Source organism: Streptomyces sp. NPDC021080, assembly GCF_044333225.1.
Classification (GTDB): Bacteria; Actinomycetota; Actinomycetes; order Streptomycetales; family Streptomycetaceae; genus Streptomyces.
In genome coordinates, this window is the sequence record NZ_JBIRQM010000003.1 from 1 (window position 1) to 115343 (window position 115343).

General features: G+C 69.4%; 96 protein-coding genes and 5 pseudogenes (1 of these 101 running past the window's edge). 38 read left to right on the forward strand and 63 right to left on the reverse strand.

Annotation, left to right across the window (positions count from 1 at the left end):
- Positions 1–363: 363 nt before the first annotated feature.
- Both ACH4S8_RS07465 and ACH4S8_RS07470 read right to left on the reverse strand, forming a co-directional pair.
- Positions 364–1818: a family 20 glycosylhydrolase gene (locus ACH4S8_RS07465; RefSeq protein WP_398392345.1), complete on the reverse strand. Its 1455-nt coding sequence runs from the start codon at positions 1816–1818 to the stop codon at positions 364–366.
- Between the two features lie 48 nt (positions 1819–1866).
- Positions 1867–2208 (reverse strand): annotated as a pseudogene (locus tag ACH4S8_RS07470) (transposase); the annotation flags it as partial.
- Here ACH4S8_RS07470 and ACH4S8_RS07475 point away from each other — a divergent pair.
- Positions 2207–3022 carry an IS5 family transposase gene (locus ACH4S8_RS07475; protein ID WP_398391756.1) on the forward strand — a complete coding sequence of 272 codons (816 nt, stop codon included), beginning with the start codon at positions 2207–2209 and terminating at the stop codon, positions 3020–3022. The pseudogene ACH4S8_RS07470 and the gene ACH4S8_RS07475 overlap by 2 nt on opposite strands.
- Positions 3023–3164: 142 nt before the next feature.
- Here the strand turns inward: ACH4S8_RS07475 and ACH4S8_RS07480 are convergent, their stop codons facing one another.
- Together ACH4S8_RS07480 and ACH4S8_RS07485 are read right to left on the reverse strand one after the other, a co-directional pair.
- Complete coding sequence (locus ACH4S8_RS07480; protein WP_398391757.1) at positions 3165–5609, reverse strand: beta-glucosidase; 2445 nt, start codon at positions 5607–5609, stop codon at positions 3165–3167.
- 45 nt (positions 5610–5654) lie between these two features.
- Positions 5655–6962 (reverse strand): MFS transporter, encoded by a 1308-nt coding sequence (locus ACH4S8_RS07485; protein ID WP_398391758.1) that lies wholly within the window; start codon positions 6960–6962, stop codon positions 5655–5657.
- A gap of 134 nt (positions 6963–7096) precedes the next feature.
- On the opposite strand from ACH4S8_RS07485, the gene ACH4S8_RS07490 reads away from it, so the two are divergent.
- Positions 7097–8107 carry a LacI family DNA-binding transcriptional regulator gene (locus ACH4S8_RS07490; protein ID WP_398391759.1) on the forward strand — a complete coding sequence of 337 codons (1011 nt, stop codon included), beginning with the start codon at positions 7097–7099 and terminating at the stop codon, positions 8105–8107.
- Between the two features lie 612 nt (positions 8108–8719).
- Here the strand turns inward: ACH4S8_RS07490 and ACH4S8_RS07495 are convergent.
- The 12 genes from ACH4S8_RS07495 to ACH4S8_RS07550 all read right to left on the reverse strand — a co-directional run bounded on the left by ACH4S8_RS07495 (position 8720) and on the right by ACH4S8_RS07550 (position 22229).
- Complete coding sequence (locus ACH4S8_RS07495) at positions 8720–9142, reverse strand: family 20 glycosylhydrolase (RefSeq protein ID WP_398391760.1); 423 nt, start codon at positions 9140–9142, stop codon at positions 8720–8722.
- Positions 9143–9146: 4 nt separating this feature from the next.
- The gene (locus ACH4S8_RS07500) at positions 9147–9899 is read right to left on the reverse strand and encodes a carbohydrate-binding protein (RefSeq protein WP_398391761.1); all 753 of its coding nucleotides are present in this window, start codon (positions 9897–9899) and stop codon (positions 9147–9149) included.
- Between the two features lie 409 nt (positions 9900–10308).
- Positions 10309–11031 (reverse strand): 2-phospho-L-lactate guanylyltransferase, encoded by a 723-nt coding sequence (cofC, locus tag ACH4S8_RS07505; RefSeq protein WP_398391762.1) that lies wholly within the window; start codon positions 11029–11031, stop codon positions 10309–10311.
- Positions 11032–11036: 5 nt separating this feature from the next.
- Entirely contained in the window at positions 11037–13640 is a 2604-nt protein-coding gene (locus tag ACH4S8_RS07510) for a bifunctional FO biosynthesis protein CofGH (protein WP_398391763.1), read from the reverse strand.
- Positions 13641–13850: 210 nt separating this feature from the next.
- Entirely contained in the window at positions 13851–15626 is a 1776-nt protein-coding gene (locus ACH4S8_RS07515) for an acetyl/propionyl/methylcrotonyl-CoA carboxylase subunit alpha (RefSeq protein WP_398392346.1), read from the reverse strand.
- The gene (locus tag ACH4S8_RS07520; RefSeq protein ID WP_398391764.1) at positions 15623–16075 is read right to left on the reverse strand and encodes a cobalamin B12-binding domain-containing protein; all 453 of its coding nucleotides are present in this window, start codon (positions 16073–16075) and stop codon (positions 15623–15625) included. The genes ACH4S8_RS07515 and ACH4S8_RS07520 overlap by 4 nt, the downstream gene beginning before the upstream one ends.
- A 20-nt stretch (positions 16076–16095) precedes the next feature.
- A complete protein-coding gene (locus tag ACH4S8_RS07525) occupies positions 16096–16317 on the reverse strand; it encodes an acyl-CoA carboxylase subunit epsilon (RefSeq protein WP_398391765.1) in 222 nt (73 codons plus the stop codon).
- A gap of 27 nt (positions 16318–16344) precedes the next feature.
- Positions 16345–17919, reverse strand: coding sequence for an acyl-CoA carboxylase subunit beta (locus ACH4S8_RS07530; RefSeq protein ID WP_398391766.1), 1575 nt, complete (start codon positions 17917–17919; stop codon positions 16345–16347).
- A gap of 2 nt (positions 17920–17921) precedes the next feature.
- A complete protein-coding gene (locus tag ACH4S8_RS07535) occupies positions 17922–18530 on the reverse strand; it encodes a biotin transporter BioY (protein WP_398391767.1) in 609 nt (202 codons plus the stop codon).
- Positions 18531–18564: 34 nt separating this feature from the next.
- Positions 18565–20151, reverse strand: coding sequence for a methylmalonyl-CoA mutase (locus ACH4S8_RS07540; RefSeq protein ID WP_398392347.1), 1587 nt, complete (start codon positions 20149–20151; stop codon positions 18565–18567).
- 278 nt (positions 20152–20429) lie between these two features.
- Positions 20430–21392 carry an electron transfer flavoprotein subunit alpha/FixB family protein gene (locus ACH4S8_RS07545; RefSeq protein ID WP_398391768.1) on the reverse strand — a complete coding sequence of 321 codons (963 nt, stop codon included), beginning with the start codon at positions 21390–21392 and terminating at the stop codon, positions 20430–20432.
- 48 nt (positions 21393–21440) lie between these two features.
- The gene (locus ACH4S8_RS07550; protein WP_398391769.1) at positions 21441–22229 is read right to left on the reverse strand and encodes an electron transfer flavoprotein subunit beta/FixA family protein; all 789 of its coding nucleotides are present in this window, start codon (positions 22227–22229) and stop codon (positions 21441–21443) included.
- Positions 22230–22887: 658 nt separating this feature from the next.
- On the opposite strand from ACH4S8_RS07550, the gene ACH4S8_RS07555 reads away from it, so the two are divergent.
- The 3 genes from ACH4S8_RS07555 to ACH4S8_RS07565 all read left to right on the forward strand — a co-directional run bounded on the left by ACH4S8_RS07555 (position 22888) and on the right by ACH4S8_RS07565 (position 27761).
- A complete protein-coding gene (locus ACH4S8_RS07555; protein ID WP_398391770.1) occupies positions 22888–25101 on the forward strand; it encodes a (Fe-S)-binding protein in 2214 nt (737 codons plus the stop codon).
- Positions 25102–25347: 246 nt separating this feature from the next.
- Positions 25348–26580 carry an MmgE/PrpD family protein gene (locus tag ACH4S8_RS07560; protein WP_398391771.1) on the forward strand — a complete coding sequence of 411 codons (1233 nt, stop codon included), beginning with the start codon at positions 25348–25350 and terminating at the stop codon, positions 26578–26580.
- The gene (locus ACH4S8_RS07565; protein ID WP_398391772.1) at positions 26577–27761 is read left to right on the forward strand and encodes a CaiB/BaiF CoA transferase family protein; all 1185 of its coding nucleotides are present in this window, start codon (positions 26577–26579) and stop codon (positions 27759–27761) included. Before ACH4S8_RS07560 ends, ACH4S8_RS07565 begins: the two co-directional genes overlap by 4 nt.
- A gap of 121 nt (positions 27762–27882) precedes the next feature.
- Here the strand turns inward: ACH4S8_RS07565 and fabG (ACH4S8_RS07570) are convergent, their stop codons facing one another.
- From fabG (ACH4S8_RS07570) to ACH4S8_RS07605, 8 genes are all read right to left on the reverse strand, one after another.
- Complete coding sequence (gene fabG / locus ACH4S8_RS07570) at positions 27883–28641, reverse strand: 3-oxoacyl-ACP reductase FabG (protein WP_398391773.1); 759 nt, start codon at positions 28639–28641, stop codon at positions 27883–27885.
- A gap of 40 nt (positions 28642–28681) precedes the next feature.
- The gene (locus ACH4S8_RS07575; protein ID WP_398391774.1) at positions 28682–29140 is read right to left on the reverse strand and encodes a MaoC family dehydratase; all 459 of its coding nucleotides are present in this window, start codon (positions 29138–29140) and stop codon (positions 28682–28684) included.
- 18 nt (positions 29141–29158) lie between these two features.
- The gene (locus ACH4S8_RS07580; RefSeq protein ID WP_398391775.1) at positions 29159–30052 is read right to left on the reverse strand and encodes a MaoC family dehydratase N-terminal domain-containing protein; all 894 of its coding nucleotides are present in this window, start codon (positions 30050–30052) and stop codon (positions 29159–29161) included.
- A complete protein-coding gene (locus ACH4S8_RS07585; protein ID WP_398391776.1) occupies positions 30049–31215 on the reverse strand; it encodes a thiolase in 1167 nt (388 codons plus the stop codon). The genes ACH4S8_RS07580 and ACH4S8_RS07585 overlap by 4 nt, the downstream gene beginning before the upstream one ends.
- Positions 31212–31601, reverse strand: a complete 390-nt coding sequence (locus tag ACH4S8_RS07590; protein WP_398391777.1) for a Zn-ribbon domain-containing OB-fold protein — start codon at positions 31599–31601, stop codon at positions 31212–31214. The genes ACH4S8_RS07585 and ACH4S8_RS07590 overlap by 4 nt, the downstream gene beginning before the upstream one ends.
- Positions 31601–32782, reverse strand: coding sequence for an acyl-CoA dehydrogenase family protein (locus tag ACH4S8_RS07595; protein WP_398391778.1), 1182 nt, complete (start codon positions 32780–32782; stop codon positions 31601–31603). Before ACH4S8_RS07595 ends, ACH4S8_RS07590 begins: the two co-directional genes overlap by 1 nt.
- Positions 32783–32784: 2 nt before the next feature.
- The gene (locus ACH4S8_RS07600) at positions 32785–33927 is read right to left on the reverse strand and encodes an acyl-CoA dehydrogenase family protein (RefSeq protein ID WP_398391779.1); all 1143 of its coding nucleotides are present in this window, start codon (positions 33925–33927) and stop codon (positions 32785–32787) included.
- A gap of 139 nt (positions 33928–34066) precedes the next feature.
- Positions 34067–35239 carry a thiolase family protein gene (locus ACH4S8_RS07605; RefSeq protein WP_398391780.1) on the reverse strand — a complete coding sequence of 391 codons (1173 nt, stop codon included), beginning with the start codon at positions 35237–35239 and terminating at the stop codon, positions 34067–34069.
- 762 nt (positions 35240–36001) lie between these two features.
- Between ACH4S8_RS07605 and ACH4S8_RS07610 the strand changes: the two genes are divergently transcribed.
- Entirely contained in the window at positions 36002–36484 is a 483-nt protein-coding gene (locus ACH4S8_RS07610; protein ID WP_398391781.1) for a PaaI family thioesterase, read from the forward strand.
- 27 nt (positions 36485–36511) lie between these two features.
- On the opposite strand, the gene ACH4S8_RS07615 is transcribed toward ACH4S8_RS07610, so the two are convergent.
- Entirely contained in the window at positions 36512–37120 is a 609-nt protein-coding gene (locus ACH4S8_RS07615) for a TetR family transcriptional regulator (protein ID WP_398391782.1), read from the reverse strand.
- 237 nt (positions 37121–37357) lie between these two features.
- Here ACH4S8_RS07615 and ACH4S8_RS07620 point away from each other — a divergent pair, with 237 nt between their 5' ends.
- The 4 genes from ACH4S8_RS07620 (at position 37358) to ACH4S8_RS07635 (ending at position 41938) form a co-directional block, all read left to right on the forward strand.
- On the forward strand, positions 37358–38122 hold the full coding sequence (locus ACH4S8_RS07620) for a crotonase/enoyl-CoA hydratase family protein (protein ID WP_398391783.1): 765 nt from the start codon (positions 37358–37360) through the stop codon (positions 38120–38122).
- The gene (locus tag ACH4S8_RS07625; protein WP_398391784.1) at positions 38119–39279 is read left to right on the forward strand and encodes a CaiB/BaiF CoA transferase family protein; all 1161 of its coding nucleotides are present in this window, start codon (positions 38119–38121) and stop codon (positions 39277–39279) included. Before ACH4S8_RS07620 ends, ACH4S8_RS07625 begins: the two co-directional genes overlap by 4 nt.
- Positions 39276–40973, forward strand: coding sequence for a class I adenylate-forming enzyme family protein (locus ACH4S8_RS07630; protein WP_398391785.1), 1698 nt, complete (start codon positions 39276–39278; stop codon positions 40971–40973). Before ACH4S8_RS07625 ends, ACH4S8_RS07630 begins: the two co-directional genes overlap by 4 nt.
- Before the next feature lie 95 nt (positions 40974–41068).
- Positions 41069–41938 (forward strand): HpcH/HpaI aldolase/citrate lyase family protein, encoded by an 870-nt coding sequence (locus ACH4S8_RS07635; protein WP_398391786.1) that lies wholly within the window; start codon positions 41069–41071, stop codon positions 41936–41938.
- 95 nt (positions 41939–42033) lie between these two features.
- Here ACH4S8_RS07635 and fabG (ACH4S8_RS07640) read toward each other — a convergent pair whose 3' ends face one another.
- Positions 42034–42768 carry a 3-oxoacyl-ACP reductase FabG gene (gene fabG, locus ACH4S8_RS07640; RefSeq protein ID WP_398391787.1) on the reverse strand — a complete coding sequence of 245 codons (735 nt, stop codon included), beginning with the start codon at positions 42766–42768 and terminating at the stop codon, positions 42034–42036.
- A gap of 168 nt (positions 42769–42936) precedes the next feature.
- Between fabG (ACH4S8_RS07640) and ACH4S8_RS07645 the strand changes: the two genes are divergently transcribed.
- From ACH4S8_RS07645 to ACH4S8_RS07655, 3 genes are all read left to right on the forward strand, one after another.
- Positions 42937–43773 (forward strand): acyl-CoA thioesterase, encoded by an 837-nt coding sequence (locus tag ACH4S8_RS07645; RefSeq protein WP_398391788.1) that lies wholly within the window; start codon positions 42937–42939, stop codon positions 43771–43773.
- A gap of 212 nt (positions 43774–43985) precedes the next feature.
- Complete coding sequence (locus ACH4S8_RS07650; protein WP_398391789.1) at positions 43986–45191, forward strand: acyl-CoA dehydrogenase family protein; 1206 nt, start codon at positions 43986–43988, stop codon at positions 45189–45191.
- Entirely contained in the window at positions 45188–46213 is a 1026-nt protein-coding gene (locus ACH4S8_RS07655; protein ID WP_398391790.1) for a phosphotransferase family protein, read from the forward strand. Before ACH4S8_RS07650 ends, ACH4S8_RS07655 begins: the two co-directional genes overlap by 4 nt.
- Before the next feature lie 10 nt (positions 46214–46223).
- Here the strand turns inward: ACH4S8_RS07655 and ACH4S8_RS07660 are convergent, their stop codons facing one another.
- On the reverse strand, positions 46224–46820 hold the full coding sequence (locus tag ACH4S8_RS07660) for a TetR/AcrR family transcriptional regulator (protein WP_398391791.1): 597 nt from the start codon (positions 46818–46820) through the stop codon (positions 46224–46226).
- Positions 46821–47054: 234 nt separating this feature from the next.
- Here ACH4S8_RS07660 and ACH4S8_RS07665 point away from each other — a divergent pair, with 234 nt between their 5' ends.
- The 5 genes from ACH4S8_RS07665 to ACH4S8_RS07685 all read left to right on the forward strand — a co-directional run bounded on the left by ACH4S8_RS07665 (position 47055) and on the right by ACH4S8_RS07685 (position 52079).
- Entirely contained in the window at positions 47055–48212 is a 1158-nt protein-coding gene (locus tag ACH4S8_RS07665) for an acyl-CoA dehydrogenase family protein (protein WP_398391792.1), read from the forward strand.
- A gap of 10 nt (positions 48213–48222) precedes the next feature.
- Positions 48223–48981 carry an SDR family NAD(P)-dependent oxidoreductase gene (locus ACH4S8_RS07670; protein WP_398391793.1) on the forward strand — a complete coding sequence of 253 codons (759 nt, stop codon included), beginning with the start codon at positions 48223–48225 and terminating at the stop codon, positions 48979–48981.
- A 167-nt stretch (positions 48982–49148) separates the two neighbouring features.
- Complete coding sequence (locus tag ACH4S8_RS07675; protein ID WP_398391794.1) at positions 49149–49931, forward strand: enoyl-CoA hydratase/isomerase family protein; 783 nt, start codon at positions 49149–49151, stop codon at positions 49929–49931.
- Positions 49932–49959: 28 nt separating this feature from the next.
- Positions 49960–51081 carry an acyl-CoA dehydrogenase family protein gene (locus ACH4S8_RS07680; protein WP_398391795.1) on the forward strand — a complete coding sequence of 374 codons (1122 nt, stop codon included), beginning with the start codon at positions 49960–49962 and terminating at the stop codon, positions 51079–51081.
- Positions 51078–52079: an acyl-CoA dehydrogenase family protein gene (locus tag ACH4S8_RS07685; RefSeq protein ID WP_398391796.1), complete on the forward strand. Its 1002-nt coding sequence runs from the start codon at positions 51078–51080 to the stop codon at positions 52077–52079. The genes ACH4S8_RS07680 and ACH4S8_RS07685 overlap by 4 nt, the downstream gene beginning before the upstream one ends.
- An 82-nt stretch (positions 52080–52161) precedes the next feature.
- Here ACH4S8_RS07685 and ACH4S8_RS07690 read toward each other — a convergent pair whose 3' ends face one another.
- Positions 52162–54609, reverse strand: a complete 2448-nt coding sequence (locus ACH4S8_RS07690) for a CaiB/BaiF CoA transferase family protein (RefSeq protein ID WP_398391797.1) — start codon at positions 54607–54609, stop codon at positions 52162–52164.
- Between the two features lie 377 nt (positions 54610–54986).
- On the opposite strand from ACH4S8_RS07690, the gene ACH4S8_RS07695 reads away from it, so the two are divergent.
- Complete coding sequence (locus ACH4S8_RS07695; RefSeq protein ID WP_398391798.1) at positions 54987–55793, forward strand: FadR/GntR family transcriptional regulator; 807 nt, start codon at positions 54987–54989, stop codon at positions 55791–55793.
- Between the two features lie 121 nt (positions 55794–55914).
- Here ACH4S8_RS07695 and ACH4S8_RS07700 read toward each other — a convergent pair whose 3' ends face one another.
- The 3 genes from ACH4S8_RS07700 to ACH4S8_RS07710 form a co-directional block, all read right to left on the reverse strand.
- Positions 55915–57165, reverse strand: a complete 1251-nt coding sequence (locus ACH4S8_RS07700) for a MaoC family dehydratase N-terminal domain-containing protein (protein ID WP_398391799.1) — start codon at positions 57163–57165, stop codon at positions 55915–55917.
- 176 nt (positions 57166–57341) lie between these two features.
- Positions 57342–58835, reverse strand: a complete 1494-nt coding sequence (locus tag ACH4S8_RS07705) for a class I adenylate-forming enzyme family protein (protein ID WP_398391800.1) — start codon at positions 58833–58835, stop codon at positions 57342–57344.
- 65 nt (positions 58836–58900) lie between these two features.
- Positions 58901–59683, reverse strand: a complete 783-nt coding sequence (locus tag ACH4S8_RS07710; RefSeq protein WP_398391801.1) for an enoyl-CoA hydratase/isomerase family protein — start codon at positions 59681–59683, stop codon at positions 58901–58903.
- A gap of 109 nt (positions 59684–59792) precedes the next feature.
- Here ACH4S8_RS07710 and ACH4S8_RS07715 point away from each other — a divergent pair, with 109 nt between their 5' ends.
- Positions 59793–60845, forward strand: coding sequence for an LLM class F420-dependent oxidoreductase (locus ACH4S8_RS07715; protein WP_398391802.1), 1053 nt, complete (start codon positions 59793–59795; stop codon positions 60843–60845).
- Positions 60842–61675 (forward strand): acyl-CoA thioesterase, encoded by an 834-nt coding sequence (locus tag ACH4S8_RS07720; RefSeq protein WP_398391803.1) that lies wholly within the window; start codon positions 60842–60844, stop codon positions 61673–61675. Before ACH4S8_RS07715 ends, ACH4S8_RS07720 begins: the two co-directional genes overlap by 4 nt.
- Before the next feature lie 99 nt (positions 61676–61774).
- Here ACH4S8_RS07720 and ACH4S8_RS07725 read toward each other — a convergent pair.
- From ACH4S8_RS07725 to ACH4S8_RS07750, 6 genes and pseudogenes are all read right to left on the reverse strand, one after another.
- A pseudogene (locus ACH4S8_RS07725) lies at positions 61775–62699 on the reverse strand (IS256 family transposase); the annotation flags it as partial.
- A gap of 131 nt (positions 62700–62830) precedes the next feature.
- Positions 62831–64381: an acyl-CoA synthetase gene (locus ACH4S8_RS07730; RefSeq protein ID WP_398391804.1), complete on the reverse strand. Its 1551-nt coding sequence runs from the start codon at positions 64379–64381 to the stop codon at positions 62831–62833.
- Positions 64378–67080: an ATP-binding cassette domain-containing protein gene (locus tag ACH4S8_RS07735; RefSeq protein WP_398391805.1), complete on the reverse strand. Its 2703-nt coding sequence runs from the start codon at positions 67078–67080 to the stop codon at positions 64378–64380. Before ACH4S8_RS07735 ends, ACH4S8_RS07730 begins: the two co-directional genes overlap by 4 nt.
- On the reverse strand, positions 67077–67865 hold the full coding sequence (locus ACH4S8_RS07740; RefSeq protein ID WP_398391806.1) for an ABC transporter ATP-binding protein: 789 nt from the start codon (positions 67863–67865) through the stop codon (positions 67077–67079). Before ACH4S8_RS07740 ends, ACH4S8_RS07735 begins: the two co-directional genes overlap by 4 nt.
- A 33-nt stretch (positions 67866–67898) precedes the next feature.
- A complete protein-coding gene (locus ACH4S8_RS07745; protein ID WP_398391807.1) occupies positions 67899–68972 on the reverse strand; it encodes an ABC transporter substrate-binding protein in 1074 nt (357 codons plus the stop codon).
- A gap of 295 nt (positions 68973–69267) precedes the next feature.
- Positions 69268–70146 (reverse strand): SDR family NAD(P)-dependent oxidoreductase, encoded by an 879-nt coding sequence (locus ACH4S8_RS07750; RefSeq protein ID WP_398391808.1) that lies wholly within the window; start codon positions 70144–70146, stop codon positions 69268–69270.
- Between the two features lie 138 nt (positions 70147–70284).
- Here ACH4S8_RS07750 and ACH4S8_RS07755 point away from each other — a divergent pair, with 138 nt between their 5' ends.
- Positions 70285–71088, forward strand: a complete 804-nt coding sequence (locus ACH4S8_RS07755; RefSeq protein WP_398391809.1) for an enoyl-CoA hydratase/isomerase family protein — start codon at positions 70285–70287, stop codon at positions 71086–71088.
- A 92-nt stretch (positions 71089–71180) separates the two neighbouring features.
- Here the strand turns inward: ACH4S8_RS07755 and ACH4S8_RS07760 are convergent, their stop codons facing one another.
- The 6 genes from ACH4S8_RS07760 to ACH4S8_RS07785 all read right to left on the reverse strand — a co-directional run bounded on the left by ACH4S8_RS07760 (position 71181) and on the right by ACH4S8_RS07785 (position 78330).
- Positions 71181–72341, reverse strand: a complete 1161-nt coding sequence (locus ACH4S8_RS07760; RefSeq protein ID WP_398391810.1) for an acyl-CoA dehydrogenase family protein — start codon at positions 72339–72341, stop codon at positions 71181–71183.
- Positions 72342–72372: 31 nt separating this feature from the next.
- Positions 72373–73170, reverse strand: coding sequence for an enoyl-CoA hydratase/isomerase family protein (locus tag ACH4S8_RS07765; protein WP_398391811.1), 798 nt, complete (start codon positions 73168–73170; stop codon positions 72373–72375).
- 2 nt (positions 73171–73172) lie between these two features.
- Entirely contained in the window at positions 73173–74372 is a 1200-nt protein-coding gene (locus ACH4S8_RS07770) for an acyl-CoA dehydrogenase family protein (protein ID WP_398391812.1), read from the reverse strand.
- Positions 74373–74500: 128 nt separating this feature from the next.
- Positions 74501–75673, reverse strand: a complete 1173-nt coding sequence (locus tag ACH4S8_RS07775; protein ID WP_398391813.1) for a thiolase family protein — start codon at positions 75671–75673, stop codon at positions 74501–74503.
- Positions 75674–75934: 261 nt separating this feature from the next.
- Positions 75935–76624 carry an NADPH-dependent F420 reductase gene (gene npdG, locus ACH4S8_RS07780; protein ID WP_398391814.1) on the reverse strand — a complete coding sequence of 230 codons (690 nt, stop codon included), beginning with the start codon at positions 76622–76624 and terminating at the stop codon, positions 75935–75937.
- A 209-nt stretch (positions 76625–76833) separates the two neighbouring features.
- Positions 76834–78330 carry an AMP-binding protein gene (locus ACH4S8_RS07785; RefSeq protein WP_398391815.1) on the reverse strand — a complete coding sequence of 499 codons (1497 nt, stop codon included), beginning with the start codon at positions 78328–78330 and terminating at the stop codon, positions 76834–76836.
- 273 nt (positions 78331–78603) lie between these two features.
- Here ACH4S8_RS07785 and ACH4S8_RS07790 point away from each other — a divergent pair, with 273 nt between their 5' ends.
- Positions 78604–79347 carry a FadR/GntR family transcriptional regulator gene (locus ACH4S8_RS07790; RefSeq protein WP_398391816.1) on the forward strand — a complete coding sequence of 248 codons (744 nt, stop codon included), beginning with the start codon at positions 78604–78606 and terminating at the stop codon, positions 79345–79347.
- A gap of 70 nt (positions 79348–79417) precedes the next feature.
- Here ACH4S8_RS07790 and ACH4S8_RS07795 read toward each other — a convergent pair whose 3' ends face one another.
- Entirely contained in the window at positions 79418–80467 is a 1050-nt protein-coding gene (locus ACH4S8_RS07795) for an MBL fold metallo-hydrolase (protein ID WP_398391817.1), read from the reverse strand.
- A 438-nt stretch (positions 80468–80905) separates the two neighbouring features.
- On the opposite strand from ACH4S8_RS07795, the gene ACH4S8_RS07800 reads away from it, so the two are divergent.
- Complete coding sequence (locus tag ACH4S8_RS07800; protein WP_398391818.1) at positions 80906–81916, forward strand: LLM class flavin-dependent oxidoreductase; 1011 nt, start codon at positions 80906–80908, stop codon at positions 81914–81916.
- Between the two features lie 468 nt (positions 81917–82384).
- On the opposite strand, the gene ACH4S8_RS07805 is transcribed toward ACH4S8_RS07800, so the two are convergent.
- Together ACH4S8_RS07805 and ACH4S8_RS07810 are read right to left on the reverse strand one after the other, a co-directional pair.
- The gene (locus tag ACH4S8_RS07805) at positions 82385–83008 is read right to left on the reverse strand and encodes an isochorismatase family cysteine hydrolase (protein ID WP_398391819.1); all 624 of its coding nucleotides are present in this window, start codon (positions 83006–83008) and stop codon (positions 82385–82387) included.
- A gap of 31 nt (positions 83009–83039) precedes the next feature.
- The gene (locus tag ACH4S8_RS07810; RefSeq protein WP_398391820.1) at positions 83040–84272 is read right to left on the reverse strand and encodes an acyl-CoA dehydrogenase family protein; all 1233 of its coding nucleotides are present in this window, start codon (positions 84270–84272) and stop codon (positions 83040–83042) included.
- Between the two features lie 62 nt (positions 84273–84334).
- Between ACH4S8_RS07810 and ACH4S8_RS07815 the strand changes: the two genes are divergently transcribed.
- From ACH4S8_RS07815 to ACH4S8_RS07825, 3 genes and pseudogenes are all read left to right on the forward strand, one after another.
- Positions 84335–85474: an acyl-CoA dehydrogenase family protein gene (locus ACH4S8_RS07815; protein WP_398391821.1), complete on the forward strand. Its 1140-nt coding sequence runs from the start codon at positions 84335–84337 to the stop codon at positions 85472–85474.
- Between the two features lie 49 nt (positions 85475–85523).
- A pseudogene (mce, locus tag ACH4S8_RS07820) lies at positions 85524–85963 on the forward strand (methylmalonyl-CoA epimerase).
- Between the two features lie 181 nt (positions 85964–86144).
- Positions 86145–86588, forward strand: a complete 444-nt coding sequence (locus tag ACH4S8_RS07825) for a nuclear transport factor 2 family protein (RefSeq protein ID WP_398391822.1) — start codon at positions 86145–86147, stop codon at positions 86586–86588.
- Positions 86589–86657: 69 nt separating this feature from the next.
- Here ACH4S8_RS07825 and ACH4S8_RS07830 read toward each other — a convergent pair whose 3' ends face one another.
- From ACH4S8_RS07830 to ACH4S8_RS07840, 3 genes are all read right to left on the reverse strand, one after another.
- Positions 86658–86927 (reverse strand): aldo/keto reductase, encoded by a 270-nt coding sequence (locus tag ACH4S8_RS07830; RefSeq protein WP_398391823.1) that lies wholly within the window; start codon positions 86925–86927, stop codon positions 86658–86660.
- A gap of 38 nt (positions 86928–86965) precedes the next feature.
- Complete coding sequence (locus ACH4S8_RS07835; RefSeq protein ID WP_398391824.1) at positions 86966–87916, reverse strand: MBL fold metallo-hydrolase; 951 nt, start codon at positions 87914–87916, stop codon at positions 86966–86968.
- Between the two features lie 369 nt (positions 87917–88285).
- Positions 88286–89101 (reverse strand): enoyl-CoA hydratase-related protein, encoded by an 816-nt coding sequence (locus ACH4S8_RS07840; protein WP_398391825.1) that lies wholly within the window; start codon positions 89099–89101, stop codon positions 88286–88288.
- A gap of 343 nt (positions 89102–89444) precedes the next feature.
- On the opposite strand from ACH4S8_RS07840, the gene ACH4S8_RS07845 reads away from it, so the two are divergent.
- From ACH4S8_RS07845 to ACH4S8_RS07870, 6 genes are all read left to right on the forward strand, one after another.
- Positions 89445–90050 carry a PaaI family thioesterase gene (locus ACH4S8_RS07845; protein WP_398391826.1) on the forward strand — a complete coding sequence of 202 codons (606 nt, stop codon included), beginning with the start codon at positions 89445–89447 and terminating at the stop codon, positions 90048–90050.
- Between the two features lie 124 nt (positions 90051–90174).
- On the forward strand, positions 90175–91419 hold the full coding sequence (locus ACH4S8_RS07850; protein ID WP_398391827.1) for a MaoC family dehydratase N-terminal domain-containing protein: 1245 nt from the start codon (positions 90175–90177) through the stop codon (positions 91417–91419).
- Positions 91420–91682: 263 nt separating this feature from the next.
- Complete coding sequence (locus ACH4S8_RS07855) at positions 91683–92687, forward strand: enoyl-CoA hydratase/isomerase family protein (protein ID WP_398391828.1); 1005 nt, start codon at positions 91683–91685, stop codon at positions 92685–92687.
- Positions 92688–92796: 109 nt separating this feature from the next.
- Complete coding sequence (locus ACH4S8_RS07860) at positions 92797–93798, forward strand: CoA transferase (RefSeq protein WP_398391829.1); 1002 nt, start codon at positions 92797–92799, stop codon at positions 93796–93798.
- Entirely contained in the window at positions 93795–95162 is a 1368-nt protein-coding gene (locus tag ACH4S8_RS07865) for an amidohydrolase family protein (RefSeq protein ID WP_398391830.1), read from the forward strand. The genes ACH4S8_RS07860 and ACH4S8_RS07865 overlap by 4 nt, the downstream gene beginning before the upstream one ends.
- 39 nt (positions 95163–95201) lie before the next feature.
- Positions 95202–95975, forward strand: a complete 774-nt coding sequence (locus ACH4S8_RS07870; RefSeq protein ID WP_398391831.1) for an SDR family NAD(P)-dependent oxidoreductase — start codon at positions 95202–95204, stop codon at positions 95973–95975.
- Positions 95976–96145: 170 nt separating this feature from the next.
- On the opposite strand, the gene ACH4S8_RS07875 is transcribed toward ACH4S8_RS07870, so the two are convergent.
- The 3 genes from ACH4S8_RS07875 to ACH4S8_RS07885 all read right to left on the reverse strand — a co-directional run bounded on the left by ACH4S8_RS07875 (position 96146) and on the right by ACH4S8_RS07885 (position 101311).
- Positions 96146–97180, reverse strand: a complete 1035-nt coding sequence (locus tag ACH4S8_RS07875; RefSeq protein WP_398391832.1) for an aldo/keto reductase — start codon at positions 97178–97180, stop codon at positions 96146–96148.
- On the reverse strand, positions 97180–99627 hold the full coding sequence (locus ACH4S8_RS07880; RefSeq protein ID WP_398391833.1) for a CaiB/BaiF CoA transferase family protein: 2448 nt from the start codon (positions 99625–99627) through the stop codon (positions 97180–97182). The genes ACH4S8_RS07875 and ACH4S8_RS07880 overlap by 1 nt, the downstream gene beginning before the upstream one ends.
- A gap of 190 nt (positions 99628–99817) precedes the next feature.
- Complete coding sequence (locus ACH4S8_RS07885; RefSeq protein WP_398391834.1) at positions 99818–101311, reverse strand: class I adenylate-forming enzyme family protein; 1494 nt, start codon at positions 101309–101311, stop codon at positions 99818–99820.
- Positions 101312–101507: 196 nt separating this feature from the next.
- Between ACH4S8_RS07885 and ACH4S8_RS07890 the strand changes: the two are divergent.
- Positions 101508–102500 (forward strand): annotated as a pseudogene (locus ACH4S8_RS07890) (AMP-binding protein); the annotation flags it as partial.
- Positions 102501–102717: 217 nt separating this feature from the next.
- Positions 102718–102870 (forward strand): annotated as a pseudogene (locus tag ACH4S8_RS07895) (hypothetical protein); the annotation flags it as partial.
- A gap of 261 nt (positions 102871–103131) precedes the next feature.
- On the opposite strand, the gene ACH4S8_RS07900 reads toward ACH4S8_RS07895, so the two are convergent.
- From ACH4S8_RS07900 to ACH4S8_RS07915, 4 genes are all read right to left on the reverse strand, one after another.
- Positions 103132–103437, reverse strand: a complete 306-nt coding sequence (locus ACH4S8_RS07900; RefSeq protein ID WP_398391835.1) for a hypothetical protein — start codon at positions 103435–103437, stop codon at positions 103132–103134.
- Between the two features lie 78 nt (positions 103438–103515).
- Positions 103516–105015 carry a class I adenylate-forming enzyme family protein gene (locus ACH4S8_RS07905; protein ID WP_398391836.1) on the reverse strand — a complete coding sequence of 500 codons (1500 nt, stop codon included), beginning with the start codon at positions 105013–105015 and terminating at the stop codon, positions 103516–103518.
- Between the two features lie 2 nt (positions 105016–105017).
- Positions 105018–105794, reverse strand: a complete 777-nt coding sequence (locus tag ACH4S8_RS07910) for a crotonase/enoyl-CoA hydratase family protein (RefSeq protein WP_398391837.1) — start codon at positions 105792–105794, stop codon at positions 105018–105020.
- Positions 105772–106962 carry a CaiB/BaiF CoA transferase family protein gene (locus ACH4S8_RS07915; RefSeq protein WP_398391838.1) on the reverse strand — a complete coding sequence of 397 codons (1191 nt, stop codon included), beginning with the start codon at positions 106960–106962 and terminating at the stop codon, positions 105772–105774. The genes ACH4S8_RS07910 and ACH4S8_RS07915 overlap by 23 nt, the downstream gene beginning before the upstream one ends.
- Positions 106963–107059: 97 nt before the next feature.
- On the opposite strand from ACH4S8_RS07915, the gene ACH4S8_RS07920 reads away from it, so the two are divergent.
- Positions 107060–108202, forward strand: coding sequence for an acyl-CoA dehydrogenase family protein (locus ACH4S8_RS07920; RefSeq protein WP_398391839.1), 1143 nt, complete (start codon positions 107060–107062; stop codon positions 108200–108202).
- Between the two features lie 42 nt (positions 108203–108244).
- Positions 108245–109006: an SDR family NAD(P)-dependent oxidoreductase gene (locus tag ACH4S8_RS07925; protein ID WP_398391840.1), complete on the forward strand. Its 762-nt coding sequence runs from the start codon at positions 108245–108247 to the stop codon at positions 109004–109006.
- A 171-nt stretch (positions 109007–109177) separates the two neighbouring features.
- Here ACH4S8_RS07925 and ACH4S8_RS07930 read toward each other — a convergent pair whose 3' ends face one another.
- From ACH4S8_RS07930 to ACH4S8_RS07950, 5 genes are all read right to left on the reverse strand, one after another.
- Positions 109178–109315 (reverse strand): hypothetical protein, encoded by a 138-nt coding sequence (locus ACH4S8_RS07930; protein WP_398391841.1) that lies wholly within the window; start codon positions 109313–109315, stop codon positions 109178–109180.
- Positions 109316–109501: 186 nt separating this feature from the next.
- Positions 109502–109726: a hypothetical protein gene (locus tag ACH4S8_RS07935; protein WP_398391842.1), complete on the reverse strand. Its 225-nt coding sequence runs from the start codon at positions 109724–109726 to the stop codon at positions 109502–109504.
- Positions 109727–109736: 10 nt separating this feature from the next.
- On the reverse strand, positions 109737–110159 hold the full coding sequence (locus tag ACH4S8_RS07940) for a Zn-ribbon domain-containing OB-fold protein (protein ID WP_398391843.1): 423 nt from the start codon (positions 110157–110159) through the stop codon (positions 109737–109739).
- A gap of 5 nt (positions 110160–110164) precedes the next feature.
- Positions 110165–111373 carry a thiolase C-terminal domain-containing protein gene (locus tag ACH4S8_RS07945; protein WP_398391844.1) on the reverse strand — a complete coding sequence of 403 codons (1209 nt, stop codon included), beginning with the start codon at positions 111371–111373 and terminating at the stop codon, positions 110165–110167.
- A gap of 6 nt (positions 111374–111379) precedes the next feature.
- Positions 111380–112543 carry an amidohydrolase family protein gene (locus tag ACH4S8_RS07950; RefSeq protein ID WP_398391845.1) on the reverse strand — a complete coding sequence of 388 codons (1164 nt, stop codon included), beginning with the start codon at positions 112541–112543 and terminating at the stop codon, positions 111380–111382.
- 85 nt (positions 112544–112628) lie between these two features.
- On the opposite strand from ACH4S8_RS07950, the gene ACH4S8_RS07955 reads away from it, so the two are divergent.
- Positions 112629–113306 carry a TetR/AcrR family transcriptional regulator gene (locus ACH4S8_RS07955; protein WP_398391846.1) on the forward strand — a complete coding sequence of 226 codons (678 nt, stop codon included), beginning with the start codon at positions 112629–112631 and terminating at the stop codon, positions 113304–113306.
- An 8-nt stretch (positions 113307–113314) separates the two neighbouring features.
- Here the strand turns inward: ACH4S8_RS07955 and ACH4S8_RS07960 are convergent, their stop codons facing one another.
- Together ACH4S8_RS07960 and ACH4S8_RS07965 are read right to left on the reverse strand one after the other, a co-directional pair.
- Positions 113315–114484, reverse strand: coding sequence for a thiolase family protein (locus tag ACH4S8_RS07960; RefSeq protein ID WP_398391847.1), 1170 nt, complete (start codon positions 114482–114484; stop codon positions 113315–113317).
- Positions 114481–115343, reverse strand: the 3' portion of a protein-coding gene (locus tag ACH4S8_RS07965) for a DUF2889 domain-containing protein (protein ID WP_398391848.1). The gene runs 76 nt beyond the window's last position; 863 of the gene's 939 nt are visible here — the last part of the coding sequence; the start codon falls outside the window, past its right edge — the gene reads right to left on this strand; it ends in the stop codon at positions 114481–114483. Before ACH4S8_RS07965 ends, ACH4S8_RS07960 begins: the two co-directional genes overlap by 4 nt.

Consider the following 115343-nt stretch of genomic DNA (forward strand, 5'->3'; position numbering starts at 1 on the left):
ACGCCGCCCCCGACAGCTGGCGCCGCCTGGTCGGCCACCTGCTCCGCGCCTTCGCCAACCCCGCCACCGACACCCCGCCCCTGCCGGACGCCCCCGCGCCCACCGCCCTGTTCCGCGCGATGATCCGCCTCGCCGCCAGACCCTGAGCCCGTTCCGACATGACGGAATACCCTCGACACCTCCTCGGCGACGGTCGGGTCGCGGGATCTCCTCAGGGGGTCGACGGCGCGTCACCCGAGTGCGTCTTAGCCTGTTCCGTCACACGGGTTCCACCCCTGTCTGTGTAGTTGGCGGAGCACCTTGCCTCAGACTTCTCGCGGGGCGCTCCGCCGTGCTTGATTCAGCGTTCGGTCATGGAGCCGTTCAGGCCGGCACGGTGGCGGGCCACGCCACCAGCGACGAGGGGAAGAAGGTCCAGCCCCGGCGGACCCATGCGGACGACTGGATCGCCAGGCGGGTCCGGTATTCGTCCCAGTGGCCGGCATTCCGCGGTGACCACGTACGCTCGGCAATTCCGGACAGGCGGGACAGCAGCAGAAATTCGAGGTCTTCGCCCGAGGTGACGGTCTCGCACCAGACGGCCGCCTCTACTCCTGCGGCGGTGGCGCTGCCGTTTGTGGTTGCGGCGTTCAGTGCCGCGGCGGGGTCCCAGTCGTAGATCTGCTCGACGGTCTTGGGCGGATAGACAGGCAGACCCACCCGGGCCCGCCGGATTTCACCGTCCGGCTCGGTGCTCTCTTCGGCGTACGGCCGGTCGAGGTAGAGGTGTGAGGTGGGCGAGAGCAGCAGGCTGGCGCCCTTGCCCGCGGCACGGTCGACGTCGTGTTCGGCCTTGGCCATCATCTCGGTGAACACGGCGACCATCGATTCGGGCATCATCTGGGCCAGGGCGCCGGAGTCCATCACCTCGCGCATCTCGGTGGCCTCGATCCAGTACTGCACGACCTCCTGGGGGCCGATGGCGGACCGGGCGGTCTCCTGCCAGCCGACGACGCGCCGGTCCAACGAGCAGGCGATGTCCCGGGCGCGGTCGACGAAGGCGGCGTGCGCGTCATCCTGTATGCCGAAGGCCTCGTCGCCGCCGAGGTGGAGGTAGGCGGAGTTGGGGAAGAGCCGGGCCACGTCGGTGAGAACGTCGCGCACGAATCGCCAGGTGATCCCGCGGTCGGGATCAAGGGTGCCGATCGGGATCGGCCCCGGGCCTGCGACCGCAGTGCCGGTGGGTGCGAGTTCGGGGTAGGACCGGAATACCGCCTGGCAGTGGCCGGGGATGTCGATCTCCGGTACCACGGTGATGAATCGCTGGCGCGCGTGGGTGACGATGCGGTTAATGTCCTCGGGCGTGTACCAGCCACCGGGCCGCTCGCCGAGCGCGCCGGCCCCGCCGACCTCGGTGAGGGCAGGCCATCCCGTGATGGGAACACGCCAGCCCTGGTCGTCGGTGAGATGCAGGTGCAGCACGTTGAGCTTGTGCAGGCTGAGGATGTCCAGGACGCGCACGACCTGGTCGGCGTCGTGGAAGGTGCGCGCGACGTCCAGGGACAGGCCGCGCCAGGCGTACCTCGGCGCGTCCAGAACGCGCAGCGGCGGCAGTTCGGCGGTGCCGTCGGGCCGCAGCCCGGCGTTCAGCAGCTGCCGGAGGCTGGTCAGGCCTCGGTGCGCACCTTCGACCGTGGCCGCCCACACGCGCACGTACGTGCTCTGGACTTCCAGTCCGTAGCGTTCGCCGGCCGGGTCGCCGTCGTCGGCCCGGACGCCTCCCGCCTCCGGCAAAGCGGTTAGTTCCTCGGCATCGGGACCGCAGGTGACGAGCTCCACCCGAATCGCTGCCGCGGCGGCGGTCGGCTCAACGGTCAGGGACAGGCCGGTGTCGTGGGCCCCGCGGTAAGCGCCGGACATCTGGTTCACCGTGCGACCGGGAACATACACAACTTGCTGACCATGAGCGATGAGCAGGGCCAGAAGAAGCGTGGAAGCCCGGCCGGAGATGTCCACGGCCCAGCGCACTTCGAAACCCGTTTCGCCCGCAACCGCGATGAGCTGGAGGATCTCGTTCTCATCGTTGATCACCTTGCGGGAAAAGAGTGCTTGGCCGTCTGAGCCGACGGCCACTGCCCAGTGATGCCCCTTGCCGGCATCAATGCCGACCCATATGCGCTTGCCGGATGAGTTCAAGACGCCACTCCGTTCCTGTGCCAGCACCTTCATGGCCCAAGGAACACCCCGCCGACAGGTCCTTAACCAGCGATATCCGCAGCTCTCAATCAGTGGCCGGAGCATCCCGGAGGACCGGGCGGCCACTCTGCCAGAGCCATCAACGGCAACCGTCTACCAGCCACACCCGGCCCTCCCGGACCACCTCATATTCTTAAGGACCGTCTACCACTACTGGCGGCGATGGCAGCAAGAAGGCGTGCGGGAGCGGATGCTGACAGCGCTGCGCGAACGTGAGCGTGTGCGGCTCGGCCGTGATCCCACTCCCAGTGCGGCCATCGTGGACAGTCAGAGCGTCCGGGCCAGTGAATGCGGTGGCCTGCACGGATATGACGGAGGGAAGAAGGTCAGCGGCATCAAGCGCCGCCTGCTTGTCGACACCCGCGGCACTGTTCTGGTCACCTGCGTGAGCCCGGCCAGCGTCGGTGATCGCGACGGCGCCGCGGTGCTGTTCTCCCGGGCTGCCGATGTCTTCCCGCGTCTGCGACGCGTGTGGGCGGACCAGGGCTACCGCGGCGCCGACTTCCATGCCTGGGCTCTGGAGGCCACCGGTATCACCGTGGAGATCGTGCAGCGCCGTGACGGAGGATTCCGCTCGACCTGGGCAAAGGTCGGGACACCGCCTCCGCCAGTGGCCCTCTTCGCGGTGGTCCCGCGGCGTTGGGTGGTAGAGCGGACGTTCGCCTGGCTGGGACGGTGTCGCCGGCTGTCCAAGGACTACGAGTACTTGCGCGTCTGCTCGGAGAACGCCATCTACCTCACCATGGCCATGCTCCTCATACGGCGCCTCGCAAGACCAGCCCGCTGACAAGCTTTTCAGACGCCCTCTAGGAATCATTGACGGCCGAAGACCTCCGCGCCAGGATTCCGGCGCGGAGGTCTTCGATTGCTCAGGTGGCCGCGTCATCCCGGGGAAGACAGCCTTGGTCGACGGCGGGTCGCCGTGCAGATCATCCGGCCTGCGACGTCGACAGGTACGAGCGTGCCCGGCCGAGCCGGACCGTGGGGCCGACGACCTCAAAGGTCGCGCGTGCGCGGATGTCGTCCGACGAGGAGCCGACGAGCACGTCGACGGGGCCGGGCTCCATGACGAAGGTTCTGCCGTCGAGACCGAGGTAGGCGAGCTGGCTCATCTGCACCGAGAAGGTGACCTTCTGGACGGCGCCGGGTACGAGCGTGATCCGACGGAACCCGACGAGCTCCTGTGCAGGTCGCGCAAGGCCCGTCGCGACGTCGCTGACGTAGAGCTGCACGACCTCGTCGCCCTGTACGGTCCCGGTGTTCTCGACCGTGATGCTGATGTCGATCGAGCCGGCCGTGTCGACGGACGACTCACTCAGTGTCAGGTCGCGGTAGCCGAACGACGTGTAGCTCAGGCCGTGTCCGAACGCGAACAGCGGTGTCGCGGGCAGGTCGCGGTAACCCTTGTACATGTCGGACTCCGTGCGGCGGTAGCCGCTGCCGGTGTGCTGCCCTGCGTGGATCGGGACCTGCCCGGTGTGCCGCGGCATGCTGTAGGGGAGCTTGCCACCGGGGTTCGTGATCCCGAACAGCGCCTGCGCCACCGCGCGTGTTCCTTGCTGGCCGCCGTAGTAGGCGTGCACCAGGGCGGACAGCGACGGAAGGGACTCGCTGAGCGCCATCGGCCGCCCGGTCGAGAGGACACCCACGACAGGGGTGCCCGTAGCGGCCACGGCGTCGAGCAGGGTCCGCTGTGTGCGAGGCAGGTCGATGTCCGCCGAGTCGGACCCTTCGCCCTCGGTGGTCGCGCCGAAGAACCAGCCGCCACGGCCGCCGATCGCCGCGATCACCACGTCGGCATCGGCGGCAGCCGCGACGGCGGCGGCGATGTCGGACGGCTCGGAGTCGAGAACTCCGCAGCCGGGCACGACCGTGACCTCGGCATCGGGCACCAGCTCACAGATCGCTTCGGCGAGGCTGACGGCCCCGTAGTGCTGACGGATGTACTCCTCGGGCGAGACCGCGAAGGCCGCACCGAACTCTGCGGCGGCGGCCTCCATCGCCTCCGCGGGCATCTCCATGCCGAGGTCGTCGAGTCCGGCCATGGCGCCGTCGCCGCCGCCCATCATGGCGCCGAGCATCGCCAGTCCGACCGGGTAGGTGTAGCCCGGGAACGCGAAGCCGACCTCGTCGGCGTGCGGGCCGACGATCGCGATGCGTCGTACTCCGGTGGACAGGGGCAGGACCGGCCCCTCGTTCTTCAGCAGAGTCAGCGACTCGCTGGCCAGCAAGGTCGCGAGCTCGGCACCCCGCTGTGCGGTGCCCGCGAGGACGATGGGGTCATCGTCGACGTAGGGGCGCTCGAACAGTCCGAGGGCGAACTTGTCGCGCAGCACGCGTCGAACTGAGGTGTCGAGGACGTCCTCGCTGACCGCCCCGGAGCGCACCTGCTCGGCGAGCAGCGTGCCGTAGCCGGCGATCGCGGGGAGCTCGACGTCGAGTCCGGCCGCCAGCGCGAGCGCACCCGCCTCCGCGAGGTCCCGCGCGACTCTCTGCCGCTTGTGCAGCATCGCGACGGTCGTGTAGTCCGACACGACGGTGCCCTCGAAGCCCAGCTCGTCACGCAGGAGGCCCGTGAGGATCTCCCTCGAGGCGCCGACCGGGATCCCGTCGATCTCGGAGTAGGAGTTCATGACCGACGCCAGGCCGGCGAGCTGGATCGCTGCCGCGAAGGGACGCGCGTACACCTCGCGCAACTCGCGCGCGGTGGCCTGGGTCGCGGCCATGTTCTGGCCTCCCTCGGTCATCGCGTAGCCGAGGAAGTGCTTTGCCGTGGCGATGACACCCTCGCGGAGGTCTGTGCCCTGGAGGCCCTGGGTGAAGGCGACACTCAACGCCGAGGCCAGGTAGGGGTCCTCCCCGTAGGTCTCGTGCACGCGACCCCAGCGGGCGTCGCGGGCGACGTCCATCACGGGCGCGAGGGCCTGGAGGAGCCCGACGCTGCGCATCTGACGCCGGATGAGGTCGGCCATCGCTTCGACAGCGTCAGGGTTCCAGCCTGCGGCCAGACCGATCGCCGTGGGGAACACGGTGAAGTCGGGCGCGATGACCCCGTTGAGGGCCTCGTTGTGGAAGATGGCCGGGATTCCCAGGCGTGTGCGTTCGACCAGAAAGCGCTGGATCTGGTTGACGGTACGGGCCGTGGCCTCGGGGGACTTGTGACCGAACATGCCGAGCGCCGAGATCTGCCCGATCCCGTTGCCCAGTACCTTGGTCGCCTGAGACTCGATCAGGCCGTCGGCGCCGAGCAGCCCGATCGGCATCGTCGCCGACAGCTGCAGCGCCTTCTCCTCGATCGTCATCTGCGCGAGCAGGGCGTCGGCGCGCTGTAGCGGGGACGCGTCGGTCGTGGCCCACGTGGTGTTCGTGTTCATGTCTCTACTTCCCTTTGGGGTTGGCGGTCAGTGCGGTCGCCTCGGTCACTTGACGCCCTTGATGCGGTACACGAGGACTGCGCCGGCCAGGGCGATGAGCGCGCCGAACAGGTACCAGGTGGTGTATCCGCCGAGTGGGGTGGCCGCCCCGACCGCGATGATCGCCGGTGCGATCGCGGGTGCGATCGCCTGCGGCAGCGCATTGGCGATGTTCAGCACGCCGAGGTCCTTGGCGGTGTCCTCGGGGTTCGGCAGGACCTGCGTCGCGAGGGCCAGGTCGACGGAGAAGAAGGAGCCCGCTCCCAGGCCGATGACGGCCTGCGCGACGATCACCGTCGTGACGTTCGGCGCGATGGCGAGCAGGGTGAGGCCCACGACCATGACAGCCCCGGCGACCGCCACGAACGGACGACGCTTTCCGACCTTGTCCGACAGGATGCCGCCGACAGGGCCGGAGACCATCATCGCGGCCATCGACGCCACGTTGGCCAGCAGGATCGTCGAGATCGCGCTCTTCTCGTCGAGCGAGAACTTCTCCGTCAGGTAGAACGGCAGGAAGGTGGCGACGCCGGCGTAGCCGAACATCACGAGGAATTTGGTGAGCCACGTCCATGCGAAGTCGCGGTGCTTGACCGGGTTGAACACGAACGAGCCGAGGAACTCGCGTGTCGTGAACCGCTGCGCGGGCTTGTCCTCGAGGCGGCGGTCCTTCAGGACCAGGACGAACAACACCGCGAGCGCGGTACCGATCGCACCGGGCACGACGAAACGCGCTGTGTCGTTGTCGAGGAGGTTCACCAGGAACGAGCCGGCAAGGATGCCCAGTGCCGTCGTGATGCCCACGATTCCTGACACCTTGCCGCGCCCGGCCGCCGGCACCTGGTCGGGCAGCGTCGCGTTGGCGGCGGCGAGGACGGCGTTCATCGCCACCGAGACCAGGCACCAGCCGACGAGCAGCACCCACACCGACTGCGCCATACCCATCAGCGCCAGGGCGCCGGTACCGACGACCGACCCGCCTAGGATCCATGGCCGGCGCATGCCCCAGCGCGAGGTCGTCCGGTCGGAGAGGCGACCGGCGAGCGGGTTGGCGAGCAGCGCGAACAGCGAGCCCACGCCCATCACGAGGCCGAGGCTACTGGTCGCGGCCGCGGGCGTCGCCGAGATGTGTTTCACCTTGAACGCCAGCGACACCATGATCGGCGTCAGCAGAGCGAGGTACATCCCAAAGCTCACCGCGGCGAGCGCGGACGTGTACCCCTTCGGAGCCTTGGCGGGCGTCTCCCCGATGGTCACGATGCCGGGGGTCTCGATGGTCGGCGCTGCGATAGCGACCGATGACGGCTCTGTCATGGCAGTCCAATCGGGCTGACTTACGCGCGTCACTTACGCGCTTAAGCGGGTACAGTAGGCCCATGGACGATGCCTGCGTCAAGCCCCCGGAGGATTCCGGCAGGGGTCCGGTGGCTCTGCCGACGGGCGCGGACGTGGCCCGCAGGGCCAACGTCTCGCGGGCGACTGTCAGCTACGTGCTGAACGGCGTGACCTCGCAGAAGATCTCGGACAAGACGCGTCAGGCCGTTCAGCGGGCGGCCGACGAGCTCGGCTATCGACCCAACCGTGCAGCGCAGAGCCTCGCCGTCGGCGGGTCGCGGATCGCGATGTTCGTGGTGCCGAGCGTTCACCTCGGCGAACTGTCCTTGGCGATCAGCAGTCACCTGACGGCCCGCGCCGCCGAGCAAGGCGTCACCCTGATCGCCCACTTCGAGGGCCCTGCGAGCAGACCGGTCATCGACGTGGCACAGGACCTGCGTCCCCGCGTGGTCTTCGGCATGTTCGGCCTGCGCGACAACGCCGCCGACTGGTTTCGGGCGCGCGGGATCCCGGTCGCGTCGCTCTTCGACGGCGACAGCGCCGCCGCACCCATGAACGCCCGGGTGGGCCGGCTTCAGGTGGAGCACCTCGTCGCCCGCGGCCACTCCAGGATCGCGTACGCCGACACGACCGAACGTGGACTGGACGTGGTGGCACAGCTCCGGCGCCGCGGTGTCGCCCACGCCTGTGAACAGCATGGACTCCCCGCGCCCGCCTACGAACAGTTCGATCTCGACGGTGGCGGGGCGGAGGACAAGGTCCGCGGCTGGGTGAATGCCGGCGTGACCGCCGTCGCTGCGTACAACGACGAAGTCGCGATCACCGTCCTCGCGGGTATCCGTCGAGCAGGACTGCGATGCCCGGACGACCTCGCCGTCATCGGAGTCGACGAAATGGCCATCAACGGCTCGATGGACCCGCCGCTGTCATCGATCGAGTTCGACGTCGACAAGATTGCGCTGCTGTACGCCGATGCGCTCTCCGACGTCCTCGACGGTGTCGAAGCACGCGAGCGCGATGACAGCAACAACGGCGATTTGATGCGCGTCGTGGCACGGGAGTCCACCGGCCCGACAGCAAGCAGGAGGGCCGCGGCGGCCTCCCTTCGAGGCAGGGGCGTATAGCAAACAGGATGCTCGTGGAGTCCTGCAGAACGGACTTAATCCCCTGGAAGGCATCTGGCCTCTGCTGCGGCGCGAGCCGATGGCCAACACCGCCTTCACCGCCCCGACCACTCGAGCGCACATTCCGCCGAGAACTCGCCCGCACCCAGCGCCGTCCAGCGCCATCGACGGCTGCCTCGCCGAGATTGGACCGACCCTCACCCCAGATCCCGCTATTGGGCACCACCTCACGGCCTCGGACAGCGAGGAGCAGGAGGTGCAGCAAGTGCGGATCTCCCTCCGGAACTGCCGTCCATCGCGATGTCGATGTCGTGCGCCATGAGCAGCCTCCTGATCTTCAAGAGTGTGCGGTGCATGGCGGCCCGGCTGCTGTCGAACAGCGCGGCGAGGGGTTCCGCGCCTGGCGCCGTGAAGCGGCAGAAGGCCCCCGGTGCGGGGGTGGGCACCGGGGGCCTTCCGTTGCAGCGACGAGGTCGCTGCAACGACCGGGCAGCGTCTCGGCCGATCCGGTTTCTCCTACCGGACCCGGCCGAGGAGCGGTCACGCCGCCCGGTCTGGGAGCTCCATTGCGGGACAGGCCTGCCACCGGCCCGCAACGGAGAAGTCAGCGGTTCAGGCCTCCTCGTCTCCGGACGGGTGCGAGAGCCAGTCGACCGGGGTGGACGCGAACCAGGTCCAATTGTGATGACGCCATGCCACGGACTGGGCGGCCAGGCGGCCGCGGTAGCCGTCCCGTTCCCCGGAGGCAGCCGGCGACCACGCGCGTTCGGCGATTCCGGTGAGGCGGGGCAGGAGCAGGAATTCGAGGTCCTTGACCGAGGTGGTGGTCTGGCGCCAGACGGTGGCTTCGGTACCGGTGGCGGTGGCTTCGCGGTCGGGGGTCGTGGCCAGTGTGCCGCCAGGATCCAAGCCGTATACCTGCTTGGGTGGGTAGAAGGCCAGGCCTACCTGGGCGCGCCGGGCCTCGTCGTCGGCGTTGGCACTCGGTTCGGCGTAGGGGTGATCGAGGTAGAGGGGGGAGGTGGGCGAGAGCATCCCATCACTTCGCGTCGTCCTCGCGGCGCCGGACGGCGAACAAAGACAGGTCGCCGAGCTGACCGCGGTCCGGTTCGAAGACCATGAACAGGGCGTGCGAACCGGCCACGGGAGTCGTTTCGGCCTCGATCGTGCGCCATCCGGCGCCGACCGCGCTCTCCGGGACTGCGACGGTCGCGATGGGCGTGCCGGTGTGCGGTGCGTCGACGTACACCTGGATCCGGCCGGTGTTGCGGGCGTCGATCTCGACCACAAGGGTGTGCGGGGCCTGCTCGGGGCCGAAGTCGAGGTACTTGAAGCCGATCGTGCCGCCGCGGTGGGTGTCGCTGACGACTTGGAGGGTGTGCCGGCCCGACTCGTCCTCGGTGCCGCGCAGGTCCTCGCGGAGCACGATCGACGGGCGCCGGGAACGGCCCGGCAGGCCGCGCGGTCCCACCAGGTGGCAGGCGATGGAGGCCGGCCAGGCCCGGAACGCGTCGAGGTCGGACGTGTCCAGGCCTCGGGAGGTGTACTCGGCGTGCTCGAATCCGCCGTGCGGCGCGCGGGTGAGGGGTGTGGCACAGGCCTGCCGTCCGTCCGCGGTGTGGCGGTGATAGACCTGGTACCAGGTGCCGCCGGCCTCGAACATCCCGCCGTGGGTGTTCCCCCTGCGGTCCGTCGACCCCGGGGGCGTGTTCTTCCACGCGTTGCCGAGCGAGACGAGCGGGCCCACCGGCTCGAACGGGCCGAGCGGCTGGTCGGCGACAGCGTGGTACATGCCGAAGAAGCCCTCGCCGCCGACGGCCCAGTAGGACAGCCAGAACCGGCGTCGGCCACCTCATAGAACGCACGCCGACTCGCCCGAACCTCGCCCAAGCGCCGGACGGTGCCGCCATCCTCAACAGCTGCGATGGCGACGTCCCAGTGGTGCCCCCTGGAGCCACGTGGTCCAGCAGTCGATGGACGAGCCGGTACCCCAGACGCAGGCGACCCGGACCGTGGTCTCCCGGCACGGCTGGCGTGACTGCAGCTGTCGTGGCCCTTTCCCCGTTGCTGCATTGCTGTCCGCTCGATGAAAGTAGGCCTGCCCGGATCATGGAATGGCGCGGATACCCGGAGCGCAGGTTCAAAGGTGTCAGCCCTTGTACGCGGCCGCATGGACACTGTGGTGAACTCGCACCAGGGCATCACCGCAGTACCACGGTTGCTCCCGCACCTACGTACTGCACCACCTCGCCCAGGCCAGCTGCGGTCTGTAGCGGGGCTGCATTGAACGTGGACGTGCCGAGGCTTGAGCGCAGAGCGCTGTCGGTATGGTGCCCGAGCCCGAGCAGTTGGGCCAGCTCCAGGTCGCCCAGGGTGTCGACGTCAAGTCGAACGCTTGAGGCAAGAACCTCGGTGATCTCGTGGGCTCCGCTGAGACGGTGCGCATGGCTGGAGTGCCCCTCGAAGCAGGGCGTGAGCAGGTTCGGGCGCGTCGCCGCCAGGAAGGTCGTGCCCTGCCGGCTGTGATCGGCGAGAAAGGACACGCGGTGGCCGGCTGCCTCCGTGAGGACCTGCTGCAGCTCGGTGCTGCGCAGACTGGGCAGATCGGTGGTCAGGACGGCGGTCGGGCGGTCCGGTGCATCAGCACTCGCCCAGGCGGTGGCGCGGCGGACCGCGGCGTTGAGCCCCGCTCGGGGGTGGTCCGGCAGGACAAACGCACCTGCGGCTGCGGCCTGCCCGGCGGCCCGCTGGTCCTGCGTCACCACCAGGACACGCTGCACGCCGGCAGTGCTGAGCACCGCCAGGAGGGTGTCCTGGAAGAAAGCCTCGGCGAGGGTGGCACGGACGGAGCCGGACAACGAGCCCAGGCGGCTCTTGGCCTCCTCGAACGGCTTGACCGGCAGCACGATGGTCCAGGCGTCCATGGCCGTCAACCCTGCGCCGCTTCGAGGATGGGCAGCAGCTGCGGCAGGTGGCCGTCGGAGGCCAGGGCCACCGCGCGGCGCTCATCCGGGACCTTGCCGTAGGTGGTGGTGCGCTGCCGCGCGGGGCAGCCGGCGAGCGCAGCGATCGCCTCCAGATCGCGGATGGACTTGTAGCTGCCGTAGGAGGAGCCGGCCATCCGGGAGATGGTCTCCTCCATCAGCGTGCCGCCCAGGTCGTTGGCGCCCGAGCGGAGCATCTGGGCGGCGCCCTCGACCCCCAGTTTGACCCAGCTGGTCTGGATGTTGTCGATCCGGCCGTGCAGCAGCAGGCGGGCCATGGCAGTCACCACGCGGTTGTCGCGCATGGTCGCGCCGGGCCGCGCGACGCCGGCCAGGTAGATGGGAGCATTGGTGTGGATGAAGGGCAGCGTGACGAACTCGGTGAAGCCCCCCGTACGCTCCTGGATGTGCGCGAGGAGGCGCAGGTGGGCCAGCCAGTGGCGGGGCTGGTCGACGTGGCCGTACATCATCGTGGAGCTGGAACGGATGCCCAGCTCGTGCGCGGTGGTGACCACCTCGACCCAGGTGGCGGCGGGCAGCTTGCCCTTGGTGAGGATCCAGCGGACCTCGTCGTCGAGGATCTCCGCCGCCGTGCCCGGGATGCTGTCCAAGCCCGCCTCCTTGGCCTGCCGGAGCCAGTCCCGGACCGACAGCCCGGTCCGGGTGGCGCCGTTGACCACCTCCATCGGGGAGAAGGCGTGGACGTGCATGCCGGGTACTCGGCGCTTGACCTCGCGAGCGATGTCGAAGTACGCCGTGCCGGGCAGGTCCGGGTGGATGCCGCCCTGCATGCACACCTCGGTGGCGCCCACCTCCCAGGCCTGTGCGGCACGCTCGGCGACCTGTTCCAGGGAAAGGGTGTAGGCGTCCGCGTCGGTGCGGCGCTGCGCAAAGGCGCAGAAGCGGCAGCCGGTGTAGCAGACATTAGTGAAGTTGATGTTGCGGGTGACGATGTACGTCACCTCCTCCCCCACCACGTCGCGGCGCAGCTGGTCGGCGATGCCGGTGAGCGCGTCCAGTGCGGCGCCGTCGGTGTGGAACAGAGCGAGTGCCTGGTCATCAGTCAGCTTGGCGGGATCGTCGGCTGCCTGGGCAAGGGCGACTCGGACGTCGCCGTCCAGACGCTCCGGAACGCCGGCAGTCCTGGCCTTCTCGCGTACGGCGTCCCAGTCGCCGTACGCGGAGTCGAAATCGCTGCGGCGGTCGGCAGTGCGACCCTCGGTGTCGATCGAGCGGTGCAGGTCGGTGCGGCCGGACGGGGTGAAGACCTCGTCGGGTTCCTGCCAGGGCAGCCCGACCGGGAGGACGTCCTCGCGGGCCAGGCCGGTCGCCGGGTCGGCGAGGGCGTCCACATGGGGCAGTACGCGCGGGTCGAGCCAGGGTTCGCCGCGCCGAATGTATTCGGGATGGACGGTCAGCCGTTCGCGCAGGGTGAAGCCGACGGCTGCGGTGCGGGCGGCCAGTTCGTCGATGTGCGGCCAGGGCCGTTCCGGGTTGACGTGGTCGGGGGTGAGCGGGGAGACACCGCCCCAGTCGTCGATGCCCGCGCCGATGATGAGCGCGTAGTCGGCGTCGACCAGGTTGGGCGGGGCCTGGATCCGGACGACCGGGCCCAGCACGATCCGGGCCACCGCGACGGCGGCGGCCAGCTCCTCCAGCTCGGCGTCGGGCATGGCCCGCATTGCGGTGTCGGGCTTGGCCCGGAAGTTCTGGACGATCACTTCCTGGATGCCGTGGTACTCCCGGGCGACGCGGCGGATCGCGAAGAGTGACTCCGCCCGCTCCTCGAAGGTCTCCCCGATGCCGATCAGGATGCCGGTGGTGAACGGGACGTTGGAACGTCCGGCGTCCTCCAGCACGCGCAGCCGTACCGCGGGTTCCTTGTCTGGCGACCCATGGTGCGGGCCACCGGGCTCGGACCACAGCCGGGTGGCGGTGGTCTCCAGCATCATCCCCATCGACGGCGCCACCGGCTTGAGCCGCTGGAAGTCCGTCCAGGTCAGCACCCCCGGGTTGAGGTGCGGCAGCAGACCGGTCTCCTCCAGCACCCGCACCGACATCGCCCGTACATACGCCAGCGTGTCGTCGTAGCCGTGCGCATCCAGCCACTCACGGGCCTCGGGCCAGCGCTCCTCGGGCCGGTCCCCCAGCGTGAAAAGCGCCTCCTTGCAGCCCAGCGCCGCGCCCTGACGGGCGATCGCCAGCACCTCGTCCGGAGACAGGTACATGCCTTCCCCCGCGCGGCGCAGTCTGCCTGGCACGGTGGCGAAGGTGCAGTAGTGGCAGCGGTCCCGGCACAGCCGGGTCAGCGGGATGAACACCTTCTTCGAGTACGTGATCACCCCGGGCCGCCCGGCGGCCTCCAGCCCGGCGTCACGTACCCGGGCAGCGGAGGCACACAGGTCACGCAGGTTGTCCCCCTTCGCCTGCAGCAGCACGGCAGCCTCCTCAACGTCGAGGGAGACCCCGTTGGCCGCCCGCTTCAAGGCCCGGCGCATGCTGTTCGCCGTCGGTGTGCTCGTTGTCGTGGTGTCGTCGAAACTGCTCATGGTGCTTGGGGAACTTCCTTCGTCGAGGCACTGCCTCTGGGCAGGTCAGGGTGCGGGGCGGCGGTCTCGTGAGCCCGGATGAGCACCTGGCGGGCGCCAGAACCTCCCGAACATCCGCCCCTGCGTCCCGGGATCTGGAGCGGCTTGCACGGCTTGGCATACGACGACAAGCGCGGCTCGGCGCCCGTAGCGACAGCCTGAACGACCAGATCAATCGGTGATTTCGCAGAGGACGGCGCCGCTGGTGACGCCGGCGCCGACCGCGGCGGTGAGGGCGCTGACGGTGCCGGTCTTGTGGGCGTTGATCGGCTGTTCCATCTTCATGGCCTCCAGGACGACGATCAGGTCGCCTTCCTGGACTTCCTGGCCGTCCTCGACGGCGACCTTGACGATGGTGCCCTGCATCGGGGAGGCGAGCATGTCACCGCTGACCGCGGAACCGGACTTGCGGGCCCCGGCGCGACGCTTGGCCTTGGCCGGGGCGCCGACTGCCACCGGAGCGGCCACCGTGCCCAGCGAGGCGGGCAGGCTGACCTCGATCCGCTTGCCGGCGACCTCGACCACCACGGTCTCGCGGCCCTCGGGCCCCTCGCCGTCCACCGGACCGCCGTTGAACGGCGGGATGGTGTTCTGGAACTCGGTCTCGATCCAGCGGGTGTAGACCTGGAACGGGCCTGCCTCGTCGCCGTGCACCTCGGGGGCGAACGCCGGGTCGACGACCACTGCGCGGTGGAACGGGATGGCGGTGGCCATGCCCTCGACCTGGAACTCGGCCAGCGCGCGGCGGGCCCGCTCCAGGGCCTGCCTGCGGTCGCGGCCGGTGACGATCAGCTTGGCCAGCAGGGAGTCCCAGGCGGGGCCGATCACCGAACCGGCCTCGACACCGGAGTCCAGGCGCACGCCCGGTCCGGTCGGCGGCTGCCAGGCGGTGACGGTGCCCGGGGCGGGCAGGAAGTTGCGGCCCGGGTCCTCGCCGTTGATCCGGAACTCGAAGGCGTGACCGCGCAGCTCGGGGTCGTCGTAGCCGAGCGGATCGCCGTCGGCGATCCGGAACATCTCGCGGACCAGGTCGATGCCGGCGACCTCCTCGGTCACCGGGTGCTCGACCTGCAGACGGGTGTTGACCTCGAGGAAGGAGATGGTGCCGTCGGCGGCGACCAGGAACTCGCAGGTGCCGGCGCCCTCGTAGCCGGCCTCCTTGAGGATGGCCTTGGACGCGCGGTAGAGCTCGGCGTTCTGCTTCGGGGTGAGGAACGGCGCGGGGGCCTCCTCGACCAGCTTCTGGTGGCGTCGCTGCAGCGAGCAGTCACGGGTGGAGACCACGACCACGTTGCCGTGTTTGTCGGCCAGGCACTGGGTCTCGACGTGGCGGGGCTTGTCGAGGTAGCGCTCGACGAAGCACTCGCCGCGGCCGAAGGCGGCGACGGCCTCGCGGACGGCGGAGTCGTAGAGCTCGGGGATCTCTTCGAGGGTGCGGGCGACCTTCAGGCCGCGGCCGCCGCCGCCGAAGGCGGCCTTGATCGCGATCGGCAGGCCGTGCTCCTTGGCGAAGGCCACGACCTCGTCGGCCCCGGAGACGGGGTCGGGGGTGCCGGCGACCAGGGGGGCGCCGGCGCGCTGGGCGATGTGGCGGGCGGCGACCTTGTCGCCGAGGTCGCGGATGGCCTGCGGCGGGGGGCCGATCCAGTTCAGGCCGGCGTCCAGGACGGCCTGGGCGAACTCGGCGTTCTCCGAGAGGAAGCCGTAGCCGGGGTGGACGGCGTCGGCCCCGGAGTCGGCGGCCGCCTTGAGGATCTTGGCGATGTCGAGATAGCTGGTGGCCGGAGTGTCGCCGCCGAGGGCGTAGGCCTCGTCGGCCACGCGGACATGCAGGGCGTCCCGGTCCGGGTCGGCATAGACAGCGACGCTGGCGATACCGGCGTCAGAGCAGGCCCGGGCGACACGGACGGCAATCTCTCCGCGATTGGCGATCAGGACTTTGGTCAGCATGTCTGTCCCACTGTGATGTCGGGGTTGGCAAGGAGGCTCTCGACGGTGCGGATGATGCCAGCGATGTCCGCGCCGGGGGTGAAGACGGCGTCGACGCCCATCGCTTCGAGTTCGGTGATGTCGGCCTCGGGGATGATGCCGCCGACCAGGACCTGGGTGTCGGCCACGTCGTGGACGCGCAGCAGTTCCATGACCCGCTGAACGACCGTCAGGTGTGCGCCGGACAGGATGGACATCCCGAGCAGCGGTGCGTCCTCGGCAACGACGGTGGCCACGATCTGCTCGGCCGTCTGATGGAGGCCGGTGTAGATGACCTCGTAGCCGGCATCCCGCAGGGCACGCGCGATGACCTTCGCACCGCGGTCGTGACCGTCGAGACCGGGCTTGGCCACCACCACACGGGTGCGTGTGGTGGTGGAAGTGGCTGGGCTGGCGTGAAGTTGCATGGTTCTCCAGTCGAGGAAGATCACTGGGCCCAGGCGGAGGTGCGCCAGGCATGTCGGCCAGGCTTGGGCAGGCGGCGCACGGCGGCCGAGCGGTCGGCCCAGGTGGAGGCCGGGCCGCCACCGGCCTGTTGCCCCATGGCGGCCGCGGCAGCTGTGGCGGCGGCCCGGGAGGAGACCACCGCCAGGACGGCGGCCAGTTCCTCGGGGGTGGGCTGCCCGTGCAGCACCTTGATGCTGGTCATGTGGGCTCCTCGCCAGGTGGAAGCGGACTACAGCGGGATGTTGCCGTGCTTCTTCGGGGGCAGCAGCTCGCGCTTGTTGCGCAGTGCCCGCAGCGCCTTGACGATGTGCTGCCGGGTGTCGGAGGGCGCGATCACTGCGTCCACGTAGCCGCGCTCCGCTGCGATGTACGGGTTGAGCAGGGTGTCCTCGTAGTGTTCGATCAGCTCCGCGCGCCTGGCGTCCTGGTCGTCGGCGTCGGCCAGCTCCCGGCGGTAGAGGATGTTCACCGCGCCCTGCGCGCCCATCACCGCGATCTGCGCGGTCGGCCAGGCCAGGTTGACGTCGGCGCCCAGGTGCTTGGAGCCCATGACGTCGTAGGCGCCGCCGTACGCCTTGCGGGTGATCACGGTGACCAGCGGGACGGTAGCCTCGGCGTAGGCGAAGATCAGCTTGGCGCCGCGGCGGATGATGCCGTTCCACTCCTGGTCGGTGCCGGGGAGGAAACCGGGCACGTCCACGAAGGTCAGCACCGGGATGTTGAAGGCGTCGCAGGTACGGACGAAGCGGGCGGCCTTCTCGCTGGAGTCGATGTCCAGACAGCCGGCGAACTGCATGGGCTGGTTGGCGACCACGCCCACCGGGTGGCCCTCGACCCGGCCGAAGCCGGTAACGATGTTGGGCGCGAAGATCGGCTGGGTCTCCAGGAACTCGCCGTCGTCCAGGACGTGCTCGATTACCCGGTGCATGTCGTACGGCTGGTTGGCGGAGTCCGGGACAAGGGCGTCCAGCTCCAGGTCTTCGTCGGTGACGGCCAGGTCGGCGGTGACCGGGAAGGCCGGGGGCTCCTCCAGGTTGTTGGCGGGCAGATAGGACAGGAGCGCCTTGACGTACTCGATGGCGTCCTTCTCGTCGGCGGCCATGTGGTGGGCGTTGCCCGACTTGGTGTTGTGGGTGCGGGCGCCGCCCAGGTCCTCCATCGCGACGTCCTCGCCGGTGACCGTTTTGATGACGTCCGGGCCGGTGATGAACATGTGCGAGGTCCCCTCCGCCATCACGACGAAGTCGGTGATGGCCGGTGAGTAGACCGCACCGCCCGCGCAGGGACCCGTGATCAGCGAGATCTGCGGGATCACCCCGGAGGCGTGCACATTGCGGCGGAAGATCTCGCCGTACAGGCCGAGCGAGGTCACGCCCTCCTGGATCCGGGCGCCTCCGGAATCGTTGATGCCGACGACCGGGCAGCCGGTCTTCAGGGCGAAGTCCATCACCTTGACGATCTTCTCGCCGAAGACCTCGCCCAGCGATCCGCCGAAGACGGTGAAGTCCTGCGAGAAGACCGCGACCTGACGGCCGTCCACGGTGCCGTAGCCGGTCACCACACCGTCACCGTACGGGCGGGTCTTCTCCTGGCCGAAGTGAGTCGAGCGGTGCCGGGCGAACTCATCGAACTCCACGAAGGAGTCCTCGTCGAGCAGCAGCTCCACCCGTTCCCGGGCGGTCAGCTTGCCCTTGGCGTGCTGCTTCTCCACAGCCCGCGCGGAACCGGCATGTACGGCCTCGTCGACCCGCCGCCTGAAGTCGGCGATCCTGCCCGCAGTGGTATGGGTGTCGAGCGAATCCATGATCAGCTCCCGTTCCCCTCGAAGCGACGCAGCAGCTTCCAAGCGCCCGGTAGCAGCCCTGCGGCCAACAGCGCCTTCATCGCATCTCCGAACAGGAACGGCACCACGCCCACCGAGATCGCCTGCCCTGGCGACATGCCGGTGGACAGCGAGAGCCAGGAGGCCCCGAAGAGGTAGATGGCGCCGGAGGCCGGAATCAGGGACGCCAGGGCCCGGATCGAGGAGCGGTCCGCCCCATGCCTGGCGCCGAAGCCGGCGATCGCTGCAGCAGCCAGGAAGCCGAGCAGGTACCCGCCCGTGGCGCCGGAGAAGGCGTGGATTCCGTGCTGGGCGTCGGTGAACACCGGAAGCCCCAGCGCGCCCAGCAGCAGGTAGAGAAGCTGCGAGGCGAACCCCTGGGCCGGCCCCAGAGCGGTCGCCGTCATCAGCACCGCGAAGGTCTGGCCAGTGACTGGAACCGGAGAGCCCGGAACCGGCACGGACACCTGCGCCGCCAGCGCGGTCAGTACGGCACCGAGCAGCACGGTGGTGCCGCTGCGGGTGAGTACCCGGGGCAGCAGCGATTCGGCGAGTGCAGGGCGCGGGGAGGGAAAGTCGTAGGCCAGAGTCATGGCAAGCCTTTGGGGATGAGGAAAGAGTCGAAGATCAGAAGCTGTCGCGCGGCGTGTAGACGCCCCAGACGTCGCGCAGTGCGTGGGCCACCTCGCCACCGGTGGCGCGCAGGCGCAGGGCCTCGCGCATGAGCGGCAGCAGGTTGTCCGGGCCGGACGCCGCCGTGCGCAGTTCGTCCAGGGCGCGGCGGACGGCCTGGTTGTCGCGTTCCTTGCGCAGAGCCGCGAGTCGTTCGCACTGGTCGGTCTCGATCGTGGGGTCGACGCGCATCGGCTCGTAGGGTTCCTCTTCGTCCAGGACGAAGCGGTTGACGCCGACCACGGTGCGTTCGTGGCTGTCGATCTCCAGAGCAATCTGGTAAGCGGAGCGTTCGATCTCGGACTTCTGGAAGCCCTGCTCGATCGCGTGTACCGCGCCGCCGCGGTCCTCAACCGCCTGGAGCAGTTCGGTGACGGCGGCCTCGATGTCGTCGGTCATCGCCTCGACCACGTAGGAGCCGGCGAAGGGGTCGACGGTCTTGGTGACGTCGGTCTCGTAGGCGATGACCTGCTGGGTGCGCAGGGCCAGCCGGGCGGCCTTCTGCGTCGGCAGGGCAATCGCCTCGTCGTAGGAGTTGGTGTGCAGGGACTGCGTACCGCCCAGCACCGCGCCGAGGCCCTGGAGGGCGACCCGGACCAGGTTGACCTCCGGCTGCTGCGCGGTCAGCTGCACACCGGCGGTCTGAGTGTGGAAGCGCAGCATCAGCGACTTGGGGTTCTTCGCCCCGAACTGCTCGCGCATGATGCGTGCCCAGATCCGGCGTGCAGCCCGGAACTTGGCCACTTCCTCCAGCAGCGTGGTGCGGGCGACGAAGAAGAAGGAGAGCCGGGGCGCGAAGTCGTCCACGTCCAGACCGGCCGCGATCGCCGTGCGCACATACTCGATGCCGTTGGCGAGGGTGAACGCGATCTCCTGCACGGGCGTCGCCCCGGCCTCGGCCATGTGGTAGCCGGAGATCGAGATGGTGTTCCACTTGGGGATCTCGCGGTGGCAATAGGCGAAGATGTCACTGATCAGACGCAGCGACTCCTTCGGCGGGTAGATGTACGTCCCGCGCGCGATGTACTCCTTGAGCACATCGTTCTGGATCGTGCCTGTCAGCTTGGCCCCGGGAATGCCCTGCTCTTCCGCGACGAGCTGGTAGAGCAGCAGCAGCGTCGCCGCCGGGGCGTTGATCGTCATCGACGTCGACACCTTGTCGAGCGGCAGGCCGTGGAACAGGGTGCGCATGTCCTCGACGGAGTCGATGGCGACACCGACCTTGCCGACCTCGCCATGGGCGATCAACTCGTCCGAGTCGTATCCCATCTGGGTGGGCAGGTCGAAGGCCACGCTCAGGCCGCCCGTGCCGGCGTTGACGAGCTCGTGGTAGCGGGCGTTGGACTCCTTCGCCGTGCCGAACCCGGCGTACTGCCGCATCGTCCACGGCCGCCCCGTGTACATCGACGGATACACACCACGCGTGAACGGGTACCGGCCCGGCTCACCCAGCTTCGCAGCCGGATCGAAACCCGCCAGCGCAGCGGCGTCATAGACCGGTTCGACAGGCAGGCCCGACTCGGTCCGCGCTCCGGAGTGCATCGGCATCTCTCTTCATCGCAGGACTGGGCACTCGGTACCGCAGTCGATGACACAAAAGACTTTGAGGTTCAAAAGACTCGACGGCGTCGTCACCGGTCTCCGGCATCTCGCGGGCCAGCCCACGTGACCCCGGAGCCAACGTTCGATACGCGCGGGCCGCGAATTGGCAGCCGTCGCCCGTATCACCCAGCCCGGTCACGATGACGGGCTCGCTCATGGGAGTCCGTCGACGCCGAGTACCTCGGCGCCATCCCGCGCACGGGCAAGGTGGGTACGGTTCACCCCTTGCGGGTCTTGATCTCCTCGGTGAGCTGCGGGACGACCTCGAACAGGTCGCCGACCACGCCGTAGTCGGCGAGCTCGAAGATCGGGGCCTCGGGGTCCTTGTTGACGGCCACGATGGTCTTGGAGGTCTGCATGCCGGCGCGGTGCTGGATGGCGCCGGAGATGCCGTTGGCGATGTAGAGCTGCGGGGAGACCTGCTTGCCGGTCTGGCCGACCTGGTTGGTGTGCGGGTACCAGCCCGCATCCACCGCGGCGCGGGAGGCACCGACGGCCGCACCCAGGAGGTCGGCCAGGGACTCGATGAGCGTGAAATGCTCCGGACCGCCCACGCCACGGCCTCCGGAGACCACGACCGCAGCCTCGGTCAGCTCGGGGCGGCCGGTCGACTCACGGGCCGTACGGCCGGTGACCTTGGTGCCGGTGGCCTGGTCGGAGAAGGTCACCGTGAGGGCCTCGACGCTGCCCGCAGCCGGGGCTGCTTCGACCGCCGCGCTGTTGGGCTTGACGGTGATGACCGGGATGCCCTTGGCGACCCGGGACTTGGTGGTGAACGATGCGGCGAACGCCGACTGCGTGGCCACCACTCCCTCGTCGCCGACCTCCAGGTCGACGGCGTCGGTGATGATCCCGGAGCCGATGCGCAGCGCCAGACGGGCGGCGATCTCCTTGCCCTCCGCGGTGGACGGAACCAGCACGACGGCCGGGGAAACGGCCTCGACGGCGGCCTGCAGTGCGTCCAACTTCGGCACCACAAGGTAGTCGGCGTACTCGGACGCGTCATGCGTCAGGACCTTGACTGCACCGTGCGCGGCGAGGATGGCGGCGGTGTTCTCGGCACCTGCGCCGAGGGCGACGGCGACCGGCTCACCGATGCGGCGTGCGAGGGTCAGCAGTTCGAGGGTCGGCTTACGGACGGTGCCGTCCGCGTGGTCGACGTAGACGAGGACTTCAGCCATGGGATTTCTCTCCTGCAAACGAAGGTGAGGCGGTCAGCGCGTCGAGCCTCAGATGAACTTCTGGCTCGTCAGGAACTCGGCGAGTTGCTTGCCGCCCTCGCCCTCGTCCTTGACGATCGTGCCGGCGGTGCGGGCCGGGCGTTCGTCCGCCGAATCGACCGCGGTCCACGAACCCTTCAGACCGACTTCCCCGGCATCGATCTCGAGGTCGTCCAGGTCCCAGGAGGTCAACGGCTTCTTCTTCGCCGCCATGATGCCCTTGAAGGACGGGTAACGCGCCTCCCCCGACCGGTCGGTGACCGACACGACGGCCGGCAGGGATGCCTCGAGCTGCTCCGAGGCGGCGTCGCCGTCCCGCCGGCCCGTGACCGTGACGCCCTCGACTGAAACCTCGGACAGAAGAGTGACCTGGGGGACACCCAGGCGCTCGGCCAGCAGTGCGGGAACCACGCCGGAGGTGCCGTCGGTGGAGGCCATACCGCAGACGACGAGGTCGTAGCCCGCCTTCTCGACGGCCTTGGCCAGCACCAGAGAAGTGCCGATGGCGTCGGTGCCGTGCAGGTCGTCGTCCTCGACGTGGATCGCCTTGTCGGCGCCCATGGACAGTGCCTTGCGCAGGGCGTCCTTGGCATCCTCCGGACCCACCGTCAGGACGGTGACCTCCACATCGGCGCCGGAGTTCTCGGAAATCCGCAGCGCCTGCTCGACTGCGTACTCGTCGAGCTCGGAGAGCTGACCGTCCACGTCGTCCCGGGCCACGGTCATGTCGTCGGCGAAGCGCCGGTCACCGGTGGCGTCGGGCACGTACTTCACAGCGACAACGATCCTGAAACTCACCGGTTGCCTCCTACCACTTGTACGTTGTGCTCAGTTATTGGTCGGCTCTACTGACCGTGCCCCTGCGAGCCGACCGATACGACTCGCGGCCGGGCCGCGCGCCAAGTCAAGGCCTCGTGCAGGTGGCGGGCGATGACACACAGAGTTGACAGGGCCTCGTCCCGCGAGTCACTGCCCGCGCGGGTCGCCAGTCCGACCCGTGCCGCCACCCCACCCGCCCCAGGACTGCCGCCCCAAGCCGATCCCACCTCGAATCGTCTATCTAAATAAGATAATATTCAATCCTGCCACCGTCAACCACCTCCCACCCAGGGCACACAACCGCCCCACCCTTGGCCGACAAGCCGAACAGGACGGACGGGACCGCACGATCTGCTGCGATCCCATACGACCCAGGGGCCAGCCCGAGAGAGCTCCCGATCCGCCACCCACGGAGCGGGTGATCAGTGTGATCGGCGGCGCACTCCGAGAGCCTTGCTCAGGCCCCACACATATAGTGAGATTATTTATCTCATGGAATCGCCCTCGATCGCTGACTGGGGCGCCGTCGGCGACCTCCACACCGTCCTGCCCCAGCTGACCGCCGAGGTCAGATCCTGCGAGTCCTGACGCTCCATGAGGCGCCGGCAGTGGTAACCCACTAGAGGAGAAGAAGCCGATGCAGCTCGCAGCGATCGTCATCTCGCTGGTCACCAGCGTGATCGGCATCGCGCTCGCCGCCCGCGCGGCCGCGCACATCTACCAGGTCGTCAAGGCCGGACAGCCCGACGGCACCCGTACCGGCAACCCGGCGCAGCGCACCAAGACCGTGGCCAGGGAGTTTCTCGGTCATACCCGATTGAACCGGTGGGGTGTGGTCGGCATCGCCCACTGGTTCGTGGCCATCGGCTTCTTCTCGCTGGTCCTGACGCTGGTCAATGCCTATGGACAGCTTTTCGACGCCGAGTGGCTGCTGCCGGTGATCGGCGACTGGGCACCGTTCGAGGTGTTCGTCGAGCTGGTCGGCACGCTGACCACCCTGGGCATCCTGACCCTGATGGTCATCCGGCTTCTGAGTCTGCCGTCGCGGGCGGGGCGCAAGAGCCGGTTCGCCGGGTCGGTCGCCTGGCAGGCGTTCTATGTGGAGTACACGATCCTGGGGATCGGTCTGTGCATCATGGCGCTGCGCGGCCTGGAGGGCGCGTTGGCCGGGGTGGCTTCGTACAACGTGTCGTACCTGGTCAGCTACCCGCTGGTGCACGCCTTCTCCGAGTTTTCCCATGGTGCCCTGGTGAACCTGGTCTACCTCTTCGCGATGCTGAAGATCACGATCTCCTTCGCCTGGGCAACCACCATCGGCATCAACCCCTCCATGGGTGTGGCCTGGCACCGCTTCCTGGCGTTCTTCAACATCTTCTTCAAGCGTGAGGAGGACGGCGACGTCGCGCTCGGCGCGCTGCGTCCGATGACCTCCGGCGGGAAGCCGATCGACTTCGAGGACCCTGCGGACGACGCGGTCTTCGGTGTCTCCCAGGTCGAGCACTTCTCTTGGAAGGGCATCCTCGACTTCTCCACCTGCACCGAGTGCGGCCGCTGCCAGTCCCAGTGCCCGGCCTGGAACACCGGCAAGCCGCTCTCCCCCAAGCTCCTGATCATGAGTCTGCGGGAGCACGCCTACGCCAAGGCCCCCTACCTCCTCGCCGGAGGCGGCAAGGACCTGGAGGGCGAGGAGAAGGCCACCGCCGAGCAGCTCGCCGGTGTGCCCGCAGCCGCCCTGGCCGAGGCCGAACGCCCGCTGATCGGCACCGCCGAGGAGAACGGGGTCATCGACCCCGACGTGCTGTGGTCCTGCACCACCTGCGGCGCCTGCGTCGAGCAGTGCCCCGTCGACATCGAGCACATCGACCACATCGTCGACATGCGCCGCTACCAGGTCATGATCGAGAGTTCCTTCCCGACCGAGGCCGGGACGATGCTCAAGAACCTGGAGAACAAGGGCAATCCCTGGGGCCTGGCCACCAAGGCCCGCCTGGACTGGGTCAAGGAATTCAAGAAGGAAACCGGCATCGCCGTCCCCGTCATCGGCGAGGACATCGACCCCGCCGAGGTCGAATACCTGTACTGGGTCGGCTGCGCCGGCGCCCTGGAGGACCGGGCCAAGAAGACCACCAAGGCCTTCGCCGAACTCCTCCACACCGCCGGCGTGAAGTTCGCCATCCTCGGCAAGGAAGAATCCTGCACCGGCGACTCCGCCCGCCGCCTGGGCAACGAGTTCCTCTTCCAGATGCTCGGCGCCCAGAACGTCGAAACCCTCAACACCGTCCTCGAGGACGCCCCGGTCAAGCGGATCGTGGCCACCTGCCCGCACTGCTTCAACACCATCGCCAACGAGTACCCGCAGCTGGGCGGCCACTTCGAGGTCATCCACCACACCCAGCTGCTGCAGCACCTGATCGACGAGGGCAGGCTCGTCCCGGTCAACCCGGTCGAAGGCCTGATCACCTACCACGACCCGTGCTACCTCGGCCGCCACAACAAGGTCTACACCCCGCCCCGCGAGATCATCGGCAAGGTCCCCGGCCTGCGCAACGAGGAAATGCACCGCCACAAGGAACGCGGCTTCTGCTGCGGCGCCGGCGGCGCCCGCATGTGGATGGAGGAGCGCATCGGCAAACGCATCAACGCCGAACGCGTCGACGAAGCCCTCTCCCTCAACCCCGACATTGTCTCCACCGCCTGCCCCTTCTGCCTCGTCATGCTCTCCGACTCCGTCAACGCCAAGAAGAACGAAGGCGCCGCCAAGGACAACCTCCGCGTCGTCGACGTCGCCCAGCTACTGCTGGACTCGGTCAAGGCCCTTCCGGAGGCCGACCTCGAACCGAGCCGGAGTTAGGAGCACCGACCCCGTGGCCATCTCGAGAGCCACACCGGAACAGCCTCGCGACAACGGGTGGACCTCTCGGTCTGGCTTCTGGACTGACGGATAGACAGCCGAACCGGTCTCTTGGGACTGGGAGCAGTACGGCCGGATAGCTTAACGATCGTTCTATCGACAAAGGATCGATGCGGGCCGCCCCCGCAGGTCTCGCCTCTTGACCCGCGGGGTGCAGACGCACGACCCGCAGAAAAGAGGAATGAGATGCCGTCCCTGGCGGAAGACCTGGCCACCTGGGCCATCAGGCTCCAACCGACCGAACAGGACCTGGCCCTCGCCGACCACGCCCTGCGCGACACCGTCGCCGTCGCTCTGGCCGCCCGCAACCACCCCATGGCCGCACTCGCCGGGTCGCTCCCCGAGGCCGCCCGCTGGGCGGCCGTCAGCCATGTCCTGGACTTCGACGACCTCCATCTCCCCTCCACCGCCCACATCAGCGTGGTCACCGTCCCCGCCACCCTCGCCGCGGGCGGCGACGCCCGCGCCTATCTGGCCGGTGCGGGTGTGATGGCCCGGCTGGGCACCGCCCTGGGCTGGCAGCACTACACCAGCGGCTGGCACGCAACCTGCACCTCCGGCGCCCCCGCCGCCGCGGTCGCGGCCGGCGTCGCCATGGGACTGGACGCGCCGGCGATCGCCCATGCCATCGCACTGGCATTGCCCGCCGCGGGCGGCGTCCAGCGCGCCTTCGGCACCGACACCAAGTCGCTCCAGGTCGGCTTCGCCGCCGAGGCCGGTGTCCGCGCCGCCCGGCTGGCCGCCGCAGGCGCCGGCTCCGACCCGACCGCGCTGGACGCCTGGCTTCCCCTGGTCGGCGGCGATTCCAGCGCCCTGGACCTGAGCGGCCCGGCTGTCCCCGGCGGTCTGGCCACCAAGATCTTTCCCTGCTGCTACGCGATGCAGCGCCCGATCGGCGCGGTGCGCGCCCTGTTCGACGGCCCAGTCGACCCGGAGCAGGTAGCACGGATCACCGTCCGTACCCCCGAGGCCGCCGTCCATCCGCTGATCCACCATGTCCCGCAGACCGGCCTGCAGGGCAAGTTCAGCCTGGAGTACGCCGTCGCCGCCACTCTGATCGACCATCACCCCGGCTTCGCGTCCTTCACCGACGCTCAGGTACGGCGCCCCCAGGCACAGCAGCTGTCCGGCCTGGTGGAGACCGTCTTCGCCGGGGAGGGCTCCGGACTGCTCACCGGTTCCACCACGGTCGAGGTCGAGCTGACCGACGGCACGGTGCACACCGCCGTTCTGGAACTGCTACCCGGCTCCCCTGAGCTGCCCGCCACCGATGAGGAGTTCGCGGCCAAGCTGGCCGACTGCGGCGCCGATGTCCCGGGCCTGCTGGGTGGCATCGACTGGAAGTCCGCCGCCGAGCTGCTGCGTTCCGCCTTCCCCAGCACAACGCACCCCGCCAGCACGACCGAGGAGACCAAGTGACCGCCCTGCCCCTGGAGGGGATCACCGTGGTGAGCCTGGAGCAGGCTGTCGCCGCTCCGTTCGCCACCCGCCAGCTCGCCGACCTCGGCGCCCGCGTCATCAAGGTCGAACGCCCCGGAGCGGGCGACTTCGCCCGCGGATACGACGAGTCGGTACACGGCCAGTCCAGCTACTTCGTCTGGCTCAACCGCTCCAAGGAGTCGGTCACCCTGGACATCAAGAGCCCCGGCGGCCGCAAGGTGCTGGAGCGGCTGCTCGCCGGCGCCGACGTCTTCGTCCAGAACCTCGCCCCGGGCGCCGCACGCCGGCTGGGCCTGGGCGCCGACGAGCTGGCCGAACGGCACCCCCGGCTGATCGTCTGCGACATCTCCGGCTACGGCAGCCACGGCCCGTGGGCCGACCGCAAGGCGTACGACCTGCTGGTGCAGTGCGAGACCGGGGTCGTCTCGCTCACCGGCACCCCCGAAGAAGCCGCCAAGGTCGGTATCTCCATCGCCGACATCGCCGCCGGCATGTACGCCTATTCCGGCATCCTCACCGCGCTGATCCGCCGGGCGGCCACCGGCCTCGGCACCCCGGTCGAGATCTCCCTCTTCGAAGCACTCTCGGAGTGGATGGGCTCACCTGCGTACTACACGGCCTACAGCGGGCAGCAGCCTGCCCGGGTCGGCGCGCAGCACGCCACCATCGCCCCCTACGGCCCGTTCACCGCCGGGGACGGTCGCACCGTCCTGCTCGCCATCCAGAACGAGCGTGAGTGGAAGTTCTTCTGCGAGGTCTTCCTGGGGGTCCCGGAGGTCGCCACGGACGAGCGGTTCCACCGCAACTCCGCGCGGGTGGCCAACCGGGAGCAGCTCAACGCGATCGTCGCCGAGCGGTTCGCCGCACTGGACGCCACACAGGCCACCGAGCTGCTGGACCGTGCCAACGTCGCCAACGCCCGCCTCAACTCGGTGGCCGAATACTGGGACCACCCGGTGCTCTCCGGACGCGACCGCTGGCGTGAGGTGGAAACCCCCGGAGGCGTCGTCAAGGCGCTGCTGCCGCCCGCCACGCTGCACGGGGTCACCCCGCGGATGGACCCCGTCCCCGCGGTCGGCGAGCACACCGACAGCGTGCTGCGCGCGCTGGGCTACGACGACGACGCGATCACAGCGTTGCGCGCCGACGGTTCGCTCTGAGAGGGAGCCGCCGGCCATCCCCGCCCCAGGGCTCGCACCGGGCACACCCCGGTCATGGAAGCGCCGCCCTCCTCCTGTTCAGCGGAGGAGGGCGGCGCTTCGGTCACGGTAACCGCGGGGATCAGTCCTTGGGGCCGCCCGCGACATAGATGACCTGGCCGGAGACGAAGCCGGCACCCTCGCTCGCGAAGAACGAAACGGTGTGGGCGATGTCATCCGGCTCGCCGACCCGGGCGACCGGGATCTGGGTGGCGGAGGCCTTCTTGAAGCCCTCGAAGGACATCCCGAGCCGCTCGGCGGTCGCCGCGGTCATCTCGGTGGCAATGAAGCCCGGCGCGACGGCGTTGACGGTCACGCCGAACTTACCGAGCTCGATGGCGAGGGTCTTGGTAAAGCCCTGCAGACCGGCCTTGGCCGCCGAGTAGTTCGCCTGGCCGCGATTGCCCAGGGCCGAGGTCGAGGAGAGGTTGACGATCCGGCCCCAGCCGACCGCGGTCATGTGCTTCTGCACGGCACGCGACATGAGGAAGGCGCCGCGCAGGTGCACACCCATGACCGAGTCCCAGTCGTGGTCGGTCATCTTGAACAGCAGGTTGTCGCGGGTGATGCCGGCGTTGTTCACCAGCACCAGCGGCGCGCCCAGTTCGTCGGCGACGCGGTTCACGGCCGCCTCGACGCGCTCGGCGTCGGCGACGTCCACGCCGACGGCCAGGGCGCGGCCGCCTTCCTTCTCGATCGCGGTGACGGTCTCGGCGCAGGCGGCCTCGTCGAGGTCGAGCACGGCGACGGCGAAGCCGTCCCGGGCCAGGCGCTTGGCGGTGGCGGCGCCAATGCCGCGGGCGGCGCCGGTGACGATCGCGACCTTCGGGGTCTCGGGCACAGGAGTACTCCTTGCGGGGAGGTGAGGATGGATGGCGGTCTCAGCCGTAGATGCGGCCGACGATCTCCGCGACGCAGGCAGGCTTGTCCACACCCTCGATCTCGATGGTCACCCTGTTGACCACCTGGTGGCCGCCACCGGCGACCTCCTCTGCGGAGACGATGTCCACCGAGGCTCGGACCTTGGAACCGACACACACCGGGTTCATGAAACGGGCCTTGTTGAGGCCGTAGTTGATGGCCATCCTGACTCCCTCGACCCGGTAGACGCCCTGCGTCAGGACGGGGATCAGGGAGAGCGTCAGATAGCCGTGGGCGATGGTGGCACCGAACGGGCCGGCGGCCGCACGCTCCGGGTCGACGTGAATCCACTGGTAGTCGCCGGTGGCGTCGGCGAAGAGGTCGATCCGGTCCTGCTCGACGGTGATCCAGTCGCTGACACCAACGTGGGTGCCGGCAGCAGCGGCGAATTCGGCGGGCGAGGCGAAGACCTTGGTCATGTGGGACTTCCTTGTCTCTCAGCGGAACGTCACGGTCGCGGTGATGCCGGCGGCGGAACCGGGACGGCCTGCGCGCATGACGGCCCGGTAGGGGTCACTGTCATCGGGACCACCGGTCACGAGGATCTCGTCGGGCGCGAAGAGCGGCGCCCTGGAACGGAAGGCGAAGGTGGCAACCTGCCGCTCAGGGGCGAAGCGCCGCGGCAGCTCCAGCAGCGCCAGCGCCAGCAGCGGCCCGTGCACCACCAGGTCCGGATAGCCCTCGACCTCGCGGACGTAGCCGCGGTCGTAGTGGATCCGGTGGGCGTTGTACGTGAGCGCGCTGAAGCGAAAGAGCAACGTCGGATCGGGCCGCAGGGCGAAGGACCACGGCCCGGCGGGTGCCTCGGCCGGAGCCGCAGTCGGCTTCGCCACCGATCCCGGAACGGCATCCGCCTGCTTATAGACGATGTCCTGTTCCTCGACGGTACGGATCTCCCCGTCCACCAGGTATTCCTGGCGTACCGTCACCAGCAGCAGCCAGCCGGAGCCGCCGCGCCGCACCCGGACACTCGCGACCTCAGAGCGACGGGTCAGCAGGTCGCCGATCCGGATCGGCTCGCGGAACTCCAGTCGGCCGCCGCCGAACATCCGACGCCGGTCCGGCAGCGGCGGCAAAAAGAGGCCGCCCTCCCGCGGGTGGCCGTCCTCGCCCAGCTCTGCCTGGGCCGGGCGATCCAGCAGGTGGAGCCAGTGCCACAGCGGCGGCAACACGTCTCCGACGCTGAACATCGAGTCGGGCTGATCGAACACCCCAGCCAGCGCACGGGCCGGGCCCGTGGCGACGAACTCGGTGGTCTCCACCGGCTCCGGACGCCACTCCGTCTCGATCTTCGCGAAGAGCTCCGGCACCTGCTCCCGGTCGCCGCTCATCCCAGCGTCTCCTCGGTGCCCAGCAGGGCGGTCGCCTGGCTGGAGAGCACTCCGCCGTTGCCGTTGACCAGCGCGACACGGGTGTCGGCCTGCTGGCGTTCACCGGCCTCGCCGCGCAGCTGCCGCACCGCCTCGATGATCAGGAAGATCCCGTACATCCCGGGGTGGCAGTAGGACAGGCCGCCGCCGTTGGTGTTGACCGCCAGCTCGCCGCCCGGAGCGATCCGGCCGCCGGAGACAAAGGCGCCGCCCTCCCCCTTGCCGCAGAAGCCCAGGTCCTCCAGGAAGAGGATGGTGTTGATGGTGAAGGCGTCATAGACCTCGACGACATCGACGTCGGACGGCTTGAGGCCCGCCATCTCGAAGGCCCGGCGCCCCGAGTCGGCCGCCGCGGTGGTGGTGAGGTCGGGCATCTGCGACATCGAGCGGTGCCAGTGGGCCTCGCCGGCTCCCAGCAGATAGGCCGGCTTGGCGTGCCGCTCGCGGGCGCGCTCGGCGCTGGTGAGGATCACCGCGCCGCCGCCGTCGGTCACCAGGCAGCAGTCCTTGGAGGTCAGCGGGTAGCTGATCATCTGCGAGGAGAGGATCTCCTCGGCTGTCAGCGGGCCCTTGCCATAGGTGAACGCCTTCGGGTTGAGCTGCGCCCACGCGCGGGCCGCGACTGCCACCTCGGCGAGCTGCTCGCGGGTGGTTCCGTACTCGTGCATGTGGCGGGAGGCGGCCAACGCGTACATGGAGACCGGGTAGCGCGGCCGATAGGCATCCTCCCACGGCAGCAGCTTGGTCGGGGAGACCAGCCGACCGCCGTCGGAGCGCTGGGTGGAGCCGTAGGCGATGAGCGCGGTGGTGCACAGCCCGGCCTCGATCGCGGCCGCGGCGTGCAGCAGATGGGAGACGAAGGAGCTGCCGCCCATGTTGGAGGAGTCGCTGTACCGGGGGCGGATGCCCAGGTACTCGGCCATGTCCAGAGTGGCGAACGGCAGGTAGGAGGAGGCGCAGAAGAAGCCGTCGATCTCGTCCTTGGAGATCCCGGCATCCCGGCAGGCCCGCGCGGTGGCCTGACCGACCAGGTCGAAGTGAGTCAGCCCGGGGGCGACCAAGCCCAGGTCGGACTCGGCAATGCCGATCAGGGCGACCTTGCCGCGCAGGGATTCGGCGGTCATGCAGACACCTCCTCGGTGGCGTCGACCGGACGGAAGACCGCGAGCGGCGCCCCGTCCTCCTCGATCACGGTGGCCCGGACCCGAGAGCCGATGGCGACCTGTTCGGGGGCGACGCCCTCGACCCGGCTCATCATCCGGAAGCCCTCGTCCAGGTCGACCAACGAGACGTCGTAGGGCTCGCGGCCGCGCATGTGCAGCGTGGTGGTGGCGTAGACGGTGCCCAGTCCGGCGCTGGTGCGCCACTGCAGGTCCGGGTCACCGCAGTACGGGCAGAGCACTCGCGGGTAGAAGACCGCGTGGTCGCACCCGGAGCAGTACTGGAAACGCAGTTCCCCGGCGGCAAGTCCCTCGGCGTAGACCGGGGCGGGGGCAAGGGCCTCGCTCATCAGCGGCCTCCGTCGTCGATCGGGTTGCGGGCGATGTGCTGCTTGGCGATGACGTTGCGCTGGATCTCGTTGGTCCCCTCACCGACGATCATCAGCGGGGCGTCGCGGAAGTAGCGCTCGACGTCGAACTCGGTGGAATAGCCGTAGCCGCCGTGGATCCGGACCGCGTTGAGTGCGATCTCCATGCAGATCTCGGAGGCGAACAGCTTGGCCATCCCGGCCTCCATGTCGGCGCGCTGGCCGGCGTCGACCCGGGCGGCTGCCTCCAGGGTGAGCAGCCGGGCGGCGCGCAGCTTGGTGGCGCCGTCGGCGAGGTAGTTGCCGATCGACTGGTGCTTCCAGATCGGCTGGCCGAAGGTCTCCCGCTGCTGGGCGTAGCGGGTGGCGTCGTCGAGTGCCGCCTGGGCGACGCCAAGTGCCCGGGAAGCGACCTGGATGCGGCCGATCTCCAGTCCGCGCATCATCTGGGCGAAGCCGGTGCCGGCCGTGCCGCCGAGCACTGCAGACTCCGGAACCCGGACGTTGTCGAAGATCAGTTCGCAGCTCTCGACGCCCTTGTAGCCGAGCTTGGGCAGGTCCTTGGAGACCTGGTAGCCGGCTTCCTTCTCCACCAGCAGGATGGAGAAGCCCTTGCCCTGCTTGGGCTCGGTGCGGGTGAGCAGCGCGATCAGGCCGGCACGGCGGGAGTTGGTGATCCAAGTCTTGGAGCCGTTGACGGTCCAGGTGCCGTCGGCCAGGACCGCCTTGGTCCGCATGGCCTGCAGGTCGGAGCCGCCGCCGGGTTCGGTGAGGGCCATGGTGGCGCGCAGTTCGCCGGTGGCCATCCTGGGCAGGTACTTCTGCTGCTGCTCGGGGGTGCCGAAGGTGCGGATGAGGTAGGTGACCACGGAGTGGCCGCCCATGGCTCCGGAGAGCGACATCCAGCCGCGGGCAAGTTCCTGGGCGACCAGGGCGAAGCAGGCGGTGGAGACGTCCACGCCGCCGTACTCGGCGGGGGCCAGCAGACCGTACACACCGAGTCGCTTCATCTGGTCGACGAGCTGCTCGGGGTAGGTGTTGGAGTGCTCCAGCTCCTGGACAACGGGGCGCACCTCTTGGTCGACGAAGTCGGCGACCACCTCAACGATGGCGCGCTCGTCCTCGGTGAGCCGGGCGGTCAGGGGGATCTCGGTCATCGCCATGGTTACTTCACGTCCTTGAGCAGGGCCTTGCCGAGGATCAGCTTCTGGATCTCGCTGGTGCCCTCGTAGATGCGGAACAGGCGGGCGTCGCGGAAGCAGCGCTCGACCGCCACTCCGCGCATGTACCCCATGCCGCCATGGATCTGGACACCCAGGTCGGCCGCGCGGCCGACCATCTCGGAGCAGAAGAGCTTGGCGGCGGAGGGTCCGATCCTGCGGTCCTCGCCGGAGTCGTAGGCCCGCGCGGCCTCCAGGACCATGGCGCGCCCGGCGTAGACGCCGGTCTGGATCTCCGCGAGCATCGCCTGGACCAGCTGGAACTCGCCGATCGGGCGGCCGCCCTGCTTGTTGGAGGCGGCGTAGGCCACCGACTCGTCCAGGATGCGCTGGGCCATACCGACACACATCGCGGCGATGTGCACTCGGCCACGGATCAGCGACTTCATGGCTGCACCGAAGCCGGCCCCCTCCTCACCGCCGACCAGAGCGGAGAACGGGACGCGGACCTCGTCGAAGAAGACCTCGGCGGTCCAGGCGCCGGCCTGGCCAGTCTTCTTGTCCTTGGGGCCGACGGTGACGCCGGGGCGGTCGGCCTCGACCAGGAAGACCGAGATGCCCTTGGTCCCGTGGTTCTCCTCCCCGGTACGGGCGAAGACCACGAAGAGGTCCGCGATCGGGGCGTTGGTGATGAAGCGCTTGGCGCCGGAGATGACATAGTCCTCGCCGTCGCGGCGGGCGCGGGTGGTCAGACCGGAGGGGTCGGAGCCGGCCTCGGCCTCGGTGAGCGCAAAGGAGGCAACGGCGCCGGAAGCCAGCCTGGGCAGCCAGTGCTTCTGCTGCTCCTCGGTGCCCGCGTTGACCAGCACCTTGCCGGCGATGCCGTTGTTGGTGCCGAACATCGAGCGGAAGGCCGGGGTGGTGTAGCCGAACTCGAAGGCCAGCTGCACGTCCTCGTAGAGGCCGGCGCCGAGGCCCCCATGCTCCTCGGGCAGGGTGTAGCCGAACAGGCCCATGTCGACGGCCTTGCGTCGGATGTCCTCCGGGATGGCGTCGGTCGCCTCGATCTCGTCCTCACGCGGTACCACGTCGTCGCGGACGAATGAGCGCACCGTGCTGAGGATTTCCTTGAAGTCAGCCGCATCCATGGGCTGCTCCTTTTCCATACGTGTCAGGTTCTACGGGACAGTCCGGGCATACGGCCCTACACGGAGAGTGCCGTGCAGGACCGAACGCCCGGCGTGGCCGGACGGCAGGGTGACCGTCCGGCCACGCGGTGAGGGTGCGTCAGAGGAGTTCGAGGATCGTGGCGTTGGCCATGCCGCCGCCCTCACACATGGACTGCAGGCCGTAGCGGATGCCGTTGTCCTTCATGTGGTGGACGAGGGTGGTCATCAGCCGGGCGCCGGAGCCGCCGAGCGGGTGGCCGAGTGCCATTGCGCCGCCGTTCGGGTTGAGCTTCTCGTAGTCGGCGCCGATGGCCCGCTGCCAACCCAGCGACACCGAGGCGAAGGCCTCGTTGATCTCGAAGACGCCGATCTCGTCCAGCGAAAGACCGGCCCGGCGGAGAACCTTTTCGGTCGCCGGGATGGGGCCCTTGAGCATGGTGATCGGGTCGGCACCGGTGACCACACCCGTGTGGAAGCGGGCGATCGGGGTCCAACCGTTGCGCTCCGCGATCTCGCTGGTCGTGATCAGCAGCGCGGCGGAGCCGTCGGAGATCTGCGAGGCGTTGCCCGCCGAGACGACGCCGTTCTCCTTGAACGGGGTCTTCAGGCCGCCCATCGCCTCGAGGGTGCCGCCGCGGCGGACGCCCTCGTCGGTGTCGAAGACTCGGGTGTTGCCCTCGGCGTCGGTGACGGTGACCGGGGTGATCTGGACCTTGAAGCGGCCCTCGTCGATCGCACCGGCGGCGCGGGCGTGGGAGTCCAGCGCGTGCTGGTCCAGTTCCTCGCGGGTCAGCCTGAACTCCTCGGCGATCATCTCGGCGCCGATGCCCTGGTTGAACTGGTAGTTGTCGTACCGCTCCGCGACCCGTGAGCCGAACGGCTCACCGAACTGACCGCCGGCGCGGGTGGCACCCATCGGTATACGGGACATCGACTCGACACCACCGGCAACGGCGATGTCGTACTGGCCGGCGATGATGCCCGCGGCGGCCTGGTGAACCGCCTGCTGCGAGGAGCCGCACTGGCGGTCGATGGTCAGGCCGGGCACATGCTCCGGCCAGCCGGCGGCCAGCACCGAGTAGCGGCCGATCGAGCCCGCCTGCTCGCCGACCTGGGAGACACAGCCCCAGATCACGTCGTCCACAGTGGCCGGGTCCAGGTTGGTGCGCTCGGCCAGCGCCTTCAGCACATGTGCGGACAGATCTGTGGGGTGGATGCCGGACAGGGCACCGCCCGGCTTGCCCCTGCCGACCGCGGTGCGCACGGCGTCGACGATGACTGCGTCACGCATCAGGATTCTCCAATGGTTCGAGGTGGGCGCTGCGGGAGAAGCGGGGCGCTTCGGCGGCTTGCCTCGACGCCATCCGGAGGGCGTCGCCGAGACAGATCACCTCGCTGTTGGGCATCGAGGTCGGCCCGACACGCCTCGGCCCGGGCCAACGTGCCCCCAGCCGACCTCCTCCGTCTTCGCCGCCCGACTGCGGGAAGGCGGACAGGTTGAAGGCGCCGATCAGTTGACCAACGATCCAGGCGAACTACCCCGGCACGTAAGAGCCGTCCTTGCTCACCGTACGGCGCGGGCCGCCGACATCAAGGCTTGGATCGAACGATCGTTAAAGTAACTTCACATGCCTCTGCGTGTCCACTGTGAGGTCCTTCACGGTGCCGAACGACTGAACCCGCACACCGAGCCGTAGGCGATCGGCATTCTTGTACCGTCGCGCACGGAGACGGAGCCACTCGACCACGTGATCATGGTCATAGTCACGGAGGCTCCGGCTGCTGGCAGCATGCAGGGCATGCCTCCCTCCCCGCGGTCGGCCCCGACAGCTGAGCCACGACAGGCTGGAGCGGCTCTTACAGGCTTCGGCGGCCGCCACCCGAACCGTGGGGAGGCCGACCGCTGTGTGCACTCGCTGCACACACCTGCTTCCTGCACTCGGCGGACCCAGGGGGATCCCGTCGTGTGTGTCGTCGACCGGCCACGGGACCGCTCCTCGCAGAACCGAGCGGGCCTCAGTCGGCCCAGACCATGATGAGGAGATACGTCACCATGCCGCAGACGGCTTGGGGAACCGGCACCGGCCTGGACCGGATGCGCGAGCTGGCCATCGAAACGCAGGACGCGACCTTCGGCCCCTACGACCACCTGGGGATGCGGATCACTGCGGTGGAGAAGGGCCGGGTGGAACTCAGCTGGACACCCACGGCGAAGGTGCTGAACCGCTCCGCCGCCGTACACGGCGGGTATATCGCCACCGCACTGGACGAAGTGTGCGCGATCGCGGTGATCAGCATGAGCGAGCCGTCGACACCCTTTGTGACGATGAGCCTGAACATCGACTATCTGCGCCCGCTGCTCCTCGGGCAGACCTACACCGCGGTCGGCACCATCCAGACATCCGGCCGGATCCGGAGCCTGGCCCGAGCGGAGATCAGCGACGGCATCGGCCGCCTGTGTGCCCAGGCGACCGCTGCCCTCACCCCCAACCGGGCCCTGCTCCAGCCCCGCTCCACGACCGAGGCCGAGGCCTAGAGTTCTTCGATTCCGGCCGCCGGTGCATCAGGTTCCCGCACGAGCTCTGCGGGGCGCCAGCGGGTGGTACTCGACAAGGGTGAGCGCCAGGGCGACATAGCGCTCCACCAGGTCGTCCTCGGTGAGCTCGCCGCCGGACCGGTACCAGTCGGCGATCGCATTGCACATGGCAATCACCGAGCGGCGAGCCTCATCCGGGTACGGGGTGCGGAAAAGCCTCTGGTCCACGCCGTCCTGGATGGGGCGCTGGAACAGCTGGGTCGCCTCGGCCTGCCGACCGCGGTACTGGTCCTGGGCGGCGGGTTCCAAGTGCCGTCCTGCGGAGAAGATCACGGAACTCTTCTCCGGATACTGACAGCGGAACCGCACAGTGGCGGTGACCACCGCAGCCAGCCGCTCGGCCGGGTCGTCACCGCCCGCAGCCAGCTCCTTGCCGGCCAGCGCGAGATAGGCATCCATGCCCTCGTTGACGATCGCGTACAACAGCGCCTGCTTGCCGGAGTAATAGTGGTACAGCGCCGAGAGACTGACACCGGCTCGCTGGGCGATGCTCCGGATGGACGCACCGACGTATCCCTGCTCGGCGAACTCCAGCCGAGCCGCTGCGATGAGGGCCTGGTGGCCGGCAGGTGGCATGGTGCCCGTCCTCGTCATGATGGGGTGCGGCCGAAGCAGGCGCACGAAGGCTGCAACTCGTCCAAGGAGCCTATCCGCTCCGCGACATGTCGACTTTGACGTGCGGCGGGGTAGCGGGCTTGGGCTGGGTACCCAGGCACTGGACAGGATGTCCGCGACGATCGTAACTTAACGAATGTTCGACTAGTCGACCAGTCATTGCCCAGCCCCGCTCCCCATCGAGTCCTGGAGAGTCCCGTGTCCGACACGGTTCTGACCGAGTACAGCGGCGGCGTCGCCGTCATCACCATCAATCGGCCCGAGGCCCGCAACGCCCTCAACGCAGAGGTCGCCCAGGGCATCGCCGCGGCACTGGACGAGCTCGAGTCCCGCGACGACCTGGTCGTCGGCATCATCACCGGCGCCAGCGGCAGCTTCTGCGCCGGCATGGATCTCAAGGCCTTTCTCATGGGCGAAAGCCCCTCTATCCCAGGCCGCGGCCTGGTCGGCCTCACCCAGGCCCCGCCGAGCAAGCCGCTGATTGCCGCGGTCGAGGGCTACGCCCTGGCCGGCGGTTGCGAGATCGCCCTCGCCTGCGACCTCGTGGTCGCCGCCGACAACGCCCGCTTCGGCATCCCCGAGGTCAAGCGGGGCCTGGTCGCCGCCGGCGGCGGACTGCTGCGCCTGCCCAGGCGTATCCCGTACCAGATCGCCATGGAGATCGCTCTCACCGGTGAATTCCTCGACGCAGAGCGCGCCCACCACCTCGGCCTGGTGAACCGCCTCACCGAGGCCGGCGGCGCCCTGGCCGGCGCTCGCGCCCTGGCGTCCGCCATCGTGGCTAACGGCCCGCTCGCCGTCCGCGCCACCAAGCAGGTCATCGCCCGCGCCGACGAGTGGCCCGCCGACGAGTTCTGGACCCGCCAGCGCGCCATCATCGACCCGGTTTTCGCCTCCGACGACGCCAAGGAAGGCGCCCGCGCCTTCGCCGAGAAGCGTGCCCCCCGCTGGACCGCCAAGTGACCGGCCAGGCCCCAGCCGGGGGTCCGCTCGCCGGGGTCCGCGTCCTGGAGCTCGGCGGCATCGGCCCCGGCCCCTTCTGCGGGATGCTCCTCGGCGACCTGGGCGCCGAGGTCATCCGCGTCGACCGGCCCACCGAGGCCGGACGCATCTCCACCCACCCGATCCTGCACCGCAACCGGCGCTCCATCACCGTCGACCTCAAGCACCCCGACGGTGCGGCCGCCCTCCAGCGCCTGGTCGACAGCTGCGACGTCGTCCTGGAGGGCTTCCGCCCCGGCGTGGTGGAGCGACTCGGCCTCGGCCCCGAGCAGTGCCTGGCCCGGAACCCGAAGCTGGTCTACGGCCGAATGACCGGCTGGGGCCAGGACGGCCCGTACGCCCAGGCACCGGGCCACGACATCAACTACATCGGCCTGACCGGCGCCCTGCACGCCATCGCCCCCTACGGCGGCGGTGACCCCGTCCCGCCGATCAACCTGGTCGGCGACTTCGGCGGCGGCGGCATGATGCTCGCCTTCGGCGTCGTCAGCGCCCTGCTGCACGCCCGCGCCACCGGCCAGGGTCAGGTGGTGGACGCCGCGATGACCGACGGCACCGCGCTGCTGCTCGCCATGACCTACGGCTACCTGGCCCAGGGCCGCTGGCAGGACCGCCCGGCCAGCAACCTGCTGGACGGCGGCGCCCCCTTCTACACCGTCTACCGCTGCTCCGACGACCGCCATATGGCCGTGGGCTCCATCGAGCCGCAGTTCTACACCGCCCTGCTGCGCGTGCTCGGCCTGACCAAAGACCCGGACTTCGCCGCCCAGCACGACACCGACCACTGGCCGGTGATGCGCAAGCGCCTCACTGCGATCTTCGCGAGCCGCACCCGCGACGAGTGGAGCCAGGCCTTCGACGGCCAGGGCGCCTGTGTCTCCCCCGTGCTCTCGCTGACCGAGGCCCCCGAGCATCCGCACAACGCCGCCCGCGGCACCTACCGCCGCACCGAGCACGGCGCTGTCGAGCCTGCCCCGGCCCCCCGCTTCGGCTCGACCCCGGCGGCCGAGCCGAAGCCCGCCGCCCGGATCGGCACCGACACCCGCGAGGTGCTGGCCGCGGCAGGACTCACCGGGGACGAGCTCGACGCGCTTTCGGACCAGGGCGTCATCCCATGAGTCCCCGCCCGAAGGGAATGCCGAGCAGCCTCGACTACCCCGAGGCCTCGGTCGGCGACATCCTCGCCGGCTCGGCACGCCGCTACCCCGACCGGATCGCCCTGCTCGACGGCGACCAGGCCCTGACCCACGCCCAGCTCCACGAGCAGGCGCTGCGATTCGCCCAGGGGCTGCGGGAGCACGGCATCGGCAGCGGCGACGTGGTCGCCCTGCACCAGCCCAACTCCATCTGGTTCACCGTCAGCTACTACGGGGCCATCCTGGCCGGGGCTGCCATAACCCCGGTCAACCCGACGCTCCCGCCAGCCGCGGTCTGCGCCCAGCTGACGGAGTCCGGCGCGGTCGCTGCGGTGACCCATCCGGCGACGGCCGCGGCGCTGCAGGCGGCAGGCGCCGAAGCGCTGCGGCTCGTCGTCCTGGTGCCGCCGACCGCCGCCGCCCCCGCACCCGAGGCCGCGGCGGGGTTCGAGGGTGCGGTGCCGCTGGGCGACCTGCTCGCCGCCGAGCCGGTGCCCGCGCCCGGGATCTCCCCGGACAGCACCGCCCACCTCTCCTTCACCGGCGGCACCACCGGCCGATCCAAGGCCGTACAGGTCCTGCATCGCAATGTGGTCTGCAACGCGATCCAGTTCACCTGCTGGCGCGGGGCCACGCTGCCGCGCGTCGATGCCCAGGGCGGGATCTACCTCGAACCCGAACCGGCCGCCGCCACCGCGTACACAGTCCCCCCGGGCTCGGGCACCATCGTCCTGGTATCCCCGCTGTTCCACGCGCTGGGCCTGATCAGCCAGACCAATGCCGTCCTGGCCGGCCACACCTCGGTCTTCAGCGGGCGGTTCGACGCCCGGCACTACCTCGACCAACTGGAGGAGCACGGCGCCACTCATGTGACCGGCTCGCCCGCCTTCTTCCACGGCCTGCTTGCGGCCCCGGATACCGATCGGCGGGTGCTGGAGAGCGTCCGGCTGGTCAACTCCGGCGCGGCGCCGATCGATACCACGACCCTGCGGGCGGTGCAGCGGCTCTTCCCCCATGCCTGCGTCATCGAGGGCTACGGCCTCACCGAAGCCACCATGGGCCTGACCTCGGGGGTCATCGATCCGGACAAGCCGTCGCCGATCGGCTCCGTCGGCCTGCCGGTCTTCGACACCGAGATCGAGATCCGCGACCTGGCCGCCCCTGCAAGGACCGTCCCGGTCGGCGGGACCGGCGAGCTGTGGGCATGGGGTCCGCAGATCACCGCCGGCTACCTCGGCCATCCGGAGCTCACCGCCGAGCAGTTCACCGGCGGCTGGCTGCGCACCGGCGACCTGGCGCGGTTCGACGAAGAGGGCAACGTCCACATCGTCGGCCGGGCCAAGGACATGCTCATCTACAAGGGCTACAACGTCTACCCATCTCAGCTCGAGGAGGTCCTCGGCGGGCATCCCGCGGTGGAGCAGGTATCGGTGATCGGAGTCCCAGCCGGGGACGCCGGCGAGATCCCCGCAGCCTATGACGTGGTGAGGCAGGGAAAAGCCGAGCCGGGCCCGACCCTGGCGGAGGAGCTGCTCGCCTTCGTGGCTGCCCGGGTCGCGCCGTACCAGAAGGTGCGCCAAGTGCACTTCCTCGGCAGCCTGCCCACCTCCGCCGCCGGAAAGATCCTCAAGGCGGAACTGCGGCAGCTCCACGAGCGGCCCGACCACGGTCGCTGAAATCCAGGACCAGCAGGACCCCGGTACCAGCCATCGGGCCCCGTCCGCCCCGCGACGCGGCGGTCCACTACGCGTCCACCGATCAGGAGAACCCCTTGCACACCCCTGCTTTCATGCGCTCGATGCTCTCGGTGCCGGGCATCCGCGAACGATTCATCACCAAGGCCGAGGACAGCCCGGCCGACGCGGTGCTGCTCGACCTGGAGGACTCGGTCGCCGACGCCGACAAGGCGGCCGCTCGCACGTTGGTCGCCGACTACCTGCCGCGCTTTCCCAAGCGGGGCAGGCAGCTGTTCGTCCGCCCGAACGGACTGGACACCGGACTGCTCGAGCAGGACCTGACCGCCGTGGTGAACCCGGCCCTCGACGGGGTGCACCTGCCCAAGGTGCACGACCCGGACGTCCTGCTGACCGTCGACCACTACCTGACCCTGCTGGAGCGGACCCGAGGCATGTCGCCGGGAAGCGTCCAGATCATCGCCTGGATCGAGTCGGCGGCCGGCCTGGCCCGGGTCGAGTCGATCTGCCGGGCCGCCCCGCGGCTGATCGGAGTGTCGCTCGGCTCCGAGGACTACACCGCCTCGCTGGGGGTGCAGCGCACCCGGGAGGCCGGTGAGCTGGAGTACGCGCGGGCACGGGTGGCCAACGCCGCCGCCGCGGCAGGTATCGGTGCCATGGACGGCCCGGAGGCCGACTACCGGGACAGTGCGCTGTTCGAAAGCCAGGCCCGGCACGCCAGGTCGCTCGGATTCCGCGGCAAGTACTGCATCCACCCCGACCAGGTGCCGATGGCCAACCAGGTGTTCTCCCCCGACAAGCGCGAACTGTCCTGGGCCCGGCGGGTAGTCGAGGCATATCAGGAGGGTGAGCGGCAGGGGCTCGGGGCAGTCGGGCTGGACGGGGCCATGGTGGACCGCCCGGTGTATCTGCGTGCCGTCGAACTGCTCTCCAGGTCGGGGGACTGACCGCGCCTCCGGAAACCCGGTCGCGGGGGGGGGGGGGGGGGGGGCCGGGGGGGGGGCCCCCCCCCCCCGCCGCACGCTTTCGGAGCGGACGTCCGTCAGATGAAGCGGCCGCCTGCCACCTCCAGGACACAGCCGGTGGTGTACGAGGAGAGGTCGGAGGCGAGGAAGAGCACGGTGTTGGCAACCTCCTCAGGCTCACCGGCACGGCCCATCGGTACCTCGGCGACCTTGGCGTTCCAGATGTCCTCGCGCAGCGCGGCGGTCATCTCGGTACGGATCAGGCCCGGCTGGACCGCGTTGACCCGGACGCCGCGGAAGGCCAGCTCCTTGGCGGCGGCCTTGGTGAGACCGACAAGTCCGGCCTTGGCCGAGCTGTAGTTGGTCTGGCCGATCATGCCGACCTTGCCGGAGATGGAGGAGATATTGACGATCGAGCCGCTGCCCTGTTCCCGCATCACCTCGGCCGCGGCACGGGTGCCCAGCCAGGCACCCTTGAGGTGCACGGCGATCACCGCATCGAAGTCGCCCTCGGTCATCTTCCGCAGGGTGGCGTCGCGGGTGATGCCAGCGTTGTTCACCATCACATCCAGCGAGCCAAAAGCCTCTGTGCAGGCCCGCACCGCGGCTGCGACCGCCTCCGGATCGGTGACGTCGCATCCGACCGCGATCGCGGCGGACTCGCCCCCGAGCGCCTTGGCCGCCTGATCGGCGGCGGCGGTATCGATGTCGGCGATCACGACCCGGGCGCCGTGCTCGACCAAGGTCCTGGCGATGGCGAAGCCGATACCCTTCGCCGCCCCGGTGACGACGGCGGCCTTGTTCTGCAGCATTGCTTGCTCCTTGTCCGAACCCGGAGATACGGGCGCTGAGGGAAGGCGGGGAACGCCACCCGGAGCCGCCCGTGAGCACGGTGTCGCTCGACGCACCCGCTGGACAGCTCAGACCTTCATGGATAGCTTAACGAGCGTTCGAAAAGCAACGGAAAGCAGACGTTTGCAGTGACCCAAACCGCCGACCTCGCGTCCACACACCGGGACGCCCTCACTGCCGCACTCGACCCGAAAGAGTCCGGTAACGGCCGCTTCACCGTCCAGCCCTGGGACGTGGGAGTCGGCCGCGTTCCCGGCGCCACACTGCTCGGGATCTCCGTGGTCGTCGCGGAGCGGCGCTTCCCGGGCCGTTCGGTGCAGTCCCTCCAGGTGGTCTTCCCACGCGGCGGACAGCTGGACGGGCCGCTGGAGATCGCCGTCGACCCCGTGCAGGAGGGGCGGAGTCTCACCACTGCCCAGGTCGTCTTCAGTCAGCGAGGCCGGGAGCATTGCCGGGCCCTGGCCATGCTCGGCCCGCAGGAGCCGGATTACCTTCGGCACACCACCGAGCCACCGGCGGGGCTGCCTGCCCCGGACGCCTGCCAGGCGTTCAGCGACCTGCGGCTGCCATGGGAAACCGTGACCGAGGGGGGCGCAAACGCCTTCGTCGGTGCCGCGGGCCGCCCCGCCGCGCTGAACATCTGGCTGCGCCACAAGGATGCGCCCGACAGCGCCTCGGCCTCCCGCACGCTGCTCGCCCACGCCATGGAGACCTTCGTCGTCCCTCCGGCGCTCCTCCCGCATGACCCGCACGAGCGGGAGCGTCGCGGCGGCGACGGTACGCGGGTGGTCCTCTCCCAGTCCGTCAGCTTCCACGAATACTTCAGCCTCCGGGACTGGGTGCTGCTGCGCGCCGAGAACGTCCACAGCGGCCACAGCCGGCTGCACACCCGTCTTCAGGCATTCGCCGACGGACGCCTCGTCGCATCCTCCAGCGCCGACGGGCTGCTGCGCGCCGCCCGCTGAACCAGCCACCCCCGGGCCGGGCCGCTGAACAGCAACGACTACCAGCCAGGCCTTCATCGACACAGTGGCCGACGCGCTCGATGCAGCTAGCGACTGGTAGCCATGCCCATGACCTCATAACAAAACTTCTGCTTGACAGGGACAGGTGCGACCCTGATACAAGCTAATGACTATTAGCTTAAGCACCTGAGATACGGTTTCAGGAGGGGCTCATGCCAGTCGATTTCACCCCCGAATCCCGTGTCGCCGAGCTCGCGGAGCGAACTGCCGAGTTCGTCCGCGCGGTGGCGGTACCGGAGGAAGAGCGATACGCCGGCAACGTCGGCGCTGTCAGCGAGGAGTTGCGGCAGCGTCTGCAGGCCGCCGCGAAGGAGGCGGGCGTCTTCGCACCGCATGCGGCCCGGGAGTACGGCGGCCACGGACTGGACATGCGCAGCCGGGCGCTGGTCTTCGAAGAGGCTGGCTGGTCTCTCTTCGGTCCGCTGGCGCTGAACATTGCCGCGCCGGACGAGGGCAACGTCCACATGCTCGAAGCGATCGCCTCGGAGAAGCAGAAGGAGCGCTACCTGCGCCCTCTGGCCCATGGTGCGATCCGCTCGTGCTTCGCGATGACCGAGCCCGCTCCGGGAGCGGGCGCCGATCCGGCCGCGCTGACCGCCCGGGCCACCCGGGTCCCGGGCGGTTGGCGGATCGACGGGCGCAAGTGGTTCATCACCGGGGCTGAGGGCGCCGCGTTCGCCATCGTCATGGCCAGGACCTCCGGCGTCCCGGGCGACCGGGGAGGAGCCACGATGTTCCTGGTCGACGCCGACAGTCCCGGCATGAAGATCGTCCGGCACATCGACACGCTTGACCAGGGGTTCTTCGGCGGCCACGCCGAGATCGCCTTCAACAACTGCGTCGTTGCGGACGAGTCGGTCCTCGGCGAGGTCGACGAGGGGTACCGCTACGCCCAGGTACGACTGGGACCGGCACGCATGACCCACTGCATGCGCTGGCTCGGCATCGCGCGCCGGGCCCAGTCCATCGCCGTCCGGCGGGCTGCCGAGCGGGAGGCGTTCGGGTCGCGGCTCGGAGAGCTCGGCATGGTGCAGGCGATGATCGCCGACTCCGAGATCGACATCGCCGCCTCCCGCGCGCTCACTCTCCACGCCTGCTGGGAACTGGACCAGGGACAGACCGCGGCTCAGTCCACCGCGATCGCCAAGACGTTCACCGCCGAGGCCGTCGGGCGGGTCGTCGACCGCTCACTGCAGATCTGCGGCGCCCTCGGTATCTCTGGTGACCTGCTGCTCGGTCGCTACCTACGGGAGGTACGCCCGTTCCGGATCTACGACGGACCTTCCGAGACCCACCGCTGGGCGATCGCCAAGCGTCTGGTCGGCCGCGAGGTCCGCGCCCTCGGCGAGCAGAAGTGACCGCCGGACCCGAGGGACTGGACCTGGCAGCACTGCGCCCGTGGTTCGCCCGTGAAGTGCCCACGGTGGCCGGAGCGATCGACGCGGAACTGCTCCACGGCGGCCGCTCCAACCTCACCTACGTACTCACCGACGGCATCAGCCGCTGGGTGTTGCGACGCCCTCCTCTGGGGGGACTCACTCCCTCCGCCCACGACATGGGCCGCGAGTACCGGGTCGTCAGCGCCCTCGCAGGAACCGGAGTCCCGGTCGCCGAAGCGGTGGCGCTGTGCGAGGACCCCTCGGTCATCGGCGCACCGTTCTCCGTGGTCGCCCATGTGGACGGGGTGACGATCCGCAGCCGCGAGGACCTCGACCGCCACGACGACCAACAGGCCAAAGCATGCGCGTTCGCCCTGGTCGACGCCCTCGCCGCCCTGCACGCCGTGCCCTACGCCGAAGTGGGGCTCACCGGCTTCGGCCGGCCCGAAGGCTACCTCACCCGGCAGGTCCGGCGCTGGCGCGACCAGTGGAACCGGGTCGCCACTCAGGAGCTGCCCGACATTGACCGCCTGCACGCCGCCCTGGAGGCCGCGGTCCCGACCGAATCGGCGGCCTGCGTCGTCCACGGCGACCTGCGGGTGGACAACGCCATTCTCGATCCCGCCGACCTGGGTCGGATACAGGCCCTGGTCGACTGGGAAATGGCCGCTCTCGGCGACCCGCTCGCCGACCTCGCCCTCCACCTTGTCTACCGCGACCCTGCGTTCGAACCTGTACTCGGCGGTTCCGCCGCCTCCGTCAGCGACCGCTTCCCTTCCCCGGACGCTCTGGCGGAGCGCTACGCCCGCGCCTCTGGACGGGATCTCGGACGGCTCGACTTCCACCTGGCGCTGGGATATTTCAAGATCGCAGTCATCGCCGAGGGCATCCACGCCCGACATCTCCGGAGACTCACCGTCGGCCAGGGTTTCGAGACGGTCGGGGATGCGGTTCCGGCGCTGGCCGCGCAGGGCCTCCGGGCCCTGCGTCCCGGACGCTGAACCGCACGGGTCAGTGCACTCCGGCCAGCCGCAGGGCGAAGTCTCCGTACTGGTAGACGACCTGGTCCTCCGTCATGTCACCGCCCTCCCGATACCAGACCGCGACGCCCATACCGAGATCCAGGATCGCGTACGAGGTCAGCTTGCCCGAGGCTGTGACAAACCGCCCGGCCTCGACACCCTCGACGATCAGCTCCCGGAAGGCCCGTTCGTAGGCGGCCCGGCGGGCCAGCACCTGCGCTCGGTGCGGCTCCTCCAGGCTGCGGATTTCCCGGGTGCCGACGAAGGCCTCGAGCCGGTGCCGGGCGTGGTACCGCACATGGGCCTCGGCCGCCCGGCGGAGCCGCTCCACCACGTCCTCGCAGCCCGCCACGGCCGCTCGGTGGGTGCGCATCAGCTCGTCCATCGTGCCAGTCATGATCTGCGCCAGCAGCTCCTGTTTGGAGTCGACGTGCTTGTACAGGCTCGGCCCGCGGATGCCGACGGCCGCGCCGATGTCGGCCATGGTGGTCCCGGGGTACCCCCGTTCGCTGAACAGGCTCAGGGCCGCGGCCCTGATGTCGGCCGCCCGACCCGCGGAAGCCCCTCTCCGTACTGCAGCCACCATGCCCTCACCTCGCAAGGATCCTGTGCTAGGCAATGTTAGCCAGCGCACTCCTGGTGCCGCACGACCGTCGAGGGGAACCCTGGCGACCCCGGGTTTCGGACGGGCTAGCAGTGCTTAGCCGACTGCCGATTGACAAGTCCCTGGATTTTATCCAATCCTGGCAGCTCCTTAACGATCGTTCGACCAGAACCGGGCGCCGCTCTGCTCTGCGGCCCGGAAAAGAGGGGAAATACCGTGCGCCGTACGGTGTACAACGAGGACCACGAAGCCTTCCGGGAGACGCTCCAGAGCTTCATCGCCAAGGAGGTCACGCCCTTCCAGCACGAATGGGAGGCACAGGGCCATGTGCCGCGGAACTTCTACCGCAAGCTGGGCGAACTCGGCGCGCTGGGCATCGAGGTCCCTGCCGAGTACGGCGGCGCCGGCGAGACCAGCTTCAAGTACCAGGCCGTCGTCATGGAGGAAACCGCCCGGGCCGCCGTGTCCTTCGGCGCCTACTCCGTGCACGCCAACCTGATCCTGCCCTACCTCATGCGGTACGCCACCGAGGATCAGAAGCAGCGCTGGCTCCCTGGCTTCGCCTCCGGCGACATCATGACCGCCATCGCCATGACCGAGCCCGGCACCGGCTCCGACCTGGCGGGCATCACCACCACCGCCAGGCTCTCCGAGGACGGCACCCACTACGTCCTCAACGGCGCCAAGACCTTCATCACCGGCGGCGCCCAGGCCGACCTGATCCTCGTCGTCTGCCGCACCGGCCCCGCCACCCCCGAGGACCGCCGCGCCGGCCTGTCCATCCTCTGCGTCGAATCCAGCTCCGAAGGCTTCGCCGTCGGCCGCAAACTGGACAAGATCGGCCAGAAGAGCTCCGACACCGCCGAACTCTCCTTCACCGACGTCAAGGTCCCCGTGCAGAACCTGCTCGGCGAAGAAGGCAAGGGTTTCTCCTACCTCACCCACAACCTCCCCCAGGAGCGGCTGACCATCGCCATCGGCGCCGCCGCATCCGCCTCCGCCGCAGTGGCCTTCGCCACCGACTACGTCAAGAACCGCAACGTCTTCGGCAAGCCGGTCGCCTCCTTCCAGAACACCAAGTTCGTCCTCGCCGAGTGCGCCGCTGAGGTCGAGGCCGCCCAGACCCTGGTCGACCGTGCCCTGGAACTCCACGACAGCAAGGAGCTCACCGTCGCGGACGCCGCCAAGGCCAAGCTCTTCTGCACCGAGGTCGCCGCCCGGGTCATCGACAAGTGCCTGCAGCTCCACGGCGGCTACGGCTACATCCTCGAGTACCCCATCGCCCGCCTGTACGCCGACACCCGTGTCACCCGCATCTACGGCGGCACCTCCGAAGTCATGAAGACCATCATCGCCAAGTCCCTCGGACTGTAAGGAGTCCCCTGTGCAGACCACTGGTATCTCCGCCGTCATCACCGGCGGCGCCTCCGGCCTGGGCCGCGCCACTGCCGAGCGGCTGATCGCGGGCGGCGCCAAGGTCGTGATCCTCGACCTGCCCGGCTCCGACGGTGAGGCCGTCGCCAAGGAGATCGGCGCCGTCTTCGCTCCTGGCGACGTCACCAGCGAGGCCGACGCCACCGCGGCCGTCCAGGCCGCCGCCGCCCTCGCGCCGCTCCGCGTCGCCATCAACTGTGCGGGTATCGGCGGATCGCAGCGCATCGTCAACCGCGAGGGCGACGTCTACCCGCTGGAGCGGTTCACGCGGATCGTCAGCGTCAACCTGATCGGCACGTTCAACCTGATCCGCCTGGCCGCGGCCGAGATGGCCAGGAGTGAGGAGGTCGACGGCGAGCGCGGCGTGATCATCAACACCGCCTCGGTCGCCGCCTTCGAGGGACAGATCGGCCAGGTCGCCTACTCCGCGTCGAAGGGCGGCATCGTGGGGATGACCCTGCCGATCGCCCGCGACCTGGCGAGTCTGAAGATCCGTGTGATGACCATCGCCCCGGGCCTGTTCGAGACCCCGCTGCTCGGTCGCCTGCCGCAGGCGGCTCGCGACTCCCTCGGCGCCCAGGTCCCGCACCCGAGCCGCCTCGGCCAGCCTGCCGAGTACGCACAACTCGCCGAGCACATCATCGCCAATCCGATGCTCAACGGCGAGGTCATCCGTCTCGACGGCGCCATCCGCATGGCCCCGCGCTGACGTTGCACGCCAGGCGGCGCTCCGAGCGCCGGCCGGCGACAAAGGCCCGGACGGCCCCCAGGGGCGGTCCGGGCCTCCTGGTCCGGTGCGGGTCGGGCGTGCCGACCGCCCGCAGCCGACGGACGCAGGACCGACCGACATCCCTGAGAGCCGAGAGAGGCACGGCCATGGCAGACCTCGAGTACGCGGTACGCAACCGGATCGCGACCATCCTGCTCAACCGCCCCGAGCGCAAGAACGCCTTCACCCTGGAGATGTGCGACACCTGGGCCGAAGCCCTGCGCTCCGCCGAGCGCGACCCCGAAGTGCGGGCCATCATCGTCACCGGCGCCGGCGGCTCCTTCTGCTCCGGCGTAGACCTCTCCGAGTTCAAGGGCGAGAAGCGCACCCCGCTCGGCGAGAAGGAACTGCTCACCAAGCGGGTCCACCAGGTCGCCCTCGCCATGGAGGAGGTCACCAAGCCGGTGATCGCCGCCGTCTCCGGCCCCGCTGTCGGGGCTGGGATGGACATGTCGCTCCTGTGCGACCTGCGCTTCGCCGGCCGCAGCGCCCGCTTCTCCGAGGGGTACATCAAGGTCGGCCTGGTCCCCGGCGACGGCGGCTGCTGGCTGTTGCCCCGGGTCGTCGGCACTTCCACCGCACTGCGGCTGCTGTGGACCGGCGACTTCGTCGGCGCCGAGGAGGCGCTGCGGATCGGCCTGGTCGACGAGGTCCACGACGACGACAAGCTCATGTACGCCGTCCACGCCTACGCAGCCCGGCTCGCCGAGCGGCCGCCGCTGGCCGTCCAAACCATCAAGCGCGCCGTCCGTCAGGGTGCCCGCCACGACCTGCGCACCGCGCTGGACCTGATCTCGTCCCACATGGCCGTGATCACCTCGACCCAGGACTCGGAGGAGGCCTTCGCCGCCTTCCAGGAGAAGCGCCCCGGCGTCTTCTTCGGCCGCTGAGCTCTCATTCTCCGCCCGAAAGGCCGTCATGAAACCCACCCCACGACCGGAGAGCTGCGCCGAACTGCGGGACCAGGTCCGCCGGCTGACTACCGAATGGCGTGACGCAGGCCGCTACATTCCGCGCAGCGACTCCTGGCTGCGCTCCTTCGACCTGGAGTTCAGCAAGGAGCTCGCTGCTCACGGGCTCGTCGCCATGACCTACCCCAAGGAGTTCGGCGGCGCCGGACGTACCCATGTCGAACGGCTCGCCGTCACCGAGGAACTGTTGCGTGCCGGCGCACCCGTCGCCGCGCACTGGATCGGCGATCGGCAGATCGGCCCCGCCATCCTGCGCCACGGCTCACGCCGGCTCCAGGAGGAGATCGTGCCGCAGATCGCCTCCGGCGACGCGGTGTTCTGCCTCGGTATGAGCGAGCCCGAGGCCGGCTCCGACCTCGCCTCCGTGCGCACCTCGGCCGAGCCGGTCGAGGGCGGCTGGCGGGTGAACGGCCACAAGATCTGGACCAGCCAGGCCCACAACGCGACCCATGCCTACCTGTTGGCCCGTACCGAGCGCACCGAGCGCAAGCACGAGGGCCTCACCGAGTTCGTGGTCGACATGAAGGCCGAAGGCGTCCTGGTCACCCCCATCGTCGACCTCTCGGGCGAGCACCACTTCAACGAGGTCCGTTTCGAGAACGCGTTCGTCCCGGCTCACCGCGTGATCGGTGAGGTCGGAGGTGGCTGGCGGCAGGTGGTGGAACAGCTCTCCTTCGAGCGCGGCGGCGCCGAGCGGGTGCTCTCCAGCTACCCCGTCCTGGTCGAGCTGATCGCCGAGACCGCCCGGCAGACCGACGACCGGGAACTGAACGCGCTGCTCGGTTCCTTGGTCGCCCGGCTGGCGGTGCTGCGTCGGCTCTGCTTCGAGGTCGCCCAGGCAATGGACGCCGGCCAGGCCCCGGTGCAGCAGGCCGCTGCTCTGAAGTACCTGGGCAATGCCTTCGAACGTGACGTCATCGACGCGCTGCGTCGCACCGACCTGACCCGCGACGCCACCCCCGACTCGGTCTTCGGACAGGCGCTGCTGGCCTCTCCGGGCTTCGGCCTGCGCGGCGGCGCCGCCGAGGTGCTTCTCTCCCTCATCGCCCGACAGGAGGCCCGTTCATGAGCGAGTTCGCCACCGAGCTGCGGAACCTGGTGGACGACCTGGTCCACCACGACGCCACCGAGACCGCTGAGGCACAGCGCACCCTCTGGCTGCGGCTGCGGGAACTCGGTCTGCCCAGAGTCGGCATCGACGAGGAACGCGGCGGCTCCGGCGGCACCTTCGACGACCTGCTCGTACTGGTCGACGCGCTGGCCGGCCATGCGGTGAGCCAACCGGTCATCGAGGCCGCCACTGCCGACTGGGTGCTCGGACATGAAGCGCCGCCGGCCGACCTGTTCACCACCCTGCTCCTATTGGAACACCCCCTTGTGACCGCCGCCGGTGCGGCCACCGCCGAACTCCCGGCGGTTCCGTGGGCCAGGGCGGCGGATCAGCTGCTGGTCTGCGCCCCGGGGGCGGCGCCGCTGCTGGTGGACCTGGCCCACGCATCGGTCACGGTCCGGCCGGGCGGGAACCTGGCCGGCGAGCCCCGGGACACGGTGCTGCTGACCGGTACGCCGGTGTCCGAGGTCGCCTTGGCTCCCGGGTACGAGGATGTTCTGGCCCGGGTCGCCGTGCTGTGGTCCACCGCGGTCGCCGGCGCGGCCCGCGGGGCGTACCGGCTGACCAAGAGCTACGTATCCGAGCGTCGTCAGTTCGATGCTCCGCTGCTCAAGATCCCCGCGGTGGCGAGCAACCTTGCGCTGATGCGGGTCCAGCTGATCCAGGCCGAGGCCGCGCTGGCCCAGGCCCGGGAGACCGGCGCGACAAGCGCTGCTGCCGAGATCACCCGGATCGCCACCGCCTCCGCCGCCACCGAGGTCGCCCGGATCGCCCACCAGCTGCACGGCGCCATGGGGGTCACCGCGGAGTACCCGCTGCACCGCTACACCCGCCGCCTGTGGGCCTGGCGAGACGCGGTCGCCGGCGAACACCGCTGGGCGGAGCAGCTCGGCCGCCGCACGGCTCTCCAAGGCGAAACCGGCCTTTGGACCCAGCTGACCGCTGCCGGACGATAGCGGGGCGAACCAAGCCGGTTGGCTGCCCGGGAACACCGCGCCATCCGGCTGCCGACCCCAGCCGGACGACCCGGGCGGCGTTTCAGTTGATGAGACTCCGCTCGCGAAGGCCGGTGATGGCGGCATGGTCATAACCGAGCTCGCCCAGCACCGCCTCGGTGTGGTCGCCGGCCATGCAGGAACCCTCGGCCCGGGTGGCCGAACGGGAGAGGCGGACCGTGGGGCCCATCCGCAGATACTCGTCGAAGACCTCGTTGACCGCCGTGACGGTGTACTCGGCCACCAGGACGTCATCGGTCTGCAGCACAATCTCGGGGAACGTCTCGGGCACCACCGCGCAGCCGACGTCGACGCCGGTCAGGAGTTCCTCCCATTCGGCGGCAGGCCGCTCGGCGAACAGTCCGGCGAGAGTCTGGGCCAGTTCGGCGTCGTGAGCCGTGCGGCTTTCCGGTGTGGCGAAGCGCTCGTCGCTGCTCAGCTCCGTCTCCTCGGCGAGGGCCGCGCTGAGTGCGGCCCATTCCGAGGGTGCGGGAGCGGCCAGGAAGATCCAGCCATCCGTGGCACGGTACAGCCGGTACAGGGCGCTGAGACCGTAGCCGTCCTCGTCCACTGTCGCGCCCGGTCGCCGAGCCGGGTGGTCGACGGTGTGGTCGACCAGGGCCAGCGCGGTGGTCGCCAGCATGGTGGTGGTGATCTCTCCCAACGGCCTGTTCCAGGCCCGCGCCAGCAGCCCCAGCAGCATCGTCGATGCCACTCCCAGCGCCGACACACCGTCAACCTGCAGCGTCGGCTTGGCTGTCGCCGTGGCCAGCCGCACCGCCCACTCCTTGATGGCCTGCAGATCTCCGGTGCCCTCCGCGGCGTGCGGGGCTTCGGCCAGCGCCACTCCGGTGGCGGCGCCGATCGACGGCGCGTACGCAGGCCGGTGCCCGTACGGTCCGCTGGTCCCGTATCCCGGAGCGCTGACGTACACCAGATCGGGGTTGATCGCCTTCAGCGTGGCCTCGTCGACCCCGGCCCGCTCGGCCGCGCCCGCCCGGAAGGCCTGCAGCACGATGTCACTGCGGCGGGCCAGCTCGTGGACGATCCGCCTCCCCTCCTCGGAGCGCAGGTCCACGCAGATGCTCTCCTTGCCCTGCATCACCTTGACGCCGCCTGCCTCGGGGAAGGCCAGAACCCGGCGGATCGTGTCGCCCTCGAGGCTCTCCACCTTGATGACCCGCGCCCCCAGCTCGGCGAGCAGCGTGGACGCGAACGGACCGGCGAACATCAGGCCGAACTCGAGTACGGTGACGCCTTCCAGCGGGGGACGGCCGCCTGCCTTCTGCGCCACCGGAGCGGCGCCGACCGGCGTTGCGGAGGCTGCGGCGGCCCGAAGCCGGTCACGGTGCTCGTTCAGCCGCGGGGCAGGCCGCAGAGCCGCGAGCGGAGCCCCGTCGACATGAACCATGGTGCTGGGCTGGCGCACGGGGCCGAGCTCCGGATCCTCGACTACGGCCACCCGGCCGTCGTGCAGCATCTGGGGGTGGTCGAGGACTTCGCCGCCCACGCGGAACGCCTCCGCGTTCACGTTCGGGTTGGTGGCAAAGACGGTCTCCCACTCCGCGAAGGTCCGTTCGCCCACCTTGCGGATCATGGTTTCCCAGAGCTCGGTGCGCAGCTCCTGGCTCGGCAGCACCGGCAAGCCCTTCCACTTGGGGTCCGAGAACATCCAGGTCAGCCCAAGCTCCTCCATCAGGGCGCGGAACAGCCGCGGCTCGGTCTGGGCGAACTGCAGCCACCGGCCGTCCTTTGTCGGCGCCACCAGCAGCGGGTAGACAAGCGGGGAGAGCGGTTCCCCTTCCGGCGAGTACGCCTGGACGATCTCGAAGGCGCCCGGCCAGCGGAGGCCGATCAGCTCGGTGAACCAGCTCCAGGTATCGATCGCGGTGACACCTCGGAGCAGGTCGGCCTCCACGTGCTGGCCGTTCCCGGAGACCTCCCGCTCCAGCAGCGCGGCCAGAATGCCGTGTACGGCTGTCTGTCCGGCTGCCCAGGAGGCGAACGGCACCGAGAGGAAGGCCGGGCCCGGACGGTTTACCATGCCCTTCTTCACGTTGAACATGCCGATCTTGGCCATCACCAGGCCCTCGTAGCCCTTGAGGCCGGCCCACGGGCCGGTGGAGCCGAATCCGGTGATCGCGGCGCTGACCAGACGTGGATTCAGCTCCGCCAGCATCCGCGGGCTCAGCCCCAGCCGCTCGGCTGCGCCCGGCCGCATCGTGGTCACCAGCACGTCCGCTTCGGAGAGCAGTCCGACGAGCACCTGCCGGTCGGCCTCGTCGTGCAGATCGAGGACAATGCTGCGCTTCCCCCGCCCCAGGGCCGGCCATCCGGCATGGGATCGCAGCGGACTCCCGCCGGGGGGTTCCACCCCCACTACGTCCGCCCCGGCGTCCGCCAGGAACTGCGTGGCAAACGCTCCGGCCACCGTCGTGGAGAGGTCCACGACGGTGAGGCCAGCGAGCGGTCCCTGAAGTGCTTCACGCATCGGCCACCGCCTTGATCGAGAACACAAGCAACTCCGGAAAATAGGTTTACTTATTTACCGATTCTGGGCCGCACAGTCGTCGCCGCGCAAGAGCCGCACGCGGAGCGCTCCGCGCTGAAGCCTTTGCATGCCGAGCTAGTCTCAGCAGGGCCGAAGGAGGGCGAGTTCGTGGAGCCGTCCCGGACGGGGCCGCGCACTCGGCGCTTGACCAGGAAGATTCCGGCATGAGCAGAGTCCGCTCCTGAGCATCCGGGTGCTCGACGCTTCGTCGGCTGAGCACCGCGCACAGCCGCCGTCAGCTAAGTATCCTGGTGAAGGAAGTAATCGAAGTTTTCTTGGTGGCCCGCTGCTGGGCCGGGGGAGAAAGGCGGCTCGCGATGGCGGAGTCGAATGGTCAAGCCGGACTGCGCCAGAGTGGCGTCGGTGCGGGCGTCACAGAGAAGGTACGGCCGCCCAAGACCGGTGAACTCGTGGCCCGTCGACTGCGGCGCATGATCGTCGAAGGAGATCTCAAGGGGGGCGACTTCCTCCCCCACGAGCCCGAGCTCCTCGAACAATTCGGAGTCTCCCGCCCCACCCTGCGCGAAGCGGTCCGCGTCCTCGAGTCCGAAGGGCTGGTGGAACTGCGCCGAGGCTCACGCACCGGTGCACGCGTGACCCTCCCCGGGCCCGAAGCCGTTGCCCGCCCGGCCAGCCTCCAACTCCAGCTGCGCGGCGCCACCCTTGCCGACGTCTACAGCGCCCGCAGCACCATCGAGCCCCCCGCCGCGCGTCTCCTCGCCGCGAGTGGCGACGAGGAACGCTACGCGGAGCTCGAAGCCGCACTCGCCGAGGAGCGCGCCAGCCTCGGCGACCCCGATCGCTTCGCCATCGGCTCCGCCAAGTTGCACCTGAGGCTGGTCGAGCTCTCCGGCAACCACACCCTTGCGCTGATGGCCGGCATGATCCACGAGATCATCCTGCGCCAGACCCAGATCGCCGTCCGCAACCGCCAGGAGGCCACTCCCGATCTGGGCAAGCAGCACAACCAACGGGCCCTACAGGCCTATGAGAAGCTGCTCACTCTGGTCCGTTCCGGCGACGGAGAGGCCGCCGAGAATTTCTGGCGCATCCATCTGGAGGCCGCAGACGCCTTGGTCCTCGCCGGCAACCAGGCCACTCGCGTCATCGACATCCTGGACTGAGCGCGCGCTCGTGCAGCCCGCCGGCAGCGGAGCGCACACCAGACTGAGGCAGCGGGGTACACCCTGAGGTGTGCCCCGCTTGCTTATCCACAGGTGCCCTACATTTCGCGGTGATGCAGCCTCAGTCGATTCGGTAGCGCCGGATCTCGTGCTCGACCATGCCCTCGAGGGTCGAAGCGGGCGGGGCAGGCAACTCCACCCGGGGCCGGCGCCGCGTCGGCAGCAGCACCACCGCGGTACCCGGAGAGGTCACCTCACCACGCTGGTTTTCGCAGCGGATGTCCAGGTGGACCTCGTGTCGTCCCTCGACCTCCTGCTTGTCCACCACCTGTCCGCGCACCCAGGTGGTGTCACCGACGTAGTTGAACTTGCGGTGCTCGCAGCGCAGCTTCCACAGCCAGCCGTCGTCCCCCATCCAGTCGGTGAGTGCGTGCACCAGCCAGGTCTCCCGCATGGCACCGTAGTCGTAGGAGGTCGGCAGCCCCAGCTCTTGGGCCCGCTGGGGCTCCCAGTGCAGCCGCTGCACCGTGTCCGGCACGCTCAGGGTGTTCACTGGATAGAGGCCGGGCGCCTTGGCGCGCACCTGGTGGGCGAGCCGAAACGCCCCGGGCGGAGTGAGCTGCATGCCCCAGCCCACGTGCCACACCACCACATCGGTGGTGAGCAGCGGGCCCTTCACCCGCGACTGGATCTCCTCGCCGACCTGGACGTCCTCCCAGTAACGGGTCTCGGCGCCCCGGCGGGTCTCGGCCGCATACGCGGCGTCGATCTCCGCCAGCTGCTCGGGGGTGTACGGCTGCTGCTCCAGCTTCTCCTTGGCACGCTTCCTGGATGCGTGGCGCTCCGCGTTGATCCAGGTACCGCGGCGCACGGCATGCATCTCCCCGGCGCCATTGGTGTACAGAAAGTCGCGGGTCACATGCGCGGTCCGCCCACCGAAGCTGCTCTTCTTCTCCTGCACCCCGACCTGGGTCTCCAGCATCCGGCAGCGGTCGCCCTGCTCCAGTGGACGCCACCACTCGTACTCCATGACCGCCTGGTACGAGCCCAGGCCTGCGAACGGGTCTCCCTTGAGCAGGGCCCTGGTCTCGGCGTCCGGCTTGGGGGCGGCGTCCTCGCCCATGGTGTAGTGGAAGGTGGGCGGGGCGATCAGGCCGCCCCAACGGGTGCCGACGGCGTAGCCGGGGTCGCAGTACAGCGGATTGTCGTCACCGTACCCGTAGGCGAAATGACGCACCGCGTCCCAGGTCACCTCGTAGTTGTGCGGGGGGTTTCGCTGCGGAAGCGGCACTCCCAGTCGCCGGCGCGACCTCTCCAGCGCCGCGTCGGTCAGCACACCGAACGTCGGCTCCTGCGTCGTGGATGCGTTCATGCCACCTGGCTCCTCACTTTCCCGCCCTGTCGAGCGAGAGGCGAACATAAAGTTGAGTGGGCGGTTCAGTCGGCCGCGAGCAATCGCACTATGAGGTCGCGGTGGATCAGCGACGCCGCCCTGGACGCGGACGAGCCGGGTACGGCGGGGTGGGCAAGCGGCCGACTGGTGGGCCGTCACGCCGTGGCGGCTGCCATCGACGCGCGGATCAGGTCGAGCAGTTCGACACGGCTGACCTTGGAGGAAGGCGTGCGTGGGAGCTCCGCGACAACGGTTACGTGGACCGGCACCTCGTACGGGGTGAGTACCTCGCGGCAGGTGGCGATGAGCTCGGCGGCTTCAGGGACCGGTACCCCGGGGCGCAGCTCCACGGCCGCAACCGGAACGGCGCCGAGCCGGTCGTCCGGAAGGGCCGTCACTGCGGCCTCGCGCACCGCCGGGTGGCGCTCCAGCGCCTTGCGGACCTGGTCGGGCTGGACTTTGAAGCCGCCGCGAACGATGGCATCGTCCGCGCGGCCGTTGATCCAGACGAAGCCTTCCTGGTCCACCCGGCCGAGGTCACTGGTACGCAGCCAGGCATCGGCACCGAGTGGGGACTGAGTAGTGCGGATCTCCAGGTGCCCGGCCTCCCCCATGCTCAGGAGGACGCCATCGGGGCTGACGATCCGCACCTCGACGCCCGGGACGGGGAGTCCGGCGCTGCCCTTCTTCGTCTCCCACCACTTCTCGTGCAGGGGCAGCGTCCAGGCGGCCACGGCACCGGCGAACTCGGTGGCACCGTAGGTCATCAGGACCCGCGCACCGTACTTGCGGAAGAAGGCATCGGCCAGCTCTGGTGGGCAGTACGCGGTACCGCAGGTGACGACGCGCAGGCTGGACAGCTTCTCCGGCGAAATGTCGGCTTCCAGCACGGTGCGCAGGGCAGCCGGGACGAGACCTGCCGCGGGCGGCCGGTGACGATCGATCACGCGGACCCACGGGTCGAGGGTGAAGCGCGGCAGCAGCGCCATCCGGCGTCCGGCAAACAGTGTCGCGACCGCGTTCCACAGGCCGCCGATGTGCACCATCGGTGTGGCCACCACACTGAGGCCCTTGCGGAGCAGCACCCCCTCCCTGGGGACCTGGCCGCTCGAGACCAGGGCAGCCTCGAACTGCCGGTCGGTGAGGCGCACTCGCTTGGGCGGGCCGGTCGTGCCCGAGGTCAGCATCTCGATCGACACCCCGGGGGCGGTCTCGGCTTCGTCGGGCACCTTGCCGCCGACGGGGCCGGCCCCGCCCTGCTGGTCGAGCTGGACCGCTAGCCCTGCCTCGGTGATGGCATCCAGGACACCTGGCCGGGCCAGGACCTCCGGGGAGGCGACGACGACCGGGACACCACAGCGGGCGATGTCCGCCGCCAGGCGCTCAGCCGGCTGGAGCGGGCTGAGTGTGACCAGGCAACGGCCCGAGGCGAGCAGGGAGATCACCGTTCCGACATGCTCCGGACGGTTCTCCAGGACGACGCCGATCCGGGCTCCGGAGCCCAGCCCCGCACCGTCCAGGATCCGGCCCAGTTGCCGATCGACCGACTGAAGGTCCCCCCAGGACCACCATGCCTCGTCGAACTCGACGGCCTGAGCCTCGGCAGGAGCCTTGCTCAGCAGTTCGGCCAGGCGACTGCGAGCCCTCATTGGGGCACCTCCACTTCAGCGAGAACAGCAGGGAGAAACATATAACTCTTTTAACCTAGTATCAATCACTCGGGCTTGGCTGCCGCCCGGAACCGGGCAGTGGCCTCGAGGAACTCCCGGCCGGTCAACAGCCCGCCCTGCACCGCCCCAAGCACGGCCAGCTCGTGCTCGAACCCGGCCCCCAGGCTCCGACGCAGCGACGCCTTGCTCGACTCCAGGCCGGACCGGGACAGCCGGACCAGGCCGGCCACCACCTCGTCCACCCGCGCGGACAGCTTCCCGTCGGCGACCACCTCGTTGACCAGACCCCACTGAAGTGCCAGCTCCGAGTCGACCTTCCGGCCGGTGAGTACCATCCCGGAAGCCAGGGTGCTGCCGATCGCATGGGCGAGCAGATGCGCCCCTCCCATACCGGGCACCAGGCCCACGTTGATCCAAGAGCTGGCGAAAACGGCGCTGTCGGCGGCCAGGCGCAGGTCGCACACGAGCGCGAGATCCAGGCCGGCACCCAGCGCGGGACCGTTGACCGCCGCGATCGCCGGCACCGGGAGCACGGTCAACGCCCTCACCAGACGGTGGAATTGGCTGTAGACCGCGTCGGTCACCGCCCGGGCACCCCCCTCGGCCACCGCCGAAAGCGCCGCCAGGTCCCCGCCCGAGCAGAACGCGCCGCCCGCTCCCGTGAGCACCACCGCCCGCACCGCCGGATCCGATCCGGCCGCGGCAACCTCGTCGGCCAGTTCGCCGACCAGTTCCGGTGTCAGGGCGTTACGCCGCTCAGGCCGGTTCAGGGTCAGCCAGAGCGCAGCTCCACGGCGCTCGACCACGAGCGTGTTGTTGTCAGCCATCGGAAACTCCCTCGCGCCACTGGGGCCGGCACAGACACCCACCCAGCCCTATGCCATCTAAGTTAAAACAGTAATACGATACTGCCCCCGCCTGGAGAGAGGACATGACATGCGTATTGGTATGCCGATGGCGTACAGCGGAGGCTTCGCCGAGACCGTCGAGGAGCTGGCCGACTTCGAAGCAGCCGGACTGGACGTCGTCAACGTGCCCGAGGCCTACTCCTTCGACGCGGTCAGCCAGTTGGGATACGTGGCAGCCCGGACCCGCACCATGGAGATCTCCTCCGGGATCCTCAACATCTACTCCCGCACCCCCGCACTGCTCGCCATGACTGCCGCGGGCCTGGACTACATCTCCCAGGGGCGCTTCGTTCTCGGCCTGGGGGCCTCCGGCCCACAGGTCATCGAGGGATTCCACGGCGTGCCGTACAAGGCCCCGCTGGCCCGTACCCGGGAGATCGCGGAGATCTGCCGCATGGTGTGGCGCCGGGAGCCGGTCGTGCACGAGGGCTCCCAGTTCCACCTGCCGCTCGACCGGGAGCACGGCGGCACCGGCCTCGGCAAGCCGCTCAAGCTCATCAACCACCCGCTGCGCGAGCGCATCCCGATGGTGCTCGCCGCACTCGGTCCCAAGAACGTGACCCTGGCCGCCGAGCTCTTCGAGGGCTGGGAGCCGCTGTTCTACTACCCGGAGAGCGCCGAGGCGGCCTTCGGGGAGGCCATCAACGCGGGCCTGGCCCGCCGCGACCCTGCGCTCGGCCCGCTCCAGATCGTTGTCGACACCCAGGTCGCGGTCACCGAGGACCGCGACGAGCAGGAGGCGGCGATGCAGCAGGTGCGCAACCATCTGGCGCTTTACATCGGCGGCATGGGCGCCAGGGGCAAGAACTTCTACAACGACCTGGCGTGCCGGTACGGCTTCGAGGAGGCCGCCGAGACCATCCAGGACCTGTACCTGTCTGGTCGCAAGGCCGAAGCCGCAGCGGCCGTCCCCGACACGCTGGTGCACGGGGTCTCGCTGATCGGTGCTCCGAGCTGGGTCAAGGAGCGGGTCAACGCCTTCGCCGCGACCGGTGTCACCACGCTCAACGCCCGCCCGCTGTCCACCACCCACGAGCGCCGGGTCCGCGACATCTCCCTGCTCAAGGAGGCCACCGCGTGATCAGTCCCGAGCTGCCCGAGGACTATCTGCCCCCCGTGCTGGACACGATCTCGGTCGATCCGCTGCTGGACATGCTCGCCCTGGAGGAGATCGATCACAACCTCTATCGGGGCTACCTGGTCTTCTCCGAGCGTTTCGCCCTGTACGGCGGTCAGGTTGCCGCACAGGCGCTGCGCGCCGCGTCGCTGACCGTGCCCCGGGACCGGCTGCCGCACTCCCTGCACGGATACTTCCTGCGCCCCGGGAACGCCTCCCGCCCCACCGTCTTCCAGGTCGACCGCGACCGGGACGGCGGGTCGTACTCCGCCCGCCGGGTCGTCGCTCTTCAGGGCGGCGAGGTCATCTTCAGCATGTCGGCATCCTTCCACCGCGGCAACGAGGGACCGGACAAGCAAGTGGCGGATCTGCCGGCCATCCCGGTGCCGGAGGACTGCGAGGGGTTCGTGCTTCCCCGGCTGTTCTCCATGGAGGGCCGCAGCGTCCGCGACCAGGTTTCCCAGAGCGGTTGGCCCACGCGGTTCTGGGCCCGCAGCACCGCCGGGATCGGGAACGATCCCATGCTCAACGCCTGTGTGCTGACCTATCTGTCCGACATCTCCAGCGGCCTGTTCGAGCTGGAGGACCCTGGCGACAACGTCCGCTCCGGCTCCAGCCTCGACCACAGCGTCTGGTTCCACCGGCCCGCGCTACTGGACGAGTGGGTGCTGACCGACCTTCGTCCGCACAGCATCGCCCAGGGGCGGGGCCTGTACACCGGATCGGTCTTCGACCGCACCGGGCAGCTGGTGGCGACGATCGCCCAGGAGGCCCTGTTCCGCCCGGTCCGCTGACCGGGCGTCGGCGGACGGCGGTACTGCCCTACCGCATATGTGGGGGTCACATCCGCAGAAGTGGCGTATCGACGGCCACTCAGCGATCTCGTTTTGAGGCTATGCGGTGAGTTCGGTGGGCAGGGCGGTGTCGTCGGTTTCTGACTCGATCGAGTGGAGACGGGCTTTGGCGAGGAGTTCGCGGCCCATGTAGCGGCGGGCCTCGGTCCATTCGCGGTTCTGCTCGGCCGGGACCGCGCCAACGAGGCGGATCAGAGCGACGCGGTCGGGGAAGATACCGACCACGTCGGTGCGACGGCGGATCTCCTTGTTCAGCCGCTCCTGGGGGTTGTTGGACCAGATCTGCCGCCAGATCTCCCGCGGGAACGCGGTGAACGCCAGCAGGTCATACTGGGCGGCGTCCAAGTGGGCTGCGGCCTTGGGGAACTTCGCTTCCAGTGTGTCCAGGACGTGCCGCAGCTGGGCCTGGAGGGCTGCGGTGTCGGGTTGTTCGAAGACGGTCCGCAGCAGCGTGGCCATCCAGGGCTGGGCGGATTTCGGAACCTGCCTGGGCAGATTTCGGGCGCAGTGAGTTCGGCAGCGCTGCCAGGATGCGCCGGGCAGGACGTGCCGATCGCGGCGACCAGGCCGGTGTGGGCGTCGGAGACGACCAGCTGGACGCCGGACAGACCGCGGGCCGTCAGTGAGCGCAGGAAGGCGAGCCAGCCGGCGCCGTCCTCGCAGGTGGCGACGTCCAGGCCGAGGATCTCGCGGTACCCGTCGAGTTGACGCCGACCGCGATCAGGGCGTGGACGTTGACGATGCGGCCACCCTCGCGGACCTTCTGTGTCAGGGCGTCGACCCAGACGAACGCATACGGTCCGGCGTCCAGGGGACGGTTGCGGAACGCGGCGACCTACTCGTCCAGGTGCTTGACCATCGCGCTGACCTGGGACTTCGACAGCTGGGTGACGCCGAGGGACTCGGCGAGCTTCTCGACCAGGCGCGTGCTGACACCGAGCAGGCAGGCGGTGGCGACCACCGAGACTCCGACGCCGGGACAAACACCCGGATCAGGTGGGAACCGATACACCACTTCCAAGGACGCAACCCATGTGGGTTCCCTGAAGGCCGGAATCCGGCCTTCAGGGAACCCACGCGGCACAGGTGCCGCGGTCAGCGCGCTCCCGCTGTCTTCGGCAGGACCGACCCATCGGTATGGCGCTGCTTCAACACCCGTCGGAGAACCTTGCCGCTGGGCAACCGCGGAACGTCCTCGAAGGAGACCGAGCGAGGTGCCTTGTAGTGGGCCATCCTGCCCCGGCAGAAGGCGATCAGTTCGACGGCCAGGCCGTCCCCGACGGAGGCCGGGTCGGCGGGCTGCACAACGGCATGAACCCGCTCGCCCATCTCGGGATCGGGCAGCCCGATCACGGCGACGTCGGCGACCGCCGGATGCAGCGTCAGCAGGTCCTCGATCTCGCGCGGATAAATGTTGACGCCCCCGGAGAGGATCAGGTCGGTGCGGCGGTCGGAGAGATACAGGTAACCCTCCTCGTCGACATGCCCGATGTCGCCGAGAGTGCTCCAGCCCCGCTCGTCGAAGGCGCTCGCGGTCTTCTCGGGGTCGCCGTGGTACGCGAAGCGCGCGGTGTCGCCGAACCAGATCGTCCCCACCTGGTTCGGTCCCAGTTCCACACCCCCGTCATCGCAGATGTGGATGGTGCCCCGGACCGCGGGGCCGACCGATCCGGGGTGCCTCAGCCATGACTCGCTGCCGATGATGCACATGCCGTTGCCCTCGCTGCCAGCGTAGAACTCCAGCAGAATCGGCCCCAGCCAGTCAATCATCTGCCGCTTGACCTCGACCGGGCAAGGCGCCGCCGCGTGCACCACCACCCGGAGGCTGGAGACGTCGTAGACCTGCCGCTGCTCAGCGGGCAACTTGAGCATCCGCACGAACATGGTGGGGACGAACTGGCCGTGGGTCACTCCGTACCGCTGGATCGCCTCCAGCGCGCCCGTCGCGTCGAAGCGCTCCATCACCACGACGGTGCCGCCGTTGCGTACCGTCCCCAGGGACCAGCCGAGCGGTGAGGCGTGGTAGAGCGGGCCGGGGCTGAGGTAGACGGAGTCCGGGCCGAACCCGAAGGAGCGGGCCATCACCGCGTCGATGTTCAGTCCGGTGCCGAACGGCTCGCCGGTGAGCTCCGGCTTGATCCCCTTGGGGCGGCCGGTGGTGCCCGACGAGTAGAACATGTAGTAGCCCTCGACGGCGTCCGGCAGCGGGTCGGCGGGAAGCCCCGACACCACCTCCGTCAGTTCCTCGACGCCCTCGACACCCGGCCCGACGAGCAGTCGCCGCTCCAGGGCGGGCGCCGAGGCCGCCGCGACGCGCGCGAGAGGCTCCAGCGACGCGGAGGAGATCAGCACCCGGGCGCCACAGTTCTCCACGATGTAGGCCGTTTCGGCCTCGCTGAGGTGCCAGTTGACCGGGGTGTAGAACAGACCCGATCGCTGCGCGGCCCAGACCACCGGGAACAGCTCCAGCTGATTCTCCATCAGAACAGCGATGTGGTCACCCGCCCGCAGCCCGATGCGGTGGAAGAAGTGGGCGATACGGTTTGAGTGCTCCTCGAGCTCCCGGTAGGAAAGCGACCGGCCGGAGCCGGCCATCACCACGGCCGGCTTGTCCCCGTGCGCGGCGGCAAGGGTGGTCAGGTTCATCGGTTCACCTCTGCGACATCCTTGTCGGCTGTGCTCAGATCAGGTTCCTCCGCGCCCAGGTAGGCACGGATGACAGCGTCGTCCGACCGCACTTCGGCAGGTGCACCCTCGGCGATCAGCTTGCCGAACTCCAGCGCGTAGACCCGGTCGCACAGGCCCATCACCAGTTCCACGTCGTGCTCGACCAGCAGGATGCCCATGCCCCACTCGGAGGCCAGGCGGCGCAGCAGCTCACCCAGTTCCCGGGTCTCCTGGTCGTCCAGACCCGCGGCCGGCTCGTCAAGGGCCACGATCGACGCCTCGGTGGCCACCGCGCGGGCGATGCCGACCAGGCGGCGGACACCGTACGGCAGCTCGGCGGGTGTGCGGTGCAGGTACGGCTGGAGCCCGAACTCGCGAATCGCCGCCCGGGTCGCGGCCGTGAGCGGCACGGTCCTGGGGTACACCAGATCGGTGACATAGGCGAGGGTGTCGCGCCGCTCCGAGGCGGCCCGGAGGTTGTCGAGGACCGTGAGGTCGTCGAAGAGCTCCAAAGCCTGGAAGGAGCGGGTCAGTCCGGCACGGACCCGGCCGCCGGCGCCGGTACGGGTGAGGTCCTCACCATTGAGCAGGACCCGCCCCCGGGTCGCATCGACATAGCCGGTGGCGGCGTCGATGAGGGTGGTCTTGCCGGCTCCGTTGGGACCGATCAGTCCGACGATCTCGCCCGGTCCGACGGTCAGCGAGACGCCGCCGAGGGCCTGCACCCCGCCGAAGGCGACCACCACGTCCTCGAGTTCCAGCCGCCCGGGCGCCAGCCGGTGCTCCCCCGCTGCCTCGACGTCTGGAATGGCCGGCTGCCGCAGCGGTCGGCGGACCATCTTCAGCAGCTGGTGCAGGTGCTCCCGGCCCTGCGCGGCCATCCCGTCCGGTGCGGTGAGCAACACCGCGAGCAGCAGGACCCCGCCAGCCAGCGGGAGGTAGGAGCTGACCGTGGGGCCGAGCAGGTCGAGGAGCTTGCCCATGAGGGAGCCCGACTCCAGCAGGCCGCCGTAGAACGAGCCGGCGACCCAGCCCACACCGCCGACCACCGCGAAGCCGACCACCTGGATCGACTCCAGGGCTCCGTAGCCGGTGAAGACGATGGTGGGGTTGCGGAACGCCAGCAGGGCACCACCGAGTCCGGCGATCACGCTGGAGACCGCAAAGGCGGCCAACTTGGCCTGGACGACTCCGATGCCCAGCGAGGCGGCTGCCTTCTCGTTGGAGCGTACGGCGATCAGCCGTCGGCCGCTGCGTCCCCGGCGCAGATTCGCCACGGCCAGGGCACAGAACGCAAAGACGACGAGGACCACCAGTGCGTACCGCTCGGGGTGGACGATGGCCCCGATGTCGAGTCCGGCGATGGTGGGGGTGGGCACCATGAACGAACCGCCGCCGGTGCGGTCCGCGTTGTTGAAGATCAGGCTGTCCAGGGCGACCGCCATACCCAAGGTAGCGATCGCGAGGTTCACCCCTCGGGTGCGCAGGCATACCGCGCCCAGTACCAGGCCCAGGGGCAGGGTTGCCAAGGCGCCGATCAGGATCGCCGCGGGGAACGGGGTGTCGAAGGACCGGGCCAGACCGCCGGCCACCCAGGCACCCCAGCCGGCGAAGCCCACCTGGGCCAGTGACAGCTGTCCGCTGTATCCGGTGACCACGACCAGCGACAACAGGATCAGCGCGGTGCCCACGGTGGTGGTCACCGCGTCGTCCCACTCCGGCTGGAGCTGCAGCACGATGACGGCAGTGACGACCAGCAGGACCGCGACCACCGGCAGCATCACCCGTCCGGTGCCCAGGCTGGGCAGCCGCTGGGCGAGCTGGGTGCGCGAGGTGCGGTCATTGCCGCGGAGTACCAGTACGGCCAGCATGGCCAGGAACGGAATCGCCTCGGACCAGCCCGGAGCTGTGATGTACCGTCCGGCCTCGGACTGCAGCACACCGATCAGCAGACCGCCGGCCAGGGTGAGCGGGAAGGAGTTCAGCCGTCCGGTGATGGCGGCAGCCAGCGCCGGGACGACCAGCAGCGTGTAGCCCGTGACGGAGAGATTGGTGATGGGGGCGAGGAAGATGCCGGCCAGACCGGCCAGCGCGGAGCCGATCACCCAGTTGCCTGCGGCAAGCAGGTCAGGGGACTTCCCGAGCGCGGCAAGCGCCCGAGGATTTTCGGTGGCCGCCGCGGTGGCCCGGCCGAACTGGGTGAAACGGTAGACCGCGGCCAGCAGCCCCGCCGTGAGCAGGACACCCGCCAGGATGATCAGCCTGTCCCAGCCCACGCTGGCGCCCAGCACCCGTACCGGTTCGGTGGGCAGCGCCGAGGTAACCACCTGCGGTGCCCCCGGGTAGACCTTGGCCATACCCTCCTGGAGCACGGCCAGCACCGAAAGAGTGGCGATGACCCGGGTGAGGACCGCGGTGGCGCGCAGCGGTCGCATCACCAGGAAGTGGATGGCCAGGCCCAGCGCTCCGGAGGCGGCCACCCCGATCAGGGCGGCGAGCCCGAAGGGCAGGTGCTTGTCCAGCTCCCAGTAGACGAAGGTACCTACCATCCCCACGGCGCCATGCGCGAAGTTCACCACTCCGGAGCCGCGATGGATGATGACCAGGCCCAGGGCGAACAGGACGTACAGCCCCCCCGTGGCCAGGCCGAGGACGGCGAACTGGATGACCGTGCTCATCGGGCCACACCTCCGTGGTCGGGCATCTCCACCGGCGCTGCCGCCGAGGCGGCGAGATAGGAGGCCTCGACCTCACCGGTCCGCGAGCGCAGCTCGTCGGCCGTGCCTTCCAGGACGACGCGGCCGCGTTGCAGAACACAGGCTCGGTCGGCGACCGCGAGGGCGTTGCGCACCTGCTGCTCGACCAAGAGCACCGCCATTCCGCGGTCCGCCGCCGCGCGGACGGCCTTCAGCAGCCGCTGGACGATCAGCGGCGCCAGGCCGAGCGACAGTTCGTCGGCGAGCAGTAGCCGGGTGGGGCCGGACAGCGCCCGGGCCAGCGTCAGCATCTGCTGCTCGCCGCCGGAGAGCAGCCCGACCTTCCGCTCCAGCAGCGGTTCGAGTTCGGGGAAGAGCGCCAGCGGCTCATCCAGCGTGTCGTGGGCGAGCCGCAGGTTGTCGGCGACGCTCAGAGACATGAAGACCGAGCGGTCCTCGCAGATCAGCCTGAGCCCTCGGCGGGCCCGGGCGTGCAGCGGGCCGGTGACGACCTGACCGTCCATCCTGACCTCACCGTGGGTGAGGGGCAGTTCGCCGCTCAGGGCCATCAGCGTGGTGGACTTGCCGGCCCCGTTGGCACCGACCAAGGCCACCACTTCACCGGCCCGCACCTGGACGCTGACCTGGTCCAGCACCGGAACCTCGCCGTAGCCCGCGGAGATCTCCACCGCCTCGATGACGGGTGGTGCTCCGGCGCCGGGCACGACGGTGCCGTCGTGCTCTGGAGTCGAAGGCTGTGCAGACATTACTTGTCTCCTCGTCCTGTATCCCTGTGCCGCTCAGCTCAGGTTCTGCAGGGCGCGGAAGTTCTGGTCGGCGAGCTCGGCCTTGCCGCCCTGAACGGTCCAGACCAGGTAGTTCCAGTTCTTGGCACGGGACAGGGTGGGGTCCACCGAGGCTCCGTCGTTGGAGAAGGGGGCGTACAGGCCGGTGTCGGGCTTGGCGGTCGGCGCCGCCTTGAGCAGGCTTGCGGCGTCGTAGCTTCCACCGGTCGTGGCGAGCAGTTGCTTGAGGGCCTGCACCGAGGCCCAACCGGCAATGCCGAACTTGGTCGTCAGCGGGACCTTGGGCTGGTGGCGCTTCATCCCGTCGACCACCGTCTGGACGGCCGGCACCTGAGTGTCGGTGGGTCGGTACTCCTGACCGGTGATGATCATGCCGTCCGCGGCAGCTCCCAGCGTGGTGAGCGCCTCGGAGCCGAACTCCGAAGTGATTGCGCCGAGACGGAGATGAGCGCCGGACTGCTGTGCCGCGATGACCACCTTGGCCCCTGCGTCGGGTGCGGTCGCCGGCACGATGCAGTCGGCACCCTGCGCTACCAGCTTTGCGACCGGCGAGGAGTATTCCGGCTGGGTCGCGCCGACGGACACCTGGACCATCGACGCACCCTGCGACTTCAGGCCCTTCTCCAGCCACTTGCCGCCCAGCTGCGTGCTGGGCATCGTGAGAACCACGGCACCGACCTTCTTGCAGCCCGCCTTGGCGAGTTCGACGCCGAGCGCGCCGTAGGCCGCGGGAACGCCGCCGTCGCGGGGGAACGAGACGCTGCTGGTGCCGTCGATGTCCTGGGCGAGGCTGCTGAAGTAGTAGGGAATCTTGGCCTGCTCCAGTACCGGAACCACCTGGGGCGAGAAAGGCTCGTACGACGAGATGACGGCCGATACCCGCTTGCTCACGGCCTGGCGGGCACAGTCGGCAGCGGTGTTGGGGTCGTACTTGTCATTGCACACGATGAGGTCGATCTTCCGCCCGTTCACCCCGCCGGACGCGTTGATGTCCGCGGCCGAGGCCTTGAGGGCGGCTTCGGCATCCGGAAGTGACAGTGACGAGGACTCAAAGATGCCGATGGCCATGACCCGAACGGACCCGGAGTCCGTTCCCCCACTCCCCGAGGAACTACCGCAGGCCGTGCCTGCCAGCGCGAGAACCACCCCGAGGGCCGGCCACCACAGGCGCTTTCTCATGATCCACTCCTCCCACCCGCCACCCCGGAAGGCGACGACGATGACATCGAAAGTGTTACCTAGTTCACGTAGCGAACTATGTTGAGGAAAAGAGTTGGCCCGGTCAAGAGTTTTGGCAGGCAGACGCCGAATGCGGGATCACATTTCGGTTCATTCACCCCGCGAGCCGGCCGGGGCACTGGAGTCAGCGGCGATGCTGACCGTCGTCGACCTTGACGACAGTGCCGGTGACGAACTCGGACGACGGGGCGACCAGGTAGAGGAGGGTGCTGTCGAGCTGGGCCGGGTCACCCAGGCGCTTGCGGGGGAAGCTTCCCGAGTGGTCACCGATCCGCTCGATCATCCCGTCCATCATCTCGGAGGCAAAGGAGCCGGGTGCGATCGCGTTGACGTTGATCCCGTATCCCGCCCACTCCACGGCCAGGACCTCGGTCATCCGGTTCACCGCGGCCTTGGTGATGGAGTACAGCGCCGCACCCGACCCGCCGTAGTCGAAGGCCGCGATCGAGGAGATGTTGACGATCCGCCCCCCTCGGCCGGCGCCGATCAGCCGCCGGGCAACCTCGCAGGCCATCAGGTAGGGCCCACGGAGATTGGTGGCGAGCACGCGGTCGACCAGCTCGACGGGCATTTTGTTCGCCCGCCTGGCGTCCGGGATGCCCGCGTTGTTGACCAGGATCGTGGGAAGCCCGAGCTCCGCCTCGCAGCGGTTCACGGCGGCGGTAATGGAGTCGGCATCAGTGACGTCGAGCCGGACGGCCAGCGCTCTGCCGCCGCGGGCCTCGATGTCGGCCACCACCTCGTCAAGTCGCTCGAACCGCCGCCCCGTCACCACTACCGTCGCACCCGCGGCGGCAAGCATCTGCGCGAAACGGCGGCCGAGGCCGGCGGTCGCACCGGTCACGATGGCGATCTCTCCGGTGAGGTCGGCGGAGGCGTTGGGCAGTGGGAATCGATCCGTCATGGAGATGTCCTTTGCGGCGAGCTGTCGGTTCAGGCGCATCACCTCGAACCCAAGACAATCAGATAACCTAATCATCGATGTCGCCTCAAGCCTGAACACCGCACAGTCGACCCAGGGCTCGGCCGGACGGCGGGCGACGGACAGCCAGAACGCCGTATGTCCCCGGTCCGAAGCACGGCCGCCCTGTCCCGTCGGGGAGCGGCGGCTGGGCTCGGGCCCTGACCTGGAGGGACGCCCATGTCCTTCATCGAGCTCAGCCGACCCGCTCCTGGCATCACCCAGGTGACGCTGAACCGGCCCGAGGCCCTCAACACCTTCAACCACCCCCTGGTGACCGAGCTCACCGAGGTGCTCGACACCATTTCGGCCGACCGTGAATGCCGGGTCTTGGTGCTCACCGGCGCCGGCCGGGCCTTCTCGGCGGGCCTGGACCTCAACGGCTACGGCGATCAGGAGATCACGCAGCAGGAGGGGGTTGTGGTACGGCAGCTGAACCGTCAACGTGAGATCGCCGGGCTCGCCCAGCGGCTGCACGAGCTCCCCCAGCCGGTGATCGCCGCCGTCAACGGCCCGGCCGCCGGCGGCGGGCTCGCACTGGTCTGTGCCAGCGACATCAGGATCGCCGCTCCTTCGGCGGTCTTCGCTGTCTCCTTCATCCGGGCCGGCTTCTCGGCCTGCGACATAGGCGTCTCCTGGCTGCTGCCCAGGATCGTCGGCGCTGGCCGCGCACATGAGTTGATGCTCACCGGCCGCCGCTTCGACGCCGTCGAAGCGGCCCTGATCGGCCTGGTCACCGATGTGGTCGAGCCCGAGAACCTGCTTGACGCCGCGCTGGCGAAGGCACAGGAGATCATGCTGAATCCGCCGCTGTCGGTGGAGCTGACCAAGCAGGGGATGTGGATCGCACTGGAGACGCCCGCCTTCGACACCTCCGTCGAGTTCGAGAACCGCCAGCAGATCTTCACCAGCTTCACCACCGACCGGGCCGAGGCCGCCGCGGCGTTCCTGGAAAAACGGCCACCGGTCTACCGGCGCCACTGACTCAGCTGCCGGGCAACACCGCAAAGCTCCTCACCGTACGGGCCCCGCTCAGTGCGACGCCGATACGGTGAGGAGCTCTTGGCCCCGGTGTGTCAGGCCGCTTCGGCCGACACGGCCTGACGTGCGGACTCCACCAGACGGCCCGCGGCACGCTCGCGCAGCCGGTCGGGAAGGGCGACCAGCGACTCGGCAGCCTTGGCTCGCCGCAGGTAGCGGTGGGCGGGATGCTCCCAGGTAATGCCCATGCCGCCGTGCACCTGGATACAGCCCTGAGCCACCGTGACGGCGGCCTCCAGCGCGGTAGCGGCGGCGAGGCAGACAGCGGTCTCGACGTCCTGGCCGGGTGCCTCAATCGACTCGGCAGCGGCGGCAACCAGGGCCCGTGCGGACTCCACCGCGATCAGCATGTCGGCGCAGCGGTGCGAGATCGCCTGGAAGGAGCCGATCGGTCGGCCGAACTGCTCGCGGGTCCTGGCGTGCTCCACCGACAGGTCCAGGGCTTCCGCTGCGACGCCCACCGCGTCGGCGGCGAGCATCACCAGAGCCGTGTGTTCGGCAGCCCGCAGCACGCCAGGAAAGTCCTCCGGGCCGGCCAGGAGTTCGGCCGGGCACTGCCGCAGCACCACTGCGGCCAGCGGCCTGGTCGGGTCGAGGGACTCCAGCGGCTGCACCTCGCAGCGCCCCTCACCATCGGCGGTGGTCTCCTCGGCGGTGCGGTCCACGGCGAAGAGTGAGGGACCGCCGGGGGTGACCGCTGCCACCAGCAGCAGCCGGGCCGTCCGGGCCTCGGCAACGACCGGTACCCGGCCCTCGAGGGTCCAGCCGTCGCCCGTGTCCGCCCGGACACCGTCTGCTGCGGTCCAGCCGTCGGGAGTCCGGCCCACGGCCACCGCCGCCGGCACCTCGCCGACGGCCGTACGGCGCAACCATGTCGCCGCGGCGGCGGAACCCGCAGTGGCGGCGGCGTCGAGCGCGGCCTGCGCCACCAGCAGCGACCAGCTCGGCACCGAGGTCAGGCGGCGGCCCAGCTCCTCCTGGGCGGCCGCGGCCAGCGCCGGTCCGGCTCCCTCACCACCCTGCTCCTCACTCACCGCCAGTCCGGTTATGCCCATGGCGGCGAGCTCCTGCCACAGGCTCTGGTCCCAGTCCTCGGGGCCGTCCGCGAGAGCGGCCGCCGCCTCGATGCCGCTGCGCTGCCGGAGCATGTCTCCGACGGCGTCACGCAGTTCCTTCTCGATCTCCGCGGTCGTCACCGCTCCCACCTTTCGTTGTACCGGCGCATGGTCAGCGGACCTCGAACGGGTGGCCCTTGAAGGTGGCACGGTCCACCTGGGCGGTGCCGATCGGATTGCCGATCTGTGTATAGGACAGCCCGGTGGCCAGGGCCTGGCTGCGGCTTGCGTCCAGCGACTCCCAGATCGCCTTGACGCTGCCCTGGACCGCCGCAGGCGGCTTGGCAGCGATCCTGGCGGCCAGCTCGTGAGCGCGCTCGCGGAGCCGCTCGCGGTCGACGACCTCGCTGACGAAACCGATCTCCAGGGCCCGGCGGGCGGACATCCGTTCGTCGTTGCCGAGCAGGACCATCCGCAGCACTTCTCCGATGGGAATACGGCGCGCCAGGCCGATCGGCTCCAGCGCCGCAACCATCCCGTACGTGGTGTGCGGGTCGAAGAAGGTGGCGTCCTCGCTGGCGATGATGATGTCGGCTTCGTTCAACCAGTACAGCGCACCGCCGGCGGCCATCCCGTGCACCGCGCAGACCAGCGGCTTCCAGCAGCGGTTGAGCTTGGGCGACAGGCTGGTGCCCGGGTCGCTGTCACTGAACGGGTTGCTGGAACGGTCGATGCCCTCGACCACGTCGACGCCGGTGCAGAAGGCCCGCTCGCCCTCGGCCTGGAGCACGACGACGTGCACCGCGTCCTCGCGGGCGGCATACCGCCACAGGGCCGCGAAGTCGCCTATGGTCTGCTGGTTGAAGGCGTTGAGCCGCTCGGGGCGGTTGAGCGTGACGGTGAGGACGTGGTCCTCGCCCAGTTCCACGAGCAGGGTGCCGAACTCCGGCATCTCGGTTGTCTCGGCCATGGTCAACTCTCCTTCTTGGCAGTGCCGCCGACGCCGCGGTGCGAGGGCAGCCCCAGGACCTTTTCGGCGATCGTGTTGCGCTGGATCTCAGCGGTGCCTGCGCCGACGGTGGCGGCCCGGCTCATCAGGTAGCCGAAGGTCCAGCGGCCGCGCTCGGGAGCGGTGGCCTCGCGCTGGCCCAGCACCGCATCGGGGCCGACCACCCGCAGCGCCACCTCGTGCAGGTACTGCTCGAACTCGGACTTCACCAGGCGGTTGACCGAGGCGGCCGGGCCGGGGTCGCGGCCGGAGAGGACCGCGTCCAGTGCGCGTCGGCTGTTGGAAGCCAGTACACGCACCGAGGCCTCGATCCGCGCCAGGTGCTGGCGGACGAACGGGTCCTCGGCGGCGCCGGTGCGCACCGCGAGGGTGAACAGCTCGTCGACGATCCGCCGATACCTGAACTCGTCGGAGAGGAAGGCGGTGGCGCGCTCGTGGCCGAGGCTGGTCCGGGCGATGGACCAGCCGTCGTTCTCCTCGCCCACCAGGTTCTCCGCCGGGACCCGGACGTCGTCCAGGAAAACCTCGGAGAAGTGTGTGCCGCCGCTGATGTCGCGCAGCGGGCGGACCGTGACGCCCTCGGACTTCATGGGGATCAACAGGTAGCTGATGCCGGCCCCGCCGGGGCCCGCCGGGCCGGTGCGCACCAGGGCGAACATCCAGTCGGCGAGGTGGGCCTGGCTGGTCCACAGCTTCTGGCCGTTGACCACATAGTGGTCCCCCTCGCACTCGGCGCGGGTGGTGAGAGAGGTCAGGTCGCTGCCGGCGGAGGGCTCGGAGAAGCCCTGGCACCAGAACTCGTCGGCGCGGAGCAGCGGGCGCAGGAAGCGCTGCTTCTGCTCAGCTGTACCGTGCGTGATGAGGGTCGGCGCGACAATGAAGGACAACCCACACGGGTGCTTCGGAGCACGGGCGCGGGTCATCATCTGGTGGTAGTCGAGCTGGTCGGCGAGTTCCAGCCCCATGCCGCCGACCTCCACCGGCCAGCCCGGGGCAGCCAGACCGGCCTCTTCGAGGTCGGCGTGGAAGGCGCGGGCCCAGGCCAGCCGGTCCTCCCCCTTGCCGCGGGGCTGGCGGCCTTCCAGGAATTCCTTCAGCCGGATCTTCCAGTGTCGGTCATCCGACACGGGCCGTCCGGCGTCCACGACGGTGGCGCTGGTCATCGGACCTCCTACTGGCTCTGCGGGGCGTCTCGGAGCCCGTGGAGCCGGAACGTGACTTGACAATGAAGCAGTCTGTGCCGTGAGCGTGGGGGCGGCTGGGCCGGGGGACGGCCCGGTCCGGCCTGGTCTCACGCCTCGACGACGACTGCGGTGGCCTGGCCGCCGGCGGCGCACATCGCCGCCACTCCGATGCCACCGCCGCGGCGTCGCAGGTCGTGGACGAGGGTGGTGAGCATTCGGGCGCCGCTGGCCGCGATCGGGTGGCCAATGCTGCAGCCGCTGCCATGGATGTTGACGATCCCGGGGTCGATGTCGAGCGCCCGAGTGGCGGCCACTGCGACGGACGCGAAGGCCTCGTTGATCTCGAAGAGGTTCACCGCGTCCAGAGCGACGCCGGACCGCCTCAGGGCCTTGCGGACCGCGTCGGCCGGGGCGAGGCCGGTGAACTCGGGGTCGACGCCGATTGATGCCCAGCCGCGGACCACCGCGAGCGGGGACAGGCCGTTGCTCGCTGCAAGGGCGTCACTGGTCAGGGCGAGCGCGGCGGCAGCGTCGTTGATACCGCTGGAGTTGCCGGCGGTGATGCTGAAGCCCTCGATCTCGGGGTGCAACGGCCGGAGCTTGGCCAGCTTCTCCATCGAGGTGTCACGGCGCGGGTGCTCGTCGATGTCGAAGACGGCGTAGGAGCCGTCCGCGAGCAGCGCCTTGACCGGCACGATCTCCTCGCGGAACAGGCCCTCGTCGATCGCGGCGACGGCCCGCTGGTGCGAGCGCAGCGCCCCGGCGTCCATCTCCTCGCGGGTAAGGCCGGTCAGCCGGGCGGCGTTCCAGCCCACCGCGACCGACATGTCGTCGTTGGGGGTGGTGGGTGTGCTCGGGTGGGCGGGCGAGTTCCAGGGGTCCTGCCACTTGCCGGTCTGCGGGTCTCGAAGGCGCAGCACGGGGGCGGTGGAACTGGATTGCGTACCGCCGGCGATGACCGCGTCCTCCATGCCGGCGCGGATCCCTGCCGCGGCCATCGCGACGGTGGTCAGGCCGGAGGCGCAGTGCCGGTTGACGGCCGCTCCGGGTACGGAGGTCAGTCCGGTGGTAACGGCGACATGGCGGGCGATGTCGCCGCCGCCGTACCGGGACTCGCCCAGGAGCAGGTCATCGAAGGCTTCGGCCGGCAGACCCGAACGCCTGACCGCCTCGGCCACGACGGCCTCGGCGAGCTCCTGGGGCCCGGTGCGCACCAGCGTCCCCTTGAATGCGGTGCCGACTGCCGTACGGCACGCGGCCACCACAACGGCTTCGGACATGTGCGGTCTCCTTGGAAGCAGTGTCGGGGAGGGTGGTGGTAGAAGGAGTCAGGCCGGGCAGGTGTCGAGTTCCAGGTCCGCCGACGTGAAGTGGCGAGACCCGGTAGCTTTCCGCCGCCTCACGGACCGGGCCGGCCGGTACCGGACAGGCTCGTCAAGATGGACGGCACCGTGAGGACGAACGAGTCCCATACTACTCACAACAGGCCACCTAGTAACCTATGTCGAGGAGCCGCCGCACCACCAGCACCCTCCGGCGAATCAGGCGGGCAGATCGGTGATCCGCAGCCCGGCGTGCGCCTTGTACCGCCGGTTCACCGAGATCAGATTGGCGGTGAACGCCTCCACCTGCCCCGCGTTGCGCAGCCGCCCGCCGTACACCCCGCGAACCCCGGGGATCGCCTCGGCCAGCGCCTGAACTACGTCAGTCGCCACCCGGTCGTCCCCCAGCACAAGAACATCGCTGTCGATCGACGTCACCTGAGGGTCGGTCAGCAGAACTGCGGACAGATGATGGAAGGCGGCGGTGACCACGGATTCCGGAAGGGTCTCCTTGGCCTGTTGTGCCGCGCTGCCCTCGGCCACCCGGAGGGAGAAGGGCCCCTGCTTGTCAAAGCCCATCGGGTTGACGCAGTCCACCACGATCTTGCCCGCCAGCACCTGCCGCAGAGAGGCGAGCAGCTCCGCGTGCCCCTCGAAGGGCACGACCACCAGCACCAGGTCCGACTCGCGCGCGCACACCTCGTTGGATGCGCCGGAGATCTGCGCACCACCCAGGGTCTCCGCGATCTCGGCCGCCGCCGCCTCGGCTCGGGCGGCATCCCGGGAGCCGATCATCACGGACAGTCCGGCGCCGGCGAAGCGCAGCGCCAGCCCGCGCCCCTGGGGCCCGGTGCCGCCGAGAATGCCGACGGTGCGCCCTGACAGGGAAGAGCCAGCCTCTGTTGTCATCGTTGCACTTCTCCGATCCACCAGACTCTTATCAGTTTAATTAGTTAGCTATCACGTGACGAGTGGATCCGCCAACCCCCTTCGCCGCCTTACCGATCCGAACAGCCTGCACAACAGGGCGGCCGGCGAGGAGGCAGTGCTCCTCGCCGGCCGCCGTCCTGATCGACCAGTGGCTGTCATCGTCCCGGCATCGACGGGCCGCTCTCTCTTCAGTGAGCGGGTCCCGACCTGTCGGCCAGCCGTCGGCGAAGGGCGAATTTCTGGACCTTGCCGGCCGCCGTACGCGGAAGCTCCTCGACCACCACCAGGTGCTCGGGAGTCTTCTGGCGGGCCACTCCCGCGTCCCGGAACAGTTCGGTGACCTCGCTCAGCGCAAGCTCGGCCCCCTCCCGCAGCACCACGAAGGCGCAGACCCGCTCACCGTAGCGCTCGTCGGGCAGGCCGACCGCCGCCGCATCGGCGACCCTCGGGTGGGTGGCGAGAACGTCCTCGACCTCCTTGGAGGAAATGTTCTCGCCACCGCGAACGATGATGTCCTTCTTGCGGTCGGTGACGGTGAGGTAGCCGTCCGCGTCCAGCCTGCCGATGTCGCCGGTACGGAACCAGCCGCCGGAGAGGAAGGAGCTGTCGTTGAGCCGCTCGTCGCGGTAGCCGGGGAACAGCTCCGGCCCCCGGGTGACGATCTCGCCCTCCTCCCCCGGGGGCACGTCCGTACCGTCGTCGTCCACCAACCGGATCTCGTTGCCGGGGGTGGCCCGGCCGTCGGTGCGGGAGCGCTTCCCCAGCGGGTCCGAGGGCACCCCCGAGCTGATGGTGGGGTGCTCGCTGGAGCCGTACGTGCGGTAGGCCGCGATACCCATCCGGTCAGCGCGCTCGATGAGCACCGGCGGCACGCTGGCCGCACCGACCATGAACTCACGCAACGAGTCGAGCCGGGCCTCGCCCCGCTCCTTGGCGTCCAGCAGGGCGATCAGGTGGACCGGCGCGCCCACGCTGGAGGTGACCCGGTGACGGTCTATCAGCTGGGCTGCCCGGGTGGAGTCCCAGGCGTCCATCATCACCGTGGCGCAGCCCAGGATCAGGATCCGCAGCAGGCCCAACAGCCCGGCGACATGGCCGGAAGGAAAGACGGCCAGATGCATGGAGTCCGCACCGCTGTCCCGCAGCAGCCCGGCCGAGCGGACCTCGGCGACCAGGGTGCGGTGTGTGTGTTGGACGCCCTTGGGGTCTGCGGTGGTACCGGAGGTGTACACCAGCATGGCCAGGTCGTCCGGGTCCCGTTCCACGGGCTGGAAGGGGTGGGCGAGGGCGCCCTGCAGGTCGCCCCAGGCGACGGCGGACTCGGGAACCGGTCCCTCGCCTGCGACCACGACGGCCCTGAGGTCCGGCAGCTCGCCCAGGCGGGAAAGGACGTCCGAGCAGTCCCTGCCGCGCCAGGAGGCGGCCATGACCAAGGCCACGGCGCCGGACTGGCGAAGAATGAAGTCCAACTCGCGCGGCCCGTAGATCTGGACCACCGGGAGCAGCACCGCACCGCAGAGCGCGACCGCGGTCTGGGCCACCGCCCCCTCGTACCAGTTGGGCAACTGGACGGCGACCACGTCCCCGGGTTTGATGCCCATGCCCTGAAGCGCGCCGGCCACCTGCCGGGCGTCCTTGACCAGGGCCCCGACGGTCGCCTCACGGGGGCGTACTGCGCTCGCCACGATCACGGGAACCGACTCATACTCTGTGGCGCCGCGCAGGATCTCCCGGGCAAGCGTGGTAGACGGAGACACCGACACATCCTCCTAATGGCTAACTTGAGTTAATCAGTAACAGGCTTTATGGGCGGCGACAAGGGATCGGTCAGAGTCGACCTATAGAGTGAGCGGAGCATCTGATTGCGATGTCCAGCCAAGGAGTGACTCGTGGTGGCGGCGAAGTTGAGCGGAGTCAAGGCGATGAAGGCCGTGGGCGACACCATCCGGGCCCCGAAGATGGCCGAGCTCATCGCCTCACGTCTGCGTGGGCGCATCGTCCGCGGCGAGCTGGGTGAGGGGCAGTCGCTCCCACCGGAGACCGAACTGATGGAACAGTTCGGCGTCTCCCGGCCCACCCTGCGGGAGGCCTTCCGGATCCTGGAGGCCGAGTCACTGATCAACGTCCGCCGCGGTGCCCGCGGCGGGGCCCAGGTGATGTCACCGGATCCTGCGGTGGCGGCGCGCTACGTGGGCCTACTCCTCCAGGTGGACCGGGTGACTATCGGGGACGTCTACGAAGCCCGGATGATACTGGAGCCGGCCGCAGCCGCGATGCTTGCGCGGCGCCGCACGTCGCAGGACCTGGAGGACATGCGCGCGTGCATCGAAGAGCTGCGCGAGATGGTGGACGGCCGGTCCGATCCGGTTGCCACCGACAGTGTCGAGTGGTCCTTGGCCGCCCAACGTTTCCACAACCTGGTCCTGGACCGCGCCGGTAACCGCACCCTCGCGGTCCAGGCCGCGATGCTGCGCGAAGTGATCAGCAGGCACCTGGCGATCGCCGTCTCCCGCCTGTTCGATCCCGTGCACTCCCCCGCGGACTTCCGCAACGCAATCCGTTCCTACACCAAACTGGTCGACCTCGTGGCTCTCTCCGACGCCGAAGCCGCCGAACAGCACTGGCGTCGGCACCTGGAGGTAACGGCCACCTTCCTGGTACCGAAGGACGACTCCGAGACCGTCGTGGATCTTTTCCAGTGAGCGGCTGACAGCAGCGGACGAGGGCCGGACGAGAACCCCGTCCGGCCCTCGTCCTGTCCGGCCCGTCCGCTCAGCCACCGGCTGCCAGGCGCCACCTCAGGGTCTCCCCCGGCTCCTCGATCAGCACTCCGCGCCTGGCAAGCGCCCGCAGATGGGCGAACGCCTCGCCCGCGGCCGAGCGCTGCGCCATACCGTCAAAAGACAGCCAGGGGAGCGACCAGTGCATCCGGGCCGCAACGTCCCAGACCACCTCGGCGCCCTCGGAGACCGCCGCGAGCACCTCGGCGAAGCGCTGGTCGTGGTGGCGCCGCAGTTCGGCGATCCGACCTGCCAGGTCACCGAAGCGGTGCTCGTGCGCAGGCAGCACCTCGATCGCCGGATACCGGTCGAGCCGGTCCAGCGAGCGGAGGTAGGCACCCAGGGTGTCGTCCTCCCCCCGAGGCGCGGGCACATTGGGGGTGATCCGGGGCAGCACGTGGTCCCCCGAGAGCATCAGGCGGTGGCGCGGCTCCCAGAAGCACAGATGGCCGGGTGAGTGCCCGGGGGTCCACAGTGCGGTGATCTCCCAGCCCGGGACGTCCGGCCGCGCCCGGTCCGTCAGAAGAACGTCGGGGCGGGGAAGTTCGCCGCGGGCGGCTACCGCGGCAGCGGTCAGTTGCTCGCGCTGGCGGTCAACCACGTCCATGGGCGCCCCGCAGCGGATCAGCGTCTCCAACAGTCGCGGCGCCCAGCCCGGTTCCTCGAGCTGGTCGAGGACCGCGGCGTCGGCGGGAGAGAGTGATACCCATGCCCCCGAGGCCTTCCGGACCCGGGCGGCGAGGCCGTAGTGGTCCGGGTGAACGTGGGTGACCAGCACGCCGCGGACGTCCTGAATGCGGGTGCCGACAGCAGTCAGCCCGGCATCAAGGGCGGCGTAGGCCTCGTCGGTGTTCCAGCCGGCGTCGACCAGGTAGGGCCCGGCATCGGTCTCGAAGACGTAGACCAGGACATAGCCGAGCGAGGTGTTCGGAAGCGGAACGGGAATGCTCCACACCCCCGGGCGGACCTGTTCGACCGGCGGCAGCGGCCGGGCTGAGCTGGGAGCACCTGCGACGGGCAGCGGCGGAACGGGGCGGTTCATGGCGACCTCCTAATTCGCGAGTAGGGAGCTCCAATGCCAGCTTCATGAAGGCGTGCTGGCCTGGCTGCTGTGGATGGGGTTCGCTGCGGCGTCGTGGGTGCCGGATGGACTCCTGGGTTCTCCCGGCACACTGATGCCTTCTGACAGAGCGGTTGCGTCCGGCACCTTCGGGTCGCAGTGAAACCAATCCCGGGCATCCGAACGTTGATCGTCGTGGTGCGAGCCCGCCGCAGGGTGACCTCCTCTTACCTCCTGGCGGTCGCGGCTTGACTTCTTAAGCACGTGAGACGTCTGTCAGGTACGGAACGCCCGGCACCCCTGGACGACACACCATCTCCAGGGTTTCCGGAACCGTTGCGCATCTCTTCCTCGCCTCGACGCGACAGTCTCTATATAGTGAAACAGGTTATCTGATTTATCTTTCTCGAGGAGTGACGTATGCGCTACGGACTGCCCTGGCACGGAGCCGAGATCGCCCAGGAGGCCGAGGCGGCCGGAGTGTCCGCGTTCTGCAGCGGCGAGTTCGTCGACCACGAGGCCTACGGAACCCTCGCCGAAATGGTCGCCGGCACCACCCGCGCCACCGTCGGCCCTGGCATCGCGTACGCCTTCGCCCGCACGCCCTACGCCCACGCCGCCGCCATGCGCAGCGCATGGAAGCACGCCAAGGGCCGTCTCTTCCTCGGCCTCGGCTCCGGCGCCTACCGCATCAACCGTGACTGGTTCGGCGTCGAGGCCGACCGCCCCGTGGAGCGCATGGCCGACCTGGTCGGTGCCATCCATGCCTGGCTGCACGCCGAGAACGGCCGCCCCGTCCGCTACCAGGGCGAGTTCTACCGGATCGACGCCGACGTCCGGGCCCCGGTCCTCGGCCGGATCGACGTCCCCGTGCTGCTGGCGGGCTTCAACAAGCGGATGGCCGCCACTGCTGCCCGTACCGCGGACGGTGTCATCGGCCACGGTCTGTTCACCCGGAGCTGGTGGGACGACGTCGTCCGCCCCGCCCTGGACCGCGGCCACCAGCAGGCCGACACCGATGCCGCACCCCTGGAACACGGCTGGGTCATCACAGCAGTCAACGACGACGACCCCGAACGCGCCGTCCTCGACGCCCGCCGCATGATCGCCTTCTACCTCACGGTCAAGACCTATGACCCGTACGTCGTCCACCACGGCTGGGAGAAGCCCGTCGAAGCCATCCGCGACGCCTTCCGTATCGGCGACACCGACGCCATGGCCCATGCCGTCACCGACGACATGCTGGAGCAGATCGCCGTCTGCGGCACCACCGAGGACGCACTCAGCGCCCTCCGCCATCGCAGCGGCTCCCTCGCCCACGACGTCGCCTACCTCGCCCCTCCGTCCTTCCTCGTCAGCGAGCGCCGCCGCCGCGAGTACGCCCGGGCCAGCCTCAAGCTCATCACCGCGGCCGGTCAGGAGACCGACTGACGCCGCAGCAGGCCGAGGCGGCTGCCCGGACGCCAGTTCCGGCCGGCCGCCCGAGGCTGCCGGAACCAGTACCACCGCCCCACGGTCGAAGCAGGGAATCTGCACGGTCTTCACGGACGCAGGGCAGGCGACTGCCCCTGGACGCCGACGGCTCACCGGTACCGTGCTCGACTGCGACGGGAGGCGGACCCCCGCGATCGAGTCGCGGGCCGATCACCGCGGCGATGACAGACAACCTGCCGGTGCCGGCGACCTCCGCGGCGTCGTCAGCGCGCACAAGCCGGCAGCAGGCGTCCGGCGGCGGCAATAAAGCGGACCTCACACGCACCGACCAGCACCAACGGGCAACGGCTTGTCCGACCGCAGCGTCAGAGCAGCACCGCCGGACTGGGGAGGGCCGTTGACGGGCCACCGCGCGGCGAACTTCTCCCGCAGCTCTCCTCGAATCGCCGATCCGGTGATCGTCGCTCAGGTCCTGGCGCGCAGGACCGCAGCCACCGCATCCGCCGAGCCGACCGTGGCCAGCAGCGGGAGGGTGTGCGCCACCTGCCAGTCATGAGCGTCCTGGGACGAGCCGGCGATGCAGTCCTCCGGCACCACGACCCGGAACCCCCGATTGACCGCCTCCAGGGCGGCGCCGGGAATCCCCACATCGGAGGAGACCCCGGCCAGCACAACGGTCCGCACCCCACGTTCGCGCAGGTACGCCTCCAGTTCCGTGCCGTGGAACGGGGTGAGGCCGTGCACCCGGCGGATGCGGATGTCCCCTGGCTGCGGCGCCAGGTCCGGGTGGATCTCGGCGGCAGGCTTCCCCGCGACCACCTGGCCCTTCTTCATCAGGGCACCCAGCAACAGACAAGAGGAGTCGCTTCCCACCCCGTCCGGCCGCGGTTCGATGGTGGAGTGCACCACCGGCACTCCGAGCTCCCGGCACACCCCGGCCAGTGCGGCGATGCGCGCCACCACGCCCCGGCCGGCGGCGTTCGCCGCCAGCCCGGCGTTGGACGCGATCGCGGGGCTGACCATGCCGTTCTGGCACTCGTGGATGACCAGCGCGGCCGACTCGCCGCGGTCGAGGCCTCGTATGCCCACTGTCTTCCCCCGCAGGTCGTCGAGGTCCGGCTCAGCGGGGCTCGCGAGGCAGCCCGAGGGCGCGCTCGGCGACCACGTTGCGCAGCACCTCGTTGGCGCCGCCTGCAATGGTGTAGGCGCGGGCGTACAGGAAGGCGTCCTGCCACCAACCGTCGGCATACGCACCGGGATCGCCCTCGACAGCGATGCCGTCCACCCCCTGGAGGGAGACGCCCAGCTCGGCCGCGGAGAGATTGGCCTCGCTGAAAGAGATCTTCACAAGCGGGGTATCCGCGACCTGCTCGGTGCCGTGGATCATGCGGGACTGTGCGGCCTTGCTCATCAGATCCGCGACATGGATGTCGACGGCGAGCCGCCCGATACGCTGCCGCACCCCGCCGTCCTCGAGGGCCGGACGGCCGGCAACCGTAAGGCCGTCGGCGAGGGCAAGCAGGTCGTCCAGCTGGCGGTACAGGTCGGCACCACGCGCGGCGACCCCGCTGCGCTCGTGGCCGAGGCTCGAGTTGGCCACCCGCCACCCGTCGTTCACCTGGCCGATCACCCGGTCGGCGGGGATGCGGACGGAGTCCAGGAAGACCTCGTTGAAGTCACACGTGCCGGTGATCTCACGGAGCGGGCGGATGTCCACGCCCGGCGTCCTCATGTCCAGCGCGAAGGCGGTGATCCCGCGGTGCTTGGACGCATCCGGGTCGGTACGGGCCAGCAGGTAGCCCATGTCGGCGTGCTGGCCGTTGGTGGTCCACACCTTCTGGCCGTCGATGACGAACTCGTCGCCCTCGCGGCGCGCACGGGTGCTCAGGCTCGCCAGGTCGCTGCCGGCCCCCGGCTCGCTGAACAGCTGGCACCAGATGTCCTGGGCGCTGCGGATCCGGGGCAGGTAGTACTGCTTCTGCTCATCCGTGCCGAATTCGATGATCGCGTTCGAAGCGAGCGGTCCGGCGCCGATGGGGTCCCAGGTCCGGGCGCGGGCGATCTCCTCCGCCACGATGAATGCCCGTTCCAGACCGGCGAGTTCGGGACGGCCGCCGTACTCCACCGGCCAGCCCGCACCAAGGTATCCCGCCTCGAACAGGGCGGCGGTCCAGGCCCGGATGGCGGGAATCTGCTCCGGCTCGGGCGCCCGGACTCCTGCCTTCGGCTTGACACCGGGTGCGTGTTCGGCGATGAAGGCACGCAGTCGGCCTCTGAAGGCGTCCAACTCCGGAGAGATTTCGAGCCGCACCACGGCCTCCGTGTCATCGAGTTTGAAGCGAAGCGTTTCCATAACAACGGTAAATCAGTTATATCATAGGCACGCAGTCGGGCAGGTGACGAGAGGGCGGTGCAGTGGACTTCGAACCGAGCGAGGAACAGACCATGCTTCGGGATGTCTCCCGGAGCGTGCTCAAGGGCCACGCCTCCCCCGAACAGGTGCGGGCTCTGGCCGGCGACGCACTCTCGGACGGCGGCGAGCTGTGGCGGCTGGGCACCGAACTGGGCTGGACGGGGCTGGCTGTGCCGGAGGAGCACGGCGGCTCCGAGCAGGGCCTGGTGGAGCTGAGCATCGTCGCCGAGGAGCTGGGCCGGGCAGCTGCTCCGGGCGCGTTCCTACCGAGCGCCCTGGTCGCCCTGGCCCTGGCCCGCAGTGGCAGCGCCGAGGTGCGGGCGAGGGTACTGCCCGGCCTGGCCGACGGCTCCACGGCAGCCACCTGGGCCCTCGCCGAACCGGGCGGCGTCTGGTCACCGGAACTGGTGGCGGCCACCGCGGTGCGCGACGGGGAGGACTATGTCCTGAGCGGCCGCAAGACCGCCGTCCAGGACGCCGAGGCAGCCGACTGGCTGCTGGTGACCGCGCAGCTGGACGGCACCCCGGCCTCGTTCCTGGTCGAGCGGCAGACCGCAGGTGTAACGGTCCGTCGCCAACGGGTGATCGACGAGACCCGGGCCTTCCACGGGGTGACCCTCGACGGTGTCCGGATCCCGGCGGACCGACTGCTCGGCGGCGGCGTGGCCGAGGTGCAGTGGCTGGCCGACGCTGTCGCGGTGCTCACCGCCGCCGACGCCCTGGGCGCGGCCGAGCGGCTGCTGGAGATGACCGTGGAGTACGCCAAGGTCCGCAAGCAGTTCGGCCGGGCCATCGGCAGCTTCCAGGCAATCAAGCACAAGTGCGCCACCATGCTGCTGCAGGTACACGGTGCCCGGGCCGCGATCCAGTACGCCGCGATGGCACTAGACGCCGGGGAAGCCGACTCCTCACAGGCCGCCTCTGTCGCCAAGGCCTTCGCTTCAGAGGGCATGAGCCGAGTGGCCGGCGAGGCACTGCAGACGCATGGCGGCATCGGCTTCACCTGGGAACACGACCTGCACCTGTTCCTGCGGCGGATCAAGACCGACGAGGCTCTGCACGGCGGCTCCGCCGCGCACCAGGAGCGGTTGGTCACGCTGATGCTCACGGACCGCAAGGAAAGCAGCCCGGTCGCCGCCTGACCGCGTACGCCCGCACCCGCCCTCACGACACCTGGCCCCCGAAGGACCCGTGCTGACCCGGATCGACCGCATCGGCATCGCCTGTTTCGACCTCGACCGGACGGTGGAGTTCTACCGCTCCACCTACGGTTTCGAGGTCTTCCACAGCGAGGTCAACGAGGAACAGCGGGGCGCGAGGCCATGCTGCGGATCGACGGCACCGACGACGGCGGTGCCTCCCGCCTCCAGCTGCTGGAGCCGGTCCGAGAGGACTCCGCGGTCGGCAAGTGGCTGGCGAAGAACGGCGAGGGCGTCCATCACATCGCCTTCGGCACCGCCGATGTGGACGGCGACGCGGCGGAGATCCGCGGCAAGGGGGTTCGGGTGCTGTACGACGAGCCGCGCCGCGGCTCGATGGGATCCCGGATCACCTTCCTGCACCCCAAGGGCTGCCACGGAGCGCTGACCGAACCGGTGACCTCCGCCGCCCCCGAGGACCACCACAGCTGACCGTCCGTCCTGAACCGCTGCCCGGTGGGGGATGGTCCCCGCCGGAGGGCTGCGTTCGGGCGCGAGGACACGACAACGCCGCGTGCGTTCGCCGTCGCCCCCCGCCGCCTTTCGGTCGGCGGGGGCGACGGCGTCGGTGCCACACGTCACCGCCAGGAGAAACCGGGAGAGGAAATCAACTGTGCAGGTCTGGGAGCTGACGGCGCGGGAGCTGGTCCGGGACACGATCGCCCGCTACACCCACGCCGGGGATCGCTTCCGGCTGGAGGAACTGGCTGCGTGCTTCACCGACGACGGCGTGCTGGAGATCAAGGGCCGCGACCCGGTCCGCGGCCGGCCGGCGATCGTGGAGCTGCTGGGCGGCGGCAGCTCAGGCAGCCCCCGAACCGCGGTGCCGGGCTTCTTCGTCCGACACTTCGTGGCCAATGTGGCGTTCGATCAGGTCACCCCGGATCGAATCGACGCGTCCTCGTACTTCCTCGTGGTCACCGACCAGGGGCCGGACCACTGGGGCCGCTACCGCGACGTGCTGCGGCCGGTGGGCGACCGCTGGCTGCTGGAGCACCGGCTGGTCGCTGTGGACGCGGTACGTGAGGGCGGCTGGTACGCGAAGCGACGGCCGTGACTGTGCCACGGCGTTGAGGCTGCCTGCCTGTGCCGGATGGCGCGGGCAGACGCCGGGTGCGTGCGGGCGTCAGCTCAGGCGTTCGCCGTGGCCGCCCTCAGGAGCGATCTCTGCGATGCGGGAAAGGTCCTCAACGGTCAGCGTGAGGCCGGTCTCGGCAACGCTCTGGGCGACGCGGTCAGGGTCGTGCGAGCCCGGGATGGGGACGATGTAGTCCTTGTGCGCCGGCAGCCACGCCAACGCCGGCTGGGCCAGGGTGACACCCTGGCTCTGCCCACCTCCCTCGGCTCCTCCAGTAGCCGGGGGCACCAGCCGCTTCCAGAAGTCGGTCGGCAACACGGTGTCGATCTCAGCCCCACCGACCTTCTTGCGGCCCCTCAGCTCTGCGATCCGTCGTCCTTGGTCCCCTGGTGGAGCATCCGGGCCCGGTCGGTGAGCGTCCAGAACGGCGCCCCGCCGGGTTCCTGCTCGGCCAGGCCCTGTTGCCGCAGGTGCGCGAGCAGGGCCATCGCCCGCACCACGGCGAAGTACAGCGGAAAGCCGCGCAGACCGTCCAGGGTGCCGCGGCTACGAAGCCGTCCGGCCATCTCCCAGGTGGTGAGCGGCCCGGAGCGCAGGGCCACGACGGTGTCCGCAAGGTGGCGCGCGTGGTGATCGCGCAGCTCCCGCACCCGGCCGGGCAGGTCGGAGAAGCGGTGTTCGTGGGCAGGCAGCACCTCCTCGGGACCAAGCCGTTCCAGCCGACCCAGGGAGTCCAGGTACCGGCCCAGCGGATCGTCCTGAGGTCCGGCAGGCTCATGGACGCCCACTGCCGTACGGGGCAGCGCATGGTCCCCCGCGATGAGCAGCCGGTACCGCTCGTCCCAGAAACAGAGGTGTCCGGGAGTGTGGCCGGGCGTCCACAGGGCGGTGAGGTCCCATCCAGGGACCTCGGGCCGCTGCCCGTCCTCCAGGAACACATCCGGTGGCAACGCGTCATGGCCGTTGCGTCTGCCGAGGTCCGAGAGGGCGTCGGCGACCGCTGCGTCGGGCGCGGCGGCCCGACGCAGCAGAGCGGCCAGCCGCTCGGCTGGATCGAGCCGGAAGTGCGGAAGTTCGGCGGCGTCCAGGCGGTGCAGCGAGACCCAGGCTCCGGAAGCCTCCCGGATGCGCGGTGCCATCCCGTAGTGGTCCATGTGGGAATGGCTCACCAGGATTCCCTGGACGTCCTCGACCCGGGTGCCGATCCGGGCGAGACCGGAGGTGAGGACCTGCCAGGCCTCCTCGGTATCCCAGCCGCCGTCGATCAGATAGGGGCCGGCATCGGTCTCGAGGACATAGACCGTCACCCCGCCAGGTGCTACGGGCAGCGGTAGCGGCAGCGCCCACAACCCGGGACGCACCCTTGTCGGCAACGCCGTCTCCTGTGATGCCTCGCCCTGCCGTCGGCCGGGTGCCGCGCTCGCCCCGGCCAGCCCGGTGCGACCGAAGGCGGCCGGGGTCACCACGTCGATTCCGCCTGCTCATCCGGCCTGTGGTCAGGCCGGTGGCCAAGCCCTGGGAAGACTGCCGCCTTCGCTCCTCCGAGTCCGGCGGCGACCAGAGCGTGGGCGGCAACGCTTCGGGCCGAGCTTTGGACAGCGGTCCGGGGGTGCCTGCCTGCGGTCATACGAATCCTCCTGCTGAGTCTGAGGGGCCGGGTTGGCGGAGGAGACCCGTCACCGCTGCGGAAGCGGGGCGAAGACCGGGGTGCGCTTCTCGGCCCGGGCGGCGAGCGCCTCAGCCAGGTCGGGGCCGCCGAAGGAGGCGTTCATCAGGGTGAGGGTTCGGTCAAGCGCCTCGCCGCGTGGCCGCTCCAGATCTCCCCAGACCTGGGACTTTATGGCGGCGAGCGAGGCCGGGGAGCAGTGCGCGGCCAGGTCCGCGGCGTGGTCCACCGCCCGGGCCAGCAGCTCCTCCGGTTCGGTGACCTGGTGGACCAGGCCGATTCGGGCTGCCTCCGCCGCGTCGATGGTTCGGCCGGAGAGCAGCAGGTCGAGGGCATGCTGGGTGCCGATGACCCTGGGCAGCAGCCAGGAGGTGCCGTACTCGGCGACCAGCCCGAGCCGGGCGAAGCTGGTGCTGATGGAGGCGGTCCGCGAGGCGTAGCGGATGTCGCTGCCGAGCAGGTAGGCGAAGCCGATGCCGGCGACGGGGCCGTTGATGGCGGCGATCACCGGCTTGCGCAGCCGCAGCGCGAGGTCGGGCAGGTCCTCGGCGGCGGGGACGAAGCTGCGGATGGCGTCCGCGCCCTGACGCAGGACGCCCAGATCGGCTCCGGCGCAGAAACCTCGCCCGGCTCCGGTGACGACGATGGCGCGGACGTCCGGATCCTCGTCGGCGGCGCGCAGTGCGTCGGCGTAGGCGATGGCCATCGAGTGGGTCATGGCGTTGAGTACCTGGGGGCGGTTGAGGGTGATGACCGCCACCCCTCGCTCGTGGTGTACCAGGACAGTGTCCTCGTCGGTGGCCGTGGTGCTCCCGGCGGTGGCCATAGGGGTGCCTCCCTGCGGTTTCGTGCTTCGTCTGGCGGGTTTCCGCCGGTCCCCGTCGGACCGGTGGTGACTGCCGCCGCTACTTCGGCGGCGGTTCTGCGGCGTGGGCGGACGCACAGCCGGACTTACCACCCGTCAACATAGCTCACCTAGTTCGCTGATGCATGACATGATGACTGCGCGCAGCGACATGCCGGAGACGAGCGGCAGGCCGGCGCAGCCCCCTCTCCGGCGACCGAGCGGCCGCTCCGTCCCCGACCAACTCCGGCGACAACTTCCTGACCTACGACGGCTGCACCGTCCCGACGATCCGGACAGCCACCGCGAGAGAGGCGGACGAACCATGGCAGGACTGGACGCGACCGGCACCCAGAGCACTCCGGACATTGACCGCGGTGGTCCGGACTTCAGCCGGATGATCGAAGCGCTGCGACTCGTCCAGGACCGGACCACCGGGGCCGCACCACCTCACGAGGTGGTGACCGAGGCCACCCGGGCCCTGGAGGCCATCGCGGCGTCCATGGAACCGTTCACCGTGCCCGAGCGCGAACAGATCACCGGACGCCGCCTGGACCTGCCTGGCCGGGGACAGGCCTTGGTCCCCGCCTTCCACGTGGACGAATGGGACGACGAGCACGCCACCGGACGCTTCACCCTGAGCCGGTACTACCTGGGCGGCAATGGAGCCGCCCACGGCGGAGTCATACCGCTGCTCTTCGATGAGGTGCTCGGTCGGCTGGCCAACACCGGGCGTCCGACAGCCCGTACCGCCTACCTGAACGTCAACTTCCGCCGCATCACTCGACTCGGGGTGGAGCTCCGCCTGCACGCGAAGCTCGAGCGCGAGGAAGGCCGGAAGCGCTACCTGACCGCCGCGATCCACGACGGCGACCAGGTCACGGCGGACGCGGAAGGACTCTTCGTCGCACTCCTCCCCGGCCAGCCGTGACCGGCACCGAGGCAAGCATCAACCTTATCAGTTAGCTATTTGCACTATATGCTGAGCCCGACAGGCCATCACAGGCGGCGCGCCGGATCCCCGTGCGCAGCCGGGTTTCGCGAGGAGTACCGCAGTGACCGAGGACAGCAGGGCGAACTACGGCGTTCTCACCGACGAGGCGTTCACCCGCTCACGCAAGCGCATCGGCATCCCCGATCGGCCGCTGGCCCCTCACAACTTCGAGGTGACGGCCGACGGCACCCGGCACTTCGCCTACGGATACGGAGACGCGAACCCCCTCTGGTGCGACCCCGACTACGGGAAGGACACCCGCTGGGGCTCGCTCATCGCTCCGCCGAACTTCATCTACACCATGGGCGAGAATGTCGCTCCCCCACTCAGCCCCGAGCAGAAGCAGCTCATGAAGGGTGACCCCTTCGCCGGCCTGGGCTCCTACCAGGCCGTGATGGAGTTCGAGTGGTTCCGGCCGCTCCGGCTCGGTGACCGCTGCCGCATTCTCCGGGCACAGGTGGGCGTCCAGGACAAGCCGTCGAAGTTCGGCGGTCGGACCGCGCATGTGACGAACGACTTCCTCTACGCCAATGGCGCCGGCGAGATGGTCGCCGTCCAGCGCGGGACCTGGATCAACGCGGAGCGCCACACCACCAAGGCGAACGCCTCCACCAAGGCGCCGGTCGACGTCACAACTCCTTACACCGACGCCCAGCTCGCCGAGATCGACGCGGCGTACGACGCCGAGGTACGCCGCGGCAGCGAGCCGCGGTACTGGGAGGACGTCCAGATCGGCGACGAGCTGCAGCCCCGGGTCAAGGGTCCGCTCACCGTGACGGACGTCGTCGTATGGCACGTCGGCTGGGGCATGCAGCTCACCCCTCCCGGCGCCTTCGGGATCTCCCGCCAGATCCGCCGCAAGGTCCCGGGACTGTACCCGGCGAACCAGCGCAACATCCCCGACACCGTGCAGCGGCTGCACTGGGAGCCGGAGCGGGCCCGTGAGCTGGGCCTCCCGATGACCTACGACTACGGGGCCATGCGCGAGACCTGGCTGACCCACCTCGTCACCGACTGGATGGGTGACGATGCCTGGCTGTGGAAGCTCTCCTGCCAGCACCGGAAGTTCAACTACATCGGCGACGCCTCGTGGGTCCGCGGCAGGGTCACCGGCAAGGTGGAGTCCGAAGCGGGCCATGAGGTCCATCTCGAGGTGTGGGTGGAGAACCAGCGCGGCGAGACCACCACGCCCGGCACAGCCGTCGTGCTCCTGCCGACCCGCGACAAGACGGTGAGCCTGCCCAAGCCGCCGGCGGACACACTGCAGTCGATGCTCGAGTACGACATCGCCCGTCTGGCGAACTAAGGGACGGGCACGGCGCGGTTTCTCCGGCCGCCACGTAGAGCCGACGGTGGACCATGGGGGCATCGTGCAGGCCTGGTCTCGACAGGGACCAGGCCTGCAGGTGCGGATCGTTCAGCGGTCGGCCGAGAGCCCGAGGTTCTCCAGCAGGTCCTCCTGTTGTTCCCCGGTCGGCCCACCGATCACTCGGGCTCAGCCCGGCCTCCGGTGACGCCACGGGAGGGCCTGCCATATAACTGATTTATCCATATCCGAGGAGGTGGGCGATGCTGAGCATTCGCGACGTGGCCGAGGGCGCCGTTGCTCTGACCGGTGACCCTGCACAGTCGCCGCTCGCCATCGTCGACCTGGACGCCCCGGCCAGTGCGGCAGATGCCGCGCGAGCCATCACCGAACTGTCGGGCCGGACCGTCGTCACCGTGGGATATGCCGAACGGCCGGTGAGCACGGCAGCGGCGCCGGTCATGGAGGCACTCACCTGCACGGTGGCACCCGCCGGGCCCGGTCGTGCCTGGGCAGCGGTGGACGACGGACTGCAGCGGCTGACCCGCGCCATCATGGCAGCACCCCAAGCGGCACTCAGCCTGGCCAACCTGCTGCCGGCGACCGCACGGGCCGACGTCTTCGACGGCCTACAAGGGGAGTCACTCGCCTACTCCACCCTCCTGGCGGGTCCGGAGTTCGCCGCATGGAGAGCAGCCACGCCTCGACGCGAACCCGGAGCCGCGACCGAGCCGGTCACGGTGGACCGGGACGGGTCGCGTCTGGAGGTCACGCTGAACCGCCCCGAGCGGCACAACGCGTTCGGCCATGCGGTCCGCGACGGGCTGATCGAGGCCCTCACCATGGCCGTACTCGACGACAGCATCGAACACGTCAGACTGCGCGGCGCCGGCAAGTCGTTCTGCTCCGGTGGCGACCTCGACGAATTCGGCACGGCGGCCGACCCCGTCGCCGCACACGTCACGCGGCTCGGCCGCAGCGCCGGCTGGATGGTTCATCGTCTCCGGGAACGGATCGTGGCCGAACTGCACGGCGCATGTATCGGCGCCGGGATCGAGGTCCCGGCGTTCGCCGCCCGGATCGAGGCGCGAGACAACACCTTCTTTCAGCTCCCGGAGCTGAGCATGGGACTGATCCCCGGTGCCGGTGGCACCGTCTCGCTCACCCACCGGATCGGCCGTCACCGCACCGCCTATCTGGCGCTGAGCGGCGACCGGATCGACGTCGCGACTGCGCTTGCCTGGGGACTGGTGGACGGTCGTGTCTGACCCGATTCGCGACTGGGCCGAGTCAGGCGCATTCGCACTGACCGGTCGGCCGGACGGCCCTCCTCTCCTCCCGCCGGGGCACGCCGCCACCCTGGTCCGCGATCACCTCGTGAGCCTCGGGCTGGTCATACCGGGGCTCCTCGGCGAACGGGCGGCCTATGCGCGATTCACCCGCCGCGGGCCATGGTCGTGCGGTGGCGCCTTTCGCATCCTGCCCACGGCAGACGGACATCTCGGACTCTCGCTGGCACGGCCGAGCGACGAGGAACTCCTGCCGGCGCTCATCGAGGGCGAGGTCGACGACGCATGGTCGGCCGCCGGCGCATGGGCAGCAGCTCGCTCGACCAGGGAAGCGGCGGACCGGGTCGCCCTGCTCTCTCTCCCTGGAGGCGCCGTCCCCGACCCGGACCGGACCAGCCGGCCCGGCATTGTGACGACGGTTCTGGGCCGCCGCATCCCCACGGCGAGACCGCTGGTCGTCGACCTGACCAGCCTGTGGGCAGGCCCGCTCTGCGCCCACCTGCTCGGCCTGCAGGGCGCGCGCATCATCAAGGCCGAGTCCCGGCAGCGACCCGACGGAGCCCGGCGCGGACCGGCTGGATTCTTCCGGTTGCTCCACGACGGTCATGAGCAGGTCGTACTCGACTTCGCAACCGAGACCGACCGGCTCCGGGAGCTCATCCGGGATGCCGACCTGGTCATCGAGTCCTCACGGCCACGGGCCCTTCGCCAGCTGGGCATCGTCGCCGAGGACGCCGTGGAGGCAGGCACTTCCTGGCTCTCCGTCACCGCACGGGGGCGGCATGAGAACGCGGTCGGCTTCGGCGACGACGTCGCCGCCTGCGCCGGCCTGTTCGTCCGCGAAGGGGGTGTCCTGCTGCCCGTGGGCGACGCCATCGCCGACCCGCTCACCGGCGTGACAGCGGCGGTCGCGGCAACGGCCGCGCTGCAGTCGACGGAAGCACGTCTGATCGACGTGTCCATGCTGCACGTCACCGCTGAGACCGTCGACGACACGGCGATCCCGCATGAGGTCGTACGCCACCGTGGCTCCTGGTGGGCCGAGTACGACAAGGGTCGCGCGCGGATCGAGGAGCCTCGACCGCGATGAGCCTCCTGATACACGACGTTTTGGTCGGCGGCAGGCGGGTCGACGTTCGCGTCGTCGACGGCCATGTCGACGAGGTCGCGTTCGGCCTGCGACCCGACGCGAGGGTCCAGCAGACTTTCGACGGAGCCGGCGGCGCCCTGCTGCCCGGGCTCCACGACCACCACATCCATCTTCTGGCACTCGCCGCAGCAGGGAAGTCGGTGGACGTCGGTCCCTGCGCGGTCGACGGCCTGGACGCGCTGGCCGAGGCACTGCGTGCCGCGACGCCGCGACACGGCTGGATCCGCGCAACGGGGTACCACGAGTCGGTGGCAGGCCCTCTTGACCGCTATGTACTCGACAGACTGGTCCCCCAGGTGCCGGTGCGGGTCCAGCACCGCAGCGGAGCTCTGTGGATCCTGAACTCCGCGGCGTTGAAGGTCGTGGCAGCTGTGCTGGACGCGAGCGCCGACGTCGAACGCGACGACGACGGCGCTCCGACCGGAAGGCTGTGGCGCTACGACAGCCGTCTGAGACCCGCGCTTCCCGCCCATCCGCCGGATCTTGCCCCGGTCGGCCGACGCCTGGCGGCCTACGGCATCACGGGGGTAACCGACGCGACACCCGCCCTGACTGCAGATTCAGTCGCGCTGCTCGCCGCCGCACAGGCGACCGGCGCCCTCCCGCAACGCCTCACGGTCCTCGGCGCGCCGACACCTGTCGGCCTGCCTCCGGGGATCGCCCCGGGGCCACGAAAACTCCTCCTTCGCGATCACGACCTCCCTGGCTATGACCAGCTGGTCGCCATGGTCGCCTCCGCCCACGATGCGACGCAGGCCGTTGCGGTCCATTGCGTGACTCGCGAATCGCTCGTCCTCACCCTCGCGGTCCTCGAGGAGGTCGGCGTACGCCCCGGCGACCGTATCGAGCATGCGTCTGTCGCACCGCCCGAGGTGGCGGCCTGGATGGCCCGGCTGGGCGTGCGGGTGGTGACCCAGCCGGACTTCCTGCGAACCCGCGGCAGCGCCTACGCGCGCGATGTCGCGGCGGACGATCTGCCTCACCTCTATCCGTACGCGTCCTTGCTCGACGCCGGCGTCCCCACCTGTGCGTCCAGCGACGCACCGTACGGCGAGGTCGATCCATGGCGCGTGATCGCATCGGCCGCCGACCGCGCCCTGGGGCCGGAGGAGCGGGTCTCGGCACACGTCGCGCTCCGCGGCTATCTGAGTGCCGCCGATGATCCGGGCGGGCCTCCGCGCCGCGTGCGGGCCGGTGTTCCAGCCGACCTGGTCCTGCTGGGGAGCGACCTGGTCGAAGCCATGCGCAGCCCCGAAGCCTGCCGACCGGTCGCGACTTGGATCCGCGGTATCCACATCACCTGAAGCATATATAGTTTACTTATTTACCCTACAGGGAGGATCATGATGGGCGAGCGTGATCGGAGAAACCTCTTCGACGTCGACGGCCGGGTGATCATCGTGACCGGGGCGAGCAGCGGTCTCGGTCAGCAATTCGCCCACGCCCTGCACGCGGCCGGCGCACAGGTGGTCGCGGTCGCCAGGCGCAAGGACAGACTCGACCGACTGGCCGCGGAGTGCCCAGGCCTCGACGCGCGGCCACTCGACGTGACGGACAGCGCCGCCTGCGCCGCGCTCGTCGAGGATGTCCACCAGGCCTACGGCCGCATCGACGGCCTGGTGAACAACGCCGGAGTCGGCACCCCGGCACCTGCGATCGAGGAAGACCTCGACCAGTTCCGCCATGTCATCGACGTGAACCTGACGTCGGTCTTCCACCTTTCGCGGCTGGTTGCGAAGCCCATGCTCGCGGCAGCGCAGGGTTCGGTCGTCAACATCGCGTCGATCTACGGACTGGGCTCCACCTACCCGGTGGGAGACGCCAGCTACGCCGCCTCCAAGGCCGCGGTCATCAACCTCACACGGGATCTCGCCGGCCAGTGGTCGAAGCGCGGAGTCCGGGTGAACGCGATCGCCCCCGGGTTCTTCCGCAGCGAGATGGCCGAGGAGCTGTTCACCAGTGAGAAGGCGCACCAGCGGATCACCCTGGCGACCCCCATGCGACGGACGGGCGAGCCCGGCGAACTCGACGGCGCAGTGATATTCCTGCTCTCCGACGCGTCCTCCTTCGTCACCGGAGCGACGCTCGCAGTCGACGGCGGGTGGAGCAGTCACTGAGCATCGCCCGTCGGCAAGGGCCACGCCATGTCATGGCGTGAGCGGCGGCTTCGAACCAGAAGGCTCCTCGGTGTATGCGTGGTTGTTCCCCAGGCATACACCGAGGAGCCTCTGTCACAGATCCGGCCGCTGAGCCGACATCATTCGCGCAACCTGACGACGAGGAGGGTTTACTGTGGCGGACGCCGACGCTGCGCGAGGTGACGAAGCGCCTGCGGCTCGAACGCGTAGTCTCCACGATCAAGCGTCCGGCCGGGCGCCACCACGGCATCGATGGCGTCCAGGGTCTCGGAGCCAAGCCTGAGGTCTGCCAGGTCCAACTGGCTCTCCAGCTGCTCCAGCGTCCGGGGGCCGATGATCGTCGAACTCACCGCAGGATGCGCCTGGGTGAAGGCCAGGGCCAGCCCGAGCAGCGAGGTGCCGGCCTCAGCGGCGATCTTCTCCAAGGCCGGCAGCGCAGCAAGCTTGGCCGGTGCGCCAGGGGTCGCCGTACTCCACGCCCCCGAGCCGAGCCGCTCGAAGCGCGAGCCCGCCGGGACCTCGTCGACCGATCGGTACTTCCCCGTGAGCCAGCCCGCGTTGAGCGGACTCCACACGATGACGCCCATGCCGTGACGCACGGCCGTGGGAAAGACGTCACGCTCAGCGCCTCGTACGAAGATCGAGTACGGCGGCTGCTCACAGCGAGGCCGAATATGCCCTCCGACGCTGGCCGACCACTGCGCCTCGACCATCCAGTCGGCCGGCCAGGTGGACGTTCCGACCATGCGGACCTTGCCGGCCCGCACGAGGTCCGAGAGCGCGCCCAGAGTCTCGTCGATGCCGGTGTTCTCATCGAGACGGTGGACCTGGTACAGGTCGATGTAGTCGGTGCCGAGCCGACGCAACGAGTCCTCACATGCCCGCACGATCCAACGCCGCGACGCCCCGCGGTGGTTGGGGTCACGCGACATGGGGTTGAAGAACTTCGTCGCCAGCACGACCTCGTCGCGGCGGCCGCGGAGCGCTTCTCCGACGATCTCCTCGGACTGGCCACGGGAGTAAACATCGGCCGTGTCGATGAAGTTGATGCCGGCCGCCAGAGCGCGGTCGACGATCGCCCGGCATTCGGCGCGGTCGGTGTTCCCGACCTTGCCGAACATCATCGCTCCCAGGCAGTACGTCGACACCCGCACACCCGTGCGGCCGAGAAATGTGTACTGCATCAGCCGACGATCTTCCTCGCTCGCAGGTCGGCGATCCGATCGCCGAAGCCGAACTCGGTCAGCAGCGCATCGGTGTGCTGACCGATCGTGCAGCCGGCGTCGGCCTTGGTGAGGGACCGGGAGAAGGAGACCATCGGGGCGAGCCGGCGGTGCTCGTCAAAGATCGGGCTCACCGCGTCGGCAGTGAAGCCGGCCTCGGCGAATTCGTCGCCCTGCATGACCCGCTCCGCATTTGCCTCGGCCACCGCGACACAGCCGACGTCCTGCGGCGTCAGCTCCTCTTCCCAGACACGGGGTTCCTTGGTCGCGAACACTCCGGCAAGGACGTCGGCCAGGTCGCCGTCGTGCTCGGCGCGCAGCTTCTCGTCGGCGAATCGCGGGTCGGAGGCCAGGCTGACGAACGGCTTCAGCGCTGCGACCAGCTCGTCCCACTCCCCCGCCTCCGCCGCGGCCAGGAAGACGTAGCCGTCCCTCGCCGGGTACATGCGGTAGAGCGCATTGAGCCCCCAGAACTCCTCGTCCACGACAGGCGCCTCGACGGCGCCCTCGTACTCGTTGTTCAGGTGGTTGAGGCAGTTCAGTGCGCTTCCCACCATGGTGGTGGTGAGGCCGGTGAAGGTGGTCCGGCTGTGCTTCTTGGCGTAGACCGCCAGCATGATGGTGGACGCTACCGCGGCCGCGGCAATCCCGTCGGCCTGTACCACCGGAACCGCGTGGGCCGAGTGGAGGACCACCGGGACCGAGCGGACTTCCTCCTCGTTCTGCGGAGGCACCGTCCGCCCCCGGCTGTCCACGTAGGCGATACCGCTGGACGATCCGATCGACGGCGCGTACGCCGGGCGCAGAGCGTAGGGCCCGTCGTGGCCGTAGCCGAACGAGTTGACGTAGATGAGATCGGGGTTGAGCGCCTTCACGGTGGCCTCGTCGAGGCCCATGCGTTCGGCCGCGCCGGCCCGCATGCACTGGAAAACGATGTCCGCCTCGGCCACGATCGCCCGGACGATCTCGCGGCCCTCAGGACTGTTGGCGTCGATCGCCAAGCTCTCCTTGCCCTGCAGGACCTTCGCCCCACCCGCCTCCGGGAAAGGAACGAGCGTACGGATGTTGTCACCCTCAAGGCTCTCGATCTTGATGACTCGGGCACCGAGATCAGTGAGCATCGTGACGCCGTACGGGCCGGCGAACATGGTGCCGAGTTCCACGATCGTCAGGCCCGCGAGCGGCAGCGTACGCGGCCCCTCCGACACGGTCTGCGACGACCGGGCCGCCAGGGCCACCGTGGCCTCGGCCCGCAGCGTCTCACTGTCGGCACCGACAGCGGGGGCCGGCCCCGGTACGTGGATCGGCTTGCCCTCGGCGAAGACAACGGGCGCCGGCTGCTTCACCGGTCCGATGCCGGGCTGATCGATGGTGAGGGCACGCCCTTCGAACTGCACCTGAGGGTGGTCGTAGGCGCCGATCGGGGTACGGAAGATCTCCGCGCTGACGTCGGGGTTGTGCTCGAAGGCCTGCTGCCACTCCGCGAGCGTGCGCTGCCGCACGCGGGTGATCATCTCGAGCCAGAACTCCTCACGCAGCTCGGCCGTGGGCAGCAGCGGGAAGCCGGCCCACTTCGGATCAGCCAGGACCTCCAGCAGCCCGAGCTCCTTGAGCCACGCCTGCATCAGCCGAGGCGCGGTCTGGGCGAACTGCAGCCACACGCCGTCCTTCGTCGGAGCTATGAGAAGGGCGTAGAGCAGCGGCGCCGACGGACGGAAGTCCGTGTCGTACGCAAGATCCATCGGGGAGTACGCGCCTGGGTACCGGTCCAGGATCATCTCGTAGAACCAGTTATAGGTGTCCATGGCGCCGATCCCCTGCACCAGGGAGGTCTCGACCACCTGACCGCGGCCCGAGGTCTCGCGCTCGAGGAGCGCTGCCAGCGTGCCGTGGACGGCGTTGTGCGCCGCCGCCCAGGAGGCATAAGGCACCGAGACGTACGCCGGGCCGGGCCGCCGGGTGAGCTGGCGCTTGTTGTGCATGACGCCGGCCTTGGCGTACACCAGCGCCTCGTGGTGCTTGTAGTGCGACCAGCCGTTGTGGGCGCCGAAGCCCGTGATGTGGGCAGTGACCAGGCGCGGGTGGCCGGCGCCGAGTTGCTCGGCCGACAGGCCGTACTCTGCGGCCTCGCTCGGCCGCAGGCCGTGGACCAGGACGTCAGCCGTTGCCAGAAGTCCCTGGAGAGTCTCCCGGTCGGCCTCGACGCTGATGTCGAGCGCGACGCTCCTGCGCCCCCGGAACAGTCCCGGCCACCCGGGGAAACGACGCACAGGGTTGCCGCCTGCGGGCTCGACGCTCACCACATCCGCACCGGCATCGGCCAGAAATTGGCTGCAGAAGGCACCCGCCAGGTGGTTGCTCAAGTCGATGACTCGAAGGCCGTCCAGAGGACCGCGCTGATCTGCCATGTCTGTCCATCCTCGCCAGAAGTGCCGACGTGACACGCGCCACAGGGTGTCAGCGTCAGGCGACCAAGACAAGACTTCCGCTAAATGAGTTCACTTTTTGCTCTGAGTGATACCGAAGAAGCCGAGTCTTGACGGCACTGCCCGCGGGTATCGAGGTCGCGTGCACCCCGTGATGCGCAAACACGTCCCTTCAGCTCACCGTCTCCCGCCGGTACCGAGCGACGACCTCGCGCCGGACCAGCTTCCCCGTCTCGGTGCGGGGCATCTCGTCCCAGACGGCGATCTCGTCGGGTGTCTTGCTGCTTCGCAGGGTTCCGCGCACGAACTCCCTGAGCTCCTGGCCGTCGACCCTGTGTCCGTCCCGTGGTACCACGACCGCGACGATGCGCTGCCCCCACTCCTCGTCAGGGACGCCGATCACCGCAGCGTCCGCGATGCTCGGGTGACGGTAGATCACGTCCTCGATCTCCGCGGGCGCGATGTTCTCTGCGCCGCGGATGATGGTGTCGTCCCGCCGGCCGCCGATGAAGAGGTAGCCCTCGCCGTCCAGGTAGCCCTCATCCCGGGTGTCGAACCAGCCGTCGCCGTCCACCAGGCGACCGATGCCGTCGTACTCGGCCGAGACCTGCGCGCCACGCACACAGATCCGCCCGCGATGGCCCGGGGGGAGTGCACGATCATCCATATCCCGGACCTGGACCTGCACACCGGGCACTGGGCGGCCTACCGAACCCAGGCGGGCCCGGACGGACGGGTCCGGGTTCGCGAGGGCGGATCGGTGGTCGTCCGGGGTGAGGACACACACGGTGGAGCTGGTCTCGGTGAGGCCGTACGCGTTGACGAAGTCCACGTCCGGCCAGAGCTCCAGCGCCCTCGCGATGACCGATGTCGGCATGGGGGCACCGCCATAGGCGAGGCTGCGCAGCGCCGGAACCGCCTTGTCGGCGCCGGAGTCGACGATACGGGCGAGCATCGTCGGGACCACCAGGGCATTGGTCACCCCTTCGTCGCGCACCAGGCCCAGCCACTCGGCCGGCTCGAAGCGCTCCAGCACGATGGCGCGTCGGCCCGCGTAGAGGTTGGTGATCACGTTCGCGACCGCGGCGATGTGGTACGGCGGAACACTCACCAGAGCAGCCTGATCGGCATCGGCGGAGCCGAAATCGACCGAGCCCAGGACGTAGCTCGCGAGGTTGTCGTGGCGCAGGAGAACGCCCTTCGGCGCAGAGGTGGTGCCCGAGGTGTAGATCACCACGGCCGGGGCATCGCTGTCGACGAAGCGCTCCTCAGGTGCCGGACCCGCAGTCGTCGCCGCAAGCCAGTCCTCGGTCGTCAAGGCCCGGACCCCGTGCTTGCCCAGAATGGAGTGCGCGGCGGCGTCGGCTATCGCGAGCGCACCGGGGTGCTTCGCAAGCAGACCGTCGAGCTGCTCGGCGCCCAGGCGGTAGTTCAGCGGCACGAGCGGCACGCCGGCATAAGCCGCCGCGAACATCGCCACTGGAAACGCCGGCCCGTTGACCGCGAGATAGACAACAGCATCAGCGCCCGCTCGAGCGATCTCGTCCGCACCGCGCATCGCGGCCTGCTTCAGACCGGCTGCCGTCAGACCGGTCGCACGCTTGCCGACGACGACCCGCTCGCCGAAGCCGTCAGCCGCCATCTCGAGCAGCATGGTCAGATTCATCCGCAGGTCTCCCCTTTGAGTTCAGCGGCCCTGATCACACGGACCATAGACCAATTTCGGCAGGTTGGGTATATCAGTTATCTGTTTTTGTTTGATGGGTGACGCGCACGTGGTGAGGCGTGTCGCTCCGGAAGACCGCGCCCACGACGACGACCCGGTGGCCGTCACCACCGATGCCGGTTTCGTGCTCCCCCGGATGGTCGCCTGGTGGGCCCGGTACGAGCCGGGCCGCCCCTTCCTCACCGAGGTCGGCGGAAGGCAACTCACTTACGGCGAGACCTGGGAGCTGGCGCGGCGCTGGGCCTCCTGGCTCACCCGGCACGGTGTGGGGCCCGGCGACCGTGTGGCCACCCTGATGCCGAACTCCGTCGATGCCGTCGGTCTGTGGCTCGGCGCAGCGTGCCTGGGCGCGCTGGAGGTTCCCGTCAATCCTGAACTGCGTGGGGAGTTCCTCACCCACGCCCTGGCCCTCCCGGGCGCCCGGCTCTGTGTGCTCCGGCCCGAGTACACACCCGCAGTCTCCGCGTGCGAGATCCCCGGCCTGGACGTCGTCGGCCTGGACGTCGTCGCCGTGGAACGCGGTGCGGACGCCGTAGCGGCATGCGCGGCCGCCGAGATCGAGCGGCTGCCCGCACCCGAGGCCCCCGCCTGCGTGATCTACACCTCGGGAACGACCAGGCCGGCCAAGGGCGTCGTCATCCCCTGGGGACAACTGGCGTCCACGATCAGCCGAACCCCGAGGTCGCTGCTCGGCGGCGAGGACCCGGTGTACTGCTGCCACCCCGCGTTCCACTTCACCTGTCGCAGCCCCTGCTGGCCATGGCCGACGTCGGGGGCAGGGTCGTGCCGCGCAAGCGCTTCTCGGCCGGATCCTTCCTCACCGACGTGCGTACGCACCACTGACACGAGCACGACGGCCTTCGTCCCGCTGCTGCTCGCCGCCTCCGAGCGGCCCGACGACGCGGACAACCCGCTGAGGGTCGTCCTGGCCGCGGCCGGCCCCGCCCTATCCCGACGCTTCGATCAGCGGTTCTGTGTCCGGGTGATCGAGTGCTACGGCAGCACCGAGGTCGGGTTCCCACTGCTGTTGCGTACTGCGCCGACAGACCTCCGCTCGCCGCTGGGCAGGGCGAGCCCGCCGCAGCTACGAGGCGCAGGTCGTCGACCCGGAGGGAAGCCGGTGCGGGACGGCGAGGTCGGTGAACTCCGGGTGCGGCCGGCGGCCCGCTCACTGGTGGTGCTCGGATACCTGAACAACGCCGATGCGACGGCCAGGGCCTTTCATCGACGGGTGGTACCGCAGTGGCGACGCCCTGGTACGCGAGTCCACCGGAGACTTTCTCTTCATCGACCGCCTGCGCGACACCATCCGCCGCCACTGAGAGAACATCTCCGCGCTCGAGGCCGTGGTCGACGGAGGCCCGACGGTCGCGGCGTGCGCCGTGTTGGGGGTGCCCGACCGGATCGCAGGCCAGGAGGTTCTGCTCGTCGTCGTGCTGAACCATCCGGGAGACTTCACGCCTGCGGCCCTGTGGAATCGGCTGGCCGAGCGGGTACCCCGCTACATCTGCCGAGCCGTGTCGTCACCGTCGACGGACTTCCCCGCACCCCGACCAACAAGGTGCGCAAGTCGGTCTGCTCGACCGCCTCGACCTGACCACCGCGTGGGAGACCGCCCACAGCATCCGGCCGACAGGACGGCTGAGCAGCCTCAAGGCCCCCAAGGGTCGCCCGCGCGGGACCAGAGGCATCGGAGCAGCGGCGTCCGACCGGCAAACAGTCACCGGAGTGGACGAGCTTCTCGTCCACTCCGGTCGACGTCAGTCCGACGAGGGCAGAGCCTTGGCCCCCGCCGGGACGAGGAGCTCGCCGGCCAGAGCGAGAGAGCCCTCCCCGGCCTTGGTGCACAGGACCTCTATGGACTCGGCAGAGTCGACGTACCGCTTGCCGAGCAGCGTGCCCTTCATGAACTCCGGGTTGGCGTTCTCGGGCGCCACGTCGGTCCCCTTGGGCACCATCGGCACGCCTCCGCACGTGAGGTCGACATCCCCGGCAGGGACCTTCGTCACAATGATCTGGGTAGTGTCGACTGCACTGGTGAGACCCTGCCCGACTCGCAGCTCCATGATGTTCCTCCTGAACGTGCATGCGGCATCACGGCCGCCGAAACCTATCAGCATGGGTAACCCGGCCATATGCCGAGGTCAGACAGAGACTCCCGGTTCAAGCTCCGCCTGGATGAGCTCCATGAGCTCCACTCGTGACACCTTCAGCGACGGCGTGCGCGGCAGTGCGTCGAGTACGACGACATGCACCGGCACCTCGTACGGCAGCAGGGCGTCACGGCAGAACTGGCGGAGCTCCTCGGCTTCCGGAACGGCCGCACCCGGTTCGAGCTCGACCGCCGCAACCGGGACGGCGCCGAGTCGCTCGTCGGCCAGCGGTGCGACCGCCGCCTCGCGCACCGCGGAGTGCCGCTCGAGCGCCGACTTCACCGTCTCGGGCTGCACCTTGAACCCGCCCCGGATGATCGCGTCGTCCGCGCGTCCCCTGATCCAGAGGAACCCGTCCTCATCGATCGACGCCAGGTCGCTCGTACGCTGCCAGGCATCTCCGCCGACCGGCGACTGGGCGCTGCGGACCTCGAGGATTCCGGTCTCCCCTACCGGCAACTCAGCCCCCTCGGGACCGGTGACGCGTAGGGTCACGCCCGGCATCGCGCGACCGGCCGCACCGGCCTTGGCCGCCCACCACTTCTCGTGCAGCGAGCGGGTCCACGAGGCGATGGCACCGGCGAACTCGGTCGCGCCGTAGTTGGACAGGATCCGGATCCCGTACCGGTCCAGGAAGGCGTCGACCAGGTCGGAGGGGCAGAACGTGGTCCCGGTCGTGATCACCTCCAGGCCGGCAAGCTTCTCGGCAGGGATGTCCGCCGCGAGGACCGCGCGCAGGGCGGCAGGGACCAGCCCCGCGGCTCGCGGCCGGTGCTCGGCGACGGACTCGACCCAGGGATCGAGCAGGAACCGGGGGAAGAGCACGATTCTGCGGCCCGCGTACAGCGGCGAGACCGCACCCCAGAAGCCGCCGATGTGCACGATCGGGGTGCACACGATCGACACGCCACTGCGGAACAGCCCGGTCTTCGGTGGCTCTGGGACGCTCGTCGACAGAGCGGTGTCGAACTGGCGCTCGCCGAGCAGTACCCGTTTCGGCGGGCCGGTGGTGCCCGACGTCAGCATCTCGATGGCAACACCAGGCGAGATGTCCTGCGGGTGCGGGGTCGTCCGCTCCCCCGGCCGGCGCTGATCGACGGAGTCGGCAGACAGTTCGAGGACCAGGGCCCGGCCGGCGGCCTCGGTCACCCCGTCCAGACCCAGTACGCGAGCCGTTCCCACCACGGCAGGCACGTTCGACCGCTCGATGTCCGCGCTCAGGCGCGCCGGCGGCTGCAGGGAGGAGAAGGTGACCACGGTGCGGTCGGTGGCGAGCAGAGCGATGATGACGGCCACATGCTCAGGTCGGTTCTCGATGACCAGGCCGACCCGGGCGCCGCTTCCGAGCCCGTGTGCGTCGAGTGCCGCGTCGAGCGAGGATGCCACGGACCGCAGCGTGCCCCACGTCGTCCAGGCGCCCTCGAAGTTGATGGCGGCCACATCGTCGGGTGCCTGCTCGAGCAGTTCGCGGAATCGGAGCCGCGCGCTCATCTTCACTGCCCCTTCCAGACGGGCGCGCGCTTCTCGGCGAAGGCCGTGGCGCCTTCGCGCGCATCCTCGGACGTGAAGACGGGCTTCATGATCTCGGCCTGCCGCTGCCAGCCCTCGGCCGCCGTCCAGTCGGAGGACGAGCGGGCGATCTGCTTCGAGGCCGCCACTGCGAGGGGTCCGTTCGCCGCGACAGCGGCAGCCAGCTTGAACGCCTCGTCCAGAGCGCCGCCCTCGGGCGCGAGGCGGTTGGCCAGGCCGAGCTCGTACGCGCGCCGAGCGGTGATCGGGTCTCCGGTGAGCAGCAGTTCCAGCGCGATCGGCAGCGGCACCCGCTGGGGAAGCAGCATGGCGGCTCCCGCGCCGGCCACCAGTGCGCGCTTGGTCTCCGGGACCCCGAACTTCGCGGTCTCGGAAGCGACAACCATGTCGCAGGCGAGCAGGATCTCGAACCCGCCCGCAAGCGCCCACCCTTCGACCGCAGCGATCAGCGGCTTGCGCGGCGGGGCCAGGGTCAGGCCGGCGAAGCCGCGGCCCTCGACGACCGGGCTTTCGCCTCGCAGGAATCCCTTGAGGTCCATCCCGGCACAGAAGGTGCCGCCGGCCCCGGTGAGAACCGCGACCCGCAGCTCAGGGTCGCCCTCGAGCTCATCGATCGCGGCGGCAATCCCCTGTGCCACCCCTGCGGTGACGGCGTTCTTGGCCTGGGGACGGTTGATGGTGATGATCAGTACGCCGTCACGGCGCTCGGTCAGGACTTCAGACCCCTCGGTCATCGTCATTCACCTCTCGGGACTGCCGGACGACGCCGGCTTCGATGAGTTCGTCAATCTCGGGCCGACTGAGCCCGATCGCCGCCAGCACGGCCCGGCTGTCCTGGCCGGCTGCGCGCACCGGACCTGGCTCCAGCCCGGGGGTACGGGAGAATCGCGGTGCCACCCGGGGTATCCGCCCGCCGCCGTCGGCCTTGCCGGTGAAGATGCCGCGCGACGCGATATGAGAGTGCCGCGGAGCCTCCTCCAGGCTCAGCACAGGCGCGACGCACGCATCAGTGCCCTCGAAGAGGGCTGCCCACTCGTCACGCGTCCGCTCGACGAAGCGCGCTGCCAGGGCCTTGCGCATCCCGGGCCAGGTCGCGGGATCGGACTGCTGTCCCGGGATGCCGCCGCCCAGCAACTCGACGAACTGCGCGAAGAACTGCGGTTCGAGGGCACCGACCGCGACGAAGCGGCCGTCCTTGCATGCGTAGGTGTCGTAGAACGGTGTGCCACCGTCCAGCAGGTTCGACTCCCGGCTGTCACTCCAGTGGCCGGTCGCGTACATGCCGTAGACCATCGTCATCAGGGACGACGCGCCATCGACCATGGCCGCGTCCACCACCTGGCCCCAGCCGCTGGTGGTCCGCTCGTACAGGGCGGCGAGGATCCCGGTGATGAGGAAGAGCGAGCCGCCGCCGAAGTCGGCGACGAGGTTCACCGCGTTGCGGGGCTTGTCGGCACCGCCGGTTGCATGGAGCGCTCCGGTGAGGGCCGCGTAGGTGATGTCGTGGCCGGCGGCCTGTGCCAGCGGGCCGGACTGTCCCCAGCCCGTCATGCGCGCGTAGACAAGCCGCGGATTGGCCTCCAGGCAGGCGTCCGGGCCGAGGCCGAGTCGCTCCATGACACCGGGGCGGAGTCCTTCCACAAGCACATCGGCCGTGGCGGCCATCCGCAGCACCAGGTCACGGCCCTCAGGACGCTTCAGGTCGATGGCGACGTTGGACCGACTGCGATTGAGCTCGTCGGCAGGTGCCTGCGCGAGACCGGCGCCGCCCGGCCGGTCGATGCGCACGACGTCGGCGCCGAGCTCGGCCAGCAGCATGCACGCGTACGGGCCGGGCCCGATGCCCGCGATCTCAAGGACGCGAAGTCCGGCGAGAGGCCCCGCAGCGGACTGGTCGGGACGATTCATGGCCGGGACGCTATCACAGAATAGGTTAACTGATTACACTGAAGCGATTGATAGGTTGGCCGTCCCAAGAGTCACGTCGTGAGGAAGTAGGGGTCAGATGGCGCGCACCGTGTTCAACAAGGAGCACGAGGAGTTCCGCTCCCTCGTCAAGGAGTTCATAGCCCGGGAGATCACCCCGCGAGCAGAGGAGTGGGAGGCCGCCGGGATCATCGACAAGGCCGTCTACAAGGCGGCGGCCCAGGCCGGCGTCCTGGGCTTCTCCGTCCCCACCGAGTACGGCGGGCTGGGCGTCGACGACTTCCGCTACAACGCGATCGTTGCCGAGGAGTTGGCCAGGGGGCGCAGCAGCGGGGTCGCACTCACCCTGCACAACGACATCGTCGCGCCCTACCTCCTCCGCCTCACCGACGAGGAGCAGCGCCGACGGTGGCTGGCCCCGCTCGCGGCAGGCGACATGACCTTCGCGATCGCGATGAGCGAGCCCGGAGCCGGTTCGGACCTCGCCGGCATCCGCACCTCGGCGCGCCGGGACGGCGACGAGTGGGTCATCAACGGACAGAAGACGTTCATCTCCAACGGCATCCTCTCCGACGCCGTGGTGGTGGTCTGTCGTACCGATCCCGAGGCCGGCCACAAGGGCTTCAGCCTGATCGTGGTCGAGGACGGCACCCCCGGCTTCGAGCGCGGCCGCAAGCTGAAGAAGATGGGCCACCACGCCCAGGACACCGCGGAGTTGTTCTTCTCCGAATGCCGCGTGCCGGCCGGGAACCTTCTGGGAACCGAGAACCGCGGCTTCTACCACCTGATGGAGAACCTGCCCTCCGAGCGCCTCTCGATCGCCATCTCGGCCATCGCGGGGGCGGAGAACATCTTCGAGCAGACCAAGGTCTACGCGAAGGAGCGCAAGGCGTTCGGCCAGTCGATCGGCAGTTTCCAGGCCAACCGCTTCACCATCGCGGAGATGGCCACCGAACTGGACATCGCCCGCATCTACGTCGACGAGTGCATCCGCCGAGTCGTCGACGGCACGCTCACCGCGGTCGACGCCGCAAAGGCGAAGTGGTGGTGCACCGAGCTGAACAAGAAGGTCGTCGACCAGTGCCTCCAGCTGCACGGCGGCTACGGCTACATGCTCGAGTACCCCGTCGCCCGCGCCTACCAGGACGTCCGCATCTCCACGATCCTCGGCGGAACCACCGAGATCATGAAGGAGATCATCGGCCGCGACCTGGGCTTCTGACCTCGAACCGGATCATCGACCAGCACAGACAGGACTGAGTACATGGAGATCCAGGGCAAGTACGCCGTTGTCGTCGGAGGTGCCTCCGGCATGGGCCGCGCCAGCGCCGAGCTGCTGGCAGCAAAGGGCGCCAAGGTCGCGATCATCGACCGGCCCGGGGGCGAAGGCAAGCAGATCGCCGCCGACCTCGGCGGCATCTACCTCGACGGCGACATCACGGACCACTCCGGCATCGAGGAGATACTCGCCCAGGCCGTCGAGCAGCTCGGCGGCCTGCACATCGCGGTGAACACGGCCGGCGGCGGTGTCGCGAAGCGCACGCTCTCCAAGAGCGGACCGCATGACCTGGAGACCTTCGCCAGCGTCGTGAACCTCAACCTGATCTCGACCTTCAACCTCAACCGGCTGCAGGCCTTCCACATGAGTCAGGGTGAGGCGGATGCCGACGGGGAGCGCGGGGTCATCGTCAACACCTCGTCGATCGCGGCCTTCGAGGGCCAGATCGGGCAGGTCGCCTACTCCGCAGCGAAGGCGGGCATCGCGGGAATGGCACTGACCATGGCTCGCGACCTGGGCTCCCTCGGTGTCCGGGTACTGGCGATCGCCCCGTCGCTGTTCAAGACGGGCGCCGTGGCACGTATGCCGGACGAGACCATCGCACCGCTCGTCGCGGGCAACGCCTTCCCCAAGCGGATGGGACGCCCGGAGGAGTACGCCAAGCTCGCCTGCTCCATTGTCGAGAACGGCATGCTCAACGGCCAGTGCCTCCGGCTCGACGCCGGCATGCGTTTCGCGCCCAAGTAGCCGGCGCGCTCGGTGGCCGGGACACGCCTCATGGCGGCGTCCCGGCCGCCGCCGCTTTTCCCGACGGCCACGACCGAGTCCGGTCGTGGCCGTCGGCGGCCGAGCCGGTCGAGGTTCGCCGGTCGGCGTGTTTCCTGCGTCATCGGAAGGCCGGTCCGACTCCCGGAGCGCTCACCGGTACGCCCCTTCGGGCGTACGGACGCGGAAGACCGGCACGCCGACGTCCTCGCCCACGACTCGAACCCGCACCGGAGTGCCGACCGCGACCGCGCTGGGCGTCCTGCTGCCGTTCTCGGCCCGGGCGTTCACGCGCGGTGAGATCTGCGGTCAAGGCGGTCTGCTTGCGCCCGGCATGACAGAGAAGGGCTTGCTGCGTCTGTGATCGGCGCAGCAAGCCCTTCTGTCATTCGGTGAACGGAGTCTGCCGGCCCGTCAGCCGCCGCACGGGTTCGTCATCGTCCAGGGGCGGCCGGTCATCCCCCGGGGCGAGCACCGTCAAGCCGGGATGCTTCCGGTGTGGATGCGCGCGGCCCGCAGCCCGTCCTCCGTGGAAGCTGCCTCGATCCGCCAGTTGCCGCACGAGCACCAGCAGTCGTAGTGGTCGCCGTCCGCGGACGGAACGATCGCTTGTCCGTCGCACCAGCCACCGCTGTTGGCGATGCTCTGCAGGAACTCCAGCGGCTTCTCGTGGAGGCTGTTGTCCTCGTCGTGGTCGCTCATCGGGCTTCTCCTACTCGTCTGCGGCAGGGCGGAAGACGGGCAGCAGCCAGCCGTCCGCGATGGGATGGAAGTCGACGGTGAGTTCCATGCCGATCTCGACGGCTTCGGGATCGACGCCGACGATGTTGCTCACCAGGCGGGCACCGGGGGCGTCGGGCAGATCCACGACGGCGGGGACAAGCGTCACGTCCGGCAGGCCGGGGAAGCCATGGACCACCGCGAAGCTGTAGACGACCGCACGGCCCGCGAGTTCCACCCAGTCGACCTCGGCGGACTGGCACTCGGGACAGTACGGCGTCGGGGGCAGGCGGAAGTGCCCACATGCTCCGCATCGCGGCGCGACAAGACGGCGTTCCTTCGCCGCCTGCCAGAAGGGCTCGGTCGTCGGGTCGGTGGTGATGCGCACCTGCTCCGAGGGGAGCGCTGTCGCCACGGCCATCATGCGTCCCTTCCGAGAATCAGGCCGGAGACCGGGAGGCTCGCGGGCCCGCCGGTGACGAGCGCATGCTGCGCCCCTTCGACCTGGTTGATGGCGGTGCCGCGCATCTGCTCGACACCTTCCATGATGTGGGTCATCCCGATGATGTACGCCTCGGAGAGCTGGCCGCCGTGCGTGTTGACCGGGATCTGACCGGGGCGCGGCTTGGCGCTGTACCGGATGTTCCCGTTCAGCACGAAGTCGTTGCCTTCACCGCGTCCGCAGAAGCCGTAGTCCTCGAGCTGCATGAGGACCATCGGGGAGAAGTGGTCGTAGAGCAGCGCCACATCGATGTCCTGCGGCGTCAGGCCGGACTGGCGGTAGACGCGGTCCGCGATCGGCTTGTTGCCGGCGGAGGCGAAGTACTCGTCCGGCATGCCCATCCAGGCGAAGGCTCGCCCCCACTCGCGACGGCCGCCGTGGGCCGCCGCCACCACGGGCACGGGCTTCTGGCGCAGGTCGCGTGCCCGGTCCAGGCTCGTCGTGATGACCGCGACCGCGCCGTCCGTCTCCTGGCAGAAGTCGTACAGGCAGAGCGGCTCCGCGATCATCCGGGCGTTGAAGTAGTCCTCGCGGGTCAGGGGCTTCCCGCGGAACCGTGCCTTCGGCCTGGTCTGGGCGTTCTCACGCTCCGTCAGCGCAATCTCGCAGAAGGCGTCCCGGGTCGTGCCGTAGAGGTGCATGTGCCGACGGGCGAGCACCGACATCAGGTGCCCCGGTCCCGAGAGCCCGCTGGGCTGGAGGAAGGAGTTGATCGGGTTCGGCGCCGCAGCGGCGAAGACGCTGCCGAGGCGCTGCTTGGCCTGCTGCAGCGCCATCACCGTCACCACGACCGTGGCGTCCCCCGCCACGATCGCGGCCCGAGCGAGGCCGACAGAGCCGGCAGCGCCTCCGCCGCCGGAGGTGAGCGCGGCGGTGAAGGTGACCTCGTCGATGCCGAGGTTCTCCATGAAGTCCGCGGTGTCCATCTTGTCGCCGTAGCCGGCGCTGGCACCGGAGTAGTAGGCGAAGCCGTCGATGTCCTTGACGCTCAGCCCGGCGTCCGCGCACGCGTTGAGGATCGCCTCACAGGCCATCTCGGTCGTCGTGCGAGGCCACGACTCGCCCCGCTTGTAGTAGTCCGTGGCGCCGATGCCCACGATCGCGACGTCGCGCAATCCCTTGGTCACAGCGCATCAGCCCTGAATGCGGTCGGTGCTCTCCGGCACCGGCGGGACGTGCGGGAAGAGCTCGTAGAACGCGCCCTGGGTGATCCGCTTGACGGTCTCCGGCTTGGCGTCGGCGAACAGCCCGGCGAGCGTCTTCTGCGTGTGACCGAACGTACCCTCCATGTGGGGGTAGTCCGAGCCGAACATGACGTTCTTGTAGCCCATGGCCTCGTTCGCGGCCACTGCCGTCTCGTCGTGCTGGAAGGAGGCATAGACCTGGGTCATCAGGATCTCCTTCGGGTCGCGGCTCAGCTTCGGCCGCACCGCCACGGCATGCTGGCGGTAGCCCTCGAGCAGGCGGTCGCCGAGGAAGGGAATCCAGGTCGCGCCGCCTTCGGAGATGAGCACCTTCAGGTCGGGGTGCCGGTCGAGGGCTCCGGACGCGACCATCTTCATCGCGGCCCGCTGGCCCGAGAAGGTGGTCTCGGTGTAGTTCATGACCGCGCCACCCGGTCCCCGATACACCTGGCCGGCGCCGCCGCTGGTCATGTCGACGGGGTCGGTGCCGATGTGGAAGGCCGGGACGATGCCTGCCTTCTCACAGACATCCCACAGCGGTTCCCAGTCGTTGCGGTGCCAGTCCGGGGCACTGGGGTGCGGGGTGGTGGGCAGGAAGACCGTCTTGAACCCGTTCTCGGCCAGCCACTCGATCTCTTCCACAGCGTCCTCGACGCGCAGTGTCGAGATCTGCCCGGTGACGACGTACCGGTCCGAGACCGGGACAAGCTCCTCGATCGCGTACAGGTTCGACGCGTGCATGCAGGCCTTGAGCAGCTCAGGCGTACGGAAGGTGGACGCCCACATCCCGAGGCTCGGGAAGATGACCTCTCCCCACACGCCCTCCTTGTCGAGGTCGGCCAGGCGCGCGCGGGGGTCGCGGACGCCCTGCGGCTTGTTGCTCTCCTCGATGAACTTCGCCGCGGCCGAGGTCGGGAGCTTCCGGCGGAAGGTCTGGCCGTCGACCGAGACCGTCTCCCACTCGCCGTCGGGGTCCTTCACCGACTTCGGGGTGAGGTCCGCGAGCGCCTTGGGAAGGCGCGTGGTCCACACGTCCTCCGGCTCGATGAAGTGGGAGTCTCCCGAGTTGGTCCACATCTTTGCCATGACCTGCTCCAGGGTGGGACGGAACATCTTAATGAGTTAGATGTTGGCATCGGGTGACCCGGCACGCAATACTTCTTAAGACTTTGGCATTAGGTTTTTGGAGGATGGCCTCGTGAAGGATGAGTCGAGCACCAGCCGTCGTCGCCACTCAGCGGGCGAGGCGACGCGGGTGCTGCTTCTTGAGGCCGCTGAGCAGTTGTTCGCGACCCGCGGCATCGACGGGGTCTCACTACGGGAGATCCAGGTCGCAGCCGGACAGTCCAACTCTTCTGTCATCGGCTACCACTTCGGCTCCAAGAGCGGCCTGGTACGAGCGCTGATCGCCTACCGTCAGCCGGCGCTCGACGACGAACGCGACGCCGGGATCGCACAGCTCAAGCGCGCGATCGCCGACCGCGACCCTCAGCGCGCCACCGCTCGGGAACTGGTCGCACTGGTCGTCGGTCCACTGGCCTCCAGCATCCGGCGCGGAGAGATGTACACGCCCTTCCTCGCCCGGCTGAGCGAGGACCCGAAGGCACGCTCGGAGTACTGGCCCTCTGATATCGAGGACCATGTGAGCTCCGAGGTCACCGAGGAACTCGTCGACGCCGTCCTCCAAGCGTTGCCGGAGCGGATCCGGAGGGCGCGGGCGCACCAGTTCTTCGTCTCGGTGCTCCACGCCCTCGGAGATCACGCTCGTCAGGGCACCTCGCTCAGCGACATGCGTCTGTCGGCATACATCGACGGGTGGAGCGCCATGCTGACGGCCCGCGTCTCACCCGAGACGGAATCGCTGATCGATTCCTGAGCCGTCGGTCAGACGGACTCGATCACGACCGCGCCGCCCTGGCCGCCGGCCGCACACATCGAAGCCACCGCTATGCCGCCCCCACGGCGGCGGAGCTCGTACGCGAGCGTGGTGAGCATCCGGGCGCCCGACGCAGCGATCGGGTGTCCCAGCGAACAACCCGAGCCGTGGATGTTGACCTTCTCCTCGGAGATGCCCAGCACCCTGCAGGCCGCCAGCGGCACCGGGGCGAACGCCTCGTTGATCTCCCAGATATCCACGTCGTCCACCGAAAGTCCGGCGCGTCGCAGCACCAGAGGAATCGCCTCGACGCCGCCCATCCCGGTGCGCTCCGGAGCCACACCGACGGCGCCCCAGGCCCGGACGCGGGCCAGCGGGACAAGACCGTGCTCCGCGGCAAGCGACGAGCTGACCAGGATCAGAGCCGCGGCCGCATCGTTCACGCCCGACGCGTTGCCGGCGGTGATGGAGAATCCCTCGATCTCGGGGTGCAGCGGCTTCAGGCCGGCCAGGCGCTCCATCGAGGAGTTCCTCCGGGGATGCTCGTCCACCGCGAACTCGACGATCGACCCGTCCGGCTGGGTGACCTTCACCGGGATGATCTCTTCTTCGAAGAGGCCGGCATCGATGGCCGCGATCGCGCGCTGGTGCGACCGCAGGGCCCATCCGTCGATCTCCTCGCGGGAGAGGCCGACCTCGCGGCAGGTGTTCCAGCCCACGGAGATCGTCACGTCGTCGTTGGCACCGTCGTGGTACGGGAAGGTCGGGGCGATGCCCGTCCGCGGCTCGTCCTGGCCGGGCACCCGCCACAGCTGCTGCGGGGCCATGGAATACGAATGTGCGCCACCTGCGATGACAGCCTGCTCCATGCCCGAACGGATGCCGGCGGCCGCGTTGCCGACCGCCGTGAGCGATCCCGCGCAGTGGCGGTTCACCGCCTGGCCGGGAACGGTCGTCAGGCCGGCGGCGACCGCCGCATAGCGGGCGAGGTCGCCTCCGCCGTACTGACTCTCGGCGAGGATCACGTCATCGATCACGGCGGGATCGAGCCCCGAACGCTGCAACGCCTCGGTGACCACCAGCGTCGCGAGTGTCTCGGCGGGGGTGTCGCGGAGCGTTCCCTTGAACGCCGTGGCAATGGGCGTACGGACGGCGCTGACGATGACGGCGTCATTCACTGGTGCGGCCTTTCGTTGTCGGGTTCGAGCAGCGTCGCCAGGTGCGGGACATCGGCGAGCGCACGCAGGGCGTCGTTCAGATGGGTGCAACCCGCAGTGCCCGGCAGCCGTTCGAGGACGGCCGCGCGCAGCCCCTCGAGCGGAACGCCGACGAGTCGGTCGACCTGCAGGGTTGCCAGCGGGCATTCGGCGTACGGGAGGACCCGTGGGACGGCCAGGACCTCGAGGAGCTCGCCGCTGCCGAGACCGGCGGTCGCGGCCAGGGAGTACTCGTGAACGGCGTCGCGTCCGCCGTCAGGGGTCGTCGAGGAGTCCTGGAACATCGCGTCGATGCGCAGTCGGCCGTCCTCCTGCCACACATCGATGCGGCGCATGCGGCGCATCGACACCTCGGTGATCGTGGGAACGTTGTGCCAAGCCCACGGATCGGGATCCTCCGCGAGGGGTCGCACCCGTCGCGTGCGATGGTTCCACCGGGCGGTCCCGTCAGGGGCCAGACCGCTGGAGCCCGGCATGAAGCCGGTGCAGATGCCCTCCATCCGGCGGACATGTCCCTGGGTTCGGCTCACGTCGAGCATCAGGTCGACATCGGTCCAGCGGCTGAAGGCGAACCCGCTGATGAGCGTGGCGCCAGGGGTGTCGTCGACGAGCAGCGACAACGGCGTGCGCGCCTCGACCAGATCCGGCACCCGCTCGGCGACCGCGGTGCGGAAACCGCTCATCGCCTTGAGGCCGACGAGCTCGGTGACCTCGCGAACGTCACCGTCGAGGCAGTCGTGAACAGCCAGTCGGGCGACCTTGCGTTCCGGGGTGACGGTGACGTCCACCCGCTGCGCACTCATGACGATCGGGCGGGCAC

Coding starts and splice junctions, on each gene's coding strand:
- ACH4S8_RS07475 (WP_398391756.1), top strand. CDS start 2,207: ATGGCCCAAGGAACACCCCGCCGACAGGTCCTTAACCAGCGATATCCG.
- ACH4S8_RS07480 (WP_398391757.1), bottom strand. CDS start 5,609: ATGAACACGAACACCACGTGGGCCACGACCGACGCGTCCCCGCTACAG.
- ACH4S8_RS07485 (WP_398391758.1), bottom strand. CDS start 6,962: ATGACAGAGCCGTCATCGGTCGCTATCGCAGCGCCGACCATCGAGACC.
- ACH4S8_RS07495 (WP_398391760.1), bottom strand. CDS start 9,142: ATGCTCTCGCCCACCTCCCCCCTCTACCTCGATCACCCCTACGCCGAA.
- ACH4S8_RS07500 (WP_398391761.1), bottom strand. CDS start 9,899: ATGTACCACGCTGTCGCCGACCAGCCGCTCGGCCCGTTCGAGCCGGTG.
- cofC (WP_398391762.1), bottom strand. CDS start 11,031: ATGGACGCCTGGACCATCGTGCTGCCGGTCAAGCCGTTCGAGGAGGCC.
- ACH4S8_RS07510 (WP_398391763.1), bottom strand. CDS start 13,640: ATGAGCAGTTTCGACGACACCACGACAACGAGCACACCGACGGCGAAC.
- ACH4S8_RS07520 (WP_398391764.1), bottom strand. CDS start 16,075: ATGCAACTTCACGCCAGCCCAGCCACTTCCACCACCACACGCACCCGT.
- ACH4S8_RS07525 (WP_398391765.1), bottom strand. CDS start 16,317: ATGACCAGCATCAAGGTGCTGCACGGGCAGCCCACCCCCGAGGAACTG.
- ACH4S8_RS07530 (WP_398391766.1), bottom strand. CDS start 17,919: ATGGATTCGCTCGACACCCATACCACTGCGGGCAGGATCGCCGACTTC.
- ACH4S8_RS07535 (WP_398391767.1), bottom strand. CDS start 18,530: ATGACTCTGGCCTACGACTTTCCCTCCCCGCGCCCTGCACTCGCCGAA.
- ACH4S8_RS07540 (WP_398392347.1), bottom strand. CDS start 20,151: ATGCACTCCGGAGCGCGGACCGAGTCGGGCCTGCCTGTCGAACCGGTC.
- ACH4S8_RS07545 (WP_398391768.1), bottom strand. CDS start 21,392: ATGGCTGAAGTCCTCGTCTACGTCGACCACGCGGACGGCACCGTCCGT.
- ACH4S8_RS07555 (WP_398391770.1), top strand. CDS start 22,888: ATGCAGCTCGCAGCGATCGTCATCTCGCTGGTCACCAGCGTGATCGGC.
- ACH4S8_RS07560 (WP_398391771.1), top strand. CDS start 25,348: ATGCCGTCCCTGGCGGAAGACCTGGCCACCTGGGCCATCAGGCTCCAA.
- ACH4S8_RS07575 (WP_398391774.1), bottom strand. CDS start 29,140: ATGACCAAGGTCTTCGCCTCGCCCGCCGAATTCGCCGCTGCTGCCGGC.
- ACH4S8_RS07580 (WP_398391775.1), bottom strand. CDS start 30,052: ATGAGCGGCGACCGGGAGCAGGTGCCGGAGCTCTTCGCGAAGATCGAG.
- ACH4S8_RS07585 (WP_398391776.1), bottom strand. CDS start 31,215: ATGACCGCCGAATCCCTGCGCGGCAAGGTCGCCCTGATCGGCATTGCC.
- ACH4S8_RS07590 (WP_398391777.1), bottom strand. CDS start 31,601: ATGAGCGAGGCCCTTGCCCCCGCCCCGGTCTACGCCGAGGGACTTGCC.
- ACH4S8_RS07595 (WP_398391778.1), bottom strand. CDS start 32,782: ATGGCGATGACCGAGATCCCCCTGACCGCCCGGCTCACCGAGGACGAG.
- ACH4S8_RS07600 (WP_398391779.1), bottom strand. CDS start 33,927: ATGGATGCGGCTGACTTCAAGGAAATCCTCAGCACGGTGCGCTCATTC.
- ACH4S8_RS07605 (WP_398391780.1), bottom strand. CDS start 35,239: ATGCGTGACGCAGTCATCGTCGACGCCGTGCGCACCGCGGTCGGCAGG.
- ACH4S8_RS07610 (WP_398391781.1), top strand. CDS start 36,002: ATGCCGCAGACGGCTTGGGGAACCGGCACCGGCCTGGACCGGATGCGC.
- ACH4S8_RS07615 (WP_398391782.1), bottom strand. CDS start 37,120: ATGCCACCTGCCGGCCACCAGGCCCTCATCGCAGCGGCTCGGCTGGAG.
- ACH4S8_RS07630 (WP_398391785.1), top strand. CDS start 39,276: ATGAGTCCCCGCCCGAAGGGAATGCCGAGCAGCCTCGACTACCCCGAG.
- fabG (WP_398391787.1), bottom strand. CDS start 42,768: ATGCTGCAGAACAAGGCCGCCGTCGTCACCGGGGCGGCGAAGGGTATC.
- ACH4S8_RS07650 (WP_398391789.1), top strand. CDS start 43,986: ATGCCAGTCGATTTCACCCCCGAATCCCGTGTCGCCGAGCTCGCGGAG.
- ACH4S8_RS07660 (WP_398391791.1), bottom strand. CDS start 46,820: ATGGTGGCTGCAGTACGGAGAGGGGCTTCCGCGGGTCGGGCGGCCGAC.
- ACH4S8_RS07675 (WP_398391794.1), top strand. CDS start 49,149: ATGGCAGACCTCGAGTACGCGGTACGCAACCGGATCGCGACCATCCTG.
- ACH4S8_RS07680 (WP_398391795.1), top strand. CDS start 49,960: ATGAAACCCACCCCACGACCGGAGAGCTGCGCCGAACTGCGGGACCAG.
- ACH4S8_RS07685 (WP_398391796.1), top strand. CDS start 51,078: ATGAGCGAGTTCGCCACCGAGCTGCGGAACCTGGTGGACGACCTGGTC.
- ACH4S8_RS07690 (WP_398391797.1), bottom strand. CDS start 54,609: ATGCGTGAAGCACTTCAGGGACCGCTCGCTGGCCTCACCGTCGTGGAC.
- ACH4S8_RS07695 (WP_398391798.1), top strand. CDS start 54,987: ATGGCGGAGTCGAATGGTCAAGCCGGACTGCGCCAGAGTGGCGTCGGT.
- ACH4S8_RS07700 (WP_398391799.1), bottom strand. CDS start 57,165: ATGAACGCATCCACGACGCAGGAGCCGACGTTCGGTGTGCTGACCGAC.
- ACH4S8_RS07705 (WP_398391800.1), bottom strand. CDS start 58,835: ATGAGGGCTCGCAGTCGCCTGGCCGAACTGCTGAGCAAGGCTCCTGCC.
- ACH4S8_RS07710 (WP_398391801.1), bottom strand. CDS start 59,683: ATGGCTGACAACAACACGCTCGTGGTCGAGCGCCGTGGAGCTGCGCTC.
- ACH4S8_RS07715 (WP_398391802.1), top strand. CDS start 59,793: ATGCGTATTGGTATGCCGATGGCGTACAGCGGAGGCTTCGCCGAGACC.
- ACH4S8_RS07730 (WP_398391804.1), bottom strand. CDS start 64,381: ATGAACCTGACCACCCTTGCCGCCGCGCACGGGGACAAGCCGGCCGTG.
- ACH4S8_RS07735 (WP_398391805.1), bottom strand. CDS start 67,080: ATGAGCACGGTCATCCAGTTCGCCGTCCTCGGCCTGGCCACGGGGGGG.
- ACH4S8_RS07740 (WP_398391806.1), bottom strand. CDS start 67,865: ATGTCTGCACAGCCTTCGACTCCAGAGCACGACGGCACCGTCGTGCCC.
- ACH4S8_RS07745 (WP_398391807.1), bottom strand. CDS start 68,972: ATGGCCATCGGCATCTTTGAGTCCTCGTCACTGTCACTTCCGGATGCC.
- ACH4S8_RS07755 (WP_398391809.1), top strand. CDS start 70,285: ATGTCCTTCATCGAGCTCAGCCGACCCGCTCCTGGCATCACCCAGGTG.
- ACH4S8_RS07765 (WP_398391811.1), bottom strand. CDS start 73,170: ATGGCCGAGACAACCGAGATGCCGGAGTTCGGCACCCTGCTCGTGGAA.
- ACH4S8_RS07770 (WP_398391812.1), bottom strand. CDS start 74,372: ATGACCAGCGCCACCGTCGTGGACGCCGGACGGCCCGTGTCGGATGAC.
- ACH4S8_RS07775 (WP_398391813.1), bottom strand. CDS start 75,673: ATGTCCGAAGCCGTTGTGGTGGCCGCGTGCCGTACGGCAGTCGGCACC.
- npdG (WP_398391814.1), bottom strand. CDS start 76,624: ATGACAACAGAGGCTGGCTCTTCCCTGTCAGGGCGCACCGTCGGCATT.
- ACH4S8_RS07790 (WP_398391816.1), top strand. CDS start 78,604: ATGGCCGAGCTCATCGCCTCACGTCTGCGTGGGCGCATCGTCCGCGGC.
- ACH4S8_RS07795 (WP_398391817.1), bottom strand. CDS start 80,467: ATGAACCGCCCCGTTCCGCCGCTGCCCGTCGCAGGTGCTCCCAGCTCA.
- ACH4S8_RS07800 (WP_398391818.1), top strand. CDS start 80,906: ATGCGCTACGGACTGCCCTGGCACGGAGCCGAGATCGCCCAGGAGGCC.
- ACH4S8_RS07810 (WP_398391820.1), bottom strand. CDS start 84,272: ATGGAAACGCTTCGCTTCAAACTCGATGACACGGAGGCCGTGGTGCGG.
- ACH4S8_RS07840 (WP_398391825.1), bottom strand. CDS start 89,101: ATGGCCACCGCCGGGAGCACCACGGCCACCGACGAGGACACTGTCCTG.
- ACH4S8_RS07845 (WP_398391826.1), top strand. CDS start 89,445: ATGGCAGGACTGGACGCGACCGGCACCCAGAGCACTCCGGACATTGAC.
- ACH4S8_RS07855 (WP_398391828.1), top strand. CDS start 91,683: ATGCTGAGCATTCGCGACGTGGCCGAGGGCGCCGTTGCTCTGACCGGT.
- ACH4S8_RS07865 (WP_398391830.1), top strand. CDS start 93,795: ATGAGCCTCCTGATACACGACGTTTTGGTCGGCGGCAGGCGGGTCGAC.
- ACH4S8_RS07870 (WP_398391831.1), top strand. CDS start 95,202: ATGATGGGCGAGCGTGATCGGAGAAACCTCTTCGACGTCGACGGCCGG.
- ACH4S8_RS07875 (WP_398391832.1), bottom strand. CDS start 97,180: ATGCAGTACACATTTCTCGGCCGCACGGGTGTGCGGGTGTCGACGTAC.
- ACH4S8_RS07880 (WP_398391833.1), bottom strand. CDS start 99,627: ATGGCAGATCAGCGCGGTCCTCTGGACGGCCTTCGAGTCATCGACTTG.
- ACH4S8_RS07885 (WP_398391834.1), bottom strand. CDS start 101,311: ATGAATCTGACCATGCTGCTCGAGATGGCGGCTGACGGCTTCGGCGAG.
- ACH4S8_RS07900 (WP_398391835.1), bottom strand. CDS start 103,437: ATGGAGCTGCGAGTCGGGCAGGGTCTCACCAGTGCAGTCGACACTACC.
- ACH4S8_RS07905 (WP_398391836.1), bottom strand. CDS start 105,015: ATGAGCGCGCGGCTCCGATTCCGCGAACTGCTCGAGCAGGCACCCGAC.
- ACH4S8_RS07910 (WP_398391837.1), bottom strand. CDS start 105,794: ATGACGATGACCGAGGGGTCTGAAGTCCTGACCGAGCGCCGTGACGGC.
- ACH4S8_RS07915 (WP_398391838.1), bottom strand. CDS start 106,962: ATGAATCGTCCCGACCAGTCCGCTGCGGGGCCTCTCGCCGGACTTCGC.
- ACH4S8_RS07920 (WP_398391839.1), top strand. CDS start 107,060: ATGGCGCGCACCGTGTTCAACAAGGAGCACGAGGAGTTCCGCTCCCTC.
- ACH4S8_RS07925 (WP_398391840.1), top strand. CDS start 108,245: ATGGAGATCCAGGGCAAGTACGCCGTTGTCGTCGGAGGTGCCTCCGGC.
- ACH4S8_RS07935 (WP_398391842.1), bottom strand. CDS start 109,726: ATGAGCGACCACGACGAGGACAACAGCCTCCACGAGAAGCCGCTGGAG.
- ACH4S8_RS07950 (WP_398391845.1), bottom strand. CDS start 112,543: ATGTTCCGTCCCACCCTGGAGCAGGTCATGGCAAAGATGTGGACCAAC.